Below are 115,343 nucleotides of genomic sequence, written 5' to 3' on the forward strand. Positions count from 1 at the left end.
CCACCACCGCCACCACCGCCGCTACCGCCGCTACCGCCGCTACCGCCAAGAGTGTTCAGTACGTCATATGTACTATTACTTCCCGTTATCACCAACCCAGCGCCGCCACCGCCGCCACCGCCGCCGTTGGTACCACCATCACCTCCGCCACCTGCCCCATCTATGCCATTGCCGCCACTACTATTATTAGCGTTACTACCAACCCCGCCGCCAGCACCACCGCCGGTGCCACGTCCTCCCAACTGCCCAGGATTTCCGCCGTTGTTATTGTTATCGTTACTTCCTTTGCCACCACTTGTGGATGTGCCATCAGCACCGTTTGTACCGCAATAATCGTAGGTCACGCCGTTATCGGTGCAGCTGTTAGTCGCTGTTACTGTCAGGGGGGGCAGCAATCCCATCCCTGCAAGGCAAGTCAGGGTGAGCGAGCGAAGGATGGGCCGAGCGTCCTGCGGAAAGTTAGTGTCTTGTCGTGGATAAATATTCGACGGCGTTTGTATCTTTATATGCTTTTTCATAGGATGACCAACCTGTTGATTAGAATTGGTGGGCGAGCAGTTGAAAATTAACTGCGAGGAATAAAAATAAATGCTTCGAAGGATGATGCGGGCAGGCCGCGTATCAAAAAATTTACGGAAAACGAAATTTTTCAGGGGGCGCGAACACAAGCATAAGATCAATCCTCGCAAAATATTCAAGGCGAGAACATAATGAATAGCTACTTCATGGAATTCCCAAGATATATGAGGAATTATGTATAGCTACCATCAATCGCCACATTGATTGCTTGGGGGGATTATTACACTAATGAAGTATTTGCGTCAAGTTAGTTGTCGCCTGTCTCATGCGGCAATTGGAGGATGCGTCGTTGCCGCGACGACGGTATCTTTATTCAGGATTGCGTGTGGCCGCCGGGAAACGCTGGTCCAGCAATTCGATGAAACGACGTTTGCGCTGATAACGCTGCCGCAGTTGCGCAAGGTAAAGGTCGAAGTGGGTCGGTTCGCCCTGGTGGTGATAGAGGCGTTGCAGTGTCGGTAACAAGTCCACTGCCGTCAGATACTCTTTGTGCTGGGTGCGCGCGATGGCGGTTTCGATCAAGTGCTCGCAGATCGGCAAGGTGGCGGCTGGATCGAGTGCTTCGGCCTCGGTCAGTAGGTAGGTCAGGGTTCGGGGCGTGAGCGTCGGGATGTGTCCTTGCGCCATGTCCAGTGCGCGCTGCGCTTGTCCTTCGGCAAGCAACAGGCAGATGCGCAGCTCACGCACACTGGTACCCCAGCGCCGCGCGATGCGGTCATCGACTGCTTCCAACGCACGTTCGCGCCATGGCTCCCAGGAGCCCAGTGCCAGTGCGGCCTCGCGCAGCGCCAGGTAGGTGTGGCTTCCATCGGTTGCAGGACGTGGGCGTTCCAGCGCTGTTGCAGGGCATCTTCGGGGAAGCCATCGCGGGTGTAGGCGATGCTCTCCCGATAGTCCATGAACCGTTTGCGCCCCAGCAGCGAAGAGATGGCCTTGCGCCAATCCTGTGGGGGGGACTGGCCAGTTGCGCCTGGCTCAGCAGTTGTTTGCGTAGCCGGGGGTCTTGCTCGGCGGCGTCCAGCAGCAGGGTCTGCAAGGTCTGTGTTGACTGGTCGGCTAGCCAGTGTTGCAACACATGCTGGGGATTTTGTGTCGGCGTTGTCTTGGTCCGGCGTCCATTGGGCGTGGGACTGGCGCCGTTGCTCGCGGTCTGCGCCCAGGTCAGGGCGACCGCCACCTGATGCTTGCAGAACACGCCTTGCACACCGATCGGGCAGTCGCACTCGCCATGCAAGGCGCCGTTGCAACTGCACGTTGTAGGTATCGCTGCCGGCGACGCGGGCTTCGTATGCTGTGCGGTGTCATGGCGACGGCAGCGACACACTCATCCTGCGCGTAGGCAAGACCACGCTCGTAATGGCGCAAGTCGGTGAGTGCCAGCAGCATGCGGCGATCAATCTGTGCGGGGGAGAATGTGCTCATTCGGTGGATTGTAAAGTCCATATCGTCGGCGGCTCTTTGCCCGCGGCCGGAAGACACGCGACAATACGCGGGATAGCCGATGTTCGGCGTTCCCCGCCTGCGTGCTCATCGGTCGGAACATACGTCGCCGCACTGTCGGCCCTGCTGTCTTCTCTTGCCAGAGGTCATCCATCGCGTCATGTCGAATACGCCCAAGATCCTTTACACGCTTACCGATGAAGCTCCGTACCTGGCGACGCAGTCGCTGCTGCCGATCGTCGCTGCGTTTGCCGGTACCGCGGGCATCGCGGTGGAGACGCGCGACATTTCCTTGGCCGGTCGCTTGATCGCGCAGTTTCCCGAGTCCCTGCGCGAGGACCAGCGCATTGCCGACGATCTGGCCGAATTGGGGCAACTGGCCACCACGCCGGAAGCCAACATCATCAAGTTACCCAATATCAGCGCCTCGGTGCCGCAGCTCAAGGCGGCGATCAAGGAATTGCAGCAGCAGGGCTATGCGTTGCCGGATTACGTGGACGAGCCGAAAAACACGCAGGAGCGCGACGCCAAGGCGCGCTACGACCGGGTCAAGGGCAGTGCGGTCAATCCGGTGCTGCGCGAGGGTAATTCCGACCGGCGTGCGCCTGCGTCGGTGAAGCAGTACGCGCGTAAGCATCCGCATCGCATGGGCGCGTGGAGTGCCGAGTCAAAATCGCATGTGGCGCATATGGACGCTGGCGATTTCTACGGCAGCGAGCGCTCGGTGCTGATCGAACACGCCGGCAGCGTCAAGATCGAATGGGTTGGAAAGGACGACAGCGTGTCGGTGCTGAAGGAAAAGACCGCGGTGCAGGCTGGTGAGATCATCGATGCGGCGGTGATGAGCAAGCGTGCGCTGGCCGCGTTCGTGCAGGCGCAGATCGCCGATGCCAAGCAGCAGGGCGTGCTGTTCTCGCTGCATCTGAAGGCGACGATGATGAAGGTCTCCGACCCGATCATGTTCGGCGTGGTGGTGGAGGCGTTCTATCGCGACGTGCTGGACAAGTACGCGGCCACCTTGAAGCAGGTGGGTTTCGATGCGAACAACGGCATCGGCGATTTGTATGCGCGCATCGCGGCGCTGCCGGACGCGCAGCGCGCGCCGATCGAGGCCGATCTGCAGGCGCTGTACGCGCAGCGTCCGGCGCTGGCGATGGTCAACTCCGACAAGGGCATCACCAATTTGCACGTCCCCAGCGACGTGATCGTCGATGCCTCGATGCCGGCGATGATCCGCGACTCGGGCTGCATGTGGAACGCGCAAGGCAAGCTACAGGACACCAAGGCGGTGATTCCGGATCGCTGCTATGCCGGCGTGTATCAGGCGGTGATCGAAGACTGCAAGCGGCATGGTGCGTTCGATCCGGCGACGATGGGCAGCGTGCCCAACGTCGGCCTGATGGCGCAGAAGGCCGAGGAATACGGTTCGCACGACAAAACCTTCCAGATCGCCGCCGATGGCGTGGTGCGGGTCAGCGATACCAGCGGCACGGTGCTGTTGGAGCATGCGGTGGAAGCCGGTGATATCTGGCGCATGTGCCAGACCAAGGACGCGCCGATTCAGGACTGGGTCAAGCTGGCGGTCGAGCGCGCGCGCCTGAGCGCCACCCCGGCGGTGTTCTGGTTGGACCCGCAGCGCGCCCACGATGCGTTGATGATCCAGAAGGTGGAGCGTTACCTGCGCGACCACGACGTGACCGGCCTGGACATCCGCATCCTGCCGCCGGTGGAGGCCACCGCGTTGTCGTTGCAGCGCATTCGCAAGGGGGAGGACACCATTTCGGTGACCGGCAACGTGCTACGCGATTACCTCACCGATCTATTCCCGATCATGGAACTGGGCACCAGTGCGAAGATGCTGTCGATCGTGCCGCTGATGGCCGGTGGCGGCCTGTTCGAGACCGGTGCCGGTGGCTCGGCGCCCAAGCATGTGCAGCAGTTCGTCGAAGAGAATTATTTGCGTTGGGATTCGTTGGGCGAGTTCCTGGCTCTGGCCGCGTCGCTGGAACATCTGGGCCAGCGCCACCACAGCGCTGCCATCGGCGTGCTGGCGCGTACCCTGGATCAGGCTAATGGCCGGTTCCTGGACACCGACAAGTCGCCTTCGCGTCAGGTGGGGGGGCTGGACAACCGCGGCAGTCACTTCTACCTCGCGCTGTACTGGGCGCAGGCGCTGGCCGCGCAGCACGAGGACGCCGCGTTGCAGGCGCGTTTCGCGCCGCTGGCCAAGCGCCTGACCGAGCAGGAAGCGACCATCGTCGCAGAACTCAACGGCGTGCAGGGCCAGCCGGTGGACATCGCCGGTTACTACCGCCCGGACCTGGGCAAGGTGGCCGCTGCGATGCGACCCAGCAAGACCCTCAACGACGCACTGGCGTTGTTGTCGGCCTGAGTTTCGTGTCACGCACCCGCTGCCGCATCTTGCGGTCGCGGGTGCGTCGGTGGCAGTTGCTCGGTTGCGTTGGTTGCGTTCCTCGCGACGTCGGTCGGTGGACGCTCGTATCGTCCGGCAGCGTCGGCGGGTATTGATCTCCAAAAACGCAAACGCCCCGTCGGGACGGGGCGTTTGTGATGAGGCGTGGCGGGACTTCAGCGCTTCATCGAGCCGAAGAATTCGTCGTTGGACTTGGTGTTCTTCATCTTGTCCAGCAGGAACTCCATCGCGGCGATCTCGTCCATCGGATGCAGCAGTTTGCGCAGGATCCAGATCTTCTGCAGCAGTTCCGGATCGATCAACAGGTCTTCGCGGCGGGTGCCGGAGCGGTTGATGTCGATTGCCGGGTACACGCGCTTCTCGGCGATGCGGCGGTTCAGGTGCACTTCGCTGTTGCCGGTGCCCTTGAACTCTTCGTAGATCACCTCGTCCATCTTGCTGCCGGTCTCCACCAGCGCGGTGGCGATGATGGTCAGCGAGCCACCTTCCTCGACGTTGCGCGCCGCGCCGAAGAAACGCTTCGGGCGGTGCAGCGCATTGGCGTCGACGCCGCCGCTGAGCACCTTGCCGGAAGACGGCACCACGTTGTTGTAGGCGCGGGCCAGGCGGGTGATCGAGTCGAGCAGGATCACCACGTCCTTCTTGTGCTCGACCAGGCGCTTGGCGCGCTCGATCACCATCTCGGCAACTTGCACGTGGCGCGCGGCCGGTTCGTCGAAGGTGGAGGAGATGACCTCGCCGCGTACGGTGCGCTGCATTTCGGTCACTTCTTCCGGGCGCTCGTCGATCAGCAACACGATCAGATGCACATCCGGATGGTTGGTGGTGATCGCGGTGGCCACCTGCTGCATCAGCATGGTTTTACCGGCCTTGGGCGGCGAGACGATCAACGCACGCTGGCCTTTGCCTTGTGGCGCCATCAGGTCGAGGATGCGGCCGGAGATGTCTTCCGAGGAGCCGTTGCCGCGTTCCAGGGTGAAGCGCTTGCGCGGGAACAGCGCGGTCAGGTTCTCGAACAGGACCTTGTTCTTGCTCGCTTCCAGCGGCTCGCCGTTGATGGTGTCGACGATCGACAGCGCGAAATAGCGTTCGCCGTCTTTCGGGAAACGGATGCGGCCGGACAGGTGATCGCCAGTGCGCAGGTTGAAGCGGCGGATCTGGCTGGGCGAGATGTAGGTGTCGTCCGGGCCGGCCAGATAGCTGGCCTCGGCCGCGCGCAGGAAACCGAAGCCGTCCGGCAGGATTTCCAGCACGCCGTCGGCGGCGACGCCTTCGCCGTGGCGAGTGAGCACCTTGAGCAGCGCGAAGATCACATCCTGCTTGCGCGCGCGCGCCACGCCGTCCTGGATGTTGAGTTGTTCGGCGATGTCGAGCAGCTTCTGCGCCGGCATCCGTTTCAGGTCGCTCAACGAATAGATCGGGAAGCCTTCAGGCACGCTGGCATGCACGCGTGGCACGAAGACTTCGTTGGCGCCGTTGTCGCTGGGCAAGCCGTTGTCCTGGAAGCGCTCGCGGTTGCGGTCGCGGCGATTGCGGAAGCGGTCGCGGCGGTTGCCCTGCTGATTGTTGTTCTGGTTCTGATTCTGATTGTTGAAGCGCGGGTGGCCGCCTTCGCGCGGTTCTCCGCCATCGTTGGGGTTGCCGCCGTGTGGCTGTGGCGACATGGCCGGTTGCTCGCCGTTGCCGGCTGATGGGCCATGGTTAGACGGCGTTGGCGCATGTTCCTGGGGAGCTGGGCGTGGCGCGTCGGCCTGGACTGGCGTAGCGGGCAGAGGCAGGTTCGGCTGCGCGGGCGTGCCGTGGTCGGCGCTGCCTTCGGTATCGACCGTGGCTCTGTTGACGCGCGGCTTGCGCACGCGTTTCTCGGCGGGAGCGTCGATGCTCCCGGGTTCAGATATGGTGTTATCGGACAAAGTAGCGTTCCTCGCTTAAGAGTGCGAGCACCCAAACGTAGGGGGCAAATGGATTGGGAGCGGGTCTGGGAGAGAAACTTCCAGAGGGGGTGCGGTGCGCTAGTGCGACCGGATATACCGACACTATCACCGCCGCGCAATCACGGCAAGCCCACGCTTGCAGGCGATTCAGCTACCAGCGTAAGGCCACGGCGTCCAGAGCTGCCGCTCCGCTCCGGAGCGGCTCGCCAGGTGGGCGTCAGGCAGCCGCGCCGCCCAGCGTCTTGTCGATCATCTGGGTCAGCTGGCCCTTGCCGACCGCACCGATCTGGGTGGCCTGGATCTGGCCGTTCTTGAACAGCAGCAGCATCGGGATCGAGCGGACCTGGTATTTGATCGCGGTGGTGCGATTTTCGTCTACATTGATCTTTGCCACTTTCAGCCGGCCGTCGTAGGCCTCGGCGAGGTCGTCCAGCACCGGCGCGATCATCTTGCAAGGGCCGCACCATTCGGCCCAGAAATCCACCAGAACCGCCTCGTCCGATTGCAGCACCTTGGCATCGAAATCGGCGTCGCCGACGTGTAGAACCTTGTCGCTCACTTTGGAAAATCTCCTGGGTCAATGCGATCGACCGGACCGGGTGGCCGCCGCATTGCGGTAAACTGGGGCATTGCGCGTCGAAATCAAGGGATTCCCCCTGTCGCGCGACCCGGTATGGAAGACGCCAGTGTGCGACGCTGCCGGGACCGACGCAAGCTGCGACCTTACGCCTAGGGCGGGGTAGCCTCACGAAGATGGAAAGATGAGCGACAAACCGCTGACCGATGTGACTTTTTCCGCGTTCGACCTGCAACCTGCGCTGCTGGCAGGGCTCGAAAGCGCTGGCTTCACCCGCTGCACACCGATCCAGGCGCTGACCCTGCCGGTTGCCTTGCCGGGTCGCGACGTGGCCGGGCAGGCCCAGACCGGCACCGGCAAGACCCTGGCGTTCCTGGTGGCGGTGATGAACCGTCTGCTCAGCCGTCCGGCGTTGGCCGATCGCAAGCCGGAAGACCCGCGTGCGCTGATTCTGGCGCCGACCCGCGAACTGGCGATCCAGATCCACAAGGACGCGGTCAAGTTCGGCGCCGACCTTGGCCTGCGTTTCGCGCTGGTCTATGGCGGTGTGGACTACGACAAACAGCGCGAACTGCTGCAGCAGGGCGTGGACGTGATCATCGCCACCCCCGGGCGGCTGATCGACTACGTCAAACAGCACAAAGTGGTGTCGCTGCACGCTTGCGAGATCTGCGTGCTGGACGAAGCCGACCGCATGTTCGATCTGGGTTTCATCAAGGACATCCGTTTCCTGCTGCGGCGCATGCCCGAGCGCGGCACTCGGCAGACCTTGTTGTTCTCGGCCACGCTCAGCCATCGCGTGCTGGAGCTGGCCTATGAGCACATGAACGAGCCGGAAAAGCTTGTGGTCGAGGCCGAAAGCATCACCGCCGCGCGGGTGCGTCAGCGCATCTATTTCCCCGCTGACGAGGAGAAGCTGACCCTGCTGCTGGGCTTGCTGTCGCGCAGCGAGGGCGCGCGCACCATGGTGTTCGTCAACACCAAGGCGTTCGTCGAGCGCGTGGCACGGGCGTTGGAGCGCAATGGCTACCGGGTCGGCGTGCTCTCTGGCGATGTGCCGCAAAAGAAGCGCGAGACGCTGCTCAACCGCTTCCAGAAGGGCCAGTTGGAAATCCTCGTGGTCACCGACGTGGCCGCGCGCGGTCTGCATATCGACGGGGTCAAATACGTCTACAACTACGACCTGCCGTTCGACGCGGAGGATTACGTGCACCGCATCGGCCGCACTGCGCGGCTGGGCGAGGAAGGTGATGCGATCAGCTTCGCCTGCGAGCGTTACGCGATGAGCCTGCCGGACATCGAGGCCTACATCGAGCAGAAGATCCCGGTCGAGCCGGTGACGGCGGAGCTGCTGGTAGCGCTGCCGCGCACCCCGCGCGCGGCGGTGGAAGGCGAGGCCGCCGAGGCCGATGGCGATGACAGCATCGGCGAAATCTTCCGCGAAGCGCGTGCCCAGCGCGAGGCCGATGAGCAACGTCGTGGCGGCGGCAAGTCCGGTGGTGCTCGTAGTGGCCCCGGTGGGCGCGGTGAATCGCGCGGTGCCGATGGCAAGCCGCGACGCCGATCACGCACTCCGCGCCCGGTCGACGCCACCGCCGTGACCGATGCGCCTGCGCCCGCCGTGCCGAAGCCTGCCCGCGTGGCCGCCGAGGGTGTGCCGCTGGTAGAAGGCGAGCGTCCGCCGCGTAAGCGCAGGCGCCGTCGCGGTGGGCGGCCACTGGACGCGGCCGATGGAACGCAGTCAGGCAATGTCGCGGTGTCGGCCAAGCCGGTGCAGGTCGTGGCGACGCCGGTCAAGGCCGCACGCCAGGGCGAGCGCGCGGCGGCGTCACTCAAGAACGATTCGTTCTTGACTCGTCTCGGCCGCAAGCTGCGCTCAATGGTCTCCGGTTCCTGAGCCGTGGCATCCGTCCGCCGCGCGCTGTATGCGCTCGGTGGACGAATACCCTGGGCGCTCCGGCATAATCGTCGGATGAGTGTTCTGCGATTCGACAATGTCACTAAACAGTACGCTGGCGGCCATACGGCGCTGGTGGATGTCAGCTTCCAGGTAGAGGAGGGCGAGATGCTGTTCGTCACCGGTCATTCCGGTGCCGGCAAGAGCACCTTGCTCAAGCTCATCCACCTCAGCGAGCGGCCCAGCCACGGTGCGGTGCTGTTCGATGAGCGCAACCTGCTCAAGGTGCGTGGGCGTCGCGTCCCGCTGCATCGGCGCGAGGTCGGCGCGGTCTACCAGGACCATCGCTTGCTCACCGATCGCAGCATCGCCGAGAACGTCGCGCTGCCGTTGATCCTGCGCGGAACCCGCCGCGCCGAGATCGGCAAGCGCGTGCGTTCGGTGCTCGAGCGCATGGGCCTGGGACATCGCGAGAAGGCCTTGCCCTCGCAGTTGTCGGCCGGCGAACAGCAGCGCGTCGGCATCGCCCGGGCGATGGTCGGCGAGCCAAGGTTGCTGGTGGCCGACGAACCCACCGGCAACCTCGACCCGACCCTGTCCGCCGAGATCATGCAACTGTTCGCGCAACTGCCTGCGCGCGGTACCAGCGTGCTGGTGGTCAGCCACGACCTGGCGTTGCTCAAACAGATGCGCAAGCGCGTGCTGATCCTGGATCATGGCCGCCTGGTCGACGATATTTCTCCTCAGGATCTGGCTGAATGAGCGCGCGCAATACCGGCGCCACCGCGCCTTCGCGTCTGGGCGTGTGGTGGGATCACCATCTGCATAGCATCGTCTATAGCCTCGGTCGCGCCATGCGCAAGCCGTGGGCCACGCTGCTGACGATGGCGGTGATGGCGCTGGCTTTCACCCTGCCATTGGGGTTGTCGATCGCGCTGGATAATCTCAAGCAGTTCGCCGGTACGGTGCAGCAGTCGCGCGAGATCAACGTGTTCCTGAAGACCGATGTGGATGTCGCCGCAGCGCAGGCACTGGCGCAGACGTTGCGCGGGCGTGCCGATGTCGCCGCAGTGAACTTGCGCACACCTGCGCAGGGCATGGCCGAATTGCGCGATCGCGCGGGGCTGGGCGAGGCGCTGGATGCCCTGCACGACAATCCATTGCCGACATTGCTCACCGTGATCCCCGCCGCAGACGACGACACCGCGCTGGCGCTGGCGTTGAGCGCCTTGCCGCAAGCCGATTTGGTCCAGCACGACGCGCTGTGGCGTAAACGCCTGGATGGTTGGTTGCACTTCGGACAGCGCTTGGTGCAGGTGTTGTCGCTCCTGCTTGGCGCCGGTGCGGTGCTTGTCGTCGGCAACACGGTACGCCTGGATATCCAGGCGCGGCGCGAGGAAATCGGTGTGCTGCAGTTGCTCGGCGCCAGCGATGGCTTCATCCGTCGCCCGTTCCTGTACCTTGGGGCCTGGTATGGCTTCGGCGCCGGTGTGCTGGCGCTGGCATTGCTTGCTGTCTCCGCTGTGGCACTGGGGCCGCCGCTGACGGCGCTGGCGGACAGCTACGGTAGCCATTTCCTGCTGCATGGACTGGACGTATCACAGGTGTCGCTGGTTCTGCTCGGCACCTTGTTGCTGGGCTGGCTCGGTGCCTGGCTGGTGACTGGCCACTTCCTGCGCCAGACACGGCCCACCGACACGTGAAGTGCGCATGTCAGTGCACGAGTTCAAGTACCTGATCAACGCCGCCCCGCGGGTGATGGTGGTCGATGGATCCAAGCTGGTGCGCAAGCTGATCGCCGACGTGCTGCATCGCGAGTTGCTGGATGTCGAGGTGGTCGGCTGTGCCAGCATTGCCGAGGCGCGTCTGGCGTTGGAGGCTGGCCCAGTCGATCTGGTCACCACCTCGCTGGCGCTCCCCGATGGCGACGGCCTGGCCCTGGCGCGCAGCGTGCGTGAGGCCGCTGGGCAGGCTTATGTGCCGGTGATCGTCGTCTCTGGCGATGCTCAGCGGCATCTGGTGGAACGCCGATTTACCGAATACGTCACCGACTATTTCGATAAGGCCCTTGGTCACAAGGCTTTGGCGACCTTCGTCCGTGGCTATGTGCAGCCGCAGCCGGTGGTTGGGGCCACCGTTCTTTATGTCGAGGACAGTCGGGTGGTGGCCGAGGCCACCAAGCGCATGCTCGAGCGCCAGCAATTGCATGTGCTGCATGTCTTGAGCGCCGAGGAGGCGTTCACCCTGCTGGCCGCCGAATCCCTCGGCCGCACGACGCACCGCATCGATCTTGTGCTGACCGACGTCACATTAAAGGGTGAGCTCAACGGCCGCGACGTGGTCCAACGTATCCGCTTGGATTTCGCCTACGGCAAGCGGCGCATGCCGGTGTTGGTGATGACCGGCGACAGCAATCCGCACAACCAGTCCGCGCTGCTGCGCGCTGGCGCCAACGACCTGGTGCAAAAGCCGATCGAAGAGCGTCTGCTGGTGACCAAAGTGTTGTTCCAATTGCGTCTGGCCAGACTCGATAGGAACGCGGTGACCTTTTGACCTGATGTGTCGAGTCCGTATGCAATGACCAACAACGAAAACGAGAGCCGGATCCAGTTGGAGCCGTCGTGGAAAGCGCAGGTCGGTGACTGGCTGTTGCGCCAGGAAATGCGCGAGTTGGCCGTCTACCTGCGTCAGCGCAAGGCGGCTGGCGCGCATGTGTTCCCGCCGGGACGGCAGATCTTCGCCGCATTCCAGGCCACCCCGTTCGATGCGGTGGAAGTTGTGATCCTGGGCCAGGATCCCTACCACGGGCGTGGTCAGGCGCATGGCCTGTGTTTCTCGGTGCTGCCCGGCGTGCCGGTGCCACCATCCCTGCTCAACATCTACAAAGAGATCGAGGACGATTTGGGCATCCGCCGTCCCGATCACGGCTGCCTGCTACCCTGGGCGCAGCGCGGTGTCTTGATGCTCAATGCGGTGCTTACCGTTGAGGAAGGCCGTGCCGGTGCCCACCAGGGCAAAGGCTGGGAAGGCTTCACCGACCATGTGGTGGAGACCCTCAACCGCGAGCGCGAGGGCCTGGTGTTCCTGCTTTGGGGAAGTTATGCGCAGGCCAAGGGCAAGGTCATCGATACCCGGCGCCACCGGGTGCTGAAGGCACCGCATCCCTCGCCGTTGTCCGCGCACCGCGGATTCCTTGGCTGCAAGCATTTCTCCGCTGCCAACGAATACCTGCGCCGTCGCGGGGTCACCCCGATCGACTGGAGCCTGCCCACGCGCGCAGATCTGGAAGCATCGTTACGCGATGCCTGAACTGACATGGGATGTCGTTCTCACCTCGATCCCGCATGGACGCCATTTTCGCCAAGCCGGTGCTAATTTGGGATGGATAAACGGTCCGTTTCATTGTTCTGTCTGATCGTTGCAATATCTCTGCTATGGCGCATTTTTCGACTCGAATGTTTCATAAACGGAACGAAGGAACTTTTTACTGAACCCGTCAGTCCAATTAGTTGACTGCTAAGATGAGACCTATGAGCCAGACTCTCTCTACCACCGCATTGGTGGCCAACAATCTTCCGATTCCCAGTCCGCTTGGTTCGCTGGATGCCTACATTGGCGCCGTGCACCAGATCCCGGTGCTGACGTCCGAGGAGGAGCACGCCCTGGCGGTGCGCTATCGCGACCAGGAAGACCTGGATGCGGCGCGCGAACTGGTGCATTCCCACCTGCGCTTCGTGGTCCATGTGGCCCGCGGCTACAACGGCTATGGCCTGCCGCTGGGCGATCTGGTCCAGGAGGGCAACATCGGCCTGATGAAGGCGGTCAAGCGCTTCGACCCGGACATGGGCGTGCGTTTGGTCAGCTTCGCGGTGCACTGGATCCGTGCCGAGATGCACGAGTACATTCTGAAGAACTGGCGTATCGTCAAGGTTGCCACGACCAAGGCGCAGCGCAAGCTGTTCTTCAACCTGCGCAAGTCCAAAACGCGTCTGGGCTGGATGAACGCTGCGGAAGTGACGGCCGTCGCCAAGGACCTCAACGTGTCCGAGCGCGAGGTGCTGGAGATGGAATCGCGTCTGTCCGGTCGCGATATCGGCTTTGACGCTCCGTCCGACGAGGACGACGATCATGCGCCGCCTTCTCCGGCCGCCTATCTGATGGCCAACGAAGAAGATCCTTCGCAGGCTTACGAACGTGCCGACAGCGATGACAATCAACTGCAACTGTTGCGCGAAGGCCTGGCCGAACTGGATGCGCGCTCGCGCGACATCATTGCGCGGCGCTGGTTGGACGCGGACAGCAAGATCACGCTACAGGAACTAGCCGACGAATACGGCGTTTCGGCCGAACGTATCCGCCAGATCGAGGCCAACGCGCTGAAGAAGATGAAGGCGCTGTTCGTCGCCTGATCCACCTGCGCTGCGCAAGCGATGAACGTTGTACCGCCATGGGATTTATAGTTGCATGTCGGTAGATCCGCTCAGGGAGGCGGGAGACAAAGCCATGCAAAGGACAGCGACGGAGCGGATGATGAAGCCGGATGCGTCGTGGCCGTCATGTCAGTACAAATCCTGTGGGTCTACGTCCAGCGACCAGCGTACTCGCCGTGCCTGGGGTAGTGCATGGATTGTCGGCACGGTCGCATCCAACAGGTGATGCAGTGCGCGCCGGGTACTCGCCGAGAGTAGGAGTTGGGTACGTTGGAAACCCGCGCGGCGCGGCATTGGCGCCGGCATTGGGCCGAAGCGCTGTACCTGATCGTGCGCTGGCAGCAGCGCGCGCACTGCGGCGAGAAAAGCGTTGGCGTGCTCGACCTGCTTAGCCTCGGCGCGCAGCAGCGCCAGATGCGCGAATGGCGGGAAGCCAGCGGCTTCGCGCTGCGCCAGTTCCGCTGCGGCGAAGGCGTGGTAGCCGCCATGCACCAGAATTTCCAGTAGCGGATGACCGGGATGGTGGGTCTGCAACCAGACGTCACCGGGGCGCGTGGCGCGACCGGCACGGCCGGCGACTTGGATCAACTGTTGCGCCAGTTTCTCGCTGGCGCGGAAGTCGGCTGAAAATAGCCCTTCGTCGATGCCCACCACCACGACTCTGCTCAGTTGCGGCAGATCGTGACCCTTCGCCAGGATCTGCGTGCCGACCAGGATCCCGGGGGCGTTGCCGAGTGTGGCCAGTTGTGTTTCCAGCGCATCGCGGCGCTGGGTGGTGCTGCGGTCGATGCGCAGCACTGGCACCTCCGGAAAGGCCTGCACCAAGCGTTCTTCCAGGCGCTCTGTGCCGATGCCCTGCGGTTGTAGCCCCAAGCTGCCACAGTCCGGGCAGGCCAGTGGTGCTGGTTGCCGCGCACCGCAGTGGTGGCATTGCAATCGCCGGCCGCCGGCATGCACGGTCATCGGCGTGGTGTGCAGCGGTGTGCTGCAGCGTTGGCATGGTGCGGTCCAGCCGCAGTCATGGCATAGCAGCACTGGCGCGTAGCCACGGCGGTTCTTGAACACCAAGACCTGGCCGCCCTCGGCGAGGGTGGCACCGATGCCGGCCAGCACCTCCGGCGACAGCCCGTCCTGCAGCGGGCGCTTGCGCACGTCGAGTACGCGCACCGTCGGTGGCCGCGCATCGCCGGCGCGACGGGTCAGACGCAGGTGTACGTAGCGGCCGCTGTTGGCGTTGTGCAGGCTCTCCAGCGACGGTGTGGCGCTGCCTAGCAGCACGGGCACGTCCAGCGCCTTGGCGCGGATCATGGCGAAATCGCGGGCGTGGTAGCGGATGCCGTCCTGCTGCTTGTAACTGCCGTCGTGTTCCTCGTCGATCACGATCAGCCCAGCCTGCGGCAATGGCAAAAACACCGCCGAGCGGGTGCCGACCACCACGCGTGCTTCGCCGCGCCAGGCGGCGGTCCAGACCCGTGCGCGTTCGTTGTCGTTGAGCCCGGAATGCAGCGCATGCACCGGAACTCCCAGGCGTGCACGGAACCGCGCCAGGGTTTGCGGAGTCAGGCCGATCTCCGGCACCAGCACCAGCGCTTGGCGGCCGCGCGCTAGACAGGCGACGATTGCCTGCAAGTAGACCTCGGTCTTGCCGCTGCCGGTGACGCCGTCGAGCAGGAATGCGGAGAAGCCCGGCGCGGCGAGGAGGGCGTCGATCGCGGCTTGCTGCTCTGGGTTCGCCATCGGTCCGGTTTGCGGCTGCGGCGCGTTGGTGTCGGCCGCTACCGTGATCCGTTCGGCGTGATTGCGCTTGGCCAATGTCCGCGCGGCGCCGCGCCAGTCGTGCATTGCCTGATCCAACTGCTCCTCGTGCAGCGGTCCGGTCGCGAGCAATTGGGCGAAGCGATGCGGGCGGGTGCCGGGGCGGGTGCGGTGACCGGCCCCGGCTTCGGTCAGGCGCCAGGCCCAGGCATGGGTGTCGGGCAGCGGTTCGCCGCGGCGCAGGGTCACTGGTAGCGCGGTCGCCAATACCTCGCCCAGCGGCGCGTGGCTGTAGCGGGCCAGCCAGCGCAGCGAGTCGGCCAGTTCGCCGTGCAGCAGCGGTACCGGGTCCAGCCAAGCCAGCGCTGCACGCAGACCGGGGCTTTCCTCGGCCTCGCCAAGCGCAGCCACCACGCCGCTCATCTGGCGATTGCCGAACGGCACCTGCACGCGACGGCCGATGTCGCTTTGAGTGAGGGCGCTACCCTGCGGAGGCAGGTAGTCGAACAACTGTGGCAACGGCAGTGGCAGAGCGACGCGGAGTGTGACGGCGGGAGCAGGCATCGGCCTAGTCTAGCGGTCGGCATCGGCCGTGACGGCCCGCGCGCGTCGCCCGCGATTCCTTCCAGTGAGGCGCTAAACAGGTCGTAAATAGCCGCCGTCACTAGAGAATCAAATTTATCCACACGCACTGTGGATAAAGCTGTGCATGAGCACGATGCTCCACGCTGTGAAGATGGACTCACAAGCCTCGGCAACGAGTTGGACAAAAAAGCGCCACTCGCATTTATGTCTTTACAAACAATCACTTATCCGTGAAACATGGATGCAACACAGTGTTGCCGGGTCTTGACAAGGGAGAGGGTGGCCGATTTGGGGTGCTGTGTACAACCCGCCGCTGCGATTGTGACCGGAGCGCTGATTTGTGGCCTGCTGTCAAGCGCGCGGTCTGACGCGCGTCTCGCTATCATCACACCGATGATGGAGTTCCGATGACCGTTGTGTTCCCCCCTGGCGGCGCGGCTGCGCCGACTGCGCTGTTGGCGTTCTTGCGTGGCATTGAACGCCGCGTCGCGGTTCTAGCTGAACTGCAGGGCGGCAGTCTGGAAAGCGTTGCCCCTGCGCTGGCCGCAGCGATGCGTGCCTTCGGCCGTCATGCCGCGACCCTGCCCATGACCGATTGGCCGCTGCATTTTTGGAAGTTGCTTGCTGCGGTGCCGATGCTACGCCAGGTCACTGTGACGACCGCTGGTGTCTGGCCGGTGCCGTTTGCACATCTGGCGACGTTACAGCCAGCGGACCGCTTGGCATTGCTGCTGCGTATCGTGGCCGGGCTGGACGAGCCGCTTGCCGCACAGGTGCTGCAATTGTCCATCTCGGATTACCAGCAGGCACTGGCGCGTGCGTGTCCGCGCGATGAGGGCGGTCATCCAGATGCCGCCGCGTGGCGCGCATTGGCCGAGGCCGCGCAGCAGCATCTGCGTGATCTGCCGTCTGCAAGGCTGCAGACGCTGGCGCAACTGCGCGACGCGGCGATCGCCGAAACTGCCTCGCCTGTGCTTGTTCCGCCTGTGGCCTTGCCAGCGCCGCCTGTGCGGCGCGCCGGCAAGCGTGGCGCTAGCCGCGCGCGCCTGGTTATCGCTGTGATCGTGGTGGTCGCGGTGGGGCTGGTCGGGACCCTGTGCTGGGACCATCTGCCGACGCGACATGCCGTTGCCACAGTGGGCGACAATCTGCACCAGATGCTGGGCGATATTGGCCCGGTTCGGGTGGAAGCCTTATCGCCGGAATCGGACACCGCCACCGCCCCGCCGCTGCCGGTTGCGTCGCCTGCTGCATTGCCGGAACCGGCGGTTTACGATCTGGATTTCTACGCGTGGTATGTCGCCAGCGCCCCTGCGCCGCGGATCGAGCGCAGTCCTCCCACTGCCGCCGATCTTGCCGATGCCGCAGCTGCTACAGTCCTCGCGCCTGCAGTGATTGCCCCATCCTCCACGCCTTCGTCTGCATTGACCCCCGCGCAACTTCACGAGCGTCAGCTTGCATGGCAGGCATTGGAGACAGCCACGCAGGTGCGTCTGCGTCAGGCAGTCACCACGTTCGCGGCATTGCCAGTGGAGCAGCAGCACGCATTACGTGCGCAGTTCGCCGAGATGGACGCCATCGAGCGCCGCGGTTGGTTACTCGGCCCGGAGTTGGGCGCGGAGTTCTGGACGCTGCAACCGCTGTTCGGTTACGTGCCCGACGCCCAGCGCCAGACACTGTTGAGTCTGTTGCGTCGCATGCCGGCTGAGCAGCGCGCTCATCTGATGCTGCTGTCGCAACGTACTCCGCCGCAGGACCGCGCTGGGCTACTCAGGGATTTGCTGGCGCAGAGCACCGACAACCGCGAAACCTGGTTGCATCAACGCGTGGCGCGTTGACCGGTCTGCGGGAAGTCCGGTCAACGCTCTGGTGCCTGCACCTTGCGTAATCCAGGTGACGCATGTTTGAAATAATACATTCCCGTCGCGGGTAAAATGCGCTTACTCCGCCACCCGATGCCGGCGCTCTCCGGTGGTCACAGTGGTGGGATCGCTAGAGTCTTGCAATGGTTTTATCTTCCAACATGGTGACGGTCCGTGGCAACGAGTTGCGCAGTACCGCACAGCTCGCCCTGCCGCTGGTTTTGGGTCATGTTTCCACCGGCTTGATCAGCTTTGTCGACAACGTGATCGCCGGTCATCATGGTACCCACACGTTGGCCTCGGTGACGGTCGGCACCGCCTTGCTATGGCTGCCGATGATGATTCCGATCGGCACCCTGATCGCCTTGACGGCGTTGGTGTCGCAACTGGACGGCGGTAAGCGCCATGAGCAGATCGGGCCGCTGTTCCGCCAGGCGCTGTGGTTGTCGCTGGGCATGGGAGCGCTGATGTTCGCATTCCTGAGCGTGCTGCCGATGGCGCTGCCGCGAATGGGCATCGATAGAGGAATCGTATCGGGCGCGCACGATTTTCTGTATGCGATCCGCTGGGGTGTGCCGGCGCTGGTGTTGTACTTCTGCATGCGCTATCTGAGCGAAGGCATGCACTGGACGTTACCGACGATGTTGCTTGGCTTCGGTGGTCTGCTGTTGTTGGCGCCGCTGGGCTACGTGTTGACCTTTGGTCTGTTCGGTCTGCGCGCGCGCGGCGCCGGTGGCCTGGGAATGGCGTCGGCGATCATGATGTGGGCGCAGGCGCTGTGCTTTGCTATCTATCTGGCGCGGGCCAAGCGCTTCGCCTCGTTACGCCTGTTCGCGCGCTGCGAGGCACCGAATCCACGCGTGATCGTTGGATTGCTCAAGACCGGGGTGCCGATCGGTGTCACCATCCTGATGGAAGGGGGGCTGTTCATTGCCACCGCGCTGTTGATCGCGCGGCTCGGCGCGGTGCCGGCAGCCGCGCACCAGATTGCGATCAATGTGGCGCAGTTGTGCTTCATGCTGCCGATGGGCGTGGCTGAGGCGACCACGGTGCGGGTGGGCCGTGCCGCCGGTGCCGGCGATGCGGTCGGCGTGCGTGGCGCGGCCTGGGCTGGTTACGTCATCGTGCTCGGCACACAGGCGCTGTCGGCGCTTGTGTTGCTGTTGGGTCACGATGCCATCGTCGGCATCTACACGCGCGACATCTCTGTGGCGACGCTGGCGTCCGCGTTGCTGCTGTATGCGGCCGCCTTCCAGTTCCCCGATGGTGTGCAGGTGTTGTCGGCCGGCGCACTGCGTGGACTCAAGGATACCCGTGTGCCGATGTTGCTGGCGCTGTGTGCCTACTGGGGCCTGGGCATGCCGCTCGGTGCCGGCCTGGGGTTGTGGCTGGGTTGGGGGCCGCAAGGCATGTGGATCGGTCTGATTCTTGGCCTGACGGCGGCGGCAGTGATGATGGCCGCGCGTTTGCGTTGGAGCAGTGCGCGCCTGTTCGCGGCGCCTGCCACCCCCTGACTTCAGACGGATGTGCGGCGCTTGACGTAGCCGGTATGCTGCGCAGGCGCAAGACGCCTTCCTTATCGGAGCTTTCCATGAACCAACCTGTGCGTCGCAGCCCTATCGTCAGCTTCTTCGTCGGCCTGTGGGATGTGATGAACTTTACCCGTCGGCTGATCTTGAACCTGGTGTTCTTCGGCTTCTTGTTCGTGCTGCTGTTGTTGGTGGTTGTCGCGATGGCGCGCGGCGATGGTGCCAAGACCTTGCGCGACCGCACCACGCTGTTGATCGCGCCGGAGGGCAAGCTCGTCGAGCAGTTCAGCGCCGATCCGGTCAGTCGCGCGCTGGCCAAGGCGATGAACGACAAGGGCGCGCAGGAGATCCAGTTGCGCGATCTGGTGCGGGCGATCGAAGCGGCCAAGACCGACCCGAAGATCGAGCGGGTAGCACTGCGTTTGGACAAGCTGCAGCCGGGCGGCTTCGCCTCGATGCGCGAAGTGGTTGCGGCGCTGCAGGATCTGCGCAGTTCGGGCAAACAGATCGTGGCCTATAGCGACTCGCTGAATCAATCGCAGTATCTGCTGGCCGCGCAGGCCAACGAAGTCTATCTGGACCCGATGGGTTCGATGATGCTGGAAGGCTTGGGCCGCTATCGCCAGTATTTCCGCCAGGGCTTGCAGGACAAGCTCGGCGTGGACGTCCATCTGTTCAAGGTTGGCGAGTACAAGTCCGCTGCCGAACCTTACGTGCTCGACGCGGCGTCGCCTGCGGCCAAGGAAGCCGACCTGTTCTGGATGAACGATGTGTGGCAGCGCTACGTGGCCGATATCGCCAAGGCGCGCAAGTTGGTGCCAGCGCAGATCAGTGCCGGCATCGACAGCATGCCCGATGGCATTGCGGCGGCGGGTGGCGACATGGCCAAGTTCGCCTTGCAGCAGAAGTTGGTGGATGGGTTGAAGACGCGCGATGAGGTCGAACACCTGCTGGCCAAGCGTGGCGTTGCCGATGCCGATACTGTCTTCCGCAACGTCGATCTGGACGGCTATCTGCAGCAATTGGATCTACGCCGCTCGCCGATGGATGCGCGGCCGCAGGTGGCGGTGGTGGTGGCAGCGGGCGAGATCAGCGCCGGCGAACAGCCTGCCGGTCGGATTGGCGGCGAATCGACGGTGCAACTCCTGCACCAGGCGCGCGACGACGATGCGGTCAAGGCGGTGGTGCTGCGTGTGGATTCGCCAGGTGGCGAGGTGTTCGCCTCCGAGCAGATCCGCCGCGAGGTGGTGGCGCTGAAAGCCGCTGGCAAGCCGGTCGTGGTGTCGATGGGCGACTATGCCGCCTCCGGCGGCTACTGGATCAGCATGAATGCCGATCGCATCTACGCCGATTCATCGACGATCACCGGCTCGATCGGCATCTTTGGCATGGTTCCCAACATCGCCCGCGCGCTGGACAAGATCGGCGTGCATACCGATGGCGTCGGCACGACCCGCTACGCCGGTGCCTTCGATATCTCGCGGCCGATGGATCCGGTGGTGGGACAGGTGATCCAGTCGGTCATCAACAAGGGCTATGCCGACTTTACCGGCAAGGTGGCGCAGGCGCGTGGTAAGTCGGTCGAGGCCATCGATCAGGTCGCGCGGGGCCGTGTCTGGAGCGGCGCGCAGGCCAAGGAGCGTGGGCTGGTCGACACGCTCGGCAGCTTCAAGGACGCGGTGGCCGACGCCGCTGCGCGCGCCAAGCTTGGCGGCCAAGACAAGTACCGAGTGCGTTACATCGAAAAACCCGCTTCGCCATTTGCACAGTTCGTCAACGGTTTCGCCGGTAGCCGCATGGGCGCCTGGATGCTGGGTGACTCCGCGCTGGGACACGCACTGTTGGTGCGCAGCCTGCCGGAATTGGACACGCAGTTGCACTTCGTCCAGGACGCGGCCGATAAGCGTCCGGGCGCGCCGGTGAAGGCGCTGGCCTACTGCTTCTGCGGCTTGTGATCTAGCACGCAAGCACTTCGGCGCGCCCGTGATGGGCGCGTCGTGCGAGGTTTTAACGCCGGCCGTCGTGGCCGGCGTTTTTCATTGCGCGGTGGTGGCGTCGTCGATTGCGGCGTTCTGCGCCGCGGCGGCGCGTTCGACCGTTGCCTGTGCGCCTGCTTGGCACGCTCCAGTGGCTGTGCGACGGTCGCGCGCAGTGCGCTGGCCTGTGGTGCTGGCGGTGCGTCGACCGGCTTGGGCGGTTCTGGCTTGCATGCCGCCAGCATGGCCGACAGCGGCAGTGCCAACATCACCCAGCGCAGTGGTGTGGACATGGCAGCGACCTCCTCGAAGGTGGGGGTATCATCCTACGCCTCCTCCGTAGCCAAGCAGATAAGACGATGACGCAGCACCGTTGGCGCCTGGACGGACAGACCGCATTGATCACCGGTGCCAGTGCCGGCATCGGCCTGGCCATCGCACGCGAATTGCTCGGTTTTGGTGCCGACTTGTTGTTGGTGGCGCGTGATCTTGATGCGCTCGCCGCTGTCCGCGATGAACTGAGCGATGCCTTTCCAAAGCGCCGCATCTTGGCCTTGGCCGCCGACGTGTCCGACGATGAGGACCGTCGGGAGATTCTGGACTGGGTCGAGGATCATGCCGACGGCCTGCACCTGCTCATCAATAATGCCGGTGGTAACGTCAGTAAGGCCGCGGTGGATTACACCGAGGACGAGTGGCGCGGCATCTTCGAAACCAACGTGTTTCGCCTGCTTGGCACGCTCCAGTGGCTGTGCGACGGTCGCGCGCAGTGCGCTGGCCTGTGGTGCTGGCGGTGCGTCGACCGGCTTGGGCGGTTCTGGCTTGCATGCCGCCAGCATGGCCGACAGCGGCAGTGCCAACATCACCCAGCGCAGTGGTGTGGACATGGCAGCGACCTCCTCGAAGGTGGGGGTATCATCCTACGCCTCCTCCGTAGCCAAGCAGATAAGACGATGACGCAGCACCGTTGGCGCCTGGACGGACAGACCGCATTGATCACCGGTGCCAGTGCCGGCATCGGCCTGGCCATCGCACGCGAATTGCTCGGTTTTGGTGCCGACTTGTTGTTGGTGGCGCGTGATCTTGATGCGCTCGCCGCTGTCCGCGATGAACTGAGCGATGCCTTTCCAAAGCGCCGCATCTTGGCCTTGGCCGCCGACGTGTCCGACGATGAGGACCGTCGGGAGATTCTGGACTGGGTCGAGGATCATGCCGACGGCCTGCACCTGCTCATCAATAATGCCGGTGGTAACGTCAGTAAGGCCGCGGTGGATTACACCGAGGACGAGTGGCGCGGCATCTTCGAAACCAACGTGTTTTCCGCCTTCGAGCTGTCGCGTTACGCCCATCCACTGCTCGCGCAACATGCCGCCTCGGCGATCGTCAATGTCGGCAGTGTGTCTGGGCTGACCCATGTGCGCAGCGGCGCGCCCTACGGCATGACCAAGGCGGCATTGCATCAACTCACCCGTAATCTTGCCGCCGAGTGGGCCGAGGATGGCATCCGGGTCAACGCGGTGGCGCCATGGTATATCCGCACCCGCCGGACCTCCGGCCCGCTCTCCGATCCGGACTACTACGAGCAGGTGATCGAGCGCACGCCGATGCGCCGGATCGGCGAGCCGGACGAGGTGGCCGCGGCAGTGGGCTTTTTATGTTTGCCGGCGGCCAGCTACATCACCGGCGAATGTATCGCGGTGGATGGCGGTTTCTTGCGCTACGGGTTCTAGGCTTTGCTGTCGTGGTTATGTTTGGCTGGCCTTGCGTTGTTTCGCGAGTCCTTTACCGCGGTTGCCGTATTTCGCGCGAGCCGGCCATGCCTGGTTTGCGTCGGCGCCGGGTGAGGATGGAAGGTGCTGGTGACAGCGTCGGATCGTGCGTTACGGCGACGTGGCACAGTTGCTCGCTTCCAGAAGCTGCTGGCGGCGCTGGAACTCTTCCCGTAGTGCCTGGGCATGTTCCGGGATGGCAAAACGCCAGTGGGTTTCGGCCTCGGCCACGTAGGCCTGCCATGCTGCGCACAGCCCATCGCTGGGTAGTGCCTGACATTGGTCGTGGACGACTTCGCAGGCGCTGCCGCCGGCGCGGTCGGGACTGCCGTCCAGGCTCTGGGTGGGCAAGGGGATGCAGCGTGGTGGTGGCTCGGCCACTTCACTGGTGTAACGCTGCTGCTCGCGTGTTGTGCAACTGTACAGCGCAAGCGGCGGCGGGCTTGGCGCCGCTACTGGTGCCGGTTCTGTGGTGGCGGTTGGCGACGCGGTCGCTGCAGCTGGCGGTGTTACGGTGGATGCAGATCCAGATGCAGATGGCTGTGGCTTGGCCGGTTCGGTGGGTAGTGGAGCGGTGCTGACACCTTGCATGATCTTCTTTTGTTGGCGCATGCCTTTGGGGCAGGGCTGGTTCTGCACGGTCAGGTTGTCCTGCGCGTCGGTGCAGCGATAGAACACGACCGGCTCGGCGTGTGCCAACCCTGCCAAGCCCAGCAATGCGATCAAATACCTTGTGTGACGCATCAGTTGCCGCCGCAGTCCCGAGCCAAGCGCGCATCGATGCCGCGCTGTTCGGTTTCCATCGCGCGGCGCTCGCTCTGTAGCGCGCTGTTGTAGCGGCGGATCAATTCCCAGCGGCGGTCGGTCAAGCGCGCGCAGACCTCTTGCTGTGGCAGCGCGGTGCAGGTGTCGCGAACCAGGGTGCTGCCAGCCGGTACGATCACGCCAGCGCCTGGATAGACCACATGCGGTGGTGGAGGCGGTCCAGATGGGCGCGAGGCGCCGGGTGGAGGCGGTCCGGGTGGTCCGGGTGGTGGGCGCTCGTCCGGGCCGCGTCCGCGCCGCCGTCCGTCCTGGCTGTCCGCGTAGCCGAATGCCCACAGCGGGATCCAGCGCGGATTGCCGGCATTGTCGTCGCTGGTATAGCGCTCGCCTTCGCTGGTGACGCACTCGTACATCGGTTGTGGCGGTTGCACGCTGACGATGCGGATCTCGCGCTGCGGTAGCGGCGCTGGTGCCGCTGCGTCACGCGCTGGATCGGTGCTGAGCGTTGTGGTCGGGCGTGTCAGCGGATCGCGCGGTCGCTGCATGTCCATCACCTGTTGCTGGCGCCCGCTTTCGCACGGAATGCTCTGTAGGCTGGTCGTGCCGGAGGTGGTGATGCAGCGGTAGATACGCACGTCGCCATCGCTGCTGTTGCTGCGCACGCTCTGCGCCCAGGCGTTGCCGGTCGAGGGCAACAGGCTCAGCAACAGCAGCAAGCGTGTCAGGGTGGACATGAGCGCATCTTGCGCGCCTTCTTCGGCCGGGGAAAGAGCGGATGCGCCATCGCATCCGATGGATGCGGTCAGGATGCGACCAGGGCAAATGGTCTCAAGCCCGCAGAATCTCGCCGCTGATCGCGTCGCGGATCGGGGTCGGTTGGGCCAGGCCACCCGTTTCGCCGTGGATCACGCCGTCGAGTTCGGCCAGCAACCGCGGATCCAGTTCCTCGCGTTGCCGTGCCGGTGGTTCGCCGCCGCGGTTGGCACTGGTGGAAACCAGACCACCTGCCCAGTTGCGGCACAGTTCGGCCACCAGTGGATGTGCGCTGATGCGCACGGCGATGCCGTTGTGCGTGCCGGTGATCCAGGGCGGGGCCTGTGCGGCGGCGGGAAGGATCCAGGTATGTGGGCCTGGCCAAGTGGCCAATACCGTAGCGAGCCGCTCGGGCGGCAGCGCCGACAGGTCGAGCAGTGGACGCAGCGCATCGAGTTCGGCACCGACCACGATCAGGCCCTTTTCCACTGGGCGCTGCTTGATCCGCAGCAGGCGGTTCACCGCCGCCGCGTCGTATGGATCGCAGCCCAGGCCCCAGACGGCTTCGGTGGGATAGGCAATAACGCCGCCCTGGCGCAGGACGGTGATGGCTTGGCTCAGCGACAGATCGGTCATGTGTGCATCATGCGGTACGTGCTGGTGTTCGAACAATGCGCGCGTCTGCGGCGCGAGTGGGTCTCGTGGCCGACATCGTGCCGTAACGCATCAGCATGCCTCATGGCGCGCGTGCCGAAGCCCTGGCGGTGGAATCAAGCCTCTTTTTTGGCGACTTTGGCGACGGTCTTCTTGGCTACTTTTTTCGCTGCTTTCTTGACGGTTTTCTTCGTCGCTTTCTTGGCCGCCTTCTTCGCGGCTGGCTTGGCTGGTGTATCGGCGACGGTCTTCTTGGCCGGGCTCTTCTTCGGTGCGGCTTCCTTCTTGGCAGCGACCTTCTTGGCGCCGAATCCGCGGCGCACGGGCTTACCCGTCTCCTCAAGCAGCTTCTGTACCTCGTCCAGGGTCAGACTGGAGGGTTCGCGGTCCTTGGGGATCTTGCCGTTGAGCTTGCCATCGCTGATGTACGGGCCGAAACGGCCGTTGAGCACCTGAATATCGCTGTCGGGGAATTGCTTGATGATGCGGTTGCGCGCGATTTCTTCCTTCTCCTCGATCAGGAAGACGGCGCGCGCCAGATCGATGGTGTAGGGGTCGTCTTCTTTTTTCAACGAGGCGTAGACGCTGCCACGCTTGGCGAACGGGCCGAAGCGGCCGATACCGACACTGACGTCCTCGCCCTTGTCCTGGCCGAGCTGGCGCGGCATCAGGAACAGCTCCAATGCCTCCTCCAGGGTGATCGTGTGCATGCTCTGGCCCGGACGCAGCGAGGCGAACTTGGGCTTGTCCTCGGCATCCTCGGCGGTGCTGCCGATCGCCGCATACGGCCCGAACCGGCCCAGACGCACGCTGACCGGTTTGCCGGTCTTGGGGTCGGTGCCGAGCTCGCGCGCGCCGGTGGCCTCGGAGCGGTCCACCGATTCCTTTTTCTCCTCGACCAGTTCCTTGAACGGACCCCAGAACTTCTCCATCAACGGCCGCCATTCTTCTTCGCCGCGCGACACCGCGTCCAGGTCGTCCTCGAGCTTGGCGGTGAAGTCGTAGTCGACATAGCGGGTGAAGTGGCCGGACAGGAACTTGCTCACCGCACGGCCGACGTCGGTCGGGCGGAAGCGGCGCGCGTCCAGTTCCACGTACTTGCGGAACGTCAGGGTCTGGATGATCGAGGCGTAGGTCGAGGGCCGGCCGATGCCGTATTCCTCCAGCGTCTTGACCAGCGAGGCTTCGGAGTAGCGCGGCGGTGGCTCGGTGAAGTGCTGGTCGGCGTGAATACGGTCCAGCGGGATGCGGTCGCCGGGCTTCATCGCCGGCAGTTTACGGCCTTCGTCCTCGTCCTCGGCAGCCTTCTGGTCCTTGCCTTCCTCGTACACCGCCAGGAAGCCCGGGTCGATCACCGTGGTGCCGCTGGCACGGAAGCTATGCTCGCTGCCGGCAGCCAGTTCCACGGTGACGGTGTTCATCGTCGCTGGCACCATCTGGCAGGCCACGGCGCGTTTCCAGATCAGTTCGTACAGGCGGCGGCCATCGTCGTCCAGGTACTTGGCCATCTGCGCTGGCGTGCGCAGTGCGCTGGTCGGGCGGATCGCCTCGTGTGCTTCTTGCGCGTTCTTGGACTTGGTCTGGTAAGTGTTGGGCTTGTCCGGTAATGCGCTGGTGCCGAAGTCGCGTGCGATCACGTCGCGGATTTCCACCAGCGCGTCCTGCGACAGGTTCACCGAGTCGGTACGCATGTAGCTGATCAGGCCGACGGTGCCCTCGTCGCCGACGGTCACACCTTCGTACAGTTTCTGCGCCACGCGCATGGTGCGGCTGGTGGTGAAACCGAGCTTGCGCGAGGCTTCCTGCTGCAAGGTGGAGGTGGTGAACGGTGGCGCCGGACGGCGCTTGCGTTCCTTGCTGGTCACGTCGGTGACGTGCAGCGCGCCTTGTGCGGCCTTCTGCAGACGCATCCGCGCGTCTTCGGCGGTGGTGCCGTCGGTGATGGTGAATTGTTCGAATTTCTGCCCGTCGAGCTTGACCAGTTTGGCGGCGAACGGCTGCGACGGATGCGCGCATTCTGCGCCGATGCTCCAGTACTCACGCGCGACGAAGGCTTCGATTTCCTCCTCGCGCTCGACGATCATGCGCAACGCTGGCGACTGCACACGACCGGCGGACAGGCCGCGCTGCACTTTGCGCCACAGCACCGGCGAGAGGTTGAAGCCGACCAGGTAATCCAGTGCGCGCCGCGCTTGTTGCGCATCGACCAGGTCGCCGGCGATCTGCCGCGGATGCGCCATGGCTTCCTTGATCGCGCGTGGGGTGATCTCGGTGAACACCACGCGATGCAGCGGCTTGCCCTTGAGCAGGCCGCGCTCTTGCAGAATTTCGGCGATGTGCCAACTGATCGCCTCGCCCTCGCGGTCCGGGTCGGTTGCCAGATAGATGTCGTCGGCCGCCTTTGCGGCCTTGGCAATGGCGTCGACGTGTTTCTCGTTCTTGTCGATCAGCGCGTAGCGCATCGCAAAGCCGTCGTCCGGATCGACCGCGCCTTCTTTTGGAATCAGGTCGCGCACGTGCCCATACGAGGCCAGGACATGGAAATCCTTGCCGAGGTATTTGTTGATCGTCTTTGCCTTGGCGGGCGATTCGACGATGAGCAGGTGTTTGGACATGGGGCGTCGGGCTTCGATGGACGGGGGCGGTGGATGCCCCGGGGCGGTAGGGTGGCGCAATTGCTCCGGTTAGTGAAGCGCTGCGGTGTCGCATGGATGCCTTTACCCGGGGCAGATATCCCGAGCGTTCAGCTAAGTTGCTTATTTATTAGTGCTCATGTCTGGCGTCTGCTGTCAAGCTGGGACGGTTGCGCCATGCGGTCGGGTGCCCCGTTTTGTTGGCGTTGTTGTCACAGCGCAGAGCGCTCAGTGCAATTTGCCCTGGGCGGCTAGGCTGATCAACAACAGCGCTATCAGCAGTGCCAACGCCGATATCAGGATGCCGAACAGCGTCAGGGTCACCACAGTGGCCGTGCCGAGCTTGCGTTGCTGCCGCTCTGGATGGTCGGTGTAGGCCCATTTGTCCACGACCAGGGTATCGCAGAGCATGTCATGCAGGGCCTGCTTGCGCTCGGTGAAGGCGGCCATCAGGAAGCCGAGGCCGATAGTCATGCCGCTCAGCATGAAGCCGAAGTAGCGACCGATGGCCCGGGCAAAGCTGATGCGGCTGCCATCGCCGCGGACCACCTTGATGCCGATTACCATCTTGCCCAGCGTTGCCTGCTTGGTGGAGCTGTGGCACAGGCCGTAATAGAGCGCCAAGATTGTCAGTTGCAGTAGGTATATCGCCAGCAGCATGGTGATGCCGGTGGCGGTCGAAGGATTAGGAGGATTGCGGAAGCCGTGAGCGCCAAAGAAGGCGAGCATGATCACAAACTGGATCCCATTGGCGACGGTGCTGACCAGCGCGCCGTCGATCAGATGGGCGGCGACGCGCTTCCAAAAGCCGGCTTGCACCACCTCGCCGCACGAGTCACTGTCTGACCATGCGCTGGCCGCAGTGGATTGCGCCCCAACAGGTCTGGCTACTTTCCAGGCATCGGGTAGCGTCTGGTCTGACTGCGGAGCCGTTGGCGGCGTGTCTGCCATCGTGTGCGCTGGTGGCTGAGTCAGGTCGAGCTCGTCGGCGCACTCGGCCAGCTTGCGCCACGCGCTGAGGCCATCCCGCCAAACCAGAGTGGACAGGTTGATCTCGCCGCGCTGGAAGCACTGTTGCAAGTCGGTGGCTGGCATCGGTCCATGTTGCTGCTGCGCCGCATCGGCGTAGTACCACTCACGCATGTGCATCCCCGGATTGTTGTCGAAAAAAGTGCGCTGTTCACTGGCCGTGGCACTGAGTAGGCAGCTCACGGTGGTTTAGGCTGACGCCTTGGCAATGAGCAGGCAGGTCGTGTTGGTTTAGGCTGGAGCTGCAGTGCCACGTGGAGCTTCGCGCATCGTAGTCCAGCCACAGTGCTTTGCCATCGAGCCTGCTGTGGTTGGGTGTGCGCAGTGTGGCTTCCAGGCCGCAGTGGCCGTTGTCGAGGCGGCCGATGCGGACCTGGCCGATCAAGGGCATGGTGTCGTGTTGTGACATGCCGAAATCAATATCGTTATTCGTTGCGCAACGCGGATGTTGTGTAGCGAACTTGGCGATTTCGGTCTGTAGTGGTGTCAGGCTGCCGAGTGCCAGGGTGACCTGTGAGCGCGCCAGATAGCTTTGATAAAGCGGGATGGCGATGGCGGCGAGAATGGCCAGTACCGGTATCAGTGCGACGCCCGCACCGACTGCGACGATGGCGGCGATAGCGCAACCGGGCAAACCACGGTGCCGTGCAGGTGCCTTCGTCTTTGGGCTGGATGCGGCTGGAGCTGCAGTGCCACGTGGAGCTTCGCGCATCGTAGTCCAGCCACAGTGCTTTGCCATCGAGCCTGCTGTGGTTGGGTGTGCGCAGTGTGGCTTCCAGGCCGCAGTGGCCGTTGTCGAGGCGGCCGATGCGGACCTGGCCGATCAAGGGCATGGTGTCGTGTTGTGACATGCCGAAATCAATATCGTTATTCGTTGCGCAACGCGGATGTTGTGTAGCGAACTTGGCGATTTCGGTCTGTAGTGGTGTCAGGCTGCCGAGTGCCAGGGTGACCTGTGAGCGCGCCAGATAGCTTTGATAAAGCGGGATGGCGATGGCGGCGAGAATGGCCAGTACCGGTATCAGTGCGACGCCCGCACCGACTGCGACGATGGCGGCGATAGCGCAACCGGGCAAACCACGGTGCCGTGCAGGTGCCTTCGTCTTTGGGCTGGATGCGCGTGCATCCAGCGGCGGCAATGGTGGTGGTGTCGCCGGGAGGCGTAGCTCAAGTTCTAAAGCGACGGTATGCAGTGGCTGCCACCAGATCATGCCCTCGCGCCAGACCAAGTTGTCGCGAGTTAGTAAGCCTTCGTCCAGCCGTGTGCGCAGCGTTTGTGCACTCAGCGGGCCGTGCCGCTCGCGTGCTGCGTCTATGTAATGCCAGAGAATGTTGGCGTCTTTTGTGTGCATCCGTGCAATCGCCGTCTAGTGTCTCAGTGCAGTGGCTCGGGTTCGTCGACGAACATCTGCGTCTCCATCCATGCGTAGGCCGCCTCGGCGCCGGGCTGGTTGAACAGAACCATCAGCACCACCCATTTCAGGTCGTCCAGATCCAGTTCGTCCTGGTCCAGTGCCATGGCGCGGTCCAGCACCAACTCGCGCTGATCGCTGTCCAGGATGCCGTGTTGTTCCAGGAACAGCAGAAAACCGCGGCATTCCACATCCAGCTTATCCAGCTCCGGTCCGTGATAGAGCCGGATCGGGCCGTCGATGCGCGGTTGCGCCACCGCCGGGCGCTGATCTGCCAGGGCATCGAGCCAGTCGAACGCCTTGCTGATTTCGGTGGGGCTGAAACCTGCCTGGATCAGGCCATTCTGGAGGGAGTCGCGATCACGAACCGGGTCCGCGTCTTCGCTGAAATAGTGTTCGAACAGGTACAACAATACATCCAGAATGCTCTCTTTCATTGCCCCTCGGCCTGCGTCGGCAGACGCTGTGGAGGTGAAGAAACTAGGTTTTGCGGGTGTAACGACCGCGTTCAACCGCCACGTAGCCATCCAGTTCCATGGTCAGCAGCATGGAGGACACCGCTGCAGCCGTCAATCCGCTGCGTATGATCAGGGAATCCATACAGATGGGGTCGTGTCCCAACGCCTGCCACAAGCGCTGGTAGTCGGGGTCGGGGAAGTCTGGTGCGGCATGGTGGTCGCTGCCATTTCCTTGGATGGGGGTGGACAGGCGTCCGCGCAAGGCGGCTGCCAGTTCGGCGGCTAATGGCGCGATACCGGTCAGGACCTCCTCGGCGCTTTCCACCAGCCCGGCGCCATCGCGAATCAGGCGATGGCAGCCGCGTGCCAGGGGGTTGTGGATCGAGCCGGGAAGTGCGAAGACCTCGCGCCCGGCTTCGCTGGACAAGCGCGCGGTGATCAGCGCGCCCGAGCGTGTGGCGGCCTCGATGACGACGGTTGCCAGGCTCAGCCCGGCGATGATGCGGTTGCGGGCCGGGAAGTGGCCGGCTCTTGGCGGTGTGCCTGGTGGATATTCGCTGATCACCGCGCCATGTGCCGCAATGCGCTCGCGCAGTTCCGCGTTTTGGCGCGGGTAGGCTAGATCAGGGCCGGTGCCGACCACGGCGAGGGTGAGGCCGCCCTGGTGCGATAGTACGGCGGTGTGTGCGGCGGCATCGATTCCGGCGGCCATGCCGCTTGTCACCGCGATTCCGGCTGTCGCTAGCGCTAGGGCGAAGCATGCGGCATTGTCGCGCCCGCCTGCGCTGGGAGCGCGGCTGCCAACGATAGCCACCGCCGGGTGCCACATGACGGAGGGATCACCGTCCACGTACAGCGCTAATGGTGGGTTCGGTGCGCGCAGCAGCAGTGCCGGGTAATCCGGGTCGTGGCAGCCGAGCAGGTGTCGGCGTGGCTCGGCCAGCCAACGTTGTGCGGTATCGAGTGCGTCTTGATCGGGCTGGCGCAGCGCCGCGATCTGTGCGGGTTCTAGGCCGGCAGCGCGCCAGGCGATGGGTCCCGCATCCAGGGCGGCTGCAGGACTGCCGTGGTGCTGTAGCAGATGTCGGCGTGGGGCGCAGGCGCCGCCGGCCAGCGAGAGTGCCAGCAATGCGGCATCGTCTTCGTCCGGGTGTGGAGATTGGGGTGGATGGGACATGCACCCAGACTAGGCCGCAAAGACGGGCGGCGCCCTTGGGCGCAGCCTGTTTCTATCGTAGGACTACCCCGCGTGCGCGGGTCAGTGTGCGTCCGGATGCTTGGCGTCGTAGCCGATGCGAGTGGGTTTGATGCCGTCCATCACCAGCGCATAGCTGACCTTGTCGAAGGTGCGGAACACCATGGCATGGGCGGCGTATTCGTCCGGCAGCGCCACGCTGCCGCTGCCACCGGTGAATCCGTCGTTGGCGCGCGAGGTGTTGGGGCGAGCCAGGCGGTCGTTGACTCGCGTGCCATGACGCCACAGCGAGACCACACTGCCGTTGTCGATGCCCTCGCGACGGCCGCCGGATAGGGCGATTACATCGCGTGGGCCGGCTGCGCTGAACGCGTCAGCCACCGCCAGCACGCGAATTCCGGCCGCCAGTGCCTGCTCGGATGCTGGATGCGGTACGAATTGCAGATCGTATGGGTGTGCCTCGACCGCGATCAAACGGTCGCCGGCGCGCACTTCGCGCGCGCTGTCCTGCAGCAACAGGGTGGTGGCCTGGTTGTCGTTGCCTGACGCGCGCGTGACAGTGCCAATGTTGACCTGGGCCAGTTCGTAGCCCAGTGATTCACGGCGCTTGTCCGGTGGCACGAAGTTCTGCCAGAGGTTGCCGCTGCCCGGGATGCTGCGGCCTGTGCTGTCGAGGTCGTCGCTGAGCTTGGGCAGGACGTAGCGCACGGTCGGGCGCACGATGGCATAGCGCTGTCCGACCTGGGACGTCCCCAGCCCGACGGCGTAGACCAGTTGTCCGGTGGTGGCGCGCATGCGGTTGTCTTCAAGGCCGACCACATAGGGCAGGCCGTCGATGCGGTCGACCACGCGCAGATTCTTCAGGAACGGTTCGACCTGGGAGAGTGGGATCGCATCGATCGGTGCCTCCTGGCGTGGCCCTGGTTTGATCTCGGCGTGGGCGACCCGATCCAGATAAGCCAGGCTGAGGACGTCGCCGGGGTAGATCAGATGCGGATTGCGTACCTGGGGGTTGGCCTGCCAGATTTCCGGCCACAACCAGGGTTTGCCGAGGAAGCGCCCGGCAATGTCCCAAAGGGTGTCGCCTTTGCGCACCACATAGGTATCTGGATGCTCGGCGGCGATGCTCGCGGAAGCGGCGTAGATCGCCACGGTGAACATCGCGACGGCGACGACCGTACGGAGTCGATTTAACATAAGGACGGAGCCTGATTCCCCAACAGGTTGGCGCACTATAGTCCAGAACCATGGGCGCGGCGCAAGCGCCCAGCTCAGAAACGGGTAGAATCTGCGAGGTCTTGCCGAATTGTCCGGCGCCCCCATCTTGGGTACCGCTATGGCCCTGCTTCCTATTCTCGAGTTTCCAGATTCGCGCCTGCGTACCAAGGCCGAGCCCGTCGATCCTGCCCAAATCACCAGTGTGGCCTTCCAACATTTGCTCGACGACATGTTCGACACCATGTACGACGCGCCCGGTATCGGCCTGGCGGCCAGCCAGGTGGACGTGCACAAGCGCTTCATGGTGATCGATGTGAGCGAGGAGAAAAATGATCCGCAGGTGTTCGTCAATCCGCAGATCGTGCAGCGCGAAGGCGAGCAGGTGCACCAAGAGGGCTGTTTGTCGGTGCCTGGGATCTACGCCGATGTGACCCGCTCCGAGTCCATCACCGTGCGCTACCTCGACCGTCAGGGCCAGCCGCAGGAGTTGACCACCGACGGCCTGCTGGCAGTGTGCGTGCAGCACGAGATGGATCACCTCGACGGTAAGTTGTTTGTCGACTACCTGTCCCCGCTCAAGCGGGAAATGGTGCGCAAGAAGCTGGCGAAGGCACGCAAGCACGTGGCCTGAGAGCTTGGCAGTGACCTGCCTGGTGTGGGCGCGGTAGCGCCGCTGTTGGGTTGGTCGCGGCCTGCCCTGGCGCATTTCTCTTTTCCTTTTCCGACATCCTTCGCCAATGAGAATCGTCTTTGCCGGTACGCCGGATTTCGCCGTGCCGTCGTTGCGTGCGGCTGCGCAGCGCCATGAGGTCGTCGCGGTCTACACCCAGCCCGACCGGCCTGCTGGTCGTGGTCGTGGTGTGACCCCCTCGCCGGTCAAGTTGGAAGCGGTGGCACGCGGTATTCCGGTGTTGCAACCGAAGACCCTGCGTGCGCCGGAGTCGCTGCAGGCTCTGCGCGCGCTGCAACCAGACCTGATCGTGGTGGTCGCCTATGGCCTGATCCTGCCCAAGGCGGTGTTGGCCATTCCGACTCACGGTTGCTGGAATGTGCATGCCTCGCTACTCCCGCGTTGGCGTGGCGCCGCGCCGATCCAGCGCGCGATCGAGGCCGGGGATGCCGAGACCGGGGTGTGTCTGATGCAGATGGACGTCAGCCTGGACACCGGTCCGGTGCTGCTCTCGCAGCGCACTCCGATCGACGAGGCCGAGACCGGCGGGCAATTGCATGATCGCCTGGCTGTACTCGGTGCGCAGGTGTTGTCCGATGGTCTGGGACTGCTGCGTGCGGGATTGCGCCCGGTGGCGCAGCCGCAGCCAAAGACGGGTGTCACCTACGCGCACAAGCTGGACAAGGCGCAGGCGCGGTTGGATTGGCAGCAATCGGCAGCGCATCTGGCGCGGCAGGTGCGTGCCTTCACTCCGTGGCCGGTCGCTGAAGTTGTGCTGGCTGGCGAGCGGGTGCGAATACACGGTGCAATCGCCCTCGATCTGGCGCATAAGCAGCAGCCTGGCACCTTACTGACCGCGTCCAAGCAGGGCATCGACATCGCGTGTGGTCAGGGGGCGTTGCGCCTGCGTTTACTGCAGCGCGAGGGAGGTAAGACGATTACCGCAGCCGACTATCTCAACGCGCGGCGCGATCTGCAGGCATCGGTCTGAAGGGGCGAGTGCTGCGATGAGCGTGACGTCATCTCTCCCATTGCCGCCTGGCGTGGCGCCACGCGTTATCGCTGCCCGGGTGTTGGTGGCGGTGATGGATCGCGGTCGCTCGTTGAAGGCCGAACTTGCCGCTGCGCTGCCGGGGTTGCCCGATGCGCGGGACCGCGCGTTGGTGGAGGCGATCTGCTTCGCCGTGTTGCGCCGGCGTCCTGCCTACGAGGCGGCGCTGCGGTTGTGGCTGCAGAAGCAGTTGCCGCAACGCGATGCCGAATTGCGCGCCTTGCTGCTGGCTGGCTTCGCCCAGCTCGACGTGCTGGGGTTGGCGCCGCATGCCGCGCTGTCGGCGACGGTCGAGGCGACGCGTGCGCTGGAGCGTCCGCGTCAGGCCGGGTTGGTCAATGCGTTGCTGCGGCGCGCATTGCGCGACGGGTTGCCGGTGGTTGCCGCCGATGCCGGTTGGCCGCTGTGGTTGCGTGATGCGCTGTGCGCCGACTGGCCTGAACACGCCGAGGCGATCTTTGTCGCCAGCCAGCAACCTGCGCCGCTATGGCTGCGGGTCAACCGCCAGCGCGGCACGCGCGCGGCCTACCTGCAGGCGTTGGCCGATGCCGGCATCGCGGCGCAGGCCGCGCCGACACTCGCCGATGCGATCTGTCTGCATGTGCCGGTGGCAGTGAGCGCCCTGCCTGGTTTCGCCGACGGCTGGGTCTCGGTACAGGATGCCTCCGCGCAACAGGTCGCCGATGTGCTGGCGCCTGCACCGGGTGCGCGCGTGCTCGACGCCTGCGCTGCGCCTGGCGGCAAATCCGCGCATTTGCTCGAACGCGATCCGACGCTGTGCCTGACCGCGTTGGACGTGGACGCCAGGCGTCTGCAGCGCGTGCGCGAGACATTCGAGCGTATCGGGAGCGGGACGCAGGCTCGGCTGCAGGCCGCCGACACGGCGCAGCCGCAGACATGGTGGGATGGGGTGCCGTTCGACGCGGTGCTGCTTGATGCGCCGTGCTCGGCCACCGGCATCGTGCGTCGTCAGCCGGACGTGCTGTTGCACCGGCGACGCGAGGACCTGATCGCGTTGCAAGCGCTGCAGGCGCGCCTGCTGGATGCCGGCTGGCAGGTGCTGCGGCCGGGTGGAGTGCTGGTCTATGCCACCTGTTCGCTGCTGCAGGATGAGAATGCGCGGCAGTTGCAGGCGATGTTGGCGCGGCACGCGGACGCGGTGCTGGAGGATCCGGGCGCGGCTTGCGGGCATCCCAGTGGTGGCGGCCGCCAGCGTCTGCCTGGCGAGGAGGGCGCCGATGGGTTCTTCTACGCACGTTTGCGCAAGACGGCATGAACCGGCCCCGGTATCATCGCGCCCCATGCTGAAGACCCGCGCGTCCCGAGAGTTCTGGTTACTGGCTGTGCTGGCCTTGCTGGTGCTCGGGGCCGGCCTTGGTCTGCGCGATCCGCATCCGGCGGACGAGCCGCGCTTCGCCTTGGTCGCCAAGCAGATGGTGGAAAGTGGCGATTGGTTGTTCCCGCGTCGCGGGACCGAGTTGTACTCGGACAAGCCGCCGATGCTGATGTGGTTGCAAGCCAGCGTCTACACGTTGCTGGGAAACTGGCGGGTGGCGTTTCTACTGCCGTCGTTGCTGGCGGGATTGGGCACGCTGGCCTGCGTCTACGATCTGGGCCGGCGCCTGTGGACGCGTCGGGTCGGAATGTACGCGGCCTACGCGTTGTTGTTCGCCCTTCAATTCACCTACCAGGCGAAGAGGGCGCAAATCGATCCATTGGTGGTGTTCTACATCACCCTGGCCAACTACGCGCTGCTGCGCCACCTATTGCGCGGCCCGGATTGGCGGCTGTGGGCGTTAGGGTGGTTCGCTGCGGGCCTGGGTACGATCACCAAGGGCGTGGGCGCGCTGGCGTTGCTGATGGTGCTGCCGGCCGCAGCGGCCTCGCTGGCGCACTGGCGCGGTTGCCTCGTCGGTGTGCGTGATCGGCGCTTCTGGTTGGGGCCATTGGCGTTTCTGGTGGCGGTGTCGCTCTGGCTGGTGCCGATGGTGACGACCGCGTTGTCGGCGCACGCGCCGGAATACCGCGCCTATCTCAACGACATCCTGTTCCGGCAGACCGCCGGGCGCTATGCCAAGTCCTGGGACCATGCGCATGGGCCGCTGTACTTTTTCGGGGTGATGCCCAGCATGTGGTTGCCGGTGCTGCTGGCCTTGCCTTGGGCGATCCCGGCCTGGGCACGGCGCCTGCGTCGGCGCGATCCGCGTTACCTGTTGCCACTGGTGTGGTGGGGGCTGATCGTGCTGTTCTTCTCGATCCCCAGCGGTAAGCGCGATGTCTACGTTCTGCCGGCGTTGCCGATGCTGTGCCTGGCGATGGCGCCGCTGCTCCCCGGGTTGTTACGCAAGACCGGGATCAAGCATGTGTTGCGCGCTTTTACGGCGTTGCTGACGTTGGTCATCGGCGGCGTCGGTGTGGCGATCCTGTTCCATCATGGCTTCCGCGCGCGAATGATGGAGGAGCGCGGTATCGATTTGGCCGCTGTGCAGTTCCTGGGCTGGACGCTGTTGGTGATCGGGTTGTGGGGCGTGATTAGCCTGATGGTCTTTGCGCGGCGGCGTCCCGAACTGGCGATGGTGTCGCTGCTGACCCTGGTCTGGATGCTGGCTGGGTTGCTGGTCTATCCGCTGATCAACGTGTCCAGTTCTGCGCGTGGGGTGATGGACGCGGTCGGGCGCCGGATCGGTCCGAATGCCGAGCTTGGTTTGGTCGCATGGAAGGAGCAGAACCTGCTGATGGCCGACCGGCCTGCTGTTACCTTTGGCTTTGTTGTGCCATGGGACGAGCAATTGCGTCGTGGCATCGCTTGGCAGGCGCAGGCACCGCAACGGCGCTGGCTGCTGGTCCAGGACACGGCGATGCTGCGTTGTATCGAGCGTCGCGCTAGTACTTTGGTCGGTGCGTCCAATCGGCGGATGTGGTGGTTGGTTCCGGTCGCTGCGGTGCATGGTCCGTGCCAGGTCAACGACGATGACCGTGATCGCCTGCGCGAGCAGGAAAAGGACCGTTTCGAATGAGCTGTGCTCACACTCCTTGCTGGTGCCGCGGAGTCGGTGGCGGCGCGTGCGCTGCGCGGCAGGGAGGCGGTGCATGCGGCCGCGCCTGATCCGCGTCATCAGCCGTGATAACGGAAGCGGATTGAGTCGCGATCTGCAGTTGGTCGCCGAAACTTTACGCAGCAGTGGTCGCTATCGGGTCGAGGTGCTGGGGTTCGGCACCGTGCGCCTGTCCAATCGGTTGCGCGAACTGCGTCTGTGCTTGCACAGCTTGCTGTGCGGCCGCGCCGATCTGCAGATCTTCCTCGAGCGTGTGTATCCGCGCTGCTTGGTTAGTGGCCGCTGCAACGCGTTGGTGCCCAATCCGGAATGGTTCCTCACCAAGTGGCTGCGCTGGCTGCCTCGCTTCAAACAGGTGCTGTGCAAGACCCGCCAGGCCGAGCAGCGCTTCGCTACGATGGGGCCGGCGACCGCCTTCATCGGTTTCTGCAGCGACGACTGCTACTGCCCGGAGGTGCCGCGCGAGCGCGCCTGCTTGCATGTGGCAGGGCGCAGTACGGCCAAGGGCACCGCGTTATTGTTGCAGGCCTGGGCGCAGCATCCGGAGTGGCCGCGGCTGACGGTGGTGCAGAGCGCGAAGCGGCCGCATTCCATCCAGGCCGAAAACATCGATTATCTGACGGGTTATCTGGATCAGGGTGAATTGCGCCGCCTGCAGAACGCGCACCGTTTCCACCTGTGTCCGTCCGAGGTCGAGGGCTTCGGTCACTACATCATGGAGGCGATGAGCGTCGGCGCGGTGGTGATTACCACCAATGGCGCGCCGATGAACGAATTGGTGACTGCCGAGCGTGGACTACTGGTCGATCCGGTCGGTGAGGGCGTTGACAACCTCGGTGTGCGCTATCGCATCGACGTCGCTGGTATCGAACGCGCAGTCGCGCAGGCCCTGGCGCTGTCGCCGATGCAATGCGATGCCCTTGGCACGGCGGCGCGCGGATTCTTCGAATTGCGTCGACGCGAGTTTGGCGAATGTCTGCATGCCGCCGTGGCCGATTTGCTCGGTGAGGTTTTGCCGCCTGATCCGCCAAGCCGCAGTGATGACGACCTTGAACAGGTCAGGTCGGGTTGGGTTTCCGACTTGGATCATCCTGGATCCTGAACTTCTTCTAGCTGTCCTTTCGATGCCTCGATCCAGCGTGCCCCGCCATACCGTTTTCGCTCCCTTTCGCCAGGCACTTGCTGAACGTGGAGCAGCCCTGGCGTTGTTGTGCCTGCCGGCGCTGGTGGTGAGCCTGCGCAGCGGGCTGCTGCCGTTCGGTCTGTTGCTGCTGATCACCAGCCTGCTGGCGCTGCCTTGCCTGGGGCAGGCGGTGCGGCCATTGCAGCCCTCGTTGCGCTGGCTATGGATCCTGGCTGTGTTGGTGATCGGGGTGTCGCTGTACTCGGTGCTTCACTTCGGGCAGCCGCTGAAGGAAATGGATAACCGCACCCGCTTTCTGGTGTTGCCGTGGACAGCACTGTGGGTGTACGCGTTGCGCCCGCCGCAGCGACTGTTGTGGTGGGGGGCGTTGCTCGGCATCTTCGGTGCACTGCTGCTGGCCAGCGTGCAGGTGCTGCAGGGCCAGCCGCGCGCCGAGGGCTGGAGCAACGCCATCGTGCTGGCCGATGTGGTGCTGGCGCTGATGGTGTTGGCGGTATTCTGCCGTCCGCGCGGTTACTGGCCGTGGACGATCATCGCCATCGTGGCCGGTGGTGCGACCATCCTGCTCAGCGGTAGTCGCGGCGTGTGGCTGGGCGTGCTGCTGCTGCTGCTGGTCACCGCGCTGTGCGGCACGAGTTGGCGCAGTGGCGTAATCCGGCTGTTGATGCTGGCCGCGCTCGCCGCGCTGGCGGCGATTGTGGTCTTGAGCGTCCCCGCGCTGACCCGTCAGACCCGCCTGAGCGAATTGCATCGCGACGTGCAACGCTACGAGCAAGGCGATAGCGATTCCTCGGCGGGTGCGCGCATCGAGCGCTTGCAGGTGGCAGCGGCGACTTTCATCGAGCACCCATTGCTCGGTGTTGGCGTGGGTCGTTTCGATACGGCCATGTTGCGCCTGCCGGACTGCCGGCGTGCTACCTGGGTGGAGCGCTGCCATCTGGGGCACGCACACAACGATCTGGCCGAGTGGAGTGCGACCCTGGGCATCCCCGGCACAGTGTTGATCCTGATGATCTATGGCGTGCCGATGTGGCTGCTGGTGCGCCTATACCGACGGCGTCCGCAGCGCGAGTTCCATGGCCCTGCGGCGGCGGGGATCATGGTGGTTGTGGCTTATGTGTTGTGTGGCATGACCCAGTCGATGTTTGCGCACCAGGTGACGACCGGGTTTTACGTCGCGTTGGTCGGTGTGTTGATCGGCTTGGCGGCGCGCGAGGCCGCCGATGCCTCGGGCGCGACCGCTGAAGGCGCGGCGCGAAGCCGTTAGACTGCCATCCCGCATCTCGCGGTGTGGCGCCTGGCATCGCTTGTCGTCCGCATCGCACTTTCCGGATACCGCGTGCCATGGCCGACCCCGGCGTGACCACCTTGCCGCTTAGCCTGGTGGTGATGACTTACAACGAAGCCGCCAACATCGCGCGCTGCCTGGACAGCGTGCCGTTCGCTGGCGACAAGCTGGTGGTGGACTGCGGCAGTACCGATGACACCGTCGCCATCGCCCGTGCGCACGGCGCACGCGTGGTCGAGCAAGCATGGTTGGGCTTCGGCCCGCAGCGTAATTTCGCCTCCACGCAGGCCGCATACGATTGGATCCTAGTGCTGGATGCCGATGAGTTTCTGTCCGATGCCCTGCGTGTCGAATGCCTGGCGCGGCTACCGTCGCTGTTGCGCGACAATCGCGTGGATGCGGTGTGGCTGCGGCGCAGCACCTGGTACATGGGCGCGCCGATGCGCTGGTACAAACCGATGGTCGGCGAGCGTCTGGCGCGTCTGTACCACCGTGGGCGGGCGTGCTGGAGCGATGCGCGCGTGCATGAGTCGCTGCGCTTCGATGGCGCCAGCGCCGAATTTGCGCCACCGTTCCATCATCTGCATAACCCGACCTTGGTGCATAAGCAGCTCAAGGTGCTGCGCTACGCTGAATTGAAGGCGCTTGGCTGGCGCGACAAACGCAAGCCGGTGAGAATGTGGCAAAGCCCGTTCGTGTTTGTCGGCGCGTTCTTGAAGGATTATCTGCTGCGCCGGGCGTGTCTGGATGGCTGGCGAGGCTTCGTCGTTGCGCAGACCGCAGCCAGCTATGCGCTCTACAAGCGCATGCGTTACTACGAGATGCAGTACAACCCGGACTCGGTGGAACAGGCGCGGACGCAACTGCAACGGCACGATCTGGAGCACTGATGAGCAAGCATTATCTGCTGTATGGATCCGAACGCTACGCGCTGGCGATCCTGCGCCCATTGCAGGCGGCAATCCGCGCGCGCGGCGATCAGGCGGCGTGGTTCTTCGATGGCCCCGGCGCCGAAGATTTGAGTGCCGACGAGCGTCATCTGGCGACGGTGGAGCAGGTACTGGCGTGGAATCCGTATGCGGTGATCACCTCCAGTAATGCGGTGCCGCATTTCTTCCCGGGAGTGAAAGTCGAGACCTTTCATGGTTTCGACGCGGGCAAGCCACGGCATATTTACGTTCGCGGGTTTTTCGATCTGTACTGCACCACTGGCCCGCGCGACACGCAGGCGTTCGGTGCGCTGGCGCGCAAGCTTGGCCATTTCGCGGTCAAGGAAACCGGTTTTCCCAAGCTCGATCCCTTCATGCGCGAGATTGGTGCCGAGCTTGTCCCGGTGCGGCAGCCGCCGGTGATTCTGTATCACTCCACGTTCTCGCCGTCGTGGAGTGCGGCCGGTCTGCTCTACGCCGAGGTGGAGCGGCTCTCGCGCAGCGGCGAGTGGCGCTGGATCGTGACCTTTCATCCGAAGATGGACCCGGCGATGGTCGCGCGTTATCGCGCGCTGGAGAGTGAGTTTCTGCGCTTCGCCGAGAACGACAATATTTTGGAACTGTTCCCGCAGGTGGACATGATGTGCTCGGATACCTCGTCCGCGCTCAATGAGTTCTTGCTCACCTACAAGCCGGTGGTGACCTTCAAAAACCGGCGTCCGGGCCCGCAACTGATCGACATCGACGATCCGGCGCAGTTCGAGCCTGCCATCCGCCGCGCGCTACAGCGCCCACCGGAATTGATGGCGGCAGTACGCGCATTCGCCGATGGCCTGCATCCGTACCGCGATGGCCTGTCCAGCGAGCGCGTGCTGCGGGCGATCGATGACTTTGTCGCCGAGGGCGGACGCAATCCCCGGCGCAAACCGTGGAATTTCTGGCGTAAACTGAAGATCCGTCGCCGCATCGGCTATTGGGGGCGTGGTGCGGGGCGCTGAGGGCGGCTTGCGCCGCTTACCTGCCTAGTAGTGCAGCCGGCGCTGGCTAAACTGCCGAGATAGGGCCTGTGACTCGTCTGCGGGCAGCAACGTCCCGGCAGCAGTATTTTGCCGTGGCGGGCGTCGGTCGTATGCAGTCCAGCGTCGTGGTGCTGCAACCGAAACGAAGGATGCTGCACGGGTCAACGCGTCCGACTATATCGAGATGTTTTACAGCCCAAAACGCCACCACGGTTCTAACGGAGACTATATGACAATATTCTTGATGCTGTTAGGAACTCTCGTTGGTGTGCTGCTATTCAGAAAAAATTGGGCAAGAGCAGCCTTTGCTGTGTGGTCGGTAACTGCCGCCGCGCTGATCGCAACTGCATGTGGCCCGGCGGCTCAAGTATTGGTGGATGACATTCAGGCGGACTATAGGATCCTTCCTCGTCCTCAGTGGGGGACTAAAAACGCAATCTTGGTGCTTGGCATGGGAACCGAGCGCATTGCTGGTGCAGACTCGCCGGAGGTCGGATCCTTTGCTTATGGACGCCTGGTGAAAGGATTGGAACTGTATCGCGAATGCAAAGCGGCTTTAGCAGATTGCCGCGTGCTGCTCAGCGGTGGCGACATGCAGAAGCACGGGCGTCCCGAGGCAGCGGTCTATGCTGACGCATTAGTGCAGATGGGTGTAAGCGAAAAGGACTTGATTCTTGATGAGCGCAGCAACAATACCTGGGAGAACGCTCGGAACTCTGCCGCGCTTCTGGAAGTACTCAGGCCTGACCGAGTAGTGCTTGTGACCTCAGGTGTGCACATGCGTCGTTCTCTTGAGTATTTCGCGCGCTTCGGGATCCAGCCGACGCCTGCTAGGAGCGAATACATTAACGCGATTCCATCGTTCATCCCGCTATCGATCAATTTGACAATCGCGGACATCGCGTTGCACGAATATATCGGTATTGCGCGGTTCCACATTTACAACACTCTTGGGTTGAACAAGAGTGCTGTAAATGCAAGATAAAGCGTAAGACGGGGCAATGCATTGCTGGCAGTGATGACGCTGGTGTGTCGCCGCCAAAATCATTTTCATGCATCGCAACCGTTGACGCGATCCTTGAAAAACTGTCGCGCCTTAGAGCGGCAAACAAAACGTCGCGAGTCGCTGTCTGGTGGGCGCGGGCAGCGCGCAGGAACCGCAGTGTAGGGGATACATGAGGATTCCGATCACTGCCCGCGCCCATCCGGCGGCGACGCAGTCGTTTTGTTAGCTACTCTATATTAGCGCTATCTTCCTGATACGACATTAGCGGGCGGTTCGCAGCAACGCGTCCACGTCCAGCGCATGACCGGCGCGGGCGGCTTTGGTGCGTAGATAGCCTTCGTTCTCGGCGGTGATTGCGCCGGTGATCGGAAGACGTTCGGTGACTTCGATACCGGCCGCGCGTAGACGTTCGGCCTTGGAGGGATTGTTGGTCAGCAGGCGCACCCGCGCGATGCCTAGCCCGCGCAGCATCGCCACCGCACCGGCGTAGCGGCGTTCGTCGGCGCCGAAGCCCAGTTGCGCGTCGGCGTCGATGGTGTCCAGGCCGTCGTGCTGGTAGCCGTAGGCGCGCATTTTGGTGGCGATGCCGGTGCCGCGACCTTCCTGGTCCAGATACAGCAGCACGCCGCCACCGAGTTGCTTGAGCATGGCCAGGCCATGCCGTAATTGATCACCGCAATCGCATTTGAGCGAACCGAACAGGTCGCCGGTCAGGCAGGACGAGTGCACTCGCACGGGCACCGGTGCGGTCAGGTCGGGTTGGCCGATCACGATCGCGACCTGGTCGCGTTGCGCCACACCGCCACGAAACACGACGAATTCGCCGGGGCCGAGGTCGCGCAGCGGTACCTGTGTACGGGTGACCAGTTCGTAACGGTCGGTGGCGGCCAAGGCGCAGGTGTGTTCCAGGTCCGCCAGTTGCAGTGCCTGGCAGCCTTGGAATGCGCTGTCGTCACGGTCGAGTTCGACGCCGACGATGGCTGGCAGCAGCAAGCCTAGCCGCGCGATCTCGGCGGCGCCGGCATCGAGGGCGTCGCCCGGTTGCCACTGCGCGGGGGCCGGACTGTCACGCAGGTAGGCCAGCGTCGCCAGGGCCTCGTAGGACTGCCCGGCCAGGGCGACGCGTGCGCCCTGCGGCGCGCGCAGGCCCAGCACCTGCGCGCGGGTGGGCGTCACGAACAGGTAGTGCCGTTGCGCCGCAGCCTGGGCGAAATGTTGGTAAGACTGCTCGGTGCTGCTGTCCAGCGCCATGACCGCACGCAGACGGCCGCTGTGGTCCTGCATCAATACGGGGCGTCCGGCGCGTAGTTCCGAGGCCGCGCGTTCGCTGCGGATCGCGGCAGGGTCGCCGAAAGTGTGCGCGGACATGGCGGGTGGACGGGGCATGCATGATTCCAGATGGGGGGCGATGACGGCGCTTCAAGGCCGCCATGGTCCTGAGGTGGCGCGCGGTGGCGGTCATGGGCGCGCGTGCCATTGTCGCGCGCTTTGCGTGCAGCGCCAGCGTGTATGGAGTGGAACGCACTGTGCCTGCTCGTGCGGGGCCAGTGATGCAACCGGATGCGCCGAATGCGGCAGCGCGACTGCGGAGAGCGGCGGTGTTCAAGTGCTGCCGATTGGTTTCTACTGTGCCCCATCCCGCCCAGCACCGTTCCGCATGCATCTTGTTCACTGCACCGAGCCGCGCCATGCGATGGCGATCCTGGAAATCTTCAACGAAGCCATCGTGCATTCCACCGCACTCTACGATTATCGTCCGCGCCCGCCGGAGAGCATGGCGGCCTGGTTCGCGGCCAAGCACGCCGGCGCATTGCCGGTGCTTGGGCTCGAAGACGCCGCCGGTACCTTGCTCGGTTTCGCCACGTATGGCCCCTTTCGCGCCTGGCCCGCGTTCAAGTACAGCGTCGAGCATTCGGTCTATGTGCATTGCGCGCATCGCGGCAAGGGGGTTGGGCGGCGCCTGCTGCAGGCGTTGATCGACACCGCGCAGGCGCGCGGAGTGCATGTGCTGGTCGGAGGCATCGACGCCAGCAATGCCGGCAGTATCGCGTTACACGAACAACTGGGTTTCGTGCATGCCGGTACCGTGCGCGAAGCCGGCTTCAAGTTCGGGCGCTGGCTGGACCTGGCGTTCTATCAGCGCATCCTCGCTGGCCCCGCCGATCCGCAGGACGATTGATCACGCGTTTCGGTTTGCCGGCTGTGTTCAGTGCGGATGCCGGGTGGTCGCGTAGGGATTGGGTTCGGTCGGGTCAGGACGCAGGGTGTAGCGTTTGTAGGTCCACTGATATTGGGCCGGATCGCGTCGAGCCACGCGCTCGACTCCGGCGTTGAGCGCAGTGGCCGCGCGCAGCGGGTCCGCATCGGCGATTGCAGGGGGGGGCGGCTGCACGTGCAGGGCGAATTCCAGCTCGTTGCCCACGCGTTCGCACCAGGCGAACAGCACAGTCGCGCCGGTACGCTCGGCCAGACGGTTGACCAGGGTCATGGTCAGCGCTGGCACCCCGAAGAAGGGGGCGAACACCCCGTCGCCGGCTTTGGGCTGCTGGTCGGGGAGGATGCCGACCGCGCCGCCGTCCTTGAGCACCTTGAACAACTGGCGTACCGCTGGCCCTTCCGCACGCACCTGACGTACCCCCTCGCCGTGACGTACCCGTTGCAGGAAGGCGTCGCCGATGGCCGACTCCGGGACGCGGTAGACGATGGTGATGTCCCCGCGTGAGGCCAACCATTGGTTGAGCAATTCCCAATTACCGAAGTGCGGCGCGGCCACGATCACCCCACGGCCGCAGGCCAGTGCGGCGTCGTAGAGTTCCTGGCCGTGGCGCTGGCGTAGTCGTGTCAGGTTCTGCGCGGGCGGTCGTGTCCACAACACCAGGGTTTCGAACGCCTGCCGTGCGGTGGAGCGCAGCACGTCGTGGTGCAGGGCGATGCGCTCGCTGGGCAGCAGTTCGGGATAGGCCAGTTCCAGGTTGCGTCGCACCACCCGGCTTTCGCGCGCGTCCATGCGCCGCCACAACCAGGCCAGGCCATCGGCCAGGTGTCGCAGCCATGGCCAGGGCAGGCGCGTCACAGCGGCGGCGCAGCGGTACAGCAGGGAGGCGCATGTGGCGGGTTTCATCGGCGCAGTTTATCCGTTCGGCAGCGCACACCCGGCTGGCTAGCATGGGGGTTGGTTCGCGCGCGGGGTGAGCCGGCGTCCCTCAGCCGTGTCAGTGGACGATGTCGTGGGTGGGGTGACAGTGGGGTGGTGAAGTCGGATGCTTTTGCCTCCCCAGTTCAGTGTTCGGCGGTTGCGCATGCTCTCCTTGATCCAACGTGTCACCCAGGCCTCGGTCAGCGTCGACGCAGAGGTGATCGGTCGGATCGGCCCCGGCCTACTGGCGCTGGTGGCGGTGGAGCCGGGAGACCACGAGGCCACGTTCCGACGCATGGCCGAACGCCTGCTCGGCTACCGGGTATTCGCCGACACCAGTGGGCGCATGAACCGCTCGTTGCGCGAGACTGCTGGAGGCCTGTTATTGGTCAGTCAGTTCACGCTGGCGGCCGACACGGGCACGGGGATGCGCCCCAGCTTCACCACCGCAGCGCCCCCTGCCGAGGCTGAACGCGGTTTCAATCGCTTGCTGGAGTTATGCCGGGCGCAGCACCCGCCAGGGGTGGAAAACGGTCGCTTCGGCGCGCATATGGTCATCAGCCTCGTCAATGACGGCCCGGTCACGTTCCTGCTGCGCGCGTAGAGCGTGTGATGTGCGTTGATTCGAAGTGAGATGCGCCAGCGCCGCGTTCCTGGTGAAGCAATTCAGGCACGTGGTCCGGCAACCGGCTGTCCGGGCTGTTATAATGCTAGGTTCACTCCTTCATCTCTATGCCGGTGGCGCGCGCACTCATGGCCAACGAACGTCCTGCCCAGCAATCCGACATCAAGCAACTGATCAGCAAGGGCCTGGAACAGGGCTATCTGACCTACGCCGAAGTCAACGACCATCTTCCCGACGATCTGGTCGATCCCGAACAGATCGAAGACATCATCGGCATGATCAACGGCATGGGCATCGATGTCCATGAAGTCGCGCCCGATGCCGAGACGCTACTGCTCAACGACGGCAACACCGGCAACCGCGAAGTCGACGATACCGCCGCCGAAGAAGCCGCCGCCGCGTTAACCGCGCTCGATACCGAGGGCGGTCGCACCACCGATCCGGTGCGCATGTACATGCGCGAGATGGGCACAGTAGAACTGTTGACCCGTGAAGGCGAAATCGCGATCGCCAAGCGCATCGAGGAGGGTCTGAGCCAGGTTCAAGCCGCGCTCGGCGCGTTCCCGTTGGCGGTGGAGACCCTGCTCGAGGATTACGAACAGCACAAGGAAGGCAAGAAGCGGCTGGCCGAGATCGTGGTCGGTTTCAACGATCTGGTCGAAGAAGAGCCGGCGCCGGTGGTGGTGGCCGAGGACGATGGCGCCGCCGATGCCGATGCCGACGAGGACGAAGACGCCGATGTCGATGCCAGCGAAGAAGATGCGGGCCCGACCGGTCCGGATCCGGTCGAGGTCGCGCGGCGCATGGAAGTCTTGTCCACCGAGTACGTCAAGTTCAAAAAGGCCTATGCCAAGAACGGCGCCGAACATAAGCTGGTCGCCAAGCTGCGCAACGACATCGCCGAAGTCTTTGTCACCTTGAAGTTGCCGCTGCCGCTGACCGACGCCCTGGTGCGCAAGCTGCGCGATGCCATGGCGCAGGTCAAGGAGCACGAGCGTCGCGTGCTGCACCTGGCGACCCACGTGGCGCGCATGCCGCGCAAGGATTTCATTCGTTCCTGGGAAGGCAACCAGACCAACGTGGCCTGGGTCGATGACGCACTCAAGCGCAAGCAGAAGTGGTCTTCGGCGCTGCGCGACGTCAAGGATCAGATCATCGCCGAGCAGGAGGCCACCGTGGAGGTGGAGCAGTCCACCTACCTCAGCCTGACCGAGTTGAAGGAAATCAGCCGGGCAATGGCCTATGGCGAAGCCAAGGCGCGCAAGGCCAAGAAGGAAATGGTCGAGGCCAACTTGCGCCTGGTGATCTCCATCGCCAAGAAATACACCAACCGTGGCCTGCAGTTCCTCGACCTGATCCAGGAAGGCAACATCGGTTTGATGAAGGCGGTGGACAAGTTCGAATACCGTCGCGGCTACAAGTTCTCCACGTATGCCACTTGGTGGATCCGTCAGGCGATCACCCGCTCGATCGCCGATCAGGCGCGCACCATCCGCATCCCGGTGCATATGATCGAGACGATCAACAAGCTCAACCGCATTTCCCGGCAGATGCTTCAGCAGTATGGCCGCGAGGCCACGCCGGAGGAGCTGGCCAAGGAAATGGACATGCCCGAGGACAAGATCCGCAAGGTGATGAAAATCGCCAAGGAGCCGATCTCGATGGAGACGCCGATCGGCGACGACGAGGATTCGCATCTGGGCGACTTCATCGAGGACACCAACGTGGAGTCCCCGATCGAGAACACCACCAACATCAACCTCTCCGAGACCGTGCGCGACGTGCTGGCCGGGCTGACGCCACGCGAGGCCAAGGTGCTGCGCATGCGCTTCGGCATCGACATGAATACCGATCACACGCTCGAAGAAGTCGGTAAGCAGTTCGACGTCACCCGCGAGCGTATCCGTCAGATAGAGGCCAAGGCGCTGCGCAAGTTGCGGCACCCGAGCCGTTCGGAGCAGCTTCGCAGCTTCCTCGATATCGACTGATCGCACACGTTACGGCGTGCTAAGCAAAAGCCCCGCTCAATGCGGGGCTTTTTGTTGACTCACGCCAATCGGCTCGATACGGTGTCGGTGCGCGATTGGCATGCGGACACATGCCAATCGCAACGCGCCCGCTCGGCGGCGACGCAGTCGTTTATTGGCGACTGTTACTTCAGCGCCTTGAAGCGCAGCCGCTTGGGACCGGCATCGTCGCCGAGACGGCGCTTCTTGTCTTCTTCGTATTCGCGGTAGTTGCCCTGGAAGAACTCCACGTGCGAATCGCCTTCGAAGGCGAGGATGTGCGTGGCGATGCGATCCAAGAACCAGCGGTCGTGCGAAATCACGAAGGTGTTGCCCGGGAACTCCAGCAGTGCGTCTTCCAGTGCGCGCAGGGTTTCAATGTCCAGATCGTTGGAGGGTTCGTCGAGCAACAGCACGTTGCCGCCCTGCAATAAAGTCTTGGCCATGTGCAGGCGGCCGCGCTCGCCGCCGGAGAGCGAACCGACCAGTTTTTGTTGATCCTGGCCCTTGAAGTTGAAGCGGCCGATGTAGGCGCGCGACTGGATTTCCACGCCATTGATGTTGAGGATGTCCAGGCCGCCGGAAATTTCCTGGAACACGTTGTGGTTGCCTTGCAGCGTGTCGCGGCTCTGGTCGACGTAGGACAGTTGCACGGTCGGGCCGACCACGATCTGTCCTGCGTCGGGTTTTTCCTGGCCGGTGATCATCTTGAACAGCGTGGATTTACCCGCGCCGTTGGGGCCGATGATGCCGACGATGGCGCCGGGCGGGATGATCATCGACAGGTTGTCGATCAGCAGGCGGTCGCCGAATTTCTTCGAGACGTTCTTGAACTCCATCACCGCGTTGCCCAGGCGCTCGCCCGGTGGGATGAACAGTTCGTTGGTCTCGTTGCGCTTTTGATAATCGACCGATTGCAGCTCTTCCAGGCGGGCCAAGCGCGCTTTGCCCTTGGTGCGACCGCCCTTGGCGTTCTGCCGCGACCATTCCAGTTCCTTCTGGATCGCCTTCTGCCGGGCCTTTTCCTGGTTGTCTTCCTGCTTGAGGCGCTCGTCCTTCTGCATCAGCCATTCGGTGTAGTTGCCCTTCCACGGAATGCCGCGGCCACGGTCCAGTTCCAGAATCCACTCGGCCGCGTTGTCGAGGAAGTAGCGGTCGTGGGTGACGGCCACCACGGTGCCGGCGTAGCGCGCCAGGAATTGCTCCAGCCATTCCACCGACTCGGCGTCGAGGTGGTTGGTGGGTTCGTCGAGCAGCAGCATGTCCGGTTTTTGCAGCAGCAGCCGGCACAGCGCCACGCGGCGCTTTTCGCCGCCGGAAAGATTGGCGATCTTGGCTTCCCACGGCGGCAGGCGCAGCGCGTCGGCGGCGATGTCGAGCTGATTTTCCAGCGTGTGCGCATCGCCTGCGGCCAGGATCGCCTCCAGGCGCTCCTGCTCCTTGGCCAGGGCATCGAAATCGGCGCCTTCTTCGGCATAGGCGGCGTATACGGCTTCCAGTGCGGCCTGTGCTTGCAGCACCTCGCCCACGCCTTCCTCGACCGACTCGCGCACGGTCTTGTTGGGATCCAGCTCCGGCTCCTGCGCCAGGTAGCCGACCTTGGTGCCGGGTTGTGGCCGTGCCTCGCCCTCGAAATCGGTATCCACGCCGGCCATGATCTTCAGCACAGTCGATTTGCCGGCGCCGTTGAGGCCAAGCAGACCGATCTTGGCGCCGGGGAAGAACGACAACGAGATGTCCTTGATGATCTGCCGCTTCGGCGGCACGATCTTGCTGACCCGGTTCATGGTGTAGATGTATTGCGACATGGGGACTCCGTAGCGCATGCCGATGCCCGACCGGGGTGGCCGGACAGCGGCAGAAAAGGGATGGCGAACAGTATAACGGCAAGGCCGATTCGGCTGCGGCGGCGCTGTGGTTGTGGCGCTCGAATGAATGTCGGCTTAGCTCGTTCCAGCAAGATGAATACGTAATCGGTTGCAGCAGGAGGCGGTTCAGACGTGTGCGGTGTTAATGCACTCGCCACATCACGTGATGGAGTCGCCATGAACCTCAAACGCGTTGCCACCCTTGTCCTTTCCTCAGCGTTGGCGCTGGGTTGTATGGCGCCCCCGGCGTTTGCCTGGGAGACCTATGGTCCGTATCGCGATTGGGACGGTCGCGGTTGGCACGACGTCGACCGCGACTCCTATTGGCGCGAACGTGAACATGAGCGGCACCAGGCGCGCCGCGCCTACGAGCGCGGCTACCGCGACGGCTATCGTGAGCGCCCGGACGTTGTCTACTACCGCCCACGGCCGGTGTACTGGACGCGCGGCCAGCGCTACTACGGTCCCAACTACGTGGTCTACGACTACGACCGTTACCGGGTCAATCGTCCGCCCTATGGCTATCGCTGGGTCCGCGATGATCGTGGTGACCTGCTGTTGGTCGCGATCGCCACGGGTGTCATCGCCGACTTGGTCATCAATGGCCGTTGAGCAATCGTTCCGGGAGTGTGGCGGCGGTCGTGAAGGCCGCCGCCATCTCGGTTCGCGCTTGGGGCCGTGCGCGGCTTAAACTAGCGCTCTGCCTTTTGTCGATCCTTCCGGAGACCCGATGTTCCCGCGCGACGCCCGTATCGAAACCTACGATCCCGAACTGGCTCGGGCCATTGCCGCCGAAGCCGGCCGCCAGGAAGACCATGTTGAATTGATCGCCAGCGAAAACTACTGCAGCCCACTGGTGATGGAAGCACAGGGCAGCCAACTCACCAACAAGTACGCTGAAGGCTATCCGGGCAAGCGCTATTACGGTGGTTGCGAGTTCGTCGATGTCGCCGAGCAGTTGGCGATCGAGCGGGTCAAGCAACTGTTCGGCGCCGATTACGCCAACGTGCAGCCGCACAGCGGTTCACAGGCCAATCAGGCGGTGTTCCTGGCGCTGTTGCAGCCTGGCGATACCATCCTGGGCATGTCGCTGGCGCACGGCGGCCACCTGACCCATGGTGCCAAGGTCAACGCCTCCGGCAAGCTGTTCAACGCGGTGCAGTACGGCGTCAACGACCAGGGGTTGATCGACTACGACGAAGTCGAGCGGCTGGCCCTGGAACACAAGCCGAAAATGGTGATCGGCGGCTTTTCCGCCTACTCGCAGGCCATCGACTGGGCGCGTTTCCGCGCCATCGCCGATAAGGTCGGTGCCTACTTCCTGGTGGACATGGCGCATGTGGCCGGTTTGGTCGCCGCCGGTGTCTATCCGAACCCGCTACCGCATGCGCACGTGGTCACTTCCACCACCCACAAGACCTTGCGCGGTCCGCGTGGCGGCATCATCGTGGCCCAGGGCGCGAGCGAGGAACTGGCCAAGAAACTGCAGTCCATCGTGTTTCCCGGCATCCAGGGTGGCCCGCTGATGCATGTGATCGCGGCCAAGGCGGTGGCGTTCAAGGAAGCGCTGGAGCCGGAGTTCAAGACCTATCAGCAACAGGTGGTGAAGAACGCCCAGGCGATGGCCAAGACGCTGATCGCGCGCGGCTACAAGATCGTCTCCGGCGGTACCGAGAACCATCTGATGCTGGTGGACATGATCGGCAGGGACGTGTCCGGCAAGGACGCGGAGGCCGCGCTGGGCAAAGCCCACATCACCGTCAACAAGAACGCGGTGCCGAACGATCCGCGCTCGCCGTTCGTGACCTCGGGCCTGCGTCTGGGTACCCCGGCGATCACCACCCGCGGTTACCTGGAGCAGGACAGCATCGACCTGGCGAACTGGATCGCCGACGTGCTCGACGCTCCGACCGACGAGACGGTACTGGCCCGCGTGCGCGAGGCGGTGACCGCGCAGTGCAGGAAATACCCGGTGTATGGCTAAGAAGCCGGGATCTGGGGCCCGGAACCCGGGTCCCGCGAAAGCGCCGGCCCCTGGATTCGCGCGCTTGGCCTTGCGGCTGTGTGATGCGTGTGGTTCGCCTTTTTCCGGGAATCCCGTCGCCGGTCCCGGGATCTGGCTGCGCTGATGCACTGTCCGTTCTGCCAGCACAGCGATACCCGGGTGATCGATTCGCGCGTGTCCGAGGATGGCGCCACGATCCGTCGGCGTCGCGAATGCGAGGCGTGCGGCGAGCGTTTCAGTACGCTGGAAACGGTCGAACTCAAGTTGCCGACCGTGGTCAAGAGCGATGGTAGTCGCGAGGCGTTCGACGCGCGCAAGTTGCGCACCAGTTTCGATCGCGCGCTGCAGAAGCGACCGGTGGGTGAGGAGCAGATCGAAGCGGCGGTGCGCGCGGTGATGCATCAGGTGCGCATGTCCGGCGAGCGTGAACTTCAGTCGATTCGGGTCGGCGAGTACGTGATGGGGGAACTGCGCAAGCTCGATCATGTCGGCTATGTGCGTTTTGCTTCGGTCTACCGCAGCTTCCAGGACGTGGCCGATTTTCGCGAGGAGATCGAGAAGCTTGAGCGCGAACTGCCAGTGGGCAGCGAACAATTGCCGCTATTGGACTTCGTGCGCACTGGCAAGGCGGGCGATAAGTCCGGCAGGCGCTGATGAAGGCGCATGCGCATCGTCTGTCTGGCCGATGCGGCCCAGCATATTCCGGCCCTGGCGCAGGAGCACGAACAGGCATTCGGTACGCTGCTGGGCGACTGTCGCCTGGCCGAAACCGAAGCCGATCTGCGCAGCCATCGCTGCGATACTCGCATCCCGACCAGTTGGATTGCCCTCGATGGTCAGGCATGGCTGGGTTCGGTCAGCCTGCTGCAGAACGAGGCGTCATGTGTTCGCCCGTTTTCGCCGTGGTTGGCGAGTTTGTACGTGCGCCCTCACGCGCGTGGTAGCGGTGTCGGTGCCGCGTTGCTTGCGCATGGCGTGCAGGCGGCGGCGCGGTTGTCGGTGCAGTGGCTGCACCTGTATTGCGAACCGCCGCTGGTGGCGTTCTACCAGCGCCTGGGTTGGCAGCGCCACGCGGATCTACCACTTGGCCTGTTACAGGTTGTGGTGATGCGCATCGATACCGGTGGGCTTGCCGCATGAGCGACTTCTCCGCCGACGATCATCGCTGGATGGCGCAAGCCCTGCGCTTGGCCGAGCGTGGCGCTTACACCACGCGGCCGAACCCGATGGTCGGCTGCGTGATCGTGCGCGATGGCGAACAGGTCGGCGAGGGCTTCCATCAGTGCGCCGGTGGTCCGCACGCGGAGGTGTTCGCGTTGCGTGAGTCCGGCGCGTGCGCCCGTGGCGCCACCGCTTACGTCACCCTGGAGCCGTGCGCGCACTACGGCCGCACTCCGCCATGCGCGCTGGCCTTGATCGAAGCCGGCGTGGCGCGGGTAGTGGCGGCGATGGCCGATCCGTTCCCGCAGGTCAACGGCGGCGGTTTCGCGTTATTGCGTGAGGCGGGGATCGCGGTGCAATCGGGATTGATGGAGCAGCAGGCGCGCGCGCTCAATCGCGGTTTTCTGTCGCGGGTGGAGCGCGGTCGGCCATGGCTGCGGGTCAAGTTGGGGGCCAGCCTGGACGGGCGCACCGCGCTGGCCAGTGGCCAATCCAAGTGGATCACCGGGGCCGCCGCGCGGCAGGACGTGCAGCACTGGCGCGCCCGTGCCGGGGCGATTCTCAGCGGTGCCGGTACCGTACTGGCCGATGACCCCGCGTTGACTGTACGCCTGGACGAGGCGGTCGAGGTGCTGCCGCCGTTGCGCGTGGTCCTTGATGCGCAGTTACGCAGTTTGGCGCGGAGCAAGGTGCGTGACGGCGCCGCACCGACGCTCTACCTGCACGCGCCCGCGTCGGTACCGCCGACACTGCCCAATGCCGAGTTCGCCGCTGTCGCGCTGATCGAGGGACGCCTGGATCTGGAGGCGGTGCTGCGCCTGCTGGCCGCACGCGGGATCAACGAGGTCCAGGTCGAAGCCGGTGCGACCCTGGGCGGCGCGTTGCTGCGCGCCGGCCTGGTCGATGAGGTACTGGTGTATCTGGCGCCGGTGCTGCTCGGTGACGCCGCACGCCCGTTGCTGGCCGGGCTGCAGATCGACACCCTGGCGCAGCGTCGTTCATTGCAATGGCTGGACGTGCGTCAGCTTGGCGAGGACCTGCGTCTGCTGTTGCGTCCGGTTGCTGCAGATGCCGCGTCGACGTAGCGGCGCAGGTGAGGGGACCGGCGCGGAAGGTTGCCACGCCAACCGCGACGCTGCGTCCCATCGTTGCCCTAGCGTCGCCTGTTAGAATGCGTCGGCCGGTTCGCCGGCGACCACAAACGTCTTCAGGGCGGGGTGCGATTCCCCACCGGCGGTAGGTGCGTTCGCGCACGAGCCCGCGAGCGCTTCCCAGGGCCGCCTGCGCGGCGATGGCAAGGTCAGCAGATCCGGTGCGATGCCGGAGCCGACGGTATAGTCCGGATGAAAGAAGACGGCTGACGCGCAGCTTCGCGGCTGTGCGCGCGCCTGTTTGCCTTGTGGCGTTTTTCGCTCACTGTATTGCGAGAAACGGATATGTTCACTGGAATCATCGAAGGCGTCGGTCATCTTGCCGCGCGTGCGCCACAGGGCGGTGATGTTCGCTTCACCTTCGCGACCGGCAGCCTGCCGTTCGCCGAGGTGCAACGCGGCGAGAGCATCGCGGTCAACGGCGTGTGCCTGACGGTGATCGCCTTCGATGCTGGTTCGTTCCAGGCCGACGCTTCCACCGAAACTCTGGCCCTGACCACGCTCGGCACGCTGGCCGAAGGTGCGGCGCTGAATCTGGAACGGGCGATGCGCCCCACCGACCGTCTCGGTGGGCATCTGGTCAGCGGTCATGTCGATGGTCTCGGTCGGGTGTTGGCGATTCACGCCGATGCGCGCGCGCAGCGCTGGCGTTTCGCCGCGCCGTCGGCGCTGCTGCGCTATATCGCCAAGAAGGGCTCGATTTGTGTGGACGGAGTCAGCCTTACCGTCAATGCGGTCGATGCCGATGGCTTCGAGGTCGCACTGATCCCGCACACCGTGGCGCACACCGCGTTCGCGCAGACCACGCTGGGCATGCCAGTGAACCTGGAGATCGACTTGGTCGCGCGTTACGTCGAACGTCTGCTGCAGGGCCGCCAGGACTGATCCCGGCCATTGCGGTTTTTTCGCCGTAGTGCGTCGATGCCTGCGGTGCCCACCGTCTTACGCGAGTCGCCGCATGTCCCCTTCCACTCTCCCGAGTCTGAACTTCGCCTCTGTCCCCGAGCTGCTGGAAGAACTACGCGCCGGCCGCATGGTGGTGATCGTCGACGACGAGGACCGCGAAAACGAGGGCGACCTCATCATGGCCGCCGAGCTGGTCAAGCCCTCGGACATCAACTTCATGGTCACCCACGCGCGTGGCCTGGTGTGCCTATCGCTCACCCGCGAGCGCTGCACGCAGCTCGGCTTGGCGCCGATGGTCCAGCACAACACCGCGCAGTTCCATACCAATTTCACTGTCAGCATCGAGGCCGCCGAAGGGGTGACCACCGGCATTTCCGCTTACGACCGCGCACATACCGTGCGCACTGCGGTCAAGCCCGATGCCAAGCCGCACGACCTGAGCCAGCCGGGTCACATCTTCCCGTTGATCGCCCACCCTGGCGGTGTGCTGACCCGTGCCGGCCACACCGAGGCCGCCAGCGATCTACCGATGCTGGCTGGGCTGGAACCGGCCGGCGTGCTGGTGGAAGTGCTCAACCCCGATGGCAGCATGGCGCGGCGTCCGCAACTGGAGGCGTTCGCACACACGCACGGGCTGAAAATGGGCTCCATCGCCGATCTCATCGCCTACCGCCTGGCCACCGAACACACCGTCGAGCGTATCGACGAGCGTCCCATCGCCACCGAGTTCGGTGATTTCACCCTGGTGACCTACCGTGATCGTATCGCCCACGATCTGCACTTCGCCCTGGTGCGCGGTCCGCTGGACGCGGACACGCCGACCCTGGTGCGGGTGCAGGTGGAGAACCCGCTGGCCGATCTATTGCACTGGCGCCGCGAGGATTTCGGCGTGGCCGCCAGCGACGCGCTCCGCGCCATCGCCACCGCCGAGCGCGGGGTGATGGTGGTGCTGTCGGCGCCGCGCGACAGTCAGGCATTGCTGGCGCGGCTGCGTGCGCAACCGGAGGCCAGTCATGGCAAGGATGTGGGCCAATGGCGCCGCAATGGCGCCGGTAGTCAGATTTTGGCCGACTTGGGCCTGGGCAAGCTGCGCGTCCTCGGCACGCCGCGCCGGCAGATCGGCCTGGCCGGCTTCGGCCTGGAGGTGGTGGAGCATGTGGAGGTCGAGCCAGGCTTGGGGACTCGCGGTCCGGATTCAGGAAACGCGTGATACCCGCATCGGCATGCCGGATCGGTGCGCCGTGCGTTCGCCGGTCCCGAGTCCTGGCTGCCCGCCTGCTAAACTTTCCCGCCCTCTGAACACGACACCGCCATGACCCACTACGAAGGCGATCTTCGCGCTCCCGCATCGGCCCGTTTCGCGATTGTTGCCAGCCGCTGGAACGCCCGCATCACCGACGTGTTGGTCGCTGGCGCGCGCGCGAGTCTGGCCGGCAATGGCATCGCCGAGGATGCGGTGGACGTGATTCGCGTGCCCGGCGCATGGGAGCTGCCGCTAGCCGCCGCGCATCTGGCGGCGGCCGGTCACCACGCGGCAATCATTGCGCTGGGCTGCGTGATTCGTGGCGACACCCGTCACTACGAACACGTCGCCGACGGTTGCGCGCAGGGCCTGCTGCGGGTGTCGCTGGATTTCCGCATCCCGGTGCTCAATGGCGTGCTGGCCGTGGAGCGCGTCGAAGACGCCGAAGCACGCGCCGGTGGCAGTCACGGCAACAAGGGCGAGGAAGCGGCGCTGGGTGCGCTGGAAATGGTCAATTTGCTGGAGCAACTGCCGTGAGCAAGTTCGCCGGGCACAGGCCTCCCCGCCGCGACGGTGTCGATCCGGTGCTGCGTTCGCGCGCACGGCGACGCGCGCTGCAGGCGATCTACGCCTGGCAGATTTCCGGCGGCAATGCGCAGCATGTGATCGCCCAGTTCGCCCACGAACAGGCACATGAGGTTGCCGACCTGGTGTATTTCGAGAATCTGGTCGAGGGCGTGCTCAAGCATCGCGCCGAACTGGACACGGCGCTGGTCGGCTACCTGGATCGTACCGTGGAGGAAGTGGATGCGATCGAGCGGGCGGTGCTGCGTCTGGCCGCCTACGAGTTGCTGTATCGGATGGACGTGCCGTATCGCGTGGTCATCAACGAAGCGATCGAGACCGCCAAGCGGTTCGGTTCCGAACATGGCCACACCTACGTCAATGGCGTGTTGGACCGTGCCGCGCTGGAATGGCGCGCGGTCGAATCTGGCGGTTGAGCATGAGCGCCGTGACCCGGCAGCGCGGGCCTGGGATCGGCCAGCACGTTCAGTGTGGCAACCACGAGTTGCTGGCGCGCCGCGCGATGCGTGATCCATTGCGATGGCCGAGTTCGATTTGATCGAGCGGCTGCGCGCGCGCAGTGGTACGCGCGCGGACGTGGCCTTGGGTATCGGTGACGATGCCGCGCTGCTGTGCGTGCCGGCGGACGAACGATTGGCCGTCACCACCGACACGTTGAACGTCGGCGTGCATTTTCCCGCCGAGACCGCGGCGGCGGACCTGGGTTGGAAAACACTGGCGGTGAACCTCTCCGACCTCGCCGCGATGGGCGCACAGCCGCGCTGGTGCACGTTGTCGTTGTCGTTGCCGCAGGCCGATCCGGCCTGGGTGGACGGCTTCGCCGATGGGTTCTTCGCGCTGGCCGCGCTGCATGACATCGTGCTGGTGGGAGGCGACACCACGCGCGGGCCGCTGGCGTTGTCAGTCACCGCGCTCGGCAGTGTGCCAGCGACGCTGGCATTGCGTCGCGATGCCGCGCAGCCGGGTGACGATGTCTGGGTCACCGGACAGCCAGGAGAAGCCGCTGCTGCGTTGGCGCTGTGGCAGGCCGGGCGGTTGGATGTAGCGCAGCCTGCCACCGATCCGGTCCACGAACACCTGCGGCAACGTTTGCTGCGGCCCACGCCACGCGTGCAGGCCGGGCACTGCCTGCGCGGTCTGGCGCGGGCCTGCGTGGACATCTCCGATGGTCTGCTGGCCGATCTGGAGCATCTGTGCATGCGTAGCGGTGTCGCGGCCGAGCTCTCCCTGGCGGCGCTGCCGGTCGTCGCCGCACCTGCGCAGGCGAGTGCAGCGCAGGTGCATGCCTGGCAACTGGGTGGTGGCGACGACTACGAACTGTGTTTCACGGCTCATCCAGCGCAGCGCGCAGCGATTATCCAGGCGCTACAGAACTGTGCAGTGGCGGCGACGCCGATTGGGCGCATCGTGGCCGGCAGCGGCATCGTCGTGCGCGATGCGGACGGTCGGCCCTGGGTGCCGCCGCGAAACGGTTACGTGCATTTCGCCGCATAGCGTGTCCTGTGGCCCCGGTGGGCGTGGTGTGCCGAGCAGGATGTTGGCCGACGTCAACGATGCTGGGCTGCAGTGGACCCATGACAAGCAACGTGGCGACCTTGGCTGATCCAGTGCGATGTGCGGGTGAGCGATCCGTTGCAGCGTCTCGCTGCGCCGCTCACGACCGCCATTGGCTTGGCCGAGCGCATCGGCATGGCGGTTCGGAGCGGCCCGGTGCGAGATCGAATAAATGGAATTTACGAAAAATTTACTCAAATCAGTTTGCGTTTTGCAACGAAGATATTCGGCGATTTCTATACTTTCCTGGCTGCTGCAGGAGGCGTGGAATCGATGGCTGGATGCGTGCGCTTGGCGTTGACGGTGATGTGGCTGTGGATCCAGCGCAGCGCACCGCGCGCGGGTGTCACGCCTAATCCGGTACATCCGCCGCAACGGTTCGGTGTGCGGGTGGTTGCGATGGTGGCCGCCTTTGCAGCCGAGTCGACGCGCCGATGCCATGGGTTGCTGTCCACCTGCGGTGCCATTGCCCTGTTGCGGTCAGGTTAAGCGCCGCGCGCCGGTTCGGCGTGCGCGTCTCACGGCTGCGCAGGATCGCGCTATGACGATGGCATGTCGTTGTGGCGCGCTACTCCCGTTTGTTCCATCTATCAACCAAAGAGGACGGCTCGTTGCGAGCCGATGTTGCGATGTCCATGAAGATGCATCCCTTATTCGTATCCCTGGCCCTGCTCTGCGCCGGCAAGGCGGTTGCGGCCGACGTCACCGCTCCCTTGTCGGTGGTCATGCCAACGATGCTGCAGGAAAGCGCTGTTGCGGCGCAGCCGGTGAGTACGGACTGCTCCAACGGTTTCTTCTCGCGCTTTGTGGCGGCGTATCGCGAAGACGCCCAGCCTGCCGACCCGAATGCGCCGGCTCCGGCGCGGCGTGGCATGGAGTCGCCATTCTCTTCTCCCCCATTCCCGTCGGCGGAATGGCAGCTTGGCGGAGTGGACTATCCGGTCGGCGTCCCCAACGAGAATGCGCAGTATCCGCTGGAAAAGGCGCTGGCATGCACGCACGTCGGACACTGGATGCAGGATCATCGGATCGAGCTGTACGGCTGGATCAATCCTTCGCTCAACGCCAGTACATCCAGGTTCTCGAACTATCCGTTGTCCTACGACGCGCGGCCCAATCGTGGTGAGTTCAATCAGTTCTTGCTGCGGTTGCAGCGCCTGCCGGACACGGTGCAGACCGATCACCTCGACTGGGGCTTCCACCTGGACGATCTGTTCGGCTACGACTACCACTTCACCACGATGAAGGGCGTGACCAGCGATCAATTGCTGCATCATCCGCAGCCCAATAGCGCGTTGAACGGCAAGATCTACGGCAACGATCCGATGATCGCCTACGTGGATTTGTACGTTCCTTCGGTGGCGCAAGGCATGTTGATCATGGCCGGTCGCTATTTGTCGTTGCCGGACATCGAAGCGCAGTTCTCGCCGAACAACTACCTGCTGACCCACTCCCTGCTGTACACGGTCGATGCGTATACCGAAATGGGTATCCTCACCACCACCAAGCTCAACGATCAGTGGATGTTGCAGTTGGGTGTGCATGGTGGCGATGACTCGGCAATCTGGGATTCGACCAGTCGTTTGAGCGCGCAGGCTTGCTTGCGCTGGGTCTCCAAGAGCAACAACGACATGTTGTATCCGTGCGTGGACTCCTACAACAACGCCTCGCAGACCTACAACAATCTGCAGGAGTTCGTGTTGACCTGGGGCCACCGTTTCTCGCCGCGCGTACACACGCTTACCGAGGCGTACCACATCTATGTGCGCAATCAGGCGCTGGCCACCGATCCGTCGCAGTCGCATGCGCCGACCGGCCGGCCGGGTTATCCGCTTGGCGAGGCGCCGGATTTCCCGCTGGGACGCAGTTCGACGGACGCCATCGTCAACTACTTCAACATCCAGCTCGATTCGAAAAACATGATGTCGATTCGTAATGAATTCATGAATGACCACGTCGGTCAGCGGACCGGCTTTGCCACGCGTTATTCGAGTCATACGATCGGTCTCACCCACTGGGTGTCGCCGGATCTGGAGATCCGTCCCGAGTTGCGTTACGAAAAAGCCTACGATTTCCCGGCTTACGACGCTGGACACAAGAGCCATCAGACGACCGCACTGCTCGACGCGATCCTGCATTTCTAAGCAGGCTGCGACGACTGCGCCGGAAGCGTCGTCGTCGCGAGCCGCGGCATCGCACCGTCGTTGAAGACCATCGTGCGGCGAATGCCGCGCGATGGCACGTCCTCGTATGGCGTGTATGGGCGGCTTGGGTGGAGTGGTCTGCCGGCGTGCGATGCACGTATGCACGGACTGGCTTTACGCAGAATTTATGTGGCCTGCGTGGGTTTGCCACGGAGAGTTTATGGCGCTGGCGTCGATAATATCGACCTGGGCCTAGAGGTCCGTCCGACGTCTTTGCTTATGTTTTCTGCATGTTCTTTCAGTCTCCACCCGGCGCGTTCGTCGCTCGGTGGTTTTTCTTGCGATTCGCGGCCTGCCTTGTACGCGGGCTGCGTGTCTGTACGGAGTTGACACCATGAGCGGTTGGCTTGCATTTGTTTGCGGCGTGGCGGTGATCGTCACTGCTGGCTACCTGTTGTACGTGATCCTGCGTCCCGAAGATTTCTGAGCCGAGTGCCAAGTTCATGATCGATACCTTGTTTGTCTATGCGCTCGCTGTGCTGCTGGGATGGCCCTTGGGTCTGTACCTGGCCAAGGTGATGCGCGGCGCGCCGATGTGCGGCGATGCGCTGTTCGGTTGGATCGAACGCCCGCTGTATCGCCTGCTGGGCACCGATCCGGCGCGTGGCATGCACTGGCGTGGCTATACGGCTGCGTTTCTGCTCAGCAATCTGGTGCTGGGTGTGCTGGTGTTTGCGCTGTTCGTCACCCAGGCCTGGCTGCCGTTCAATCCCGACGCGGTGCCGAACATGCGCTGGGACGTGGCCCTGCATACCATGGTCTCGTTCCTGACCAATACCGACCAGCAGCATTATTCCGGACAGGCGCAGTTGTCGTACCTGTCGCAGGCGGTGGGCGTGGTCGGCCTGCAGTTCATTACCCCGATGATGGGCCTGGCGCTGGTTGCGGCGACGCTGCGCGGGCTGTTTGGTGGGCGCGGGCATGCGGCTGCGGCGAATGTAAGTGCGAGCGCGTCCTCGACCGCCGAACCGCCGCACGCCGAGGCGGATGTCGGCAATTACTGGGCCGACGTGATCCGTCCGACACTGCGTTTCCTGTTGCCGCTGTGTCTGCTGTGGACGTTGTTGCTGACCCAGCAGGGCGTGCCCTCCACGTTGGCGGCCGGTCCCGCTGCCACGCCGCTCGATGCGAGCGCCGGATTGCAGACGCAAAAGATCCCGCTCGGGCCGGTCGCGGCGATGGTGGCGATCAAACAGCTCGGCACCAATGGCGGTGGCTGGTATGGCCCTAACAGCGCGATGGCGCTGGAAAATCCCACCCCGTTCTCCAACTTGCTGGAAGCGTTGGCGATCGTGCTGATTCCAGTGGCGGTGGCGTTCATGGTCGGCCCGTTCACCGGGCGGCGTAAGTTCACGGCATTGGTGTTCGGCAGCATGCTGGTGATGTCGTTGGCATCCACGGGCGCTTCCATGTGGGCGGAGGGCCACTCGGCCAGTACCGCCAGCGCGGCGTTGATGGAGGGCAAGGAAGTACGCTTCGGCGTGGATGCGTCTGCGGCGTGGTCGTCGCTGACCACGCAGACATCCAATGGCTCGGTCAATGCGATGCACGATTCGCTGGCACCGCTGACCGGCGGTGTGGCGATGATCAACATGCTGATCAACGGCATCTGGGGCGGCATTGGCTGTGGTTTGCAGCAGTTCCTGGTCTATCTGTTGCTGAGCGTGTTCCTGGCCGGACTGATGACTGGGCGTACACCGGAGTTGTTCGGGCGCAAGATCGAGGCTGCCGAGGTTCGTTTACTGGCGCTCTTGATCCTGCTGCAGCCGCTGGTGTTGCTCGGCTTCACCGCCTTGACCCTGGTCATGCCGGCGGCGATCGTCGCCAATTCCAATCCTGGTTTCCACGGTATCAGTCAGGTCTTCTACGAGTACACCTCGGCGTTCGCCAATAACGGTTCGGGCTTTGAAGGGCTGGGCGACGGTATTCCGTGGTGGAACCTGACCTGCACCATCGTGCTGCTCCTGGGCCGTTATCCGTCCCTGATCGTGCCATTGATCGTGGCCGCGCAGATGGCGCGCAAGCGCGCTGCGCCAGAAACCGGCGGCAGTCTGCATGTGGAAACACCGACTTTCGCGCTGACCTTGATCGCGGTCATCGCGGTTCTGACTGTTCTGCAATTTACGCCTGCCCTGGTGTTGGGACCGATCGCCGATCACCTGACCCTGGCCGCGCACTGAGACGACGACGATGAGCACCTCACAGGTTTCTTCTTCCGTGGCGACTTCCTCCACGCGCAGCTCCGGTCTGTTCGACGCCGCCGCGCTGCGTGCGGCGCTGCGCGACAGCGTGTTGAAATTGTCGCCGCGCCATCTACTCGGCAGCCCGGTGATGGCGGTGGTCTTCGCCGGCACGTTGTTGTCGGCATTGATCACGCTGGCTGGGCAGGGGCCGGCTGGTTTCGGTTGGGCGGTGACTGCGATTCTGTTGATCACCGTGTTGTTCGGCAACTTCGCCGAAGCGGTTGCCGAGGCGCGCGGTCGCGGCCAGGCTGCCTCGCTGCGGCGCGCGCGCAAAGACCTGGTGGCGCGCCGCGTCGCCAGTGCGCGGCTGGACGGCGAGGTCAGCATTCCCGCCGCCGAGTTGCGCCCGGGCGACTTGGTGGTGGTGTCCGCCGGCGAGTTGATTCCCGCCGATGGTGAGATCGTGCACGGCCTGGCAACGATCAACGAAGCTGCGGTGACCGGCGAGTCGGCCCCCGTACTGCGCGAAGCTGGCACGGATCGTTCGGGCGTCATCGGTGGCACCAAAGTGCTGTCCGACGAGATCGTGGTGAAGGTCACCGCCGAGCCTGGGCATAGCTTCCTGGATCGCATGATCGCGCTGGTGGAAGGCGCCAATCGGCAGAAGACGCCGAATGAAATCGCCCTGACCATGCTGCTGGCGGCGATGACCCTGACCTTCCTGATCGTGGTGGCGACACTGCCGGCGATTGCCGCCTTCGTCGGTGTGCGGGTCGATCCGCTGCTGCTGATCGCGCTGCTGGTGTGCTTGATTCCCACGACCATCGGCGGGCTGTTGCCGGCGATTGGTATCGCCGGTATGAACCGCGCGCTGTCGGCCAATGTGCTGGCCAAATCGGGCAAGGCGGTGGAAGTGGCCGGCGACGTGGATGTGCTGCTGCTGGACAAGACCGGCACCATCACCCACGGCGATCGTCAGGCCACCGTGTTCCATGTCCTCAGCGGTGTCGACATGGCGCAGTTGCGCGAAGCGGCGATGCTGTCCTCGCTGGCCGACCCTACCCCGGAAGGCAAGTCGATCGTGCGTCTGGCGCGCGAGCAAGGTCTGCCGCCAGCCGATCCGCAGGATGCCAATTTCGTTGCCTTCACCGCGCAGACGCGCATGTCCGGGGTGGATCTGCCGGCGCAGGGCGAGCACGCGCCGCGCTCGATCCGCAAGGGCGCCGCCGATGCGCTGATCCGCCACGTCACCGCGCTCGGTGGGCAAGTGCCGGCGGAGTTGAAGAGCCGTGTCGAGCAGGTCGCACGCAGCGGTGCCACGCCGCTGGTGGTGGCCGAAGGCCGGCATGTACTCGGCGTGGTCGAGCTGTCGGACGTGGTCAAGCACGGCGTGCGGGAGAAATTCGCGCGGCTGCGCGCGATGGGCATCAAGACCGTGATGATCACCGGCGACAACCCGCTCACCGCTGCGGCGATTGCCGCCGAGGCCGGCGTGGACGACTACATCGCCGAAGCCACGCCCGAGGACAAACTGGCGCGCATCCGTCAGGAACAGGCCGGTGGGCGGTTGGTGGCGATGGTCGGCGACGGCACCAACGATGCGCCGGCGCTGGCCCAGGCCGATGTCGGCCTGGCGATGAATTCGGGCACGCAGGCGGCCAAGGAAGCCGGCAACATGGTCGATCTGGATTCGGATCCGGCCAAACTGTTGGCGGTGGTGGAAGTGGGCAAGCAGCAATTGATTACCCGCGGCGCGCTGACCACGTTCTCGTTGGCCAACGATGTGTCCAAATACTTCGCGATCCTGCCGGCGTTGTTCGCCGCCTCGATCCCGCAGATGGCGGCGCTGAACGTGATGCGTCTGTCCAGCCCGGCGCATGCGGTGCTAGCCGCGTTGATCTTCAACGCGCTGGTGATTCCCGCGTTGATCCCGCTGGCGCTGCGCGGCGTGCGCTTCACTCCGTCCTCGGCGACTTCGCTGCTACGCCGGAACATGCTGATCTACGGCGTTGGTGGCGTGCTGCTGCCGTTCGTCGGGATCAAGGCGATCGATCTGCTGCTGGTGGCGCTAGGCTGAGCCTGGCGCTGTTTTTCCCGACTCTTCCGGAACTGCTGCAATGAACGTTTCTTCTGTTTCTCCGCGCGAACCGATGCGCCTGCGTGCGGTCCTGGTCTTGCCGTTGCTGGTGCTGGGCGCAGCGGCGTTGTACTCGCTGATTGCCACCGTGCTGGCGGGCGCGCTGTTTCCCGCACAGGCCAATGGCAGCCTGCGCGAACGCGACGGACACGTGATCGGCTCGGTGCTGGTGGCGCAGCCTTTCGCCGCGCCTGGCTATTTTCAGCCGCGTCCCTCCGGCGCCAAGTACGATCCGATGTCTGCCGCTGGTAGCAATCAGGCGCGTAGTAATCCGGATCTGATCAAACGTCTGGACGAAACCCGCCACGCGATTGCGGCGCGCGAGGGCATCGCTCCGGAGGCCGTGCCGGATGATCTGCTGACGCAGTCCGGCAGCGGCCTGGACCCGGAGATCAGCGTGGCTGCTGCGCAGGTGCAGGTGGCGCGTGTCGCTGCGGCACGCGCACTCGCGCCGCAGCGCGTTGCTGCTTTGGTTGCCGCCCACGTGCAGCCGCGCCAGTTCGGCGTGCTCGGCGAGCCACGGGTGAACGTGCTGGAGTTGAATCTGGCGCTGGATGACGCTGCCGCAAGTGCGGCGGGTTCTCAGGGACACGGCGCGCAGCAAGCGCAACCACAGCCGCGATAAGGCGCCGGGAACGGTGCCGGCGCTGTTACGCTGTCGCCACGTTCGATTCCCAGACTTTTCATGTCCGACCTCCGCACCCAACAGGCCGATGCTCTGATCGGCGAACTCCAGCGCGAACGCGGTGGGCGCTTGACGGTATTCCTCGGCGCAGCGCCCGGCGTGGGCAAGACCTATGCGATGTTGTCGCGTGCCCGGCAGTTGCAACAGCAGGGGAGCGCGCTGGTGATCGGCGTGGTCGAGACCCATGGCCGCGTCGAGACCGCGGCGCTGCTGGAAGGGCTCACCGTGCAGCCGCGGCGGCGGGTGGAGTATCGCGGCCGGACCTTGGATGAGATGGATCTGGATGCGCTGTTGGCGCTGCGTCCACCGTTGGTGCTGGTCGACGAATTGGCCCATCGCAATGCGCCAGGCAGTCGCCACGAGCGCCGCTGGCAGGACGTGGAAGAACTGCTCGATGCCGGTATCGACGTTTACAGCACGGTCAACATTCAACACCTGGAAAGCCTCAACGATGTGGTCCATCGCATTACCGGCGTGCGTGTCAGCGAGACCGTGCCCGATGCGATGTTCGACCGTCTGCGCGATATCGTTCTGGTCGATCTGCCGCCGCGCGAACTGATCGAGCGCCTGCAGCAAGGCAAGGTGTATCTGCCCGAACAAGCGGGCCAGGCCTTGCAGGCATTTTTCTCGCCCTCGAATCTGGCGGCGCTGCGCGAACTGGCGATGCAGACCGCTGCCGATCGTGTCGACAACGATCTGCGCGACGTGCAGGCCGCACAGGGACGACCCGGAGTCGCGCTGCGGCGGCGGGTGATGGTGGCGATCGATGGCCGCGGCCAGTCCGATTATCTGGTGCGGGTGGCACGGCGTGTGGCCGAGCGTCGCGGCTCGCCGTGGACCGTGGTCACCGTGCAAACCCAGGCGCAGCCTGAGGAAGCCTGGCAATTGGAGATCGACCGTGCTTTTGCGTTAGCGCGACGGCTCGGCGGCGATGCCGCGCTGTTGCGCGGCAGCAACGTGGCCGACGCCTTGCTCGACCACGCCGCGCGCAATGGCGTCTCCAGTTTGTTGCTCGGCCGCACGCGCGAGCGACCGCTGGCGCGGATGATCAACCGGACGCTGACCCAGCAGCTGTTGCAGCGTGGCGCGCACTACGAACTGGTCATCATCAGCTCGCCGGAGGCGCGTGCGCGCTCGCGGCGGCGCTGGCGCAGCCCCGGCCATTGGTTGTCACGCGATGATCTTGCGTTCGCCACCGTGGCTTCCGCACTGGCGGTGGTGGTGGCATGGATTGCCGAGCGCTGGGTCGGTATCGATGATCTGTCGATGGTGTTCATCGTCGCGGTGGTGATGGTCGCGGCGAAGACGCGCATGGCGGCGGCGGTGCTGGCGGCACTGTTGAGTTTTTTCGGCTACAACTTTTTCTTCATCGAGCCGCGCTTCACCTTCCAAATTGGCACGCGTCAGGGTGTGGTCACGGTGTTGCTGTTCCTGGTCGCCGCGCTCGTCGCTGGACGGCTGGCCTCGCGCCTGCGCAGCCAGGTGCTGGCCTTGCGCGCGGCCAATGCGCAGACCACCGCATTGCAGCGGCTGGGCCGCGAATTGACCAGCGCCGCCGACCTCGGCCAGGTACTGGATGCGGGACGTCGCGCGTTGGCCACCACGCTCGATGCGGAGGCCTGGGTGCGATTGCAGCCGCTGGAAGCCGCGCATGCCGGCGCCGATGACTATGCGCCGTCGATGGCGGCGGTGGATCGCAGTGCCGCCGACTGGGCGCAGCGCCACGGTCAGGCCACTGGACGCTTCACCGATACCCTGGCCGGTGCCAGTTGGTGGTTTTTGCCGGTGCGCCACGAGCGTGGCGCGATCGGTGTGGTCGGCCTGCGTTTTGCCGCCGGAGTGCACCGTCCTGGCCTGGAACAACAACGCCTGGCCGAGGCGATGGTCGAGGACATCGGCCAGGCGGCGCTGCGCACGCGCTTGGTCGCCGACTTGGAAAGCGCGCGCGTCAGCGGCGAGACCGAGCACCTGCGCTCGGCGTTGCTGTCGTCGGTGTCGCACGATCTACGCTCGCCGTTGGCCGCCATGATCGGCGCGGCCAGCAGCCTGTCCAGCTATGGTCAGGCGATGAGCGCCGAAGACCGCCGCAGCCTGCTGGACACCATCCAGATGGAAGGCGAGCGCCTGGACCGCTACATCCAGAACCTGCTGGACATGACCCGGCTCGGCCACAATGGGCTGACCTTGAACCGCGACTGGATCGGCGTGGACGAACTGATCGGCTCGGCGGCGCGGCGTCTGCAGCGCTACCAGCCACAGGTGCTGTTGGACATCGTCCTGGCGGCGGACCTGCCCACGCTCTGGGTGCATCCGGCGCTGGTCGAGCAGGCGGTCTTCAACGTGCTGGAGAACGCGGCCAAGTTCTCGCCGCCGGAGACGGCGATCCGAGTCGCGGCGATGATGGTGGAAGGACGCTTGCGGATCGACATCGCCGACCGTGGCCCGGGCATCCCGGAGGACGAACGCGCGCGTATTTTCGATATGTTCTACAGTGTCGAACGCGGCGACCGTGGTCGCCACGGCACCGGCCTGGGGCTGACCATCTGCCAGGGCATGATCGGTGCCCACGGCGGCAGCGTCGAAGCGTTGCCCGGTCCGGATGGTCGCGGCACCACGATTCGCATTACCCTTCCATTGATCGAACCCGTTGCCCCTCCGCGCCGCCCAGATGCCGACTGAGTCCCACGCCGATCCGATTCCGCCGCCGCGTATTCTGGTGATTGACGACGAGCCGCAGATTCGTCGCTTCCTTGACATCAGCCTGCGCGCGCAGGGCTACCGCGTGCAGCAGGCGGCCACCGGTGCCGAAGGCTTGGCGCAATTGGCCGCGCATGGTGCCGAATTGGTGGTGCTGGATGTCGGCCTGCCCGATCAGGACGGACACAGCGTGCTACGCGAACTACGGCAATGGTCGTCGGTGCCGGTGATCATGCTGACGGTGCGTGCCGGGGAGACGGAAAAAGTGCAGGCGCTGGATGCTGGTGCCAACGACTACGTGACCAAGCCGTTTGGCGTACAGGAATTGATGGCGCGCATCCGCGTGTTGTTGCGGATGCAGCCGACGGCGGGCGAGGCCGAGCCGGTGTTCGACGACGGCCATCTGCACATCCATCTGGGGCTGCGCGAGGTCCGCCTGGAGGGCGAACCGCTGCCGCTCAGCCGCAAGGAGTACGCGCTATTGGCGCTGCTGCTGCGCCACAGCGGTCGGGTGGTGACGCAGCCACAGTTATTACGCGAATTGTGGGGGCCCACGCACCAGGACGACACCCATTACCTGCGCATTCTTGTCGGCAAGTTGCGGCAGAAACTCGGCGACAGTGCGGTGGCACCACGCTACATCGCCACCGAGCCCGGCGTGGGACTGCGTTTCATCGGGATGTCGTGCAGCGCGTAGCGTTGCCTCTGCCCGGATACATCCGCAGCAGCGTTTTAGAGTGGCCGACAAAACAACTGCGTCGCCGTCGGACGGGTGCTGCCAGTGTTTGGAATCCGCACTAACCCGTGCACACGGGGGCTCCTGCGCGCTGTCCGCGCCCAACCGATAGCGATGCGCGACCCTTTGTTATCCACTCTTAGTCGCCAGGTGGTGTGGAAGTAAGCTGTACTGCGCCCGGAGATTGATCCCTTCACCGCATACCGCTCAAACATTCATTGCATTGCATCGCATCAGCGATCCGGCAACACCTTCCCTGGGTTGAGAATGCCGTCGGGGTCCAGGGCGCGCTTGATCGCACGCATCGCCTCCAGGGTCGCCGTGTCGAAAGCCTGGGTCATGTAGTCGCGCTTAGCAACGCCGATGCCGTGCTCGCCCGAGAGCGTACCTTCCAGAGCCAGCACCAGCCCAAACAGGCGTGGCAGCGCGGCCTGCGCGCGGGCGCTTTCGTCGGTGTCGTCGGGTGCGTACATGATGTTGACGTGCAAGTTGCCGTTGCCGGCATGGCCGAAGGCGACGATCGGCAGTGCGAACTCCGCCGCCAACGCCTCCACGCCGGCGACCAGGTCGGGAATGCGCGATACCGGCACCACCACGTCTTCGTTGATCTTGCCCGCACGGATTGTGCGCAGTGCTGGGGAGAGTGCGCGTCGCGCCGCCCACAGCCGGTCGCGTGCGCTGCCGTCGGCGGCCACATCCAGTGCCATCATGCCATCGCCCTCGGCGGCAGCGGCCAGCGCCTGCAATGCGTAGGGCAGGGTGTCGTGGTCGCCGTCGGCCTCGATCAGCAACATCGCGCCGGCCTCGGGCACGTCGCTGCCGTTCTGACGTAATAGGGCGATGGCGCTGCGGTCCATGAATTCCAGCATCGTCGGTGTGCTCGGCTGCGCCATCAGCCGCGACACGGCCGCCGCCGCACTGGTAGCGTCGCGGTATAGGACGCGCAGGCCGGCCTGCGCCAATGGCCGTGGCGAGAGTTTCAGGGTCGCTTCCACGATCAGCGCCAGCGTGCCTTCGCTGCCGACCAGCAAGTGGGTCAGGTCGTAGCCGGTGGCATCCTTTGTGTATGCGCCGCCGCAGCGGATCAATTCGCCGCTGCCGGTGACGGCGACCAGGCCGAGCACGTTGTCGCGGGTGGCGCCGTATTTCACCGCGCGTGGCCCGCCGGCGTTGGTCGAGAGATTGCCTCCGACGCTGCAGATCTCCGCACTGGAAGGGTCCGGCGGCCAGAACAGGCCGTGCGGTGCGAGCGCTTGCTGCAGGTCGCCGTTGAGCACGCCGGGTTCGACCACTGCGCAGCGGTCCTGCGGACGCAACTGCACGATGCGATTCATGCGCGCGAACGACAGCACTACGCCGCCGGCGAACGGCACCGCAGCGCCAGCGGTGCCGGTGCCGGCCCCGCGCGCTACCAGCGGCACGCGATGGGCGCGACAGGCGCGCACGATCGCCTGAACCTGCGCGGGGGTCTGCGGTAGCGCGACCGCGTCGGCCAGCGCCCAGCGCCGCGAATCGTCCTCGCCGTAGTTGCGGCGGCTGGTGGCGTCGGTGCGCCAGCCTTCGTCACCGAGCAGGGCGGCGAGCGTATCGGTCAAGGTGGCAGGCAGTGACGTGGTCATGGCAGTGACGGCGCAGAAGAGGAGCAGGGTGGCGGCAGTCGTTTCCAGGCGAGGATTGCCAGCCTCAGGAGCTGCCACACTCGGCGCTGTGCTGGCACAAACGCGGCGGTCTTGAGCGCCAACGGAACCGCCGTGTGCGGGAAGAGACCGAGCATGTCAGACATCGTCTGCGCGGAAAGCGTCGCGCAGCCAGGTCAGTCGTGGCGGCTCGCCCTCGGCTTCGACCACGTCGAAGCGGCACGGCCATGTCGCGTACTGCGGATGTGCGGCGAGGAATAACTGCGCCGCCAATAACAAGCGGCGGCGTTTACGCAGATCGACCGAGGCCGCGCCGCCGCCGAACGCGGCGTTGCGTCGGTAACGCACTTCGACGAACACCAGGCCCTGTTCCTGCTGCATCACCAAGTCCAACTCGCCGCCACGGAAGGCCACGTTCGCCGCGACCAGGCGCAAGCCGGCACGTTGCAGTTCGGCCCGTGCCGCCGCTTCTACCGCCTTACCGCGCTGGCGCCGATCAGGTTCCATCAGGTAGCGGAGTGGCCTGTCCACCGCTGAAGGTGGACCAGGCCGGGGTACGCAGGATGTTGCCGAGACCGTCCAGATGCAGCACGCCCGTGGCGCCGCGCAAGCTGCTTTCCTTGCCGGTGGCGAGTTTTTCCAGATAGGCGGTGATCTGCCAGGCGTCGTAGCCGAACGCGAACAGGCGCTGGCCCGGGCCGCGTGCGGTCGGCAGCATGTCAGCGACGCTGGTCGCCGCCGGCAGGCCGCCGATGCCGCGCACGTTCCACAGCTCGCTCGGATAGGCGATGCCGTCCAGCACCAGATCGTCCTCGGGTTTGCCGGTACCCAGCACCAACTGCGAGGTCGCCACCCGGGTCTTGCCAGCGAACCCGGCCAGCGCCAGTTGTGGCGTCAGCGCGCGTGCGGTGTTGCCCTTCACCGCAAGGAAAACTGCGTCGGCGGCGACCGCATTGCGTAGCTGTGGGCCGATATCGCCGGGCGTTTCGGCCACGCTGACGCTGCCGGCGATCTTGCCGCCGCGTTCGCTGAAACGTTCGCGGAACGCGGCCGCCGCGCGGCGACCGTTGTCGTCATTGCTGCCGATCACCAGCGCATTGCGACGCTCGTGGGCCAGCAGGTATTCGGCGGCGGCGATGCCGTCGTCTTCCGGCGCCAGCGAGAAGCCGGCGCTGCCGCTGGGCGGTGCGCTGGTGCCGCGATTCAGCGCCAGCACCGGCACGGGCAGTGCGCCGCGTCCGAAGAGTGCGGTCACTTCGTCGCGGCCGAGCGGACCGACCACGAAATCGGCGCCGCTGTTGATCGCCTTCTGGTAGGCGGCCAGTGCGCCGGCCGGAGTGCCGGTGGTGTCGATGAAGTCGATCGGCGGCCGTCGCCGGTTCTCGCCGTAGTAGCCGGCGAGCAGGCCGTCGCGCACCGGTGCGGCGGCGATGGCCAGGTTGCCGCTCAGCGGCAGCAACACCGCCAATTTGGCCGGTGGGCGGTAGCCATCGCGTTCGGCCGGTGGCCGCTTGCTGGTGTCCACGCCCCATTGCGCGGCTTGGTTGCGATCGTTGCCGCTCGCACTGGTGGCCTGCGCTTGGGTCTGCTGCGCCGCGTCCCATGCCTTCGCTGCTGCTTGGTTCACAGAGGCGCTCGGCGTCACGCTGGTGGTGGCGCAGCCGGCGAACAACAGCGCCAGCAACGACAGGGCGGAAATCCTCGCGAATCGCTTGTTCATTTCTGGTCCATTCGGCTGGGCACGCCGGGCGTGCCGGGGAAAACCGCTACGATTCTACCCTTGACCACGGAACACCGTAGATGAGCGATCAACCCGGAACCCTGCATGTCGTCGCCACGCCGATCGGTAACCTTGCCGACCTGACGCCGCGTGCGCAGGAGGTACTTCGGTCGGTGGCGGCGATCTGTGCCGAGGACACCCGCCGCAGCGGGCAGTTACTGGCGCATTTCGGCATCGAACGGCCGTTGCTCGCACTGCATGAACATAACGAGGAGGCGCTGGCGCAGCGCATTGTCGCGCGCTTGCGCGGCGGCGAGTCGCTGGCCCTGGTCAGCGACGCCGGCACCCCGCTGGTCAGCGACCCCGGTTATCGGCTGGTGCGTGCCGCGCGCGTGGCCGGTGTGCGGGTCAGCCCGGTTCCCGGTGCCTGCGCGGCGATTGCGGCGCTCAGCGTGGCGGGATTGCCCAGCGATCGCTTCGCGTTCGAGGGCTTTTTGCCGGCCAAGGCCGCCGCCCGCCGCGAGCGTCTGGCGCGGCTGGCCGGCGAGGCGCGCACTCTGGTGTTCTACGAGGCGTCGCACCGTATCGCCGAGTCCCTGGCCGACTGCCGCGCCGCGTTCGGTGACACCCGTCCGGCGGTGATGGCGCGCGAGTTGACCAAGCTGTTCGAGACCGTGCTCGACGGTACCCTGGCCGACCTGCACGCGCGAGTGGAGGCCGACGACAACCAGCGCAAGGGCGAGTTCGTGTTGATCGTGCAGGGCGCTGGCGACGATGCCGACGCGCAACTGGCCGAAGGCCGCCGCGTCTACGCCAAGCTCAGCGAACACCTGCCGCCGTCCACCGCCGCCAAGCTGGCCGCCGAACTCACCGGGGCGGCGCGCAAGGCGTTGTATGGCGGATGAGGTGGTTCTGCCAGTGCGCAGGGTTGTCCATATATGCGCAAGAGGCGCATCGTGTTTGCCGACATGCGACAATACGCACGGCGGAGTCGGCCAGACAGTCGCGTCATTCCAGCGCATTTCGGTGTGCTGGGGTGCCGAGGAAAGTCCGGGCTCCACAGGGCAAGGTGCCAGGTAACGCCTGGGCGGCGCGAGCCGACGGAAAGTGCAACAGAAAGATACCGCCTACGTCCCTCGCCACCCCGCTGCCGCTGCTGGAGTGTATTGGCGATGCGCGGCATCGGCCAAGCGCGTTCGGCGACGGCAGCGGGGTGGCGAGGGGCCGGTAAGGGTGAAATGGTGCGGTAAGAGCGCACCGCGAGTCCGGTAACGGACCGGCACGGCAAACCCCACCTGGAGCAAGACCAAATAGGGACCTCATGGCGCGGCCCGCGTCGGGTCCGGGTAGGTTGCTCGAGCGTATCGGTGACGGTGCGCCTAGAAGAATGACTGTCCACGACAGAACCCGGCTTATCGGCCGGCTCCGCCACTTCCTCTCTTATCTGAGTCGCCGTCCCGGCCGCATGCCGCTCTCGGGCGTGGCGGCTTTTCGGATCGCCGGCTCATGCCTCCTGGGCGTGGTTGTTCTTTCCCATCCGTCCTGCGAAATCTCCTGTCCAGCCCGAACCGACGCGCGTGGTTGCCAGCCGTTGGCGCGACCAGGGCGTTGACGCAGCTGGCCGCGTCCGCCGCAGAGGCGCATGCGCCAACGCAAGTTGCTGCCCTGCGCGAACCATCAGGCCCATGCGGTCGAGTGTGCGGCCTTTGCGCAGTACGGCAGGAGTGGGCGATCCGCGATGACAGTTCTTCGTGGCGGCCTTAACGCGGCGTACACAGTGCTTTAACGCCACGTACACAGGGCTGAATTTTCGTTCAATATTAAAATTTCATCAGAAACAGTAACTTGTGGATAAGCCTTGAACAATTCTCTAAAGAGTCGCGCAAATCATTGATCCCGCAGGTGATTTGTTGTTCTGGAAGTTGTTGACAACCGGTCGCGCGCTGCTAAGGTGGGGACTTGGGGGGGAACCGGGTTTTTTGTGGTTTTTCATGGTTCAATGACCGCTCCAAGCGGAATCAAAAAGAAGAAGGTATAGGCGCTGTGTTTCAGGGCGAGACCGCGATCACTGTTGACGACAAGGGGCGTATGGCGGTTCCCACCGCATACCGCGACCTTGTTGCGCGCATGAGCGGCAATCGACTGGTGCTGACCTACAACCCCTTCGAGGCCGGATGCCTGTGGCTGTATGCGGAAAAGGAGTGGGAGCGGGTCCGTGACGAGGTCATGGCCAAGCCCAATACCCAGCGCGTGGTGCGGGTCCTGCAGCAAAAGCTGGTGGGGTCGTCTGCGGCGCTTGAGCTGGATGCCAATGCCCGTATCACCGTTCCGCCGAGCCATCGCGCTGCGGTGGGCATTGAAAAGCGCGCCGTGCTGTTGGGCATGGGCGATAAGTTCGAATTGTGGAGCGAGCAGGCTCATCGCGCATTGATCCATCAGACCTTGTCTGACGAAGATCTGGGCGATGGATTGCTCGATCTGAAGTTGTGAGTCGGGGTGTCCGGGTGCGCGGACAGGCGCAGGCCGGTCACCTCGCGGTGTCGCAATCATCGGCAGCGCATGTGCCGGTGTTGTTCGCGCAGGTCATGGACGGGCTGCAGGTGATCGAAAACGGAATCTATCTGGATGGCACGTTCGGGCGTGGAGGACACGCGCGCGGAGTGCTGCACAAACTCGGCCCAGGAGGCCGGCTGCTGGTGATGGACAAGGATCCCGAGGCGATTGCCGAAGCCGAACATGCGTTCGGCGACGACGCGCGCGTGTCCATCCGTCGCGGCAGTTTCGCCGAGTTGGGGCATTGGGATGCGGCAGCCGACCTGGACGGGGTGCTGTTCGACCTGGGTGTGTCCTCGCCGCAGTTGGATGTGGCCGAGCGCGGTTTCTCGTTCGGCAAGGACGGTCCGCTGGATATGCGCATGGATCCGCACGCCGGCGAGAGCGCGGCGCAGTGGCTGGCGCGCGCCGACGAGCGCGAGATCGCCGATGTGCTGTGGCATTACGGCGAGGAGCGGCAGAGCCGGCGCATCGCCCGTGCCATCGTCGCGCGTCGTGTCGAGCTGCCGTTGACCCGCACCGCGCAATTGGCCGAGTTGATCGCCACAGTGATGCCGCGTGGCGATAGCAAGACGCATCCTGCCACGCGCAGCTTCCAGGCGATCCGCATCCACATCAATCGCGAATTGGCCGATCTGGAGAGCGGGCTGGACGCGGCGCTGGCCAGGCTCAAGCCGGGTGGGCGTCTGGCCGTGATCAGCTTCCATTCGCTGGAAGACCGCATCGTCAAACACTTCATGCAGCGTCACGCCAAGGCGCCGCCGAGCAACCGGCGTCTGCCCGAGGCGCAGGCGTTTGTGCCGGTCCTGCGCCTGCACGGCGGCGCGATCAAGGCCGATGCCGACGAACTTGCTGGCAACCCGCGTGCGCGTAGCGCCGTGCTGCGGGTGGCGGAGAAACTGGCGCAGTTCGAGAGTCATGTCCCGGCGTCGCTGCACCGGAGTGGTACATGAGCCGCCTGCTGCTGATCGTGCTGCTGAGCTGCACCATCGCCTCGGCGATTGGGGTGGTGTACATGCGCCATCGGCATCGCCAATTGTTCGTCGAACTGGCGCAGTTGGAGCACGCCCGCGACGATTTGAATATCGAGTTCGGCCGGTTGCAGCTTGAGCAGGCGACCTGGGCCGAGAGCAACCGTGTCGATCAGCTCGCGCGTGAGCGCTTGGGGATGAAGTTCCCCGAAACCGGCGACATCGTGGTGGTGCGCCCATGAGCAAGGCCGGCCGCAACCGTTCCCGCAGCAACTTCAATCTGCGCGGCCGTCTGGCGCTGGTCGGTGCTGCGTTGGGGTTGTGCTCGATGACGCTGATCGGTCGTGCCGCTTATGTGCAGTTGATCAATACCGATTTCTATCAACGTCAGGGCGAGGCGCGGTTTTTGCGCGACCTGCCGATTGCGACTTCGCGCGGCATGATCACCGACCGCAATGGCGAACCGCTGGCGGTGTCCACGCCGGTGGAATCGATTTGGGTCAATCCGCAGGAACTGCTACGTAATCCCGACCGCATCCCGCAGTTGGCACAGGCGTTGGAGCTGCCCGTCGATGAGTTGACCGTCAAGTTGTCGCAGAAGGTGGACAAGGAGTTCATCTACATCAAGCGTCGGATCAACCCGGACAAAGCGCATGCGGTGATTGCGTTGGGCATTCCGGGTGTGTTTTCGCAGCGCGAGTTCCGCCGCTTCTACCCGCAGGGCGAAGCGATGGCGCACGTGCTGGGCTTCACCAACATCGATGATCGCGGCCAGGAGGGGCTGGAGCTGGCCTTCGATGAGTGGTTGCGTGGTAAGCCCGGTGCCAAGCGCGTGATTCGCGACCGCAAGGGCGCGATCGTGGAGAGCATCGATCTGGTCAAGCCGGCGCAACCTGGCAAGGACCTGACCCTCAGCATCGACCGCCGTATCCAGTTCCTGGCGTACAAGGAATTGCGTAAAGCGCTGGTGGAAAACAAGGCGGCCGGTGGCTCCATCGTGATCATGGATGTGGTCACGGGCGAGATCCTGGCCATGGTCAATCTGCCGACCTACAACCCGAATGCTGTTACCGGCGTCAATCCGGACGCGCGTCGCAACCGTGCGCTCACCGATATCGTCGAGCCGGGCTCGACAATGAAGCCGTTGACCATCTCCGCCGCGCTCAAGGCCGGTGTGGTCACCAAGGACACCTTGATCGACACCAATCCGGGCTACATGGCGGTCGGTCGTTTCACCATCAAAGACGTACCGCACAACAACGGCGTGTTGACCGTGACCGGCGTGATTACCCGCAGCTCCAACATCGGCGCGGCGAAGATTGCAGCCAAGCTGCCGGACCAGACCTTCTACGATCAGATTCACAGCTACGGATACGGCAGTGCACCGCACAGCGGCTTCCCGGGCGAATCGGCCGGTGTGTTGCCGTCGCCAGCGCGCTGGAGCGGTTCGTCCAAGACCACGATGGCGTATGGCTACGGCCTGTCGGTGACGCCGTTGCAGATTGCACGCGCCTATTGCGCGCTCGGCAACGGCGGCAGGTTGGTGACGCCGACCTTCGTCAAGGGCCAGCACGAGGAAACCAAGCAAGTGCTGGACCCGGCCATCGCCAAGGAAGTGGTGGCGATGATGGAGACGGTGGTGACTCAGGGCGGCGCTAAAGGTGCGGCGATTCTGGGCTATCACGTTGCCGGCAAGACCGGCACCGCGCGCAAGACCGGCCCAGGTGGCTACGAGCGCGGTCACTACAACGCGCTGTTCGCGGGCCTGGTGCCGGCGAGCCATCCGCGCTTTGCGACGGTCATCGTGATCAACGATCCACAGGGCACCAAGTACTACGGCGGTCTGGTGTCGGCGCCGGTGTTCCATAACGTGATGGAAGGTGCGCTGCGGCTGATGGACGTGCCGCCGGATGACATTCAATCGTGGCTGGCGGCGCAGGCCGCCGGCAAGAGTGGGCATGCGCCGCCGCCGGTGCCGACCGAGCCAGACCCGGCCACCGTGCCGGACGCTGCCGCCGAGGTCGATGCCGCGCTGCCGAGTGTGCGCGCCATTGCACCGCCGTCGGCCGCGCTGCCGGTGCCGTTGCAGGAGACGCACCAGTGACCCGCGCGCTGACTTTGTCGCAATTGCTGCCGGACGTGGCGCTGCCGCGCGAGGTGCAGGTGTCCGGGCTGGTGATGGATAGTCGTGCGGTGCGGCCAGGCGATGCCTTCGTGGCGATTGCCGGCTTCGGCGCGCACGGGCTGAGTTTCGTGGAGCAGGCGCGCGCCAATGGCGCCGTGGCGATTCTGTTCGAGCCACCGGCTCCGGCCGATCTGCCGGTGCCGGCAGATGCCATCGCGGTGCCGGGCTTGCGCGCGCGCATGGGCGCGATGGCCGATCAACTGCACGGCCATCCGTCGCAGGCGATGACCATGGTCGGCGTCACCGGCACCAACGGCAAGACCTCTACCGTGCAACTGCTGACGCAGGCCTGGGAGTTGCTGGGCACCTGCAGTGGCAGCATCGGCACGCTCGGTGCTGGCCTGTACGGACGCGTGTTGCCGACCGGCTTCACGACCCCGTTGGTGCTGCCGTTGCACGCGCTGCTGGCGCAGTTGCGCGATGCCGGTGCGCAAGCGGTGGCGATGGAAGTCAGTTCGCACGCGCTGGATCAAGGTCGCGTGGACGCGGTGCATTTCGACGTGGCGGTGTTCACCAACCTCACCCGCGACCATCTCGATTACCACGGCGACATGGCCGCTTATGGTGCGGCCAAGGCACGCTTGTTCGCCATGCCGGGGTTGAGGGCGGCGGTCGTGAACCTGGACGATGCGTTCGGTCGCGAACTGCTGCATGCGCTGGATCCGGCGTTGCGGCGCATTGGCGTCAGTGCGCGTGGCCGCGATGATGCGATGGTGCGCGCCGAGGCGCTGCAATTGGATGCGCGCGGCATCGGTTTCGAGCTGATCGTCGGCACGCAGCGACATGCGCTGCAATCGCCCTTGCTGGGCCGTTTCAACGTGGACAACCTGCTGGCCGTGGCCGGCGTGCTGTACGCGCTGGACGTGCCACCGATCAACATTGCCGGCACGCTGGCGCAATTGCAGCCGATCCGTGGGCGCATGAACCGTCTCGGCGGTCGCGACGCGCAACCGCTGGTGGTCGTGGATTACGCGCATACGCCCGACGCGCTGGAACAGGCACTGCAAAGCTTGCGCGATCATGCCAAAGGCCGGTTGTTGTGCGTGTTCGGCTGCGGTGGCGAACGCGATGCGGGCAAACGTCCGCAGATGGCGGCGATCGCGCAGCGCCTGGCCGATGATGTGTTCGTCACCGACGACAATCCGCGTGGCGAGGATGGCGAGCGCATCGTTGCCGATATTTTGGCCGGTTTCGACAGCATGGCGATGGTGCAGGTACAGCGCGAACGTGCGCAGGCGATTGCCGCGGCGATCACCATGGCTGGCGCCGAAGACATCGTGCTGATTGCTGGCAAGGGCCATGAACCGTATCAGGAGATCGCTGGGATCAAACATCCCTTTGACGATACCGAGGTTGCCGCGCAGGCCCTGCGCAGACGCGTGGCGGAGGTGGTTCGATGAAGCGCTTGCCGTTGTCGATGATTGCGCACTGGGTCGGCGCCGACCTGCATGGCGATGACGTGGTGATCGATGCGATCAGCCAAGATACCCGTCGTCTGGCTGCCGGCAGCTTGTACGTGGCGCTGCGCGGGGAGCGTTTCGATGGACACAGCTTTGCCGCCGATGCCGCCATGCGCGGTGCCAGCGCGCTGCTGGTCGAGCGGCGGCTGCCGCACATCGAACTGCCGCAAATCGTCGCCGCCGACACGCAATTGGCCTTGGCGCGGATCGCGGCGGGCATGCAGCGCGGTCGCGCCACGCGAGTGGCCGCGATCACCGGCAGCAACGGCAAGACCAGCGTCAAGGCGTTGTTGCTGGCGATCCTGCAGCACGCCTGTCGGCTCGATGGCGGCAGCGTCTACGCCAATCCCGGTAATCACAATAACGAAATCGGCCTTCCGCTGGCGGTGATCGCCGCGCCAGACGACGCTGATTACGCAGTCTATGAGATGGGGGCAGGCAAACCGGGCGATATTGCCTATCTGACCGACATCGCGCCGCCGCACGTGTCGCTGGTCAATAACATTGCGCCGGCACATCTGGAACGCATGGGCAGCCTGCTCGGTGTGGCGCAGACCAAGGGCGCGATCTACACCGCATTGCCGGCCGATGGGACGGCGGTGATCAACATCGATGATGCCTTCGGTTTCTGGTTCGAGCAGCAGCTATCGGCTACCTCGCGGCCGCGCGTGTTGCGCTTCGGCTTGCAGCACGGTGCGCAAGTCACCGCCACGCGCATACGCATGGCCGCAGACCGTACTCAGTTCGTGCTGTTGACGCCGCAGGGCGAGGCCGAGGCCACGCTGCCGCTAGCGGGACGGCACAACTTGCTCAACGCACTGGCGGCTGCGGCGCTGGCACTGGCGTTGGACGTGGCGCCAGCGCGGATCGCCGCCGGTCTGGCGCAAGTGCAGCCGGTACCCGGCCGGCAGATTTCGCACACCTTGCCCAGTGGCGTGGTGCTGATCGACGACAGCTACAACGCCAATCCCGGTTCGCTGGCGGCGGCGATTGACGCGCTGGCAGCGGTTGGCGGCGAGCGCTGGCTGGTGTTGGGCGACATGCGCGAACTCGGTGCCGGCGCCGAAGCGCTGCATGCCAGCGGCGGTTCCCGTGCACGCGCTGCCGGTCTGACCCGGCTGTACGCCTTGGGGCCGCTCAGTGCGCATGCCGCGCAGGCGTTCGGCGAGAACGCTCGGGTGTTCGACAGTCATGCGGCGCTGGTCGAGGCATTGCAGCGGGATCTGGCGGCAGTGGCCGCCATCGGCACCGGTGAATTGGGGGCCGCGACCGGCGCAGCGCCACATCAAGAGCAGGAAACCGAATCGATGTACGAGAACACCGGCGCGCCGACCGTTGGCGCGCTTCCGCGGGTCCCGGGTCCCGGGTCCCGGATCCCGACGCTCCTCGTCAAAGGCTCCCGTGGCAGTGCCATGGATAAAGTCGTGAGCGCGTTGCTTGGTCACGCAGAGGAGGCGCCGCATGCTGCTTGAACTGGCGCGTTGGCTGCGACAACTCGACAGCATTTTCGGGTTGTTCGGGTATCTCACCTTCCGCGGCATTCTCGCGGCGCTGACCTCGCTGTTCCTGTCGCTGTGGCTGGGACCGGCGGTGATCCGCAAGCTGGCGCAGTTCAAGGGCGGTCAGCCGATCCGCCAGGACGGCCCGCAAAGCCATTTCTCCAAGGCGGGCACGCCGACCATGGGCGGTTCGCTCATTCTGCTGACGGTGTTGCTGTCGGTGCTGTTATGGGGTGATCTGCGCAACCGCTACGTGTGGCTGGTGTTGGCGGTGATGCTGTCCTTCGGCGTGATCGGTTGGTACGACGACTGGATCAAGATCGTGCGCCGCGACCCGAATGGGTTGAAGTCGCGCTGGAAATACCTGTTGCAGTCGATCTTCGGCCTGGCTGCCGGTTTGTTCCTGTACTACACCGCCGACGTGCCGGCGGCGATCACTTTCTACATCCCGATGTTCAAGGCGATCGCGCTGCCGCTGGCGGGAATCAGCTTCGTCACCATCGCCTATTTGTGGATCGTCGGTTTTTCCAATGCGGTCAATCTCACCGACGGCCTGGATGGCTTGGCGATCATGCCCACGGTGTTCGTGGCTTGCGCATTGGGTGTGTTCGCGTATGCCTCGGGCAATGTGGTGTTCTCCGATTATCTGAAGATCCCGACCATTCCCGGTGCCGGCGAGCTGATCATCATCTGCGCGGCGATTGCCGGCGCGGGCCTGGGCTTTTTGTGGTTCAACACCTATCCGGCGATGGTGTTCATGGGCGATATCGGCGCGCTGGCGCTGGGCGCCGTGCTGGGCACCATCGCGGTGATCGTGCGCCAGGAATTGGTGCTGGTGATCATGGGCGGGGTGTTCGTCATCGAGACGCTGTCGGTGATGATCCAGGTGGCCTCATTCAAGCTCACCGGCAAGCGCGTGTTCCGCATGGCGCCGATTCATCATCACTTCGAGTTGAAAGGTTGGCCGGAACCACGCGTGATCGTGCGCTTCTGGATCATCTCGGTGGTGCTGGTATTGATTGGTCTGGCGACGTTGAAGGTACGCTGATGAACGACACCGCACGTCAGGCGACAAGATTGGAGGCCATCGGCGGACGTTACGACGCGTGGCTGCTCGGTGCCGCCGTGACGCTGGCGTCGCTCGGCATCGTCATGGTCGGCTCCAGTTCGATCGAGTTGACCACCAGCCCGTTCTACTACTTGAACCGGCATCTGCTGTTCCTCGCCGGTGGTGTTGGCCTGGCCATCTGGGCCATGCGCACCGAGTTGAAGTACATCGAGCACTACAACCAGTTGTTGCTGCTGGCTTGTTTCGGTTTATTGATGGTGGTGTTCGTGCCCGGACTCGGCAGCACGGTCAATGGCGCGCGGCGCTGGATCAATTTGGGCATCTCGCGCTTTCAGACGGTGGAAGCGGTGAAGGTGCTGTACATCGTGTGGCTGTCCAGCTATTTGGTGCGTTTCCGCGACGAGGTCAATGCCACCTGGCCGGCGATGCTCAAACCCTTGGGCGTGGCGGTGGCGCTGGTCGCGCTGCTGCTGCTGCAGCCGGACTTCGGTTCGTCCACGCTGTTGCTGGCCATTACCGCCGGCATGCTGGTGCTCGGTGGGGTCAACTTGCCGCGCATGTCGATGCCGATTGTGATCGGGTTGCCGGTGTTCGCCTTCATCGCCATCCTCGAACCGTACCGCCTGCGCCGCATCACCTCGTTCCTGGATCCGTGGGCCGACCAGCTCGGCTCTGGTTATCAGTTGTCCAATGCGCTGATGGCGGTGGGACGTGGCGAATGGTTCGGGGTCGGCCTCGGTGCTTCGGTGCAGAAGCTCAACTATTTGCCGGAAGCCAATACCGACTTCATTTTCTCGGTGATCGCCGAGGAGTTGGGGTTCGTCGGTGTGTGCCTGATCGTGGCGCTGTATGCGCTGCTGGTCGGTCGTGCGTTCTGGTTGGGGATGCGCTGTGTGGAGATGAAGCGCCACTTCTCCGGCTACATCGCGTTTGGCATTGGTTTGTGGATCAGCCTGCAGAGCTTCGTTTCGGTCGGGGTCAACCTGGGCATTCTGCCGACCAAGGGGCTGACCTTGCCGCTGATCTCCGCTGGTGGTTCCAGTGTGTTGATGACCAGCCTGGCGATGGGGTTGCTATTGCGCGTGTCCTATGAACTGAACCGTGCCGAGCGTCAGGTCGCGCTGGTGCGTGGCGATGCGGCCGCTCCGGTCAAGCAGACTGTGGACAATGCGGCGGACTTGCATGCCGCGCGCGAGGCCAGCGCGCATGCGGTTGCCGCGGCGATTCAGTCCGGTGTGCCGGGGCGCGGTACCAGCCGGATGCAGCCGCGTGTCGAACCGACCTTCGGGAGGTTGGGATGAGCACGCCCGTGTCCGCATCCACGCGTGCAGCGTCGGCCCCGGTGATGATCCTCGCTGGTGGTACTGGCGGGCATATTTTCCCGGCACTGGCCGTGGCCAAGGTGTTGCGTGCGCGTGGCGTGCCGGTGGTGTGGTTGGGCGCGGCTGGACGCATGGAAACGCGGCTGGTGCCACAACATGGGATCGAACTGGACACCATCGAAATCGCCGGCCTGCGCGGCAAGGGCATGTTGGCCCTGCTCGGTGCACCGGTGCGGGTGTTGCGTGCGATCCGTGCCGCTGGTGGCGTGCTGCGCCGACGCGCGCCGTGCGCGGTGATCAGTTTCGGCGGTTTCGCTGCTGGCCCGGGTGGTCTGGCGGCGCGTCTGCAGAGGCTGCCACTGTTGGTCCATGAACAGAACCGTGCCCCTGGCCTGACCAACAAGGTCTTGGCGCGAGTCGCGCGGCGTGTGCTGACCGGTTTCCCAGGTAGCTTTGTCAGCCGTGAGGAAGCGGTGGGCAACCCGGTGCGTGCCGAGATTGCCGCGCTGCCAGTGCCGTCGCAGCGTCTGGCCGCGCGCGACGGTGCGCCGCGCTTGTTGGTGCTCGGTGGCAGTCAGGGCGCGCGCGTCCTCAATCAAGCATTGCCGCAGGCGCTGGCTGCGCTGGGGATGCGTGTCGATGTGCGCCATCAATGCGGCGAGGCACTGCGCGAGGAAGCCATGCAGGCGTATGCCGCAGCCGGTGTCGACGCCACTGTCGAGGCTTTCATCGGTGACATGGCGGCGGCCTATGCCTGGGCCGATCTGGTGGTGTGTCGTGCCGGCGCGTCGACCCTGGCCGAAGTCTGCGCGGTGGGAGTCGGCAGCGTGCTGGTGCCGTTCGCCGCCGCGGTCGACGACCACCAAACCCGCAACGCGCAATACCTGGTCGAGCGTGGCGCCGCCGTGCTGTTGAAGCAGGACGACGCCTTGGCCGGCCATCTGCAGCGCGTGCTGGGTGAACTGTTGGTGCAGCCTGCGCAGCGCCTGGCCATGGCCGAAGCGGCGCGCCGCCTGGCCAAGCCGGATGCGGCCGAGCGCATCGCGGACATCGTGCTGGAAGAAGCCGGTAGAGCCGGGACGCGGGACGCTGGACCCGCGACGCTGGAAGAGCACACGCAAGAACAAGAGCAAGAGCAAAAAAAGATGCACGTAGATGATTTCGGTGGCCAGGCGCGTTGCGCGGCCCCTTCGCTTTCCCAAGGTTCCCAGTCCCGTGTCCCCGGTCCCGGCGCAACAGGAACCCGCGCATGATTCGTCGCCTTCATGACACCGGTGATCTGATGCGCGCGTTTCCACGCGTGCATTTCGTCGGCATTGGCGGCACCGGCATGAGTGGCATCGCCGAGGTCATGCTGACCTTGGGTTATGAAGTCTCCGGTTCGGACAATGCCGACAATGCCGCGACCCGTCGCCTGGTCAAGCTCGGCGCACGCGTGCTGCGTGGGCATTGTGCGGCCAATGTCCTCGGCACCGATTGCGTGGTGGTGTCCAGTGCGATTCGCGAGGACAACCCCGAATTGATGGAAGCGCGCAGTCAGCGCATTCCGATCATGCCGCGCGCGGCGATGCTGGCCGAATTGATGCGCTTCCGTCGCGGCATCGCGGTAGCCGGTACGCACGGCAAGACCACCACCACCAGCTTGACCGCAGCAGTGCTCAGCGAAGGCGGAATGGATCCGACGTTCGTGATCGGCGGCCAGTTGCTTGCCGCTGGTGCCAACGCCAAACTCGGTGGCGGCCAGTGGTTGGTGGCCGAGGCCGACGAGAGCGATGGCAGCTTCCTGCGCTTGAACCCGCTGATCTCGGTCATTACCAACATCGATGCCGATCATCTGGAAAATTACGGTAACGACTTCGCCAGGATCCAGGCCGCCTTCGCCGAATTCCTGCAACGGCTGCCGTTCTATGGTCTGGCGGTGCTGTGCATCGACGATCCCGAGGTCGCCGCGTTGGCGGCGCAGACACCGCGTCATGTGATGAGCTACGGGCTCAGCGAGAACGCCGATGTGCGCGCCGAGGACGTGGTCCAGGATGGTTCGCGCATGCACTTCACCTTGCGCATGCCCGAAGGCAGCAGCACGGCGGTGACGTTGGCCTTGCCGGGGCGCCACAACGTGCTCAATGCGTTGGCTGCCGCGGCGATCGGTTGGCAACTGGGGGTGACGCCGGCGGCGATCGCCAGCGCCCTGCAGAGCTTCGCCGGTATCGGCCGGCGCTTCAACGATCTGGGCGAGGTCGTCACCGCCAGCGGCGCGCGCGTGCGCGTGGTCGACGACTACGGTCACCATCCGCGCGAGTTGGCCGCCGTGTTCGCCGCCGCGCGCGGCGGCTGGCCAGACAAACGGCTGGTGGTGGCGTTCCAGCCGCATCGCTACAGCCGTACCCGCGATCAATTCGATGCGTTCGCCGCGGTGTTGTCGGAAGTGGATGCGCTGGTGCTCAGCGAGGTCTATCCGGCTGGCGAGGCACCGATCCCAGGGGCCGACGCGCGTGCATTGGCGCGTGCGATCCGTGCGCGCGGTCGTAGCGAGCCAGTGGTGGTCGGGCAGGTCGCCGAACTCGGCAGTGTGCTGCCGGATGTGCTGCAGGATGGCGATCTGTTGCTGATGATGGGTGCGGGCGACATCGGTTACGTTGCCCAGCACATCGCGCAGGACGGCTTCGCCAGCGGAGCGAGCGCATGAGCACGTCGTCCTTGCCGCCACCGCGTTACACCGATCCGAGCGTATTTGGCCGCGTTGCCGTGCTGCTCGGTGGCGATTCCAGCGAGCGCGAGGTGTCGCTGACCTCTGGCGCCAACGTGCTTGAGGCATTGCGCAGTCGCGGTGTGGACGCACAGCCGGTCGATGGCATTGCGGCGTTGTTGGAGCGCATTCGTGCCGGTGCGGTCGATCGCGTGTTCAATATCCTCCATGGCGGCGATGGCGAGAATGGCGTGTTGCAGGGGCTGCTACGCGCACTGCAGGTGCCGTTCACCGGTGCGGACGTCCTCGGCAGCGCGCTCACCCTGGACAAGATCCGCACCAAGCAGGTGTGGATCGCCGCCGGGCTGCCGACGCCGGGTTTCGCCCGGATCGCCGCCGATGCCGATCTGGCCGCGGTGGCTGCCGAACTCGGCTATCCGCTGTTCGTCAAGCCAGCTTGCGAAGGTTCCAGTGTCGGTGTGTTTCGCGTGCTGTCTCCAGCGGATCTGGCTCCGGTCCGTGCGTTCGCGGCCGATTACGCTGGAGAACTGCTGATGGAGCAGATGGTGCAGGGCGAGGAATACACCGTCGGTATTCTCGGCGATATGGCACTGCCGTCGATCCGCATCGTTCCCGCTGGTGATTGGTACGACTATCACGCCAAGTACATCGCCGAGGACACGCAGTACCTGTGCCCGGGTCTGTCGGACGAGGACGAAGCGCAGATTCGCCAGCTTGCGTTGCAGGCCTTCTTCGCTGCCGGCTGCGGCGGCTGGGGCCGGGTCGATGTGATGCGCGATCGCGTGCGCGGCCTGCAACTGATCGAGGTCAATACCGCGCCGGGCATGACCAGCCACTCGCTGGTGCCCAAAGCCGCTGCACACCTGGGCATCGATTTGGCTGGCCTGTGCTGGCGGATCCTGGAGCAGACCTTGCCGGAGGTGGTGGCGCGATGAACGCTTCGCTGCGCATTTTCGCCTGGTTGCTGGCGCTGGCCTTGGTCGCGCTGCCGATCGTGGCCGTGCTCAACGGCTGGGTGGGTGCCGAGCGTTGGCCGCTGAGCCGCTTGCAGGTCAGCGGCGATTTCAAGCGCGTGTCGGCGGAGCAATTGCGCCAGGTGGTGCTGCCGTATGCGCGCAGTGGTTTCTTTGCGGTGCGCTTGCAGGATGCGCAGGCTGCGATCCAGCGCCTGCCTTGGGTAGAGAGTGCGCGGGTGCGCAAGCGCTGGCCGGACGTGCTGGAAGTGCGCGTTACCGAGCATCGTCCATTCGCGCGTTGGGGCGAGGATCGGATGTTGTCCGTGCAGGGGCGCATCCTCGCCATGCCCAACGAGTTGCGCAATGCCGCCCTGCCGCGTCTGGCCGGTCCGGATGCCAAGGCTGCGGAAGTCGTCGCGCTGTACAACCAATCGCGCGGTTTGTTCGCGCCGCTGCGGTTGCAGGTCGCAGGCGTGGCGATGGACGCGCGCGGCAGTTGGTCGTTGGCCTTGGGCGATGGCGTGCAGGTGGTGATCGGGCGCGACGATGCACGTGCGCGCTTGGAGCGTTTCGCCCGCGTGTTGCCGCAATTGCTGCAACCCGGTCAGCCACCGCTGGAGCGTGCGGATCTGCGTTACACCAATGGATTCACGGTGGCGTGGAAGCCGGAGAGCCGCGCCCCGGAGCCGGGGGCCGGGGGGGCGAAGAAATCGGAGCCTGGAACCCGAAAATCGAAGCCCGAAACAAACTCAAACAATCGGGGCGTTGCATTTGCGCCGTTCCTGGTCCCGGGACCAGGCCCGACCCTTCCCACTCTACGTATTAGTCATACATGAACCGCAAAGGCGATAAATCCCTCATCGTTGGACTGGACATCGGCACCTCCAAGGTTGTCGCGCTGGTCGGCGAATATTCGCCCGGCAATCCGATCGAGGTGATCGGCATCGGTTCACACGAGTCGCGCGGGCTCAAGCGTGGTGTGGTGGTGGATATCGAATCCACGGTGCAGTCGATCCAGCGTGCGATCGAGGAAGCGGAGCTGATGGCCGGCTGCGAGATCCGTTCGGTATACGCGTCGATTTCCGGCAACCACGTGCAGTGCAAGAACTCGCCAGGAATCGTGCCGATCCGCGATGGCGAGGTGACCTGGACCGACCTGGATCGCGTGCTGGAAGCGGCCAAGGCGGTGGCGATCCCGGCCGATCAGCGCATCCTCCATGCCATCCCGCGCGAGTACGTGCTGGACGATTCGCAGGAAGGCATCCGCAATCCGGTCGGCATGACTGGCGTGCGCCTGGAAGTGCATGCGCACTTGGTGGTATGTGCGCAGTCGGCCGCAGCCAACATCAGCAAGTGCGTACAGCGTTGCGGCTTGCAGGTGGACGATCTGATTCTGTCCTCGCTGGCGTCATCGGTCGCGGTGTTGACCGCCGACGAACGCGAACTGGGTGTTGTGCTGGTGGATATGGGTGCCGGTACCACCGACCTGGCGGTGTTCGTGCAGGGCGCGATCTGCCACACGGCCTCGCTGCCGATCGCCGGCGATCATGTCACCAACGACATCGCGCACATGCTGCGCACGCCGACCCCGGAAGCCGAACAAATCAAAGTGCGCTACGCCTGCGCGTTGGCGCAGTTGGCTACCGCCGAGGAAAGTATCCAAGTCCCCAGCGTCGGCGACCGTCCGCCACGACGCATGCCGCGCCACTCGCTGGCGCAGGCGGTGCAGGGCCGTTACGAGGAGATTTTCGAGATGGTGCAGGCGGAGCTACGCCGCTCCGGCTTCGAGGAACTGGTGCGCGCCGGCATGGTGCTCACCGGCGGCGCCTCGAAGATGGAAGGCGTGGTCGAACTGGCCGAGGAAATGGTGCAGATGCCGGTGCGCGTGGGCATTCCCCAGCACGTCACCGGTTTGGGAGAAGTGGTCGGCAACCCGGTGCATGCCACCGGCGTGGGCTTGCTGTTGATGGGCAGTCAGATCGAACACCCGCGTCGGCCATCGTTGCCCACCGGGCGTGCAGGCAGCTTGTTCAAGAAATTGAAGAATTGGTATCGCGGCGAGTTTTGAATGGCCGGGACTCGGGGCCTGTGATCCGGGACCCGCAAAAGCAGAGAGCGGAAGGTTACGAGAGAAAGCGGGATTGGAGCGGTAGGTAGTGAGCGGTACGCAACATTCATAAAAACGATTGCCGGTCCGAGTTTCGGGCCGGGTCCCGGGAAGTGGTTTTCCGGGTCCCGGGTCCCGGGCCCCGGGTTCCGGCTCCACACAAACAAGAGGAAAACGGACATGGCGCATTTCGAATTGATTGAAAAGATGGCACCCAATGCGGTGATCAAGGTGGTTGGTGTCGGCGGCGGCGGTGGCAATGCGGTCGCGCACATGGTCAGCAGCAGTGTGGATGGCGTGGAGTTCATCACCGCCAACACCGACTCGCAGGCGATCAAAAACTGCGGTGCCAAGTTGCAATTGCAGCTCGGCACGAACGTCACCAAGGGCCTGGGCGCCGGTGCGAACCCGGAAGTCGGCCGTCAGGCCGCGCTGGAAGACCGCGAACGCATCATGGATGCACTACAGGGCGCGGACATGGTGTTCATCACCGCTGGCATGGGCGGTGGCACCGGCACCGGCGCTGCGCCGGTAGTGGCGCAGTTGGCCAAGGAAATGGGCATTCTGACCGTGGCGGTGGTGACCAAGCCGTTCCCGTTCGAAGGCCGCCGCCGCATGCAGGTGGCGCTGAAGGGGATCGAGGAACTGAGCCAGCATTGCGATTCGCTGATCACCATTCCCAACGAAAAGCTGATCACCGTGCTCGGCCGTAACGCGACCATGATCCAGGCGTTCCGCGCCGCCAACGATGTGCTGCAGGGCGCGGTGCAGGGCATCGCCGATTTGATCGTGCGTCCCGGCCTGATCAACGTCGACTTTGCCGACGTGCGCACGGTGATGTCGGAAATGGGCCTGGCGATGATGGGCACCGGCTCGGCGCGCGGCGACGACCGTGCCCAGGCGGCGGCCGAGGCGGCGATCCAGAACCCGCTGCTGGACGACGTCAACCTCGCCGGTGCCAACGGCATCCTGGTCAACATCACTGCTGGCCCGGATTTCACCATGGCCGAGTTCGACGAGATCGGTCGCACCATCGAGGGATTCTCCTCGGAGGACGCGACGGTGGTGGTCGGCACCGTGTTGGATCCGGATATGCAGGACGAAGTACGCGTGACCGTGGTCGCCACTGGCTTGAACCGCACGGTGTCGCGCCAGTCGCAGCGTCCGGAGCAGCGTGCGCCGATCAAGCTGGTGCGCAACGCCAGCACCGGCCAACCGGAGTTCGGCGATTTCGATTATGCCGGCGACGCCGTATCCAAGGCGGTCGGTGGCGCGATGGGGCTTGGGTTGCGCCGTCCTAGCAGCGACGCCATGAGCGGTGGATCTGCCGCTTCGGCGCCGCCTGCGGCGGATCTGCCCAGCGACTACCTGGATATCCCGGCGTTTTTGCGCCGCCAGGCCGACTGAGGTTCGCTCTCGGCCGGCGCGCGCGCTGGCTCGCAATACCGTCGTCCAGGACTGTCCACCTGGCCGGCGTGCTGTGTTCCCTTGCTGCCGGGTCGTCGCGACCCGGCAGGTTTTTGCGACCCTGTCAGTCGCATCGGCCAGTGTTGCGCAAATGAAATGCTGTGACCAAGATTGTTAAAGCCACGCTAAGCGCGTGATATTCTTGTGATCTGTTCAGTTCCTATCAGAACAGAGGTTCCCAGACTGTCTGCCATGACCCAGCAACGCACCCTCAAGAACACGATTCGCGCCACTGGCGTTGGCCTGCATAGCGGTGACAAGGTCTACATGACCCTGCGCCCGGCCCCGGTCGACCACGGCATCGTGTTTCGGCGTGTGGATCTGGATCCAGTGGTGGAAGTGCCGGCCGATGCCGAACTGGTGACAGAAACCACGCTGTGCACCGGGCTGAGCCGCGGCCAGGCCAAGATCCAGACAGTGGAACATCTGATGTCGGCGTTGGCTGGCCTCGGCGTGGATAACGCCATGGTCGAGCTCTCCTCGGCCGAATTGCCGATCATGGATGGCTCGTCCGGCCCGTTCGTGTTCCTGCTGCAGTCCGCGGGCATCGTCGAACAAGCCAAGCCCAAGCGCTTCATCCGCATCAAGCGCGAGGTCGAAGTGCGCGATGGCGACAAGGTCGCCCGCTTCGCGCCCTACGATGGCTATCGGCTGGGTTTCACCATCCAGTTCGATCACCCGATGATCCCGGCCAAGCAGTCGCGCCAGGAAATCGAGTTTTCCACCATGGCCTATATCAAGGAAATCTCCCGCGCACGCACCTTCGGTTTCATGCGTGATCTGGAGTACATGCGCGAGCGCAATCTTGGCCTCGGCGGTTCCATGGACAACGCCATCGTGCTGGACGAGTTTCGTGTCCTCAACGACGATGGTCTGCGCTATGCCGACGAATTCGTGCGGCACAAAATCCTCGATGCCATTGGTGATCTATACCTGGCCGGCGGTCCGATCCTCGGCGCCTATGAAGGCTACAAATCCGGTCATGCCCTGAACAACAAACTGGTGCGTGCGCTGCTCGCCGAGCAGGCGGCCTGGGAATGGGTCAGTTTTGAATCGCCGTCGGCGCCAGCGCCGGTTGCCTATGCGAATGTGGCCTACGCCTGAGCCAGACGGGCCAGGCATCTCTACCCCAGGCCAGGGTCACGGAATCGGCAATCCGCCGCTCCTTCTTCATTTTTAACTTAAATTTAACTTCACGATAACGACCTCGCGACAGGCGCCCGTTAGGATGCGTCGGGTCGCGGCGTATTTGTCTACGTGCGTCTACGACTGCGGTCGGAGTCCGTGGTCGTGCCTGGTGTCGTGGAACTGATGTCCTGCAGGGAAGCCAATGCCTCGCGCAGTCCTTTGTGCGTGGCTGCTGACACGGGTGTCGATTTACTCCTTGCCTGCTGCATTGGGGAATGCGCAGGCGTCGTTGCGGTTTTGACGGTCACTTTGGTGGCTTTCAGCCCGAGGGAACGGGCGGCGACGAGGATGTCGGCTTCGGCAAGTCTGACCCGGGCGTGCCATAGCGACGATTCAACCAAAAAAATGAGCTGTTCGCCGTTCACATTGGCCAGCCGGCAACGGGAGGCCAGGGGCGGCGGCAGATGGGGGCGTAATTGCCGGTCCAGCGCGTCGAGCCACAAGGCGCGGCGCAATGGGTTGCCCGCTTTGTCTGCCAGTGCGGCGTCCAACGCCTGCTGGGGCGTGGCGGTATGGGCTTCGCCGGATTTTCGCTTAGACATGAAAACTCGATATGGCGTTCAAGAAAATCGTAATCCGTTCCAATGCAACAGGAATCGATACGCGGTCGTGGCGATGGCGGCAGTTCGCCGACCGGCATCCACTCGCCGGGCTTGGTGCGGTGCTTGCTATCGGCATGGTACTCGGCCTTGGTGGCGGTGCCGCAATTGGATGGGGCGGTTCGGCCTATCTGCGCGCCAAGCTGGAGCGACAGGATCGTGAGCTGGTGCAGGTGCGCCATGACGCGCAGACACAGGTCAATGCGCTAGCCGCGCGATTGGGTGAGTTGCAGGCGCAGGCGACACGGCTCAACGCGCTCGGCGAACGTCTGACCCGCATGGGCAAGCTGCAGGATGGCGAGTTCGATTTCGAGCAACCGGTTGGTGTCGGTGGTGGTGGCGACGAACCCAATCGCGATATTCCCGCAGCTCAGCTCGGCAAGGAATTGGATGGGCTGCAACAGCAATTTTCGATCTCCGGCCAACAACTGTCGGTGCTGGAATCGCTGTTGTTCGACCATCAGCTCGACCAGAACGCGATGCCATCGCGGATGCCGATTCGCAACAGCTACATCACCTCCGGTTTCGGTGTGCGGATGGACCCGTTTGGTCGCGGCAGCAGTTTCCATAAGGGGCTCGACTTCCACGCCAGCGTGGGCGATCCAGTCCTGGCCGTGGCCGATGGCGTGGTCAGTTACGCCGGCGTGCGCACTGGCTATGGCAACGTGGTCGAGATTGATCACAGTAATGGCTACGTCACCCGCTACGCGCATAACTCGCGGTTATTGGTGAAGCTGGGGGATCTGGTGCGCGCCGGTCAGGAAATCGCCAAGGCCGGTTCCACCGGTCTTTCCACCAGCGCGCACGTTCATCTGGAAGTGTGGAAGGACGGGGTGGTGATGAATCCAGCCAAGTTTCTCGGCGACGGTGCTGCGCCGGCTGGCCGTCGCGGCCGCGGTTGAGGAAGGCGCCACGCGCATGGCCGATGCTTGAGTCGCCAAGCATCGCCCCAAGTTACAATGTGCTTTGCCATAACAGGGCGCCTCGCGCCCTGTTTCGTTTGCGGCCCGGCGATTTGCTCGGGGTTGGGCCGTATGGGCGTTCCTTTCCAACCGGTTCCTTCAATGATCAACAGTCTGCTTACTCGCGTTTTCGGTAGCCGCAACGAGCGTCAGCTGCGTCAGCTCCACCGTATCGTCGCCAAGATCAATGCGTTGGAGCCGGAGATGGGGCAGCTCTCCGACGCGCAACTACAGGCCAAGACCCCGGAATTACGTGGGCGTATCGCGGCTGGCGAAAGCTTGGACAAGGTGCTGCCGGAAGCGTTCGCGGTGTGTCGCGAAGCCAGCCGTCGTGTGCTGGGCATGCGTCACTACGATGTGCAGTTGATCGGCGGCATGGTGCTGCACCTGGGCAAGATCGCGGAAATGCGCACCGGTGAGGGCAAGACCCTGGTGGCGACGTTGCCGGTCTACCTCAACGCGCTGGAAGACAAAGGTGTGCACGTGGTCACGGTCAACGACTACCTGGCACGCCGCGATGCCGCGCAGATGGGCAAGCTCTACAACTGGCTGGGGCTGAGCGTGGGCGTGGTGTATCCGGGCATGCCGCACAGTGACAAGCATGCCGCCTATGCCGCCGACATCACTTACGGCACCAATAACGAATTCGGCTTCGATTACCTGCGCGACAACATGGCGCTGTCCAAGGCCGACCGTTTCCAGCGCAGTCTCAATTACGCCATCGTCGATGAGGTGGACTCGATCCTGATCGACGAGGCGCGTACCCCGCTCATCATCTCCGGCCCGGCCGACGAGTCGCCGGAGTTGTACATTCGCGTCAACCGCATCGTGCCGCAACTGGTCAGGCAGGAGTCGGAGGAAGGCGAGGGCGATTACTGGGTCGACGAGAAGGGCAAGCAGGTGCATCTGTCCGAGGCGGGCATGCAGCACGCCGAAGAACTGCTGCGTGCCGCCGGCATCCTCGCCGATGCGGAAGACAGCTTGTATGGCGCGCACAACCTGAGCGTGGTCCACCACCTCAATGCCGCGCTGCGTGCGCATGCGATCTACCAGCGTGACGTGGACTACATCGTGCGTGACGGCGAAGTGGTGATCGTGGACGAATTCACCGGCCGCACCCTGCCGGGGCGGCGCTGGTCCGACGGCCTGCACCAGGCGGTGGAAGCGAAGGAAGGCGTGCCGGTGCAGCGCGAGAACCAGACGCTGGCCAGCATCACCTTCCAGAACCTGTTCCGCATGTACAAGAAGCTGTCCGGCATGACCGGAACGGCCGATACCGAAGCCTACGAATTCCATAGCATCTACGGCTTGGAAGTGGTGGTGATCCCGACCAACCGCCCGACCATCCGCAAGGATTGGCCGGACCAGGTGTTCCTCAACCGCAAGGGCAAATTCAATGCGGTGCTGGCCGATATCGAGGATTGCGCCAAGCGCGGCCAGCCCGTGCTGGTCGGCACCACGTCGATCGAGACCTCGGAAATGTTGTCCGAGCACCTGCGCAAGGCCGGGGTCAAACACGAGGTGCTCAACGCCAAGCAGCACGAACGCGAGGCGCAGATCGTCGCCAACGCCGGCCAGCCAGGGGCGGTGACGATCGCCACCAACATGGCCGGTCGCGGTACCGACATCGTGCTCGGCGGTTCGCTGGAAGCCGAGCTGCATGCGTTGGGCGAAGAATTGGACGCCGCCGAACGCGCGCGTCTGAAAGCGGCCTGGCAGGAGCGCCACGAGGCGGTCAAGGCGGCGGGCGGGCTACACATCATCGGTACCGAGCGTCACGAATCGCGGCGTATCGACAACCAGTTGCGCGGCCGCTCCGGTCGCCAGGGCGATCCGGGGTCCTCGCGCTTTTATCTGTCGCTGGAAGACAATCTGATGCGCATCTTTGCCTCCGACTGGGTGCAAAGAGCGATGCGCATGATGGGCATGAAGGAAGACGACGTCATCGAGGACAAGCTGGTCAGTCGCCAGATCGAGAAGGCTCAGCGCAAGGTCGAAGCGCATAACTTCGATATCCGCAAGAACCTGCTCGACTTCGACGACGTCAACAACGACCAGCGCAAGGTGATCTACGCTCAGCGCGACGAGCTATTGGATGCCGACTCGGTCAAGGAGAACGTGGATGGCATCCGTGACGATGTGATCTACGATCTTGTCTCGCGCTTCGTGCCGCCCAATTCGGTGGATGAGCAGTGGGACCTGCCGGGTCTGGAAGCGACCCTGGACAGCGAGTTGGGTCTGTCGCTGTCGGTGAGCGAATTGGTCAAGCGTCACGAGGAGCTGGACGCGGCTGGCATCGTCGAGGCGGTACGCCAAGAGGTGGAGCGCCACTTCCGCGAGAAGGAGGAGGCGGTCGGCAGCGAGACCATGCGCGCGCTGGAGAAGCACATCATGCTCACCGTGCTCGACCAAAGCTGGAAGGAGCATCTGGCGCGCATGGATTACCTGCGCCAGGGTATCCACCTGCGTGGCTATGCGCAGAAGCAGCCGAAACAGGAATACAAGAAGGAAGCCTTCGAGCTGTTCTCGGAAATGCTGGAGCATGCCAAGCGCGAGGTGGTGACTTTGTTGGCGCGGGTGCGTGTCCGCAGCGAGGAGGAAGTTGCCGCGTTGGAGGTGCAGGAGCGTCAACAGATGGAGGCGAAACTGCTCCAGGCGCAGTTCCAGCACCAAGAAGCCGGTGGCTACAGTGCCGAGGAGGACGCCGAGCAGCCGTCATCCGGGTCCAATGGCATGCCCATCATGCAGGTGACCCGCGAGATGCCCAAGGTCGGCCGCAACGACCCGTGTCCGTGCGGCAGTGGCAAGAAATACAAGCACTGCCACGGGCAGTTGACCTGAGTGGGCTGCCGCGTGCGTGCGCGGCAGCGTCCTGTGTCGGGAAATTGTTGGGCGCCGTGCAGCGGCGCCTATCAGAGCCATTGCGCGTTACACGGCCGATGAGTAGCGTGACCTTCCCTGCGTAGCGCCGGAAGTTGCCGTGAAGCCCTGCCCCAGTCTTGAGTTGAAGGTGTTCGTGCCGGCGCGCGACTACGCGCTGTCGCGGCGTTTCTACCGCGAGTTGGGTTTCGCGGTCGAGGAGCTCGGTGACGGACTCGCCTGCTGTCGCCATGGCGAACGCTGTGCGTTTCTGTTGCAGGATTTCTACGCGGAAGGGTTGGCGCACAATCTGATGCTGCACTTGCTTGTGGAAGAGGCCGATGCCTGGTGGCAGCGATGCGAGGCGGCCGATCTCGCCGGTCGCTACCGCGCCCAGTTGGGCATCGTCGAAGACCGGCCCTGGGGCATGCGCGATTTCACCCTGCACGATCCTTCCGGGGTGTTGTGGCGGATTGGCCACACTCTTTCCGGTTGAATCTGTCTTGCCATGGTGCGCCGCGCGGCGGACCATGCGCTGTCGCGTGGATTCCCGCTTGCGCAAGCTAAGCACTAGGTGAAGCGCATGGTGTGAATCGTCGACGTTGTGACGTCAATTGATTGCGCGGACCCTGCCGAAGACGGCAAGCTTGCCGCATGTCCGAACCGCTCCGCTCCATTCATGTCGTGGCCGCCGTCATCACCGATGCGCGCGGTCGTATTCTATTGAGCCGACGTACCGGTGGCAGCGATCTGGCCGGGCTGTGGGAATTCCCCGGCGGCAAGCGCGAGCCGGGCGAAACCTCCGAGCAGGCGCTGGTGCGCGAACTGTACGAGGAACTGGGCATCGACGCGGTGGTCGGCGCGTGGTTGATGGAGGTGCCGCAGCGCTATCCGGATAAACGGCTGCGTCTGGAAGTGCGTCAAGTGCAGTCGTGGAAGGGAACCCCGCGTGGCCGTGAAGGCCAGCCATTGATGTGGGTGACGCCGGACAAGCTGGGCCGTTACGCGATGCCGCCGGCCGATCAGCCGGTGGTGGCGATGCTGCGCCAGCCCGACCGTTATCTGGTGACGCCGGAGCCGGACGATCCCGCGCTGTGGCTGGCCGCGCTGGAGCGCGCATTGGGTAGCGGCGTGCGCTGCGTACAACTACGCGCGCGCGGTCTGCCGGACGTGCATTGGTGGCCGCTGGCGCGGGCCGCTGCTGCGCTGTGTGCCACGCATGGCGCGCAAGTCTTGGTCAACCGCGATCTGGCATTGGCGCAGGAACTGGGTGTCGGCGTACACCTGGGCGCGGAACAATTGGCGCAGTACCAGGCGCGTCCACTGCCGTCCGCGCAGGTCGTGGCGGCGTCCTGCCACACGGTGGAGGAGTTGCAGGCGGCGCAGCGGCTCGGGTGCGATTTCGCGGTAGTCGGACCGCTGGCGGCCACCGCCAGTCATCCCGATGCCACGCCATTGGGTTGGGAGGCGTTCGAGCGGCTGCGTGAGCAGGTCGCCCTGCCGCTGTATCCGATTGGCGGGTTGTTGCCTTCACAGGTGACCGAGGCGCGGCGTCACGGCGGGCAGGGCATCGCCGCGATCCGTGGACTGTGGCCGTTGACTGCCGACGTGGCTTGAGCGTCGGCGACAGAGTGCGCGCCGCACGCAGGCCGTCCGCTATCCGACGTCGCGCGACACGATCTCCTTGCCGCTGACGGCCAATGCAAAGTACCGCGTAGGCTCCGGGCACTGATCCACTGGCAAGCGTGTCGCTGTCGTAGATCCAGCATGGTGGTGATTGGCTGCGTGATCGGTGCAGGCTTGCCGTCTGCGTGTGGGTTCCGCCGCCTGCCCTTTAGCGATTGTTTCAGAGATGACGCCATCGTATCCAGGCGGTCGGGATGCGTTGCGTGGCAACGCATCCCCGTCTGCCGTCATCTTCGATACGGGTTCGCTCAGTCGTGCGCCGGCTCCAGTGCCAGCCGCGCCAGGATGCTGGTGGTCGGTTTGGCTAGATTGAGCGTGTAGAAATGCAGCGCTGGCGCGCCGCCGGCGATCAGGCGTTCGCACAGCGTGGCGACCACATCCGCGCCGAACTCGCGGATCGACTCGACATCGTCGCCGTAGGCCTGCATGCGCTTGCCGATCCAGCGTGGGATCTCCGCGCCGCACTGTTCGGAGAAACGTCGCAATTGGCTGAAGTTGGAAATCGGCATGATCCCCGGCACGATCGGAATCTGCACGCCGAGTTTGCGCACCGCATCGACGAAGTGGAAATACGCGTCGACGTTGTAGAAATACTGGGTGATCGCGGCATCGGCGCCGGCATCGACCTTGCACTTGAAGTGATGCAGATCGCTGAGCGCATCGGTGGCCTGCGGATGCGTCTCCGGATAGGCGCCGACTTCCAGGCGGAAAGTATCGCCATATTCGGCCCGGATGAAGGCGATCAAGTCCGCGGCATAGCGCAGGTCGCCGGGATGGCCCATGCCCGAGGGCAGGTCGCCGCGCAGCGCCACCAGGCGGCGACAGCCGATGGCGCGGTACAGCTTGAGCAGTTCGCGGATTTCCTCGCGGCTACCGCCCACGCAGGACAGATGCGGTGCGGCCTCGAAGCCATGCTGTTGTTTGAGATGGCGCACCGTCTCGGAGGTGTAGCTCAGGGTCGAGCCGCCGGCGCCGAAGGTGCACGACACGTATTCGGGCGCGTAAGACTTCAGCCGCGCGGCGGTGCGGTCCAACTGCACGCGTTGCTCGTCGGTCTTGGGCGGATAGAACTCGAAGCTGATGGCAGTCATGGGCGTGACGCGGTGGGTGATGCGAGAGATTATATCTCTTCATCCGGATGAATGTTCAGTGACGTCACTGGGTGTCATGGGGCGCGCTGCCGACCATGCTTGTATCTGCGCTGACGCGATGCTGGACGATGGAGGACGCTTTGCTAAAGTCGCCAGCCTCATTTCCACTCTCCGCGGAGCCATGCGATGCCCCACGCCGCCTTCTATCGAATCGGAACGCCTGGCGTGCCTTGGGGCGCTGCGGAGCGGGCGGCCTGGCTGGCCGAACAGCATCCCCGGCGCTGCTATGAGATCGAGGTGGTCGACGCCATCGAAGAGCTGCGTGGGCCGTGGGAGGTGATGGAATACGGCGTGCTGAGCTACGCACAGTCACGCTATCGGCTCCTGGCGCTGCGTAGTTGCGATTGGGATGCCGCGTTGCCGTGCATGTTGGTCACCGGCGGTGTGCATGGCTACGAAACCAGTGGTGTGCACGGTGCGCTGCAGTTCGCCTCGCAGGAAGCGACCACGTATCGTGGCCGCGCCAATGTGCTGGTGGTGCCGTGCGTAAGCCCCTGGGCCTACGAACGCATTCATCGCTGGAACGCCGATGCGCTCGATCCCAATCGCTGTTTCCGCAACGATAGTCCGGCGCAGGAGTCGGCTGCGCTGCTGCGGCTGATCGCGCCATTGCGTGCACAGGTGGCGATGCATATCGATCTGCACGAGACCACCGATAGCGATGAGTCCGAGTTCCGTCCGGCATTGGCCGCGCGCGATGGTGTCGCCTATGTGCCGGGCAGCATTCCGGATGGGTTCTATCTGGTCGGCGATAGCGAAAACCCGCAACTGGCATTCCAGCAGGCAGTGCTCGCGGCGGTGGCGCAGGTGACCCACATCGCCCAGGCAGACCCGGCGGGTGAACTCATCGGGACGCCGATTGCCGCGCCCGGCGTCATCCATTACCCGGTGAAGCAGTTGGGCCTGTGTGCCGGTATCACCGATGCGCGCTACACCACCACCACCGAAGTGTATCCGGACAACGCCAACGCCACGCCGGCGCAATGCAATGCGGCGCAAGCGGTGGCGGTGCGTGCGGCGATCGACTATGCGTTGGCGCATTCTTGAGTGTGGCTAAAAAAACGTCGCCAGTCGCTGTTGGATGGGCGCCCAAGCGCAGTGCGGACATATCCGCGCTCTGCGCTGCCTCGGGTTACCGCGTGTCGGTGTGCGGCTGCGGCCTGACGCGCTAGGCTTACGTGTATCCCGGTTCGCATCTTCGCTATGTCCATCGTTCTCACTGCTTTTGCCCGCCCGCGTCTGTTTCCGCGCGATCGTCGCCGCAACGCGATCCAGGACTGCACGCCCGAGCAGTTCGAGCGCCACCTCAACGACACGGTGCCGTTACAGGTGCTGGATGGTTATGCACCGTTTTGCAAAATCCACGTGCATCGCAACTGGACCTCGACCCGCTGCCTGACCGTGCCGATCACCGATGCCAACCGCACGCTGCTGTGTTCTGGCTATGAAGCACGCAGTCGCGAGGAACTTCCCGTGCTGGTGCGCTGGTTCGAGGGCGTCGAGCCGCCGGTTGCCGATTATCTGCTACCGATTCTTTACAGCCGCGATCAACTCGCGCACGAAGGCACGCCGATCGAAGCGGACTGGGGCGTGGTTGGCTGCCTGTATACCGCACAGCCGCAGGAAATTCCGATGGCGCCGATCACCATGCTGCGTAACGCGCTGGGCGTGGAAGAGGGCGGCTCCGGCGTGCCGCTTGACCGTGCCGCCTACCGGCGTAGCGTGGAATTTTGGCAACATCACGCGAACTGGCGTCCGACGCCGTAACCATTATGAATATGAAAGTGCGACGAACGTGGCGGAGAGTTGGCCATGCCCGCTTTGCGGCTGTGCGCACGAGATGCGATATCGGTGTGATATTCGCGCAGACCTATTCTCCGGGGCATGCAAATGTGTAGTGCGCGAAGAGGTGTTGCTGGGCGATAAGTGGAGCGGATTCAGTTCATATACATTGGCTCATCACGAGCAGGACATCGTCTGCTTGTCGTGCACTTCCATGAAGGCAGATGAGACGCTCACTGCATTGTTGATGTGTTTCGTACTGACGAGCAGTGTCGCCACAGCGGTTGGCGCACAATAGGGATGCAATTATCATAAATCTGCGGGGTTCCAATTAAAATCGCTGATGCAAGCGACGGCCAACCCCGCTCCGGGGCGTCGCGTTGCAAATGTCAGCGCCGCCGCGTGGGATGTATCCGGTGGCACGCATGTGCATGCTTCGCTTGGCAAGCATGTGTATATCTACTTTCACGCTTGAGAGGTGATTAACATGGTCACACGTTCGAGCGCTCGTTATTTCCCTAAAGCCATGCTGTGTACTGTGTTCGCACTGACGGCAGATGCCTCCACATCGGCTAGCGCACAAGCTGTCAATGCTTCCGGATCGGTGGACTGTCGGGCGTCGGCGCAGCCCTGGTCGCTTCGCGTTCGGCGCAACCGTCGGCACATGTCGCCCTTGCATGGGGAATCAGCCCATGCAGGTTGTCGCTCATCGTGTCACCGATATAGTCCAGTTCGTTGACTGTCTTGCCTTTGCGACGCAGTCGCGCATCCGTATTACCGGTGGAACTGTGCGTCTCGCTGCTGCGCGATTGCCCGGGTGAATCGTCGCCGCCTACGTCATTGCCACCCTTACCAGGAAGCTCTTGTGCCTTGTAAAGGTCTGGATCAATATCCCATGCGCGCTGAAATGTTGGCTCGCTAGCCAGCTGCGTCCATCGACAGATCGCCGAACCAGTGGTGCAGTAGGTTCTACTGCACCTGCTCCATCAATTGCCGTTACGAACGAATGCGCTAGAGCACTTGCAGCAGCAGCGCCCGCAGCCATTTCCCGGGTGCAATGCCCGGGGGCCTTGGTGTGACAGCCATCCATGCTGGCCAATAGATCCGCTAACCGGACCGACGCTTTCACGTATCCAATGGTCTGTTCATCTGTCCTGCTCAGCCTGTCGCTGATAACGCTTTTCAGTGACTCGTTCAGGCCCGATATCTGCGTTTCATCGACACGTACAGATTCTTTGAATGAGATGAATGTCTCTTTCACAAGGACGCATCGCTGGGCGATAGCGTGTTCCTTGCGTTCAAGTTTTCCGCTACGCGGACGATAGTGGCTGAACCAGAGCAGATTCGGTTCGCACGTATTCGCTCATCACGAACGGAACGTCGTTTGTTTGTCGTGCCCTGACATCACGGCAGATGAGGCGTTCACCGTGTCGTCGATGTGTTCGGTATGCAGGTTGGGCCGATCAGAAGGATGCAACGCGCTTGCGTTCCCATTTCAGTGGAGGGTCTTTTTGCGCGATAGCGTCCGTCTGTGTTCCAGGTTGCAACGACTGTGCTTCACCAATTTCAGGAAATCACTATGTTCCGCATTCCATTGGATTCCCACACCCTCGCCGAGGCGGCGACGTCACCCGACGGATGTGATGCACGGGTCTGTGCGTGTTTTTCTGCGGTGGTCTGGCTGTGATGATGACTGATCGCCGTCGCCACGATGTTCTGTCCTCCACGTCTGGCAGCAATATCGACCTGTCCGGATTTGAAGCGCAACTTCGCTCGCACGAGCTCAAGCGTGCGAGCGATATGTCCGCAGCCCAGGTCAATGCCATCATCGCGATGAGCAGTCGCAGCAGTTACGCACTGCAGACGGTATCCAGCGTGCGCCATGCCGCTGGCATCGTGCGCGAGGTCGCCGCTGTTTCACCGCAAGACAGTGACGTCATCGAGTCCTCTGGTCGAACCCGCGCATCGATGGCGGAGCAGGCGCTGCAATGTCAGCGTGCAGCGGCCTTGTTCAAGTGGTCGGCGCAACAGCTTGCCGCTGGCGTGGGCGAGCCGGGCCATGCGTCGCTGGAGATGGTGTCGTGAATGCACAGTTCAGATTACTGGCGGCGATGCTGCTGAGTGGTACGGTGCCTGCGTGGGCCGCCAGCGGCACCGCTAACGTGTCGGTCACTTCGAACTACGTTTCGCGTGGATTCGAGCAAAGTTGGGGCAAGCCGGTATTACAGGGTGGGCTGGACGTCGTCGCTGACAGCGGTTGGTATGCAGGCATCTGGGCCTCGGGAGTGAGCCCGTATTTCATCGAAGGTGGCCACATCGAGTGGGATGTGTACGCCGGTTATGCAGCCAATCTTGGCGATTGGGGCTGGCGTTCAGGCATCTACCATTACGCGTATCCGGGCGCGCTGATTACCGTCAGTGGTACCCACTACGACTATGGCGATGTGGTCGTCGCCGCACACTGGCGCACCATCGAGCTGTCCTATGCCAGTACATGGACGCGCGATTATGTAGGCTACAACAGCGCCTCGTTGGGGCTCGGTGGAGGGCAGCACTCGCGTGGGTCGGGTTATCTGGCGTTGGATGCCAGCTATGAAGTGGTGCCGTCCTGGCAGGCGAGTGTCCATGCTGGACGCCAGCACATCCGTAATTTTGCCGATTACAGTTGGACCGATGCGCGTGTAGGCCTGAGCCACATATGGCACGGCACCGAGTTTAGCTTGGCCTATGCGCGTGCCTGGAACAGCGCGGGCGTATATCGGCATTACAGCACGGGTGTGCCGGATGGAAGCGGCCGGATCCATGTCTCCAATCCGATCGACGGTGCCTGGACATTCACCATCAAGCGTAACTTCACGCTGTAGCGCTGTGCCCTGTCGCATCGGTTTGCGCGTAGGCCCGATGTCGTTGTGCTGATTGTCGTCTCGTGCGCAGCGTGCCAATGCGCGTTACATCTGCGCAACATCTGCGCCAAATACAGCATGCGTGCTGCACGCGTTCGAATATGTGTCCAGTCCAAAGTGCCCGTAAGCAGATAATTCGGGTGTGGTAGTTTCCGCCTGTCGAGATTGGACAGGAGCAGAACCCATGTCGTTGCAAGTGATCGGCGCCGGTTTGGGCAGGACCGGGACGCTGTCGTTGAAGTTCGCGCTTGAGCATCTTGGATTCGGTCCTTGTTACCACGCGACCGAAGTTGCCGCGACCATGCGCAAGGCGCTGCCGCTGTGGAATGCGGCGGAGCGAGGTGCTGCGGACTGGTCGGCGATCTTTGCTGGATACCGCTCGACGACCGATCATCCCGGCTGCTACTACTGGCGTGAGTTAATCGAGGTCTATCCCGATGCGAAGGTCATCCTGACCGTGCGCGATCCGGAGAGCTGGTTCGAATCCGTCACCCAGACCATTCTGGTGCCAGGTAAAAAGAGCACCTTTTTGGGTCCTGAAGGAGAGGAGTTCAGCAGGTTCTTGAAGCAACACTTTGCCGGTCGTAGCCAAGACCGCGTATTCATGACCGATTATTTCAAGCGGTGGAACCAGCAGATCATCGAAACCGTGCCGGCAGACCGCCTGCTGGTGTTCTCTTCCCAGCAAGGATGGGCGCCATTGTGTGCGTTCCTTGGTGTGCCGGTCCCAACGCATGCGTATCCGCACTTGCATGCGCGGCAGCGCTTGCGCTGGTTCACGCGCGGCCTGCGCCTTCCTGAGGATGTGTCTGCGCGCGAGCAGCACGTGCGAGATTATCTGGACTACCTGCGCAAGGATTTATTTTCATGAATATAAATGAAATTATTTATTTTGATGAATATTCCTGAATAGAAGGGTGGTTAGGATGATTGTGTGATTCTAATCGAAAATCCATCATTGACGTGAATGTGATGTCAAAAAAGAGATTGATATGGCGGCGACGGATTGCTAGCCTGAAATTGGTTGATCGTTCCTCTTCAACCAATAATATAAAAATTTCCGAAAGGTGAATGTGATGAAAATCAAGAATGCAATTTCTATTGTCTTTCGCAAGATTCTCAACGTGTTCGGGCCGCGAAAGGTTGCCTATATCTATACGCAGTAACCGAATGCGCACGGAAGGTGCGCTTATGAAGGCCAGTCTTGGCAGGCTGGCAGAGTCGGTTGAAGCATCGGAATTTTGTCAGCTCTGGCGGGATTCCTATGTGTTTCAAGCTGATTGTGTTGCCTGCCAAGATATAGTTTGCGATAGATTCTTCTTGCGTTGGCGCCGGTAAATTTTATTTATTTAACATCACGCATGAGTGCGTGCTTGACGGCGAAGTGAAATGCCGCATGATGCGCGTTATTCGCTAGAAAATTGCCAAAAGGATGCCGAGTGAGCATGCCTTCAAAGCAAAGGGAATATCCCAATCGGTTCTTCGACTCCACGGTATGGAACGATTTCTCCTTTCGTTCGGATGACATCGTTATCGCCAGCTACGCGAAGGCGGGAACGACCTGGGTCCAGCAAATCGTCGCTCAGTTGATCTTCGGTGGCGACGCGCAAGTCGAAGTATCCAAGATCTCTCCCTGGTTCGATTCGGTCTATCCGGATAAGGCGACGAAACAGCGTCTATTTGCCGAGCAAACCCATCGTCGCTTCATCAAGACCCATCTTCCCGCCGATGCGCTGGTGTTGTCGGAGAAGGCGCGTTATCTCTACGTTGCTCGCGATGGCCGTGACATCGTCTGGAGCCTGTACGATCACCAGCGTGCGGTCAGCGCCGATGCGCAGGCACGACTGGATGCGCAGTCTCACAGTGACGGCAAGTTGAAGGTGATGCCGCCGCCTGCATGCCCGGTCGATGCGTATTTCCAAACGTGGTTGCACGAGGATGGCGCGCCGCTCTGGCCTTTCTGGGAGGGGGTGCGCTCTTGGTGGGCACTGCGCGATCACCACAATGTCCTGCTGGTGCATTACGCCCAATTATTGCAAGACCTGCCGACGCAGGTGCGGCGTATCGCCGCGTTTCTGGACATCCCGCTGGACGCTTCGCGCTGCGAGCGCGTGGTGGAGCATTGCAGCCTCGCTTACATGCGTGAGCATGCGGCGCGCTATGTGCCGCAGGGGGCTGGTTTCTGGCGCGACGATGGGCGTGCGTTTTTCAACCGTGGTTGCAATGGACGCTGGCGGGAGGTGCTGACAGAGGCTGTCAGTACTGCCTATCTGCAGCGTGCCGCGACGGAGCTCGGCACCGAGTGTGCACAGTGGCTAGCCACAGGCAAACGCCTCGATGGCGCTCGGGCGGACGTTGGCATGGTGGCTTAGCGTGGCTAACAACGCCTCGCCGGTCGCTCTCGAGTGGGCGCTTGCAGCGCGCAGGAGTCGCAGTGAGGCAGTGCATGAGGATTCCGCTCTGCCCGTGGCCTTGCGGCGGCGATGTCGTTGTCTTGTTGGTTAATCTTAGGCGTAGCGCATCCTGAATTTCTTATAAAGTCCACGGTATGCACGCCATGTCAGAGAAAACATACGACCGCATTGCGCATTACTACGACGGCCTGCGCGATGGGTTGGGGGCCTCGGCCAATACGTCGCAATGCGTGCAAGCGCTGTCTGCATTGGTAAGGACTGGAACGGCGCTGGAATTGGGTATCGGTACCGGCCGCATCGCTTTGCCGCTTGCGGCCAGCGGCGCAACGGTGTGCGGGATCGACAATTCCCAGGGCATGTTGGACAGGCTGCGTGCCAAGCCTGGAGCCGAGCGTGTGCGCTTGGTGTGTGACAATTTCGTCGATGTCCCGGTGGCCGGGCTGTTTGACCTGATCTATTCGGTATTTTCGTTCGGTTATCTGCTGGAGCAAAGCGAACAGGTACGCTGCTTTGCCGCAGTGCGCGAGCGTTTGTCTGCCGCGGGCGTGTTCGTGATTCAGACCTTGGTGCCGCCGGCGGACATGCTTCAAGTTGGCGGCAAGGTCTCCTCGGCGTTGGAGGTGCCGCCCTTGGATGAGTCGGGGGAGACGCCGGTGGTGCTGGTGTGTTCCAGCGCCGATCCGGTACGGCAACTGGTGCAGCAACGGATCGTGTTGATGACAGAGTCCGGCACGCGCATCTTCAATGATCGTTATCGCTATGTGTGGCCGTCGGAACTGGATTTGATGGCGCGTCTGGCGGGTCTGGAGCTGCGGGAGCGCTGGTCGGATTGGACGCAACAGCCCATCGGTGCGCGGGCGCGCTCGCAGATTTCGATCTATCGTCGGGCCGGATCGGCGTAACGACACCGGCAAGTGCTGGCCGGCGTGCGCGATGCGAGGCGGTGGATCCTGGACAGTGGGTGTCCAACAGGTGCACCTAAAGCCTGTGTGACATGGCGATGCGCCTGACAAGCACACAGGTCCATGGCCAAAACGGATCGGGCGCCCTGCGGCGCCCGATCTGCAATGACACTGGTGTGTCCGATGCTTAGTAGCGGTAATGCTCCGGCTTGTACGGGCCATCGATCGATACGCCCAGATACGCGGCCTGGTCTTCGGTCAGCCTGGTCAGCTTCACGCCGATCTTTTCCAGATGCAGTCGCGCCACTTCTTCGTCGAGTTTCTTCGGCAGCCGGTACACCTGCTTTTCGTAGCTGCCCTTGTTGTGCCACAGATCGATCTGCGCCAGGGTCTGGTTGGCGAAGCTGTTGGACATCACGAAGCTGGGATGGCCGGTGGCGCAGCCCAGATTCACCAGGCGGCCTTCGGCCAGCAGGAAGATCGCCTTGCCGTTGGGCAGCACGAATTTGTCCACCTGCGGCTTGATGTTGATCTTCTGCACGCCCGGCAGCGTGTACAGCGCATCGACCTGGATTTCGTTGTCGAAGTGCCCGATGTTGCAGATGATGGCTTGGTCCTTCATCTGCGTCATGTGCTCGATGCGGATGATGTCCTTGTTGCCGGTGGTGGTGACGTAGATGTCGGCGCGGCCGAGGGTGTCTTCGATGGTGGCGACCTCGAAGCCTTCCATCGCCGCCTGCAATGCGCAGATCGGGTCGATCTCGGTGACGACGACGCGTGCGCCATAGGCGCGCAGGCTGTGCGCCGAGCCCTTGCCGACGTCGCCGTAGCCGCAGACCACTGCGACCTTGCCGGCCAGCATCACATCCATTGCGCGCTTGAGGCCATCGGCCAGCGATTCGCGGCAGCCGTAGAGGTTGTCGAACTTGCTCTTGGTCACCGAGTCGTTGACGTTGATTGCTGGCACCAGCAGGGTGCCGGCCTCGGCGAGCTGGTACAGGCGATGCACGCCGGTGGTGGTTTCTTCGGACACGCCTTTCCAATCCTTGACCACGCGGGTCCAGTAGCCGGGGCGTTCCACCGCCACGCGCTTGAGCAGGTGCTTGATCACCTGTTCCTCGTGCGAGGACGCCGGTTCGTCCACCCACTTGGAGCCGTTCTCCAGTTCATAGCCCTTGTGGATCAGCAGGGTCACGTCACCGCCGTCGTCCACCACCAGTTCCGGACCGGTCTGGGTGCCGTCGGGCAGGGTGAAGGTCAGCGCGTCGAGGGTGCAATCCCAATATTCCTCCAGTGTTTCGCCTTTCCAGGCGAAGACCGGGGTGCCGCTGGCGGCAATCGCCGCGGCGGCGTGGTCCTGCGTGGAGAAGATGTTGCACGAGGCCCAGCGCAGGTCAGCGCCGATATCCTTCAGTGTCTCGATCAGCACCGCCGTCTGGATGGTCATGTGCAGCGAGCCGGTGATGCGCACGCCGGCCAGCGGCTTGGCCGCTGCGTACTGGCGGCGGATCGACATCAGCCCGGGCATCTCGTGCTCGGCGATGTCCAGTTCCTTGCGGCCCCAGTCGGCGAGGGTGATGTCGGCGACCTTGTAGTCGCCTGTGGCAGAGAGGCTCTTGCGTACAGCGTTCATCGATAATGCTCCGGTCAATGGCGAGAAAACTCGCGAAGTCCGGGCGCCGTTGTCGCTCATGCCGTCCGCCGAGCCTGGCCGGGTCTGCACACGGGAGTTCCGGTCTAGACACGGTCGCAGCGCCCCTCGGCAGAGGGGAATGAAGTATAGCGGCTGCTGGGTGCGGGACTTGAATGGGCCGCTTGAGCGGCGATGCCGCGCATGCCGATCCCGCCATCGGCCGCGCATGGCGGCGACTGTCGCGCCGGTGACGGCGTCGCAGGCATTGCCACATGCCGATGCAATTGTTCGCTTTGCAACCGTTATGCTCGCTGACAGGGCGTGTAATCGTTTTCGGTTAGGCTTGCCACGCCCCCACGCCGAGCCATGCGTTTTCCGATGAACGAGTCCCGCAGCAACATCGTCTTCGCCACGCCCGATCTTCCCCTACGCGACGACGTGCGCCACCTTGGCGCCCTGGTCGGCGAATTGCTCGCTGAACAGGTGTCCGGCGACTTCCTCGACGAGGTCGAACGCATCCGCACTGCGGCGATTGCGCGCCGCGAACGTGACGCGCCCGCGTCCTTGCTCAGCGAATCCCTCTCCGGGCGCACACCGCGTGAGGCCGAAGCGCTGGTACGGGCCTTCAGTACCTATTTTCAGGTCGTCAACATCGCCGAACGGGTACACCGCATCCGCCGCCGCCGCGACTATCAACGCAGCAGCGTCGATACGCCGCAGCCCGATGGCCTGCAAGACGCCCTGCTTCGGCTCAAGGCGCAAGGCGTGAGCTTGCAGGAACTGGGCGATTGGCTGCCGCGTCTGGATGTGGAGCCGGTGTTCACCGCGCATCCGACCGAAGCCGTCCGCCGTGCGCTGTTGGAGAAAGAGCAGTTGATGGTGGCCAGCCTGGTCGATCACCTCGACGGCATGCGCACGCCGGGCGAACGTGCCACCGATGCTGCGCGTTTGCGCATGGCGCTGACCTCCGCGTGGCAAACCGCGGACTCCTCGCCGGTGCGGCCGACCGTGGAAGACGAACGCGAGCATGTCGGTTTCTACCTGACCCAGGTGCTGTACCGGGTGATTCCGGTGATGTATGAAACCCTGGAGCACGCAATCGAGCAGACCTATGGCGAGGCCTTGCAACTGCCGCGTCTGCTGCGCTTCGGTACCTGGGTCGGCGGCGACATGGACGGCAACCCCAACGTCGACGCGACCACCATCACCGCCACCCTCGATGCGCAGCGCCGCGCGGTGCTGGAGCGCTACCTCAAAGAACTTCGGCAACTTGCCAGCCTGCTCAGTCAGTCGATCATCCTGGTCGGGGTCAGCGCGCCATTGCTGGAGCAACTCGAACGTTACCGCCAACTGCTGCCGCAGGCCGCCGCCCGTTCGCGCCCACGTCATGCGGACATGCCCTATCGCTTGCTCAACGACTTGATGCGGGCACGGCTGCGCGCCACGCTCGACGATGCGCCGGGCGGCTACGCCGCGCCCAGCGAACTGGAACACGACCTGCAGTTGATCCTGGACAGCCTGCGCGCGAACAAGGGCCTGCACGCGGGTTGGTTCGCGGTGCGACGCTTACTGTGGCGTGTGCGCAGTTTCGGCTTCCACTTGGCGCGCCTTGACGTGCGTCAGGAATCCAGCGTGCATGCGCGTGCGGTGGCCGCCGCGTTGGGAATGCAGGAGTGGGAGGCGTTGCCGGCCGCCGAACGTGCGCGCCTGCTCGGTCCCTACGCGGGGGGCGAGGCCGCGTTGCCGGCCTGCGCCGATGCCGGCAACGCGCGCTTGGACGCGGTGTTTGCCGCGCTCGCCGATGCGCGTGCGCGTCACGGTGCCGACGCGCTGGGCAGCTACATCATCTCGATGGCGCACGACCGCGCCGACGTGCTGACCGTGCTGGCGCTGGCGCGTCGTGGCGGTCTGGTCGACGCGGCAGGCGCGGTGCCGCTGGATATCGTGCCGTTGTTCGAAACTGTGGACGATCTGCGCGGCGGCACCGCGACCTTGCGCGACCTGCTCGCCGATCCGGTCTACCGCCGTCACCTGGATGCGCGCGGCGACGTGCAGATGGTGATGCTCGGATACTCCGACAGTGGCAAGGACGGCGGCATCGCCGCCTCGCGCTGGGGCCTGCAGCGCGCGCAGATGGAATTGTTGGAGGCCGCCGCCGAACTGGGGATCCGCCTGACGTTCTTCCATGGTCGTGGTGGCTCGATCGTGCGCGGTGGCGGCAAGACCACGCGGGCGCTGGAGGCGGCGCCGCCCGGTAGTGTCGATGGACGACTGCGGGTGACCGAGCAGGGCGAAGTGATCCACCGCAAATATGGCATCCGTGCGCTGGCGCTGCGTTCGCTGGAACAGATGACGGGCGCGGTGCTGCTGTCGAGCCTGCGCCCGCGCCCGGTCGATGCGCGCGAAGCGCAGTGGCGTCCGGTGATGGAGACGGTGGCCGAGCACAGCAGCCAGGCTTACCGCCACTTTGTCGGCGACCCCGAGTTCATGCGCTATTTCCGTTTGGCGACGCCGATCGACGTGATCGAACGGATGACCCTGGGGTCGCGTCCATCGCGGCGGCTCGGTCAGGATGCGGCGCTGTCCAATCTGCGCGCGATCCCGTGGGTGTTCGCCTGGAGCCAGGCGCGCGCGGTGATCCCGGGCTGGTATGGCGTCGGCAGCGGGCTGCAGGCCGCAGTGGAGGCTGGGCACGAAGCCGCACTGCGCGCGATGGCCGTCGACTGGCCGTTTTTCCGCACCTTTCTCGATGACATCGCGATGGTCCTGTCCAAGGGCGACCTCAACATCGCCGACATGTTCTCGCGCTTGGCCGGGCCGCTGCACGCGCGCTTCTTTCCGCGCATCCGCGACGAATTGGCGTTGACCAAACATTGGGTGAAAGCATTGACCGGGCAGGCGTCGCTGTTGCAACACGACCCGCGCCTGGCACTATCGATCCGCCTGCGCAATCCCTACATCGATCCGATCAGCGTGCTGCAGGTGGACTTGCTGCAACGTTGGCGTGCCACCGACGGCGAGGACGAGGAGCTGCTGCGCGCCCTGGTGGCGTGTGTCAACGGCGTTGCCCAGGGCTTGCAGAACACCGGCTGAGCTTCGCGCGCGGGCGTGTCGCGTCGCCGCGCGGGCGGCCGCTCGCTGCTCCACGACGTCGCTGTCATCGGCAGGTTGTCCGTACCCAACGACTGTGCGAGGCAGGGTGATGCATGGCGCGGTTTCCGTCTACATTTATAGACTTATGTGCGATTTTAAGCGAAATTAGTGCATAAAACTGCATTTTTAACGGAATTATAGCGTTGTCACGAAGACGTAGTGCTTCCAGCGAAGAATGCGCGCCGCCGTTACCAAGGTCGCGGTGCCTCTTCCTTCCATGCTCGGTCTGCGGACGACTTCCGCTGGTCTGGCCTATGTCCGGTATTCTTCATGTCCCACTCGATTCATCTCCAAAAACGCCTGTCTGTGGCGATCGCCGCCGTGTTGATTGGCGTCGCGCCGATGGCATTGGCGCAGGCGCAGGACGCGCAGCAGACGCAGGCCGCTGCCCCCAATGCCAGTGCAACGACCCTGGACAAGATGACCGTCGCGGTGACCCGCTATAACGCCGCAGACATGCAGATGGCGGCGACCAACACCGCCAACGTGCTCTCGGCCGAAGACCTCAAGTACACCGCCGTCCACAACATTGCCGAGGCGCTGGGCCTGTTGCCGGGCGTCAACGTGGTCAATACCGGGCAGTCGTATTTCGGCGGCGTGGACGGCGCCGCGCGCGGCGAGGGCATGTTCGCCTCGGTGCGTGGCCTCAATGCCGAGTACAACGTCAACCTGATCAACGGCGTCAACGTCGCCCAGGGCATGCCGTATAGCCGCAGCGTGCAGTTGAGCCTGCTGCCGCCGTCGGGTTTGCAGACCATCGTGTTGAACAAGACCTCCACCGCCGCGATGGACGGCGATGCGATCGGTGGCACCATCGATTACCGCACTCCCAGCGGCTTCGACTACAGCGACGCGATCGGCGGCAGCGTCACCGCCACCGGGCGCGTGGAAAGCCGTGCGCGCGACTACGACGAGAGCGGTCTGGGCAAGGGCGCGGCTGGCGAATTCCATGCCAAGTTCGGTGCCGATCACCAGTTCGGCGTGTATGCCAGCGCCTACTACGACGAGCGCCATTACGTGAACAGCGAAGTGGCCAACGCCGCCGCTGCGCGTGGCGACTGGAGAGGCAAGTATTTCTCCCGCACCACCGCCGATGGCAGTCCGGCGCCGGGTTACAACCCGCAAGACCTGCTGATGGCCACGGGTGCCAACATCGGCTACTCCGCTGGCGATACCAAGCGCTATGGTGGCAACGTCTCCTTCGACTGGCATGTCGATCCGAGCTTGCAGCTATATGCACGCACCACCTATGCCTACGCCAAGACCGAGCAGAACACCGGCTACACCCAGATGGTTCCGGCCAACGTCAGCCTGACCCAGATCGGCTCCACTGGCGTGTACCAGCCGCAGATCAACCGCGTGGCGGTGCGCTACTGGTACGAAACCAACCCGGAAGTGGCGGACCTGGCTACCTTCCAGTTCGGCGCCGACAAGCAGTTGGGGCAATGGACGCTGTCGCCGAATCTGTTCTACGGCTACGGCGATAACGATCGTCCGGACCACGTCGAAATCTCCGCGCGTGTGGACCAGTACACCTCCACGCAGTTCCCTTACGGCGCCAATAGCTTTTCCGGCTATGACGGCGAAGGCTTCCCACGGCCGCTGCTGACCCCGGCGATCCAGGCCCAGGCCAGCGACATCGGCAGCTTGTACGCGCGCCGTTACGGTCAGTTGAGCAAGTCCTACAGCGGTCAGCACAAGGGTGGGGCCAAGTTCGACGTGCGCTACGACGTCGATGGCGGTGCGTTGAACAATATCCAGTTCGGCGTCAAGTACATCGATAGTTCGCGCGAATTCACCTCGCGCGACTGGACCAACGCCAAGTTCACCGATGGCACGTTGCTGCGCGATACCGGGCTGGTGGTCGGTCAATACGATGCGGTGTATCCGGGCAAGTACGACCTGCCGACAGTCAAGCTCAGCAACGCCGGATTGAAGGCGATGATCGCTCAGCACCTGACCCCGGCCAGCTTCGACACCTGCGGCAGCCTGGCGATCAACAACCAGAACTGCGCGACCATGCGCGGCACCGAAGCGGTGGCCGCGGCGTATGCGATGGCCACGTTCAAGACCGGCGACCTGGAAGTGATTCCGGGCGTGCGTTTCGAGCAGACCCGCATCCGCAACACCTTCTGGACCATGCCGCAGGACAGTCAAGGTAACGAGTTGCCTGGCTTCTTCAGCAACAACCGCACCACCTACAACATGCCGTTGCCCAGCGTGTTCTTGAACTACCGTCCGGGTGACGGCAATGCGGTGTATCGCGCCTCGGTGTGGACCAGCTACACGCGGCCGGCGTTCGTGCAGCTCGGCGGCGGCGCGAGCTACGATGTGTCCAGCGACGGCACCACGGTTATCACCGAGGGCAATCCCGATCTCAAGCCGATCAAGGCGGTCAATGTCGATCTGTCCGGCGAGTGGGACAACGGCCATGGCGGTCACGCGATGTTGGCCGGTTACTACAAGCACCTGACCGACTACATCTACGAGAACGGTTCGAACGCGGCCAATGCAGGCACCACCACTGAC

At 64.1% G+C, this 115,343-nt stretch carries 90 protein-coding genes, 2 other RNA genes, 7 pseudogenes and 2 riboswitches (1 of these 101 running past the window's edge); of the genes and pseudogenes, 72 read left to right on the forward strand and 27 right to left on the reverse strand.

The annotated features are described in order from the left end of the window. A pseudogene (locus XANALMUS060_RS22815) lies at positions 1-698 on the reverse strand (hypothetical protein); the annotation flags it as partial. Positions 699-888: 190 nt separating this feature from the next. Further along, positions 889-1,311, reverse strand: coding sequence for a hypothetical protein (locus XANALMUS060_RS21810; protein ID WP_045737406.1), 423 nt, complete (start codon positions 1,309-1,311; stop codon positions 889-891). Positions 1,312-2,179: 868 nt separating this feature from the next. Here XANALMUS060_RS21810 and XANALMUS060_RS04735 point away from each other — a divergent pair. Then, positions 2,180-4,411 (forward strand): NADP-dependent isocitrate dehydrogenase, encoded by a 2,232-nt coding sequence (locus tag XANALMUS060_RS04735; protein WP_045737407.1) that lies wholly within the window; start codon positions 2,180-2,182, stop codon positions 4,409-4,411. Positions 4,412-4,608: 197 nt separating this feature from the next. Here XANALMUS060_RS04735 and rho read toward each other — a convergent pair whose 3' ends face one another. Together rho and trxA are read right to left on the reverse strand one after the other, a co-directional pair. Next, positions 4,609-6,366, reverse strand: a complete 1,758-nt coding sequence (rho, locus tag XANALMUS060_RS04740; RefSeq protein WP_045737408.1) for a transcription termination factor Rho — start codon at positions 6,364-6,366, stop codon at positions 4,609-4,611. A 238-nt stretch (positions 6,367-6,604) separates the two neighbouring features. Beyond that, positions 6,605-6,946 carry a thioredoxin TrxA gene (trxA, locus tag XANALMUS060_RS04745; RefSeq protein ID WP_045737409.1) on the reverse strand — a complete coding sequence of 114 codons (342 nt, stop codon included), beginning with the start codon at positions 6,944-6,946 and terminating at the stop codon, positions 6,605-6,607. A gap of 202 nt (positions 6,947-7,148) precedes the next feature. Between trxA and rhlB the strand changes: the two genes are divergently transcribed. From rhlB to rpoH, 6 genes are all read left to right on the forward strand, one after another. Then, the gene (gene rhlB, locus XANALMUS060_RS04750; protein ID WP_045737410.1) at positions 7,149-8,861 is read left to right on the forward strand and encodes an ATP-dependent RNA helicase RhlB; all 1,713 of its coding nucleotides are present in this window, start codon (positions 7,149-7,151) and stop codon (positions 8,859-8,861) included. Positions 8,862-8,936: 75 nt separating this feature from the next. Beyond that, positions 8,937-9,623: a cell division ATP-binding protein FtsE gene (ftsE, locus tag XANALMUS060_RS04755; RefSeq protein WP_045728608.1), complete on the forward strand. Its 687-nt coding sequence runs from the start codon at positions 8,937-8,939 to the stop codon at positions 9,621-9,623. After that, the gene (gene ftsX, locus XANALMUS060_RS04760; protein ID WP_045737411.1) at positions 9,620-10,564 is read left to right on the forward strand and encodes a permease-like cell division protein FtsX; all 945 of its coding nucleotides are present in this window, start codon (positions 9,620-9,622) and stop codon (positions 10,562-10,564) included. The genes ftsE and ftsX overlap by 4 nt, the downstream gene beginning before the upstream one ends. A 7-nt stretch (positions 10,565-10,571) precedes the next feature. After that, positions 10,572-11,414 carry a response regulator gene (locus XANALMUS060_RS04765; RefSeq protein WP_045737575.1) on the forward strand — a complete coding sequence of 281 codons (843 nt, stop codon included), beginning with the start codon at positions 10,572-10,574 and terminating at the stop codon, positions 11,412-11,414. A 24-nt stretch (positions 11,415-11,438) separates the two neighbouring features. Beyond that, positions 11,439-12,170 carry a uracil-DNA glycosylase gene (gene ung / locus XANALMUS060_RS04770; RefSeq protein WP_045737412.1) on the forward strand — a complete coding sequence of 244 codons (732 nt, stop codon included), beginning with the start codon at positions 11,439-11,441 and terminating at the stop codon, positions 12,168-12,170. A 221-nt stretch (positions 12,171-12,391) separates the two neighbouring features. After that, on the forward strand, positions 12,392-13,270 hold the full coding sequence (gene rpoH / locus XANALMUS060_RS04775; RefSeq protein WP_045737413.1) for an RNA polymerase sigma factor RpoH: 879 nt from the start codon (positions 12,392-12,394) through the stop codon (positions 13,268-13,270). Positions 13,271-13,420: 150 nt separating this feature from the next. On the opposite strand, the gene XANALMUS060_RS04780 is transcribed toward rpoH, so the two are convergent. After that, on the reverse strand, positions 13,421-15,610 hold the full coding sequence (locus tag XANALMUS060_RS04780) for a primosomal protein N' (RefSeq protein ID WP_045737414.1): 2,190 nt from the start codon (positions 15,608-15,610) through the stop codon (positions 13,421-13,423). Positions 15,611-16,038: 428 nt separating this feature from the next. On the opposite strand from XANALMUS060_RS04780, the gene XANALMUS060_RS21815 reads away from it, so the two are divergent. The 3 genes from XANALMUS060_RS21815 to sppA all read left to right on the forward strand — a co-directional run bounded on the left by XANALMUS060_RS21815 (position 16,039) and on the right by sppA (position 20,977). Continuing rightward, the gene (locus tag XANALMUS060_RS21815; protein ID WP_052688104.1) at positions 16,039-17,469 is read left to right on the forward strand and encodes a hypothetical protein; all 1,431 of its coding nucleotides are present in this window, start codon (positions 16,039-16,041) and stop codon (positions 17,467-17,469) included. A gap of 167 nt (positions 17,470-17,636) precedes the next feature. After that, complete coding sequence (locus tag XANALMUS060_RS04790) at positions 17,637-19,007, forward strand: MATE family efflux transporter (RefSeq protein WP_045737415.1); 1,371 nt, start codon at positions 17,637-17,639, stop codon at positions 19,005-19,007. Positions 19,008-19,084: 77 nt separating this feature from the next. After that, complete coding sequence (gene sppA / locus XANALMUS060_RS04795; RefSeq protein WP_045737416.1) at positions 19,085-20,977, forward strand: signal peptide peptidase SppA; 1,893 nt, start codon at positions 19,085-19,087, stop codon at positions 20,975-20,977. 81 nt (positions 20,978-21,058) lie between these two features. Here sppA and XANALMUS060_RS18285 read toward each other — a convergent pair whose 3' ends face one another. Beyond that, positions 21,059-21,232: a hypothetical protein gene (locus XANALMUS060_RS18285; RefSeq protein WP_235430360.1), complete on the reverse strand. Its 174-nt coding sequence runs from the start codon at positions 21,230-21,232 to the stop codon at positions 21,059-21,061. A gap of 125 nt (positions 21,233-21,357) precedes the next feature. On the opposite strand from XANALMUS060_RS18285, the pseudogene XANALMUS060_RS19635 reads away from it, so the two are divergent. Both XANALMUS060_RS19635 and XANALMUS060_RS19640 read left to right on the forward strand, forming a co-directional pair. Continuing rightward, positions 21,358-21,723 (forward strand): annotated as a pseudogene (locus tag XANALMUS060_RS19635) (SDR family NAD(P)-dependent oxidoreductase); the annotation flags it as partial. 228 nt (positions 21,724-21,951) lie between these two features. After that, positions 21,952-22,728, forward strand: coding sequence for an SDR family oxidoreductase (locus XANALMUS060_RS19640; RefSeq protein WP_045737577.1), 777 nt, complete (start codon positions 21,952-21,954; stop codon positions 22,726-22,728). Positions 22,729-22,878: 150 nt separating this feature from the next. Here XANALMUS060_RS19640 and XANALMUS060_RS04810 read toward each other — a convergent pair whose 3' ends face one another. The 10 genes and pseudogenes from XANALMUS060_RS04810 to XANALMUS060_RS04855 all read right to left on the reverse strand — a co-directional run bounded on the left by XANALMUS060_RS04810 (position 22,879) and on the right by XANALMUS060_RS04855 (position 32,863). Continuing rightward, positions 22,879-23,511 carry a DUF4124 domain-containing protein gene (locus XANALMUS060_RS04810; protein WP_045737418.1) on the reverse strand — a complete coding sequence of 211 codons (633 nt, stop codon included), beginning with the start codon at positions 23,509-23,511 and terminating at the stop codon, positions 22,879-22,881. Then, positions 23,511-24,266 (reverse strand): hypothetical protein, encoded by a 756-nt coding sequence (locus XANALMUS060_RS04815; RefSeq protein ID WP_045737419.1) that lies wholly within the window; start codon positions 24,264-24,266, stop codon positions 23,511-23,513. Before XANALMUS060_RS04815 ends, XANALMUS060_RS04810 begins: the two co-directional genes overlap by 1 nt. 94 nt (positions 24,267-24,360) lie before the next feature. Then, positions 24,361-24,921 (reverse strand): Sua5/YciO/YrdC/YwlC family protein, encoded by a 561-nt coding sequence (locus tag XANALMUS060_RS04820; RefSeq protein WP_045737420.1) that lies wholly within the window; start codon positions 24,919-24,921, stop codon positions 24,361-24,363. Positions 24,922-25,055: 134 nt separating this feature from the next. Then, the gene (locus XANALMUS060_RS04825; RefSeq protein WP_045737421.1) at positions 25,056-27,554 is read right to left on the reverse strand and encodes a DNA topoisomerase I; all 2,499 of its coding nucleotides are present in this window, start codon (positions 27,552-27,554) and stop codon (positions 25,056-25,058) included. Positions 27,555-27,800: 246 nt separating this feature from the next. Then, complete coding sequence (locus tag XANALMUS060_RS04830) at positions 27,801-28,715, reverse strand: RDD family protein (RefSeq protein WP_045737578.1); 915 nt, start codon at positions 28,713-28,715, stop codon at positions 27,801-27,803. A gap of 37 nt (positions 28,716-28,752) precedes the next feature. Further along, positions 28,753-29,235 (reverse strand): pilin, encoded by a 483-nt coding sequence (locus tag XANALMUS060_RS18295; RefSeq protein ID WP_235430361.1) that lies wholly within the window; start codon positions 29,233-29,235, stop codon positions 28,753-28,755. Positions 29,236-29,281: 46 nt separating this feature from the next. Further along, a pseudogene (locus XANALMUS060_RS04840) lies at positions 29,282-29,953 on the reverse strand (GYF domain-containing protein); the annotation flags it as partial. 23 nt (positions 29,954-29,976) lie between these two features. After that, complete coding sequence (locus XANALMUS060_RS04845) at positions 29,977-30,450, reverse strand: DUF494 family protein (RefSeq protein WP_045728594.1); 474 nt, start codon at positions 30,448-30,450, stop codon at positions 29,977-29,979. A gap of 43 nt (positions 30,451-30,493) precedes the next feature. Next, complete coding sequence (gene dprA / locus XANALMUS060_RS04850) at positions 30,494-31,648, reverse strand: DNA-processing protein DprA (protein WP_045737422.1); 1,155 nt, start codon at positions 31,646-31,648, stop codon at positions 30,494-30,496. An 81-nt stretch (positions 31,649-31,729) separates the two neighbouring features. Continuing rightward, positions 31,730-32,863 (reverse strand): LysM peptidoglycan-binding domain-containing protein, encoded by a 1,134-nt coding sequence (locus XANALMUS060_RS04855; RefSeq protein ID WP_045737423.1) that lies wholly within the window; start codon positions 32,861-32,863, stop codon positions 31,730-31,732. 139 nt (positions 32,864-33,002) lie between these two features. Here XANALMUS060_RS04855 and def point away from each other — a divergent pair, with 139 nt between their 5' ends. From def to XANALMUS060_RS04900, 9 genes are all read left to right on the forward strand, one after another. Continuing rightward, complete coding sequence (gene def, locus XANALMUS060_RS04860) at positions 33,003-33,515, forward strand: peptide deformylase (protein ID WP_045737424.1); 513 nt, start codon at positions 33,003-33,005, stop codon at positions 33,513-33,515. 106 nt (positions 33,516-33,621) lie between these two features. Further along, the gene (fmt, locus tag XANALMUS060_RS04865) at positions 33,622-34,545 is read left to right on the forward strand and encodes a methionyl-tRNA formyltransferase (protein WP_045737425.1); all 924 of its coding nucleotides are present in this window, start codon (positions 33,622-33,624) and stop codon (positions 34,543-34,545) included. 16 nt (positions 34,546-34,561) lie between these two features. Continuing rightward, positions 34,562-35,881: a 16S rRNA (cytosine(967)-C(5))-methyltransferase RsmB gene (gene rsmB, locus XANALMUS060_RS04870; protein ID WP_045737426.1), complete on the forward strand. Its 1,320-nt coding sequence runs from the start codon at positions 34,562-34,564 to the stop codon at positions 35,879-35,881. A gap of 25 nt (positions 35,882-35,906) precedes the next feature. Next, a complete protein-coding gene (locus XANALMUS060_RS04875; RefSeq protein WP_045737427.1) occupies positions 35,907-37,622 on the forward strand; it encodes a glycosyltransferase family 39 protein in 1,716 nt (571 codons plus the stop codon). A gap of 73 nt (positions 37,623-37,695) precedes the next feature. After that, the gene (locus XANALMUS060_RS04880; protein WP_045737428.1) at positions 37,696-38,763 is read left to right on the forward strand and encodes a glycosyltransferase; all 1,068 of its coding nucleotides are present in this window, start codon (positions 37,696-37,698) and stop codon (positions 38,761-38,763) included. A 37-nt stretch (positions 38,764-38,800) separates the two neighbouring features. Then, positions 38,801-40,072, forward strand: a complete 1,272-nt coding sequence (locus XANALMUS060_RS04885) for an O-antigen ligase (protein WP_235430363.1) — start codon at positions 38,801-38,803, stop codon at positions 40,070-40,072. A 77-nt stretch (positions 40,073-40,149) separates the two neighbouring features. Then, positions 40,150-40,983 carry a glycosyltransferase family 2 protein gene (locus tag XANALMUS060_RS04890; protein ID WP_045737430.1) on the forward strand — a complete coding sequence of 278 codons (834 nt, stop codon included), beginning with the start codon at positions 40,150-40,152 and terminating at the stop codon, positions 40,981-40,983. Beyond that, entirely contained in the window at positions 40,983-42,020 is a 1,038-nt protein-coding gene (locus tag XANALMUS060_RS04895; RefSeq protein ID WP_045737431.1) for a CDP-glycerol glycerophosphotransferase family protein, read from the forward strand. Before XANALMUS060_RS04890 ends, XANALMUS060_RS04895 begins: the two co-directional genes overlap by 1 nt. 250 nt (positions 42,021-42,270) lie before the next feature. After that, positions 42,271-43,026, forward strand: a complete 756-nt coding sequence (locus XANALMUS060_RS04900) for a YdcF family protein (RefSeq protein WP_045737581.1) — start codon at positions 42,271-42,273, stop codon at positions 43,024-43,026. 118 nt (positions 43,027-43,144) lie between these two features. Here the strand turns inward: XANALMUS060_RS04900 and XANALMUS060_RS18300 are convergent. Both XANALMUS060_RS18300 and ribA read right to left on the reverse strand, forming a co-directional pair. After that, positions 43,145-43,218, reverse strand: a non-coding RNA gene (locus XANALMUS060_RS18300) — sX9 sRNA. 90 nt (positions 43,219-43,308) lie between these two features. Continuing rightward, positions 43,309-44,433, reverse strand: a complete 1,125-nt coding sequence (gene ribA, locus XANALMUS060_RS04905) for a GTP cyclohydrolase II RibA (RefSeq protein WP_045737432.1) — start codon at positions 44,431-44,433, stop codon at positions 43,309-43,311. A 271-nt stretch (positions 44,434-44,704) separates the two neighbouring features. On the opposite strand from ribA, the gene XANALMUS060_RS04910 reads away from it, so the two are divergent. Beyond that, on the forward strand, positions 44,705-45,226 hold the full coding sequence (locus XANALMUS060_RS04910; RefSeq protein ID WP_045737433.1) for a GNAT family N-acetyltransferase: 522 nt from the start codon (positions 44,705-44,707) through the stop codon (positions 45,224-45,226). Between the two features lie 27 nt (positions 45,227-45,253). Here the strand turns inward: XANALMUS060_RS04910 and XANALMUS060_RS04915 are convergent, their stop codons facing one another. Next, on the reverse strand, positions 45,254-46,168 hold the full coding sequence (locus XANALMUS060_RS04915) for a lauroyl acyltransferase (protein ID WP_045737434.1): 915 nt from the start codon (positions 46,166-46,168) through the stop codon (positions 45,254-45,256). A 178-nt stretch (positions 46,169-46,346) separates the two neighbouring features. On the opposite strand from XANALMUS060_RS04915, the gene dtd reads away from it, so the two are divergent. Both dtd and rpoD read left to right on the forward strand, forming a co-directional pair. After that, a complete protein-coding gene (dtd, locus tag XANALMUS060_RS04920) occupies positions 46,347-46,787 on the forward strand; it encodes a D-aminoacyl-tRNA deacylase (RefSeq protein ID WP_045737435.1) in 441 nt (146 codons plus the stop codon). Between the two features lie 149 nt (positions 46,788-46,936). Beyond that, positions 46,937-48,796, forward strand: a complete 1,860-nt coding sequence (gene rpoD / locus XANALMUS060_RS04925) for an RNA polymerase sigma factor RpoD (RefSeq protein ID WP_045729215.1) — start codon at positions 46,937-46,939, stop codon at positions 48,794-48,796. 164 nt (positions 48,797-48,960) lie between these two features. Here the strand turns inward: rpoD and ettA are convergent, their stop codons facing one another. Beyond that, a complete protein-coding gene (ettA, locus tag XANALMUS060_RS04930; protein WP_045728577.1) occupies positions 48,961-50,622 on the reverse strand; it encodes an energy-dependent translational throttle protein EttA in 1,662 nt (553 codons plus the stop codon). 237 nt (positions 50,623-50,859) lie between these two features. Between ettA and XANALMUS060_RS04935 the strand changes: the two genes are divergently transcribed. The 18 genes from XANALMUS060_RS04935 (at position 50,860) to XANALMUS060_RS05020 (ending at position 69,890) form a co-directional block, all read left to right on the forward strand. After that, entirely contained in the window at positions 50,860-51,294 is a 435-nt protein-coding gene (locus XANALMUS060_RS04935) for an RcnB family protein (protein WP_045737436.1), read from the forward strand. A 118-nt stretch (positions 51,295-51,412) separates the two neighbouring features. Continuing rightward, a complete protein-coding gene (glyA, locus tag XANALMUS060_RS04940) occupies positions 51,413-52,666 on the forward strand; it encodes a serine hydroxymethyltransferase (protein ID WP_045737437.1) in 1,254 nt (417 codons plus the stop codon). Between the two features lie 144 nt (positions 52,667-52,810). Continuing rightward, a complete protein-coding gene (nrdR, locus tag XANALMUS060_RS04945; RefSeq protein WP_045737438.1) occupies positions 52,811-53,341 on the forward strand; it encodes a transcriptional regulator NrdR in 531 nt (176 codons plus the stop codon). 9 nt (positions 53,342-53,350) lie between these two features. Continuing rightward, positions 53,351-53,827 carry a GNAT family N-acetyltransferase gene (locus XANALMUS060_RS04950; RefSeq protein WP_045737439.1) on the forward strand — a complete coding sequence of 159 codons (477 nt, stop codon included), beginning with the start codon at positions 53,351-53,353 and terminating at the stop codon, positions 53,825-53,827. Next, positions 53,824-54,933: a bifunctional diaminohydroxyphosphoribosylaminopyrimidine deaminase/5-amino-6-(5-phosphoribosylamino)uracil reductase RibD gene (gene ribD, locus XANALMUS060_RS04955; protein WP_045737440.1), complete on the forward strand. Its 1,110-nt coding sequence runs from the start codon at positions 53,824-53,826 to the stop codon at positions 54,931-54,933. Before XANALMUS060_RS04950 ends, ribD begins: the two co-directional genes overlap by 4 nt. A 114-nt stretch (positions 54,934-55,047) precedes the next feature. Continuing rightward, positions 55,048-55,207, forward strand: a riboswitch (FMN riboswitch). A gap of 77 nt (positions 55,208-55,284) precedes the next feature. After that, positions 55,285-55,884, forward strand: coding sequence for a riboflavin synthase (locus tag XANALMUS060_RS04960; protein WP_045737441.1), 600 nt, complete (start codon positions 55,285-55,287; stop codon positions 55,882-55,884). A 97-nt stretch (positions 55,885-55,981) separates the two neighbouring features. Further along, positions 55,982-57,115, forward strand: coding sequence for a 3,4-dihydroxy-2-butanone-4-phosphate synthase (gene ribB / locus XANALMUS060_RS04965; protein ID WP_045737582.1), 1,134 nt, complete (start codon positions 55,982-55,984; stop codon positions 57,113-57,115). A 102-nt stretch (positions 57,116-57,217) separates the two neighbouring features. Next, entirely contained in the window at positions 57,218-57,685 is a 468-nt protein-coding gene (ribH, locus tag XANALMUS060_RS04970) for a 6,7-dimethyl-8-ribityllumazine synthase (RefSeq protein ID WP_045728568.1), read from the forward strand. Beyond that, a complete protein-coding gene (nusB, locus tag XANALMUS060_RS04975) occupies positions 57,682-58,149 on the forward strand; it encodes a transcription antitermination factor NusB (RefSeq protein WP_045728567.1) in 468 nt (155 codons plus the stop codon). Before ribH ends, nusB begins: the two co-directional genes overlap by 4 nt. 103 nt (positions 58,150-58,252) lie before the next feature. Continuing rightward, positions 58,253-59,227 carry a thiamine-phosphate kinase gene (gene thiL / locus XANALMUS060_RS04980; RefSeq protein ID WP_045737442.1) on the forward strand — a complete coding sequence of 325 codons (975 nt, stop codon included), beginning with the start codon at positions 58,253-58,255 and terminating at the stop codon, positions 59,225-59,227. A 126-nt stretch (positions 59,228-59,353) separates the two neighbouring features. Continuing rightward, complete coding sequence (locus XANALMUS060_RS04985) at positions 59,354-59,776, forward strand: hypothetical protein (protein WP_045737443.1); 423 nt, start codon at positions 59,354-59,356, stop codon at positions 59,774-59,776. 140 nt (positions 59,777-59,916) lie between these two features. Next, positions 59,917-61,431, forward strand: coding sequence for an outer membrane beta-barrel protein (locus tag XANALMUS060_RS04990; protein ID WP_045737583.1), 1,515 nt, complete (start codon positions 59,917-59,919; stop codon positions 61,429-61,431). 394 nt (positions 61,432-61,825) lie between these two features. Continuing rightward, entirely contained in the window at positions 61,826-61,918 is a 93-nt protein-coding gene (locus tag XANALMUS060_RS04995; RefSeq protein ID WP_012917303.1) for a potassium-transporting ATPase subunit F, read from the forward strand. A 16-nt stretch (positions 61,919-61,934) separates the two neighbouring features. Then, a complete protein-coding gene (gene kdpA, locus XANALMUS060_RS05000) occupies positions 61,935-63,671 on the forward strand; it encodes a potassium-transporting ATPase subunit KdpA (RefSeq protein ID WP_045737444.1) in 1,737 nt (578 codons plus the stop codon). 10 nt (positions 63,672-63,681) lie between these two features. Next, positions 63,682-65,751: a potassium-transporting ATPase subunit KdpB gene (gene kdpB, locus XANALMUS060_RS05005; protein WP_045728564.1), complete on the forward strand. Its 2,070-nt coding sequence runs from the start codon at positions 63,682-63,684 to the stop codon at positions 65,749-65,751. 40 nt (positions 65,752-65,791) lie between these two features. Beyond that, positions 65,792-66,436: a potassium-transporting ATPase subunit KdpC gene (gene kdpC / locus XANALMUS060_RS05010; protein WP_045737445.1), complete on the forward strand. Its 645-nt coding sequence runs from the start codon at positions 65,792-65,794 to the stop codon at positions 66,434-66,436. Positions 66,437-66,496: 60 nt separating this feature from the next. Then, positions 66,497-69,175 (forward strand): sensor histidine kinase KdpD, encoded by a 2,679-nt coding sequence (locus XANALMUS060_RS05015; protein WP_045737446.1) that lies wholly within the window; start codon positions 66,497-66,499, stop codon positions 69,173-69,175. Further along, positions 69,165-69,890, forward strand: coding sequence for a response regulator transcription factor (locus XANALMUS060_RS05020; RefSeq protein ID WP_045728561.1), 726 nt, complete (start codon positions 69,165-69,167; stop codon positions 69,888-69,890). The genes XANALMUS060_RS05015 and XANALMUS060_RS05020 overlap by 11 nt, the downstream gene beginning before the upstream one ends. Positions 69,891-70,162: 272 nt before the next feature. Here XANALMUS060_RS05020 and XANALMUS060_RS05025 read toward each other — a convergent pair whose 3' ends face one another. The 3 genes and pseudogenes from XANALMUS060_RS05025 to XANALMUS060_RS05035 all read right to left on the reverse strand — a co-directional run. Beyond that, positions 70,163-71,548, reverse strand: coding sequence for an FAD-linked oxidase C-terminal domain-containing protein (locus tag XANALMUS060_RS05025; protein WP_045737447.1), 1,386 nt, complete (start codon positions 71,546-71,548; stop codon positions 70,163-70,165). 156 nt (positions 71,549-71,704) lie between these two features. Then, positions 71,705-72,073, reverse strand: a complete 369-nt coding sequence (locus XANALMUS060_RS05030) for a YraN family protein (protein ID WP_045728559.1) — start codon at positions 72,071-72,073, stop codon at positions 71,705-71,707. Beyond that, positions 72,063-73,103 (reverse strand): annotated as a pseudogene (locus XANALMUS060_RS05035) (penicillin-binding protein activator); the annotation flags it as partial. The gene XANALMUS060_RS05030 and the pseudogene XANALMUS060_RS05035, both read right to left, overlap by 11 nt. 263 nt (positions 73,104-73,366) lie before the next feature. Between XANALMUS060_RS05035 and rsmI the strand changes: the two are divergent. The 17 genes and pseudogenes from rsmI to lpxC all read left to right on the forward strand — a co-directional run bounded on the left by rsmI (position 73,367) and on the right by lpxC (position 92,686). Next, on the forward strand, positions 73,367-74,191 hold the full coding sequence (gene rsmI / locus XANALMUS060_RS05040; protein ID WP_045737449.1) for a 16S rRNA (cytidine(1402)-2'-O)-methyltransferase: 825 nt from the start codon (positions 73,367-73,369) through the stop codon (positions 74,189-74,191). Between the two features lie 82 nt (positions 74,192-74,273). Next, positions 74,274-74,717, forward strand: an RNA gene (gene rnpB / locus XANALMUS060_RS17445) — RNase P RNA component class A. A gap of 603 nt (positions 74,718-75,320) precedes the next feature. Continuing rightward, positions 75,321-75,776 (forward strand): division/cell wall cluster transcriptional repressor MraZ, encoded by a 456-nt coding sequence (locus XANALMUS060_RS05050; RefSeq protein ID WP_152624975.1) that lies wholly within the window; start codon positions 75,321-75,323, stop codon positions 75,774-75,776. A gap of 14 nt (positions 75,777-75,790) precedes the next feature. Next, positions 75,791-76,792 carry a 16S rRNA (cytosine(1402)-N(4))-methyltransferase RsmH gene (gene rsmH, locus XANALMUS060_RS05055; protein WP_045737451.1) on the forward strand — a complete coding sequence of 334 codons (1,002 nt, stop codon included), beginning with the start codon at positions 75,791-75,793 and terminating at the stop codon, positions 76,790-76,792. Continuing rightward, complete coding sequence (gene ftsL / locus XANALMUS060_RS05060) at positions 76,789-77,052, forward strand: cell division protein FtsL (RefSeq protein ID WP_045728554.1); 264 nt, start codon at positions 76,789-76,791, stop codon at positions 77,050-77,052. The genes rsmH and ftsL overlap by 4 nt, the downstream gene beginning before the upstream one ends. Next, on the forward strand, positions 77,049-78,914 hold the full coding sequence (locus tag XANALMUS060_RS05065; protein ID WP_045737452.1) for a penicillin-binding transpeptidase domain-containing protein: 1,866 nt from the start codon (positions 77,049-77,051) through the stop codon (positions 78,912-78,914). Before ftsL ends, XANALMUS060_RS05065 begins: the two co-directional genes overlap by 4 nt. Positions 78,915-78,922: 8 nt before the next feature. Beyond that, positions 78,923-80,395, forward strand: a complete 1,473-nt coding sequence (locus XANALMUS060_RS05070) for a UDP-N-acetylmuramoyl-L-alanyl-D-glutamate--2,6-diaminopimelate ligase (RefSeq protein ID WP_200894011.1) — start codon at positions 78,923-78,925, stop codon at positions 80,393-80,395. Then, positions 80,392-81,927, forward strand: coding sequence for a UDP-N-acetylmuramoyl-tripeptide--D-alanyl-D-alanine ligase (murF, locus tag XANALMUS060_RS05075; protein ID WP_045737454.1), 1,536 nt, complete (start codon positions 80,392-80,394; stop codon positions 81,925-81,927). Before XANALMUS060_RS05070 ends, murF begins: the two co-directional genes overlap by 4 nt. Further along, on the forward strand, positions 81,917-83,002 hold the full coding sequence (gene mraY / locus XANALMUS060_RS05080) for a phospho-N-acetylmuramoyl-pentapeptide-transferase (protein ID WP_045737455.1): 1,086 nt from the start codon (positions 81,917-81,919) through the stop codon (positions 83,000-83,002). Before murF ends, mraY begins: the two co-directional genes overlap by 11 nt. Continuing rightward, positions 83,002-84,324 (forward strand): putative lipid II flippase FtsW, encoded by a 1,323-nt coding sequence (gene ftsW / locus XANALMUS060_RS05085; RefSeq protein ID WP_045728549.1) that lies wholly within the window; start codon positions 83,002-83,004, stop codon positions 84,322-84,324. Before mraY ends, ftsW begins: the two co-directional genes overlap by 1 nt. Next, positions 84,321-85,415, forward strand: a pseudogene (murG, locus tag XANALMUS060_RS05090) (undecaprenyldiphospho-muramoylpentapeptide beta-N-acetylglucosaminyltransferase); the annotation flags it as partial. The gene ftsW and the pseudogene murG, both read left to right, overlap by 4 nt. Positions 85,416-85,594: 179 nt before the next feature. Continuing rightward, a complete protein-coding gene (gene murC, locus XANALMUS060_RS05095) occupies positions 85,595-87,031 on the forward strand; it encodes a UDP-N-acetylmuramate--L-alanine ligase (protein ID WP_045737457.1) in 1,437 nt (478 codons plus the stop codon). Continuing rightward, positions 87,028-87,987 (forward strand): D-alanine--D-alanine ligase, encoded by a 960-nt coding sequence (locus XANALMUS060_RS05100; protein ID WP_045737458.1) that lies wholly within the window; start codon positions 87,028-87,030, stop codon positions 87,985-87,987. The genes murC and XANALMUS060_RS05100 overlap by 4 nt, the downstream gene beginning before the upstream one ends. Then, positions 87,984-88,664 (forward strand): annotated as a pseudogene (locus XANALMUS060_RS05105) (cell division protein FtsQ/DivIB); the annotation flags it as partial. The gene XANALMUS060_RS05100 and the pseudogene XANALMUS060_RS05105, both read left to right, overlap by 4 nt. A gap of 176 nt (positions 88,665-88,840) precedes the next feature. Continuing rightward, positions 88,841-90,076, forward strand: a complete 1,236-nt coding sequence (gene ftsA / locus XANALMUS060_RS05110) for a cell division protein FtsA (RefSeq protein WP_012917280.1) — start codon at positions 88,841-88,843, stop codon at positions 90,074-90,076. 219 nt (positions 90,077-90,295) lie between these two features. After that, complete coding sequence (gene ftsZ, locus XANALMUS060_RS05115; protein WP_045728544.1) at positions 90,296-91,522, forward strand: cell division protein FtsZ; 1,227 nt, start codon at positions 90,296-90,298, stop codon at positions 91,520-91,522. Between the two features lie 252 nt (positions 91,523-91,774). Next, complete coding sequence (gene lpxC, locus XANALMUS060_RS05120) at positions 91,775-92,686, forward strand: UDP-3-O-acyl-N-acetylglucosamine deacetylase (protein ID WP_045728543.1); 912 nt, start codon at positions 91,775-91,777, stop codon at positions 92,684-92,686. Positions 92,687-92,835: 149 nt separating this feature from the next. Here the strand turns inward: lpxC and XANALMUS060_RS05125 are convergent, their stop codons facing one another. Beyond that, positions 92,836-93,312, reverse strand: coding sequence for a DciA family protein (locus tag XANALMUS060_RS05125; protein WP_045737459.1), 477 nt, complete (start codon positions 93,310-93,312; stop codon positions 92,836-92,838). Positions 93,313-93,323: 11 nt separating this feature from the next. Between XANALMUS060_RS05125 and XANALMUS060_RS05130 the strand changes: the two genes are divergently transcribed. From XANALMUS060_RS05130 to XANALMUS060_RS05145, 4 genes are all read left to right on the forward strand, one after another. Beyond that, a complete protein-coding gene (locus XANALMUS060_RS05130; protein WP_045737460.1) occupies positions 93,324-94,271 on the forward strand; it encodes a M23 family metallopeptidase in 948 nt (315 codons plus the stop codon). A gap of 162 nt (positions 94,272-94,433) precedes the next feature. Next, complete coding sequence (gene secA / locus XANALMUS060_RS05135) at positions 94,434-97,172, forward strand: preprotein translocase subunit SecA (protein ID WP_045737461.1); 2,739 nt, start codon at positions 94,434-94,436, stop codon at positions 97,170-97,172. 139 nt (positions 97,173-97,311) lie between these two features. After that, on the forward strand, positions 97,312-97,686 hold the full coding sequence (locus XANALMUS060_RS05140; RefSeq protein ID WP_045737462.1) for a VOC family protein: 375 nt from the start codon (positions 97,312-97,314) through the stop codon (positions 97,684-97,686). Between the two features lie 158 nt (positions 97,687-97,844). Further along, the gene (locus XANALMUS060_RS05145; protein WP_045737463.1) at positions 97,845-98,807 is read left to right on the forward strand and encodes a Nudix family hydrolase; all 963 of its coding nucleotides are present in this window, start codon (positions 97,845-97,847) and stop codon (positions 98,805-98,807) included. Between the two features lie 317 nt (positions 98,808-99,124). Here the strand turns inward: XANALMUS060_RS05145 and metF are convergent, their stop codons facing one another. Beyond that, the gene (gene metF, locus XANALMUS060_RS05150) at positions 99,125-99,967 is read right to left on the reverse strand and encodes a methylenetetrahydrofolate reductase [NAD(P)H] (RefSeq protein WP_045737464.1); all 843 of its coding nucleotides are present in this window, start codon (positions 99,965-99,967) and stop codon (positions 99,125-99,127) included. Positions 99,968-100,153: 186 nt separating this feature from the next. On the opposite strand from metF, the gene XANALMUS060_RS05155 reads away from it, so the two are divergent. Then, positions 100,154-101,074: a M14 family metallocarboxypeptidase gene (locus tag XANALMUS060_RS05155; RefSeq protein ID WP_045737465.1), complete on the forward strand. Its 921-nt coding sequence runs from the start codon at positions 100,154-100,156 to the stop codon at positions 101,072-101,074. A gap of 156 nt (positions 101,075-101,230) precedes the next feature. Then, the gene (locus tag XANALMUS060_RS05160; RefSeq protein WP_045737466.1) at positions 101,231-101,794 is read left to right on the forward strand and encodes a DUF3228 family protein; all 564 of its coding nucleotides are present in this window, start codon (positions 101,231-101,233) and stop codon (positions 101,792-101,794) included. 621 nt (positions 101,795-102,415) lie between these two features. Here the strand turns inward: XANALMUS060_RS05160 and XANALMUS060_RS21820 are convergent. Then, positions 102,416-102,874 (reverse strand): annotated as a pseudogene (locus XANALMUS060_RS21820) (transposase); the annotation flags it as partial. 624 nt (positions 102,875-103,498) lie between these two features. On the opposite strand from XANALMUS060_RS21820, the gene XANALMUS060_RS05165 reads away from it, so the two are divergent. From XANALMUS060_RS05165 to XANALMUS060_RS05185, 5 genes are all read left to right on the forward strand, one after another. Continuing rightward, complete coding sequence (locus XANALMUS060_RS05165) at positions 103,499-103,894, forward strand: hypothetical protein (protein WP_152640395.1); 396 nt, start codon at positions 103,499-103,501, stop codon at positions 103,892-103,894. After that, a complete protein-coding gene (locus XANALMUS060_RS05170) occupies positions 103,891-104,673 on the forward strand; it encodes a TorF family putative porin (RefSeq protein ID WP_235430366.1) in 783 nt (260 codons plus the stop codon). The genes XANALMUS060_RS05165 and XANALMUS060_RS05170 overlap by 4 nt, the downstream gene beginning before the upstream one ends. Positions 104,674-104,896: 223 nt before the next feature. Continuing rightward, positions 104,897-105,583 (forward strand): sulfotransferase family protein, encoded by a 687-nt coding sequence (locus XANALMUS060_RS05175; RefSeq protein ID WP_045737468.1) that lies wholly within the window; start codon positions 104,897-104,899, stop codon positions 105,581-105,583. Positions 105,584-106,151: 568 nt separating this feature from the next. Next, positions 106,152-107,084 carry a sulfotransferase domain-containing protein gene (locus XANALMUS060_RS05180; protein ID WP_045737469.1) on the forward strand — a complete coding sequence of 311 codons (933 nt, stop codon included), beginning with the start codon at positions 106,152-106,154 and terminating at the stop codon, positions 107,082-107,084. A gap of 176 nt (positions 107,085-107,260) precedes the next feature. Further along, complete coding sequence (locus tag XANALMUS060_RS05185) at positions 107,261-108,028, forward strand: class I SAM-dependent methyltransferase (protein WP_045737470.1); 768 nt, start codon at positions 107,261-107,263, stop codon at positions 108,026-108,028. Between the two features lie 187 nt (positions 108,029-108,215). Here XANALMUS060_RS05185 and ahcY read toward each other — a convergent pair whose 3' ends face one another. Further along, entirely contained in the window at positions 108,216-109,661 is a 1,446-nt protein-coding gene (gene ahcY, locus XANALMUS060_RS05190) for an adenosylhomocysteinase (protein ID WP_045737471.1), read from the reverse strand. 34 nt (positions 109,662-109,695) lie between these two features. Then, a riboswitch (S-adenosyl-L-homocysteine riboswitch) is annotated at positions 109,696-109,795 on the reverse strand. 244 nt (positions 109,796-110,039) lie between these two features. Here ahcY and ppc point away from each other — a divergent pair. After that, positions 110,040-112,754: a phosphoenolpyruvate carboxylase gene (gene ppc, locus XANALMUS060_RS05195; RefSeq protein WP_045737585.1), complete on the forward strand. Its 2,715-nt coding sequence runs from the start codon at positions 110,040-110,042 to the stop codon at positions 112,752-112,754. Between the two features lie 330 nt (positions 112,755-113,084). Beyond that, positions 113,085-115,343, forward strand: the 5' portion of a protein-coding gene (locus XANALMUS060_RS05200) for a TonB-dependent receptor (RefSeq protein ID WP_200894009.1). It continues 525 nt past the right edge of the window; 2,259 of the gene's 2,784 nt are visible here — the first part of the coding sequence; its start codon is at positions 113,085-113,087; the stop codon falls past the right edge of the window.

Source organism: Xanthomonas sp. MUS 060, from assembly GCF_000963215.1.
Lineage (GTDB): Bacteria > Pseudomonadota > Gammaproteobacteria > Xanthomonadales > Xanthomonadaceae > Xanthomonas_A.

Excerpts from the sequence above, each read along its gene's own strand:
- XANALMUS060_RS04735 (WP_045737407.1), top strand. The coding sequence starts at position 2,180 with ATGTCGAATACGCCCAAGATCCTTTACACGCTTACCGATGAAGCTCCG.
- rhlB (WP_045737410.1), top strand. The coding sequence starts at position 7,149 with ATGAGCGACAAACCGCTGACCGATGTGACTTTTTCCGCGTTCGACCTG.
- ftsE (WP_045728608.1), top strand. The coding sequence starts at position 8,937 with ATGAGTGTTCTGCGATTCGACAATGTCACTAAACAGTACGCTGGCGGC.
- ftsX (WP_045737411.1), top strand. The coding sequence starts at position 9,620 with ATGAGCGCGCGCAATACCGGCGCCACCGCGCCTTCGCGTCTGGGCGTG.
- XANALMUS060_RS04765 (WP_045737575.1), top strand. The coding sequence starts at position 10,572 with ATGTCAGTGCACGAGTTCAAGTACCTGATCAACGCCGCCCCGCGGGTG.
- ung (WP_045737412.1), top strand. The coding sequence starts at position 11,439 with ATGACCAACAACGAAAACGAGAGCCGGATCCAGTTGGAGCCGTCGTGG.
- rpoH (WP_045737413.1), top strand. The coding sequence starts at position 12,392 with ATGAGCCAGACTCTCTCTACCACCGCATTGGTGGCCAACAATCTTCCG.
- XANALMUS060_RS04780 (WP_045737414.1), bottom strand. The coding sequence starts at position 15,610 with ATGCCTGCTCCCGCCGTCACACTCCGCGTCGCTCTGCCACTGCCGTTG.
- XANALMUS060_RS21815 (WP_052688104.1), top strand. The coding sequence starts at position 16,039 with ATGACCGTTGTGTTCCCCCCTGGCGGCGCGGCTGCGCCGACTGCGCTG.
- XANALMUS060_RS04790 (WP_045737415.1), top strand. The coding sequence starts at position 17,637 with ATGGTTTTATCTTCCAACATGGTGACGGTCCGTGGCAACGAGTTGCGC.
- sppA (WP_045737416.1), top strand. The coding sequence starts at position 19,085 with ATGAACCAACCTGTGCGTCGCAGCCCTATCGTCAGCTTCTTCGTCGGC.
- XANALMUS060_RS18285 (WP_235430360.1), bottom strand. The coding sequence starts at position 21,232 with ATGCAAGCCAGAACCGCCCAAGCCGGTCGACGCACCGCCAGCACCACA.
- XANALMUS060_RS19640 (WP_045737577.1), top strand. The coding sequence starts at position 21,952 with ATGACGCAGCACCGTTGGCGCCTGGACGGACAGACCGCATTGATCACC.
- XANALMUS060_RS04810 (WP_045737418.1), bottom strand. The coding sequence starts at position 23,511 with ATGCGTCACACAAGGTATTTGATCGCATTGCTGGGCTTGGCAGGGTTG.
- XANALMUS060_RS04815 (WP_045737419.1), bottom strand. The coding sequence starts at position 24,266 with ATGTCCACCCTGACACGCTTGCTGCTGTTGCTGAGCCTGTTGCCCTCG.
- XANALMUS060_RS04820 (WP_045737420.1), bottom strand. The coding sequence starts at position 24,921 with ATGACCGATCTGTCGCTGAGCCAAGCCATCACCGTCCTGCGCCAGGGC.
- XANALMUS060_RS04825 (WP_045737421.1), bottom strand. The coding sequence starts at position 27,554 with ATGTCCAAACACCTGCTCATCGTCGAATCGCCCGCCAAGGCAAAGACG.
- XANALMUS060_RS04830 (WP_045737578.1), bottom strand. The coding sequence starts at position 28,715 with ATGCGTGAGTGGTACTACGCCGATGCGGCGCAGCAGCAACATGGACCG.
- XANALMUS060_RS04845 (WP_045728594.1), bottom strand. The coding sequence starts at position 30,450 with ATGAAAGAGAGCATTCTGGATGTATTGTTGTACCTGTTCGAACACTAT.
- dprA (WP_045737422.1), bottom strand. The coding sequence starts at position 31,648 with ATGTCCCATCCACCCCAATCTCCACACCCGGACGAAGACGATGCCGCA.
- XANALMUS060_RS04855 (WP_045737423.1), bottom strand. The coding sequence starts at position 32,863 with ATGTTAAATCGACTCCGTACGGTCGTCGCCGTCGCGATGTTCACCGTG.
- def (WP_045737424.1), top strand. The coding sequence starts at position 33,003 with ATGGCCCTGCTTCCTATTCTCGAGTTTCCAGATTCGCGCCTGCGTACC.
- fmt (WP_045737425.1), top strand. The coding sequence starts at position 33,622 with ATGAGAATCGTCTTTGCCGGTACGCCGGATTTCGCCGTGCCGTCGTTG.
- rsmB (WP_045737426.1), top strand. The coding sequence starts at position 34,562 with ATGAGCGTGACGTCATCTCTCCCATTGCCGCCTGGCGTGGCGCCACGC.
- XANALMUS060_RS04875 (WP_045737427.1), top strand. The coding sequence starts at position 35,907 with ATGCTGAAGACCCGCGCGTCCCGAGAGTTCTGGTTACTGGCTGTGCTG.
- XANALMUS060_RS04880 (WP_045737428.1), top strand. The coding sequence starts at position 37,696 with ATGCGGCCGCGCCTGATCCGCGTCATCAGCCGTGATAACGGAAGCGGA.
- XANALMUS060_RS04890 (WP_045737430.1), top strand. The coding sequence starts at position 40,150 with ATGGCCGACCCCGGCGTGACCACCTTGCCGCTTAGCCTGGTGGTGATG.
- XANALMUS060_RS04895 (WP_045737431.1), top strand. The coding sequence starts at position 40,983 with ATGAGCAAGCATTATCTGCTGTATGGATCCGAACGCTACGCGCTGGCG.
- XANALMUS060_RS04900 (WP_045737581.1), top strand. The coding sequence starts at position 42,271 with ATGACAATATTCTTGATGCTGTTAGGAACTCTCGTTGGTGTGCTGCTA.
- ribA (WP_045737432.1), bottom strand. The coding sequence starts at position 44,433 with ATGCCCCGTCCACCCGCCATGTCCGCGCACACTTTCGGCGACCCTGCC.
- XANALMUS060_RS04910 (WP_045737433.1), top strand. The coding sequence starts at position 44,705 with ATGCATCTTGTTCACTGCACCGAGCCGCGCCATGCGATGGCGATCCTG.
- XANALMUS060_RS04915 (WP_045737434.1), bottom strand. The coding sequence starts at position 46,168 with ATGAAACCCGCCACATGCGCCTCCCTGCTGTACCGCTGCGCCGCCGCT.
- dtd (WP_045737435.1), top strand. The coding sequence starts at position 46,347 with ATGCTCTCCTTGATCCAACGTGTCACCCAGGCCTCGGTCAGCGTCGAC.
- rpoD (WP_045729215.1), top strand. The coding sequence starts at position 46,937 with ATGGCCAACGAACGTCCTGCCCAGCAATCCGACATCAAGCAACTGATC.
- ettA (WP_045728577.1), bottom strand. The coding sequence starts at position 50,622 with ATGTCGCAATACATCTACACCATGAACCGGGTCAGCAAGATCGTGCCG.
- XANALMUS060_RS04935 (WP_045737436.1), top strand. The coding sequence starts at position 50,860 with ATGAACCTCAAACGCGTTGCCACCCTTGTCCTTTCCTCAGCGTTGGCG.
- glyA (WP_045737437.1), top strand. The coding sequence starts at position 51,413 with ATGTTCCCGCGCGACGCCCGTATCGAAACCTACGATCCCGAACTGGCT.
- nrdR (WP_045737438.1), top strand. The coding sequence starts at position 52,811 with ATGCACTGTCCGTTCTGCCAGCACAGCGATACCCGGGTGATCGATTCG.
- XANALMUS060_RS04950 (WP_045737439.1), top strand. The coding sequence starts at position 53,351 with ATGCGCATCGTCTGTCTGGCCGATGCGGCCCAGCATATTCCGGCCCTG.
- ribD (WP_045737440.1), top strand. The coding sequence starts at position 53,824 with ATGAGCGACTTCTCCGCCGACGATCATCGCTGGATGGCGCAAGCCCTG.
- XANALMUS060_RS04960 (WP_045737441.1), top strand. The coding sequence starts at position 55,285 with ATGTTCACTGGAATCATCGAAGGCGTCGGTCATCTTGCCGCGCGTGCG.
- ribH (WP_045728568.1), top strand. The coding sequence starts at position 57,218 with ATGACCCACTACGAAGGCGATCTTCGCGCTCCCGCATCGGCCCGTTTC.
- thiL (WP_045737442.1), top strand. The coding sequence starts at position 58,253 with ATGGCCGAGTTCGATTTGATCGAGCGGCTGCGCGCGCGCAGTGGTACG.
- XANALMUS060_RS04990 (WP_045737583.1), top strand. The coding sequence starts at position 59,917 with ATGTCCATGAAGATGCATCCCTTATTCGTATCCCTGGCCCTGCTCTGC.
- XANALMUS060_RS04995 (WP_012917303.1), top strand. The coding sequence starts at position 61,826 with ATGAGCGGTTGGCTTGCATTTGTTTGCGGCGTGGCGGTGATCGTCACT.
- kdpA (WP_045737444.1), top strand. The coding sequence starts at position 61,935 with ATGATCGATACCTTGTTTGTCTATGCGCTCGCTGTGCTGCTGGGATGG.
- kdpB (WP_045728564.1), top strand. The coding sequence starts at position 63,682 with ATGAGCACCTCACAGGTTTCTTCTTCCGTGGCGACTTCCTCCACGCGC.
- kdpC (WP_045737445.1), top strand. The coding sequence starts at position 65,792 with ATGAACGTTTCTTCTGTTTCTCCGCGCGAACCGATGCGCCTGCGTGCG.
- XANALMUS060_RS05015 (WP_045737446.1), top strand. The coding sequence starts at position 66,497 with ATGTCCGACCTCCGCACCCAACAGGCCGATGCTCTGATCGGCGAACTC.
- XANALMUS060_RS05020 (WP_045728561.1), top strand. The coding sequence starts at position 69,165 with ATGCCGACTGAGTCCCACGCCGATCCGATTCCGCCGCCGCGTATTCTG.
- XANALMUS060_RS05025 (WP_045737447.1), bottom strand. The coding sequence starts at position 71,548 with ATGACCACGTCACTGCCTGCCACCTTGACCGATACGCTCGCCGCCCTG.
- XANALMUS060_RS05030 (WP_045728559.1), bottom strand. The coding sequence starts at position 72,073 with ATGGAACCTGATCGGCGCCAGCGCGGTAAGGCGGTAGAAGCGGCGGCA.
- rsmI (WP_045737449.1), top strand. The coding sequence starts at position 73,367 with ATGAGCGATCAACCCGGAACCCTGCATGTCGTCGCCACGCCGATCGGT.
- ftsL (WP_045728554.1), top strand. The coding sequence starts at position 76,789 with ATGAGCCGCCTGCTGCTGATCGTGCTGCTGAGCTGCACCATCGCCTCG.
- XANALMUS060_RS05065 (WP_045737452.1), top strand. The coding sequence starts at position 77,049 with ATGAGCAAGGCCGGCCGCAACCGTTCCCGCAGCAACTTCAATCTGCGC.
- murF (WP_045737454.1), top strand. The coding sequence starts at position 80,392 with ATGAAGCGCTTGCCGTTGTCGATGATTGCGCACTGGGTCGGCGCCGAC.
- mraY (WP_045737455.1), top strand. The coding sequence starts at position 81,917 with ATGCTGCTTGAACTGGCGCGTTGGCTGCGACAACTCGACAGCATTTTC.
- ftsW (WP_045728549.1), top strand. The coding sequence starts at position 83,002 with ATGAACGACACCGCACGTCAGGCGACAAGATTGGAGGCCATCGGCGGA.
- murC (WP_045737457.1), top strand. The coding sequence starts at position 85,595 with ATGATTCGTCGCCTTCATGACACCGGTGATCTGATGCGCGCGTTTCCA.
- XANALMUS060_RS05100 (WP_045737458.1), top strand. The coding sequence starts at position 87,028 with ATGAGCACGTCGTCCTTGCCGCCACCGCGTTACACCGATCCGAGCGTA.
- ftsA (WP_012917280.1), top strand. The coding sequence starts at position 88,841 with ATGAACCGCAAAGGCGATAAATCCCTCATCGTTGGACTGGACATCGGC.
- ftsZ (WP_045728544.1), top strand. The coding sequence starts at position 90,296 with ATGGCGCATTTCGAATTGATTGAAAAGATGGCACCCAATGCGGTGATC.
- lpxC (WP_045728543.1), top strand. The coding sequence starts at position 91,775 with ATGACCCAGCAACGCACCCTCAAGAACACGATTCGCGCCACTGGCGTT.
- XANALMUS060_RS05125 (WP_045737459.1), bottom strand. The coding sequence starts at position 93,312 with ATGTCTAAGCGAAAATCCGGCGAAGCCCATACCGCCACGCCCCAGCAG.
- XANALMUS060_RS05130 (WP_045737460.1), top strand. The coding sequence starts at position 93,324 with ATGGCGTTCAAGAAAATCGTAATCCGTTCCAATGCAACAGGAATCGAT.
- secA (WP_045737461.1), top strand. The coding sequence starts at position 94,434 with ATGATCAACAGTCTGCTTACTCGCGTTTTCGGTAGCCGCAACGAGCGT.
- XANALMUS060_RS05145 (WP_045737463.1), top strand. The coding sequence starts at position 97,845 with ATGTCCGAACCGCTCCGCTCCATTCATGTCGTGGCCGCCGTCATCACC.
- metF (WP_045737464.1), bottom strand. The coding sequence starts at position 99,967 with ATGACTGCCATCAGCTTCGAGTTCTATCCGCCCAAGACCGACGAGCAA.
- XANALMUS060_RS05155 (WP_045737465.1), top strand. The coding sequence starts at position 100,154 with ATGCCCCACGCCGCCTTCTATCGAATCGGAACGCCTGGCGTGCCTTGG.
- XANALMUS060_RS05160 (WP_045737466.1), top strand. The coding sequence starts at position 101,231 with ATGTCCATCGTTCTCACTGCTTTTGCCCGCCCGCGTCTGTTTCCGCGC.
- XANALMUS060_RS05165 (WP_152640395.1), top strand. The coding sequence starts at position 103,499 with ATGACTGATCGCCGTCGCCACGATGTTCTGTCCTCCACGTCTGGCAGC.
- XANALMUS060_RS05175 (WP_045737468.1), top strand. The coding sequence starts at position 104,897 with ATGTCGTTGCAAGTGATCGGCGCCGGTTTGGGCAGGACCGGGACGCTG.
- XANALMUS060_RS05185 (WP_045737470.1), top strand. The coding sequence starts at position 107,261 with ATGCACGCCATGTCAGAGAAAACATACGACCGCATTGCGCATTACTAC.
- ahcY (WP_045737471.1), bottom strand. The coding sequence starts at position 109,661 with ATGAACGCTGTACGCAAGAGCCTCTCTGCCACAGGCGACTACAAGGTC.
- ppc (WP_045737585.1), top strand. The coding sequence starts at position 110,040 with ATGAACGAGTCCCGCAGCAACATCGTCTTCGCCACGCCCGATCTTCCC.